The 112,868-nt window shown below is 71.4% G+C and carries 105 protein-coding genes and 9 pseudogenes (2 of these 114 cut by a window edge); 50 read left to right on the forward strand and 64 right to left on the reverse strand.

The window, feature by feature from the left end; translation table 11 throughout:
* A protein-coding gene (locus LE548_RS00710; RefSeq protein WP_225094594.1) for a DUF1330 domain-containing protein crosses the window boundary here: on the forward strand, positions 1-264 show its 3' portion. 87 nt of this gene lie to the left of the window's left edge; 264 of the gene's 351 nt are visible here — the last part of the coding sequence; its start codon lies beyond the left edge, outside the window; the stop codon is at positions 262-264.
* 23 nt (positions 265-287) lie between these two features.
* Here LE548_RS00710 and LE548_RS00715 read toward each other — a convergent pair whose 3' ends face one another.
* From LE548_RS00715 to LE548_RS00735, 5 genes are all read right to left on the reverse strand, one after another.
* Complete coding sequence (locus LE548_RS00715) at positions 288-557, reverse strand: hypothetical protein (RefSeq protein WP_225094595.1); 270 nt, start codon at positions 555-557, stop codon at positions 288-290.
* Positions 554-1,132: a hypothetical protein gene (locus LE548_RS00720; protein ID WP_225094596.1), complete on the reverse strand. Its 579-nt coding sequence runs from the start codon at positions 1,130-1,132 to the stop codon at positions 554-556. The genes LE548_RS00715 and LE548_RS00720 overlap by 4 nt, the downstream gene beginning before the upstream one ends.
* Positions 1,133-1,151: 19 nt before the next feature.
* The gene (locus tag LE548_RS00725) at positions 1,152-1,313 is read right to left on the reverse strand and encodes a hypothetical protein (protein WP_225094597.1); all 162 of its coding nucleotides are present in this window, start codon (positions 1,311-1,313) and stop codon (positions 1,152-1,154) included.
* Complete coding sequence (locus LE548_RS00730) at positions 1,310-1,675, reverse strand: hypothetical protein (protein WP_225094598.1); 366 nt, start codon at positions 1,673-1,675, stop codon at positions 1,310-1,312. The genes LE548_RS00725 and LE548_RS00730 overlap by 4 nt, the downstream gene beginning before the upstream one ends.
* Positions 1,676-2,014: 339 nt before the next feature.
* Entirely contained in the window at positions 2,015-2,620 is a 606-nt protein-coding gene (locus LE548_RS00735; protein WP_225094599.1) for a TetR/AcrR family transcriptional regulator, read from the reverse strand.
* A gap of 181 nt (positions 2,621-2,801) precedes the next feature.
* Between LE548_RS00735 and LE548_RS00740 the strand changes: the two genes are divergently transcribed.
* Positions 2,802-3,521, forward strand: a complete 720-nt coding sequence (locus LE548_RS00740; RefSeq protein ID WP_225094600.1) for an SDR family NAD(P)-dependent oxidoreductase — start codon at positions 2,802-2,804, stop codon at positions 3,519-3,521.
* A 54-nt stretch (positions 3,522-3,575) separates the two neighbouring features.
* Here the strand turns inward: LE548_RS00740 and LE548_RS00745 are convergent, their stop codons facing one another.
* From LE548_RS00745 to LE548_RS00755, 3 genes and pseudogenes are all read right to left on the reverse strand, one after another.
* Entirely contained in the window at positions 3,576-3,740 is a 165-nt protein-coding gene (locus LE548_RS00745; RefSeq protein ID WP_225094978.1) for a hypothetical protein, read from the reverse strand.
* A 367-nt stretch (positions 3,741-4,107) separates the two neighbouring features.
* Positions 4,108-4,449: pseudogene (locus tag LE548_RS00750) on the reverse strand (amino acid permease); the annotation flags it as partial.
* 206 nt (positions 4,450-4,655) lie between these two features.
* Complete coding sequence (locus LE548_RS00755) at positions 4,656-5,144, reverse strand: hypothetical protein (protein WP_225094601.1); 489 nt, start codon at positions 5,142-5,144, stop codon at positions 4,656-4,658.
* Between the two features lie 112 nt (positions 5,145-5,256).
* On the opposite strand from LE548_RS00755, the gene LE548_RS00760 reads away from it, so the two are divergent.
* Positions 5,257-6,240 (forward strand): YafY family protein, encoded by a 984-nt coding sequence (locus LE548_RS00760; protein ID WP_225094602.1) that lies wholly within the window; start codon positions 5,257-5,259, stop codon positions 6,238-6,240.
* Between the two features lie 507 nt (positions 6,241-6,747).
* Here LE548_RS00760 and LE548_RS00765 read toward each other — a convergent pair.
* On the reverse strand, positions 6,748-7,497 hold the full coding sequence (locus LE548_RS00765) for a maleylpyruvate isomerase family mycothiol-dependent enzyme (protein ID WP_225094603.1): 750 nt from the start codon (positions 7,495-7,497) through the stop codon (positions 6,748-6,750).
* A 177-nt stretch (positions 7,498-7,674) separates the two neighbouring features.
* Between LE548_RS00765 and LE548_RS00770 the strand changes: the two genes are divergently transcribed.
* The 5 genes and pseudogenes from LE548_RS00770 to LE548_RS00790 form a co-directional block, all read left to right on the forward strand.
* Positions 7,675-8,118, forward strand: a complete 444-nt coding sequence (locus LE548_RS00770; RefSeq protein ID WP_225094604.1) for a GNAT family N-acetyltransferase — start codon at positions 7,675-7,677, stop codon at positions 8,116-8,118.
* Positions 8,115-8,819, forward strand: coding sequence for an SDR family oxidoreductase (locus tag LE548_RS00775; protein WP_225094605.1), 705 nt, complete (start codon positions 8,115-8,117; stop codon positions 8,817-8,819). The genes LE548_RS00770 and LE548_RS00775 overlap by 4 nt, the downstream gene beginning before the upstream one ends.
* Before the next feature lie 162 nt (positions 8,820-8,981).
* On the forward strand, positions 8,982-9,146 hold the full coding sequence (locus LE548_RS00780; RefSeq protein WP_225094606.1) for a hypothetical protein: 165 nt from the start codon (positions 8,982-8,984) through the stop codon (positions 9,144-9,146).
* Between the two features lie 26 nt (positions 9,147-9,172).
* Positions 9,173-10,267, forward strand: a complete 1,095-nt coding sequence (locus LE548_RS00785) for a glutamate--cysteine ligase (RefSeq protein ID WP_225094607.1) — start codon at positions 9,173-9,175, stop codon at positions 10,265-10,267.
* Between the two features lie 229 nt (positions 10,268-10,496).
* Positions 10,497-10,631: pseudogene (locus tag LE548_RS00790) on the forward strand (IS5/IS1182 family transposase); the annotation flags it as partial.
* Positions 10,632-10,748: 117 nt separating this feature from the next.
* Here the strand turns inward: LE548_RS00790 and LE548_RS00795 are convergent.
* From LE548_RS00795 to LE548_RS00815, 5 genes and pseudogenes are all read right to left on the reverse strand, one after another.
* Positions 10,749-10,898, reverse strand: a pseudogene (locus LE548_RS00795) (transposase); the annotation flags it as partial.
* 273 nt (positions 10,899-11,171) lie between these two features.
* Positions 11,172-11,861 (reverse strand): NAD-dependent epimerase/dehydratase family protein, encoded by a 690-nt coding sequence (locus tag LE548_RS00800; RefSeq protein WP_225094608.1) that lies wholly within the window; start codon positions 11,859-11,861, stop codon positions 11,172-11,174.
* 196 nt (positions 11,862-12,057) lie between these two features.
* On the reverse strand, positions 12,058-12,879 hold the full coding sequence (locus LE548_RS00805) for an oxidoreductase (RefSeq protein WP_225094609.1): 822 nt from the start codon (positions 12,877-12,879) through the stop codon (positions 12,058-12,060).
* Positions 12,880-13,539: 660 nt separating this feature from the next.
* On the reverse strand, positions 13,540-13,977 hold the full coding sequence (locus LE548_RS00810) for an ATP-binding protein (protein ID WP_263635553.1): 438 nt from the start codon (positions 13,975-13,977) through the stop codon (positions 13,540-13,542).
* Between the two features lie 407 nt (positions 13,978-14,384).
* A complete protein-coding gene (locus LE548_RS00815; RefSeq protein ID WP_225094611.1) occupies positions 14,385-14,978 on the reverse strand; it encodes a TetR/AcrR family transcriptional regulator in 594 nt (197 codons plus the stop codon).
* A gap of 79 nt (positions 14,979-15,057) precedes the next feature.
* Between LE548_RS00815 and LE548_RS00820 the strand changes: the two genes are divergently transcribed.
* The 6 genes and pseudogenes from LE548_RS00820 to LE548_RS00845 form a co-directional block, all read left to right on the forward strand.
* On the forward strand, positions 15,058-15,981 hold the full coding sequence (locus LE548_RS00820; protein WP_225094612.1) for an oxidoreductase: 924 nt from the start codon (positions 15,058-15,060) through the stop codon (positions 15,979-15,981).
* 166 nt (positions 15,982-16,147) lie between these two features.
* Positions 16,148-17,389 (forward strand): NAD(P)/FAD-dependent oxidoreductase, encoded by a 1,242-nt coding sequence (locus LE548_RS00825; RefSeq protein ID WP_225094613.1) that lies wholly within the window; start codon positions 16,148-16,150, stop codon positions 17,387-17,389.
* A gap of 109 nt (positions 17,390-17,498) precedes the next feature.
* A complete protein-coding gene (locus LE548_RS00830; protein ID WP_225094614.1) occupies positions 17,499-17,825 on the forward strand; it encodes a 2Fe-2S iron-sulfur cluster-binding protein in 327 nt (108 codons plus the stop codon).
* A gap of 45 nt (positions 17,826-17,870) precedes the next feature.
* Positions 17,871-19,088, forward strand: a complete 1,218-nt coding sequence (locus LE548_RS00835) for a cytochrome P450 (protein ID WP_225094615.1) — start codon at positions 17,871-17,873, stop codon at positions 19,086-19,088.
* 76 nt (positions 19,089-19,164) lie between these two features.
* Positions 19,165-20,145: an SDR family NAD(P)-dependent oxidoreductase gene (locus tag LE548_RS00840; RefSeq protein ID WP_225094616.1), complete on the forward strand. Its 981-nt coding sequence runs from the start codon at positions 19,165-19,167 to the stop codon at positions 20,143-20,145.
* Positions 20,146-20,353: 208 nt separating this feature from the next.
* Positions 20,354-20,485, forward strand: a pseudogene (locus tag LE548_RS00845) (aminoglycoside phosphotransferase); the annotation flags it as partial.
* A 51-nt stretch (positions 20,486-20,536) separates the two neighbouring features.
* On the opposite strand, the gene LE548_RS00850 reads toward LE548_RS00845, so the two are convergent.
* Both LE548_RS00850 and LE548_RS00855 read right to left on the reverse strand, forming a co-directional pair.
* The gene (locus tag LE548_RS00850; protein WP_374116012.1) at positions 20,537-22,834 is read right to left on the reverse strand and encodes a tyrosine-type recombinase/integrase; all 2,298 of its coding nucleotides are present in this window, start codon (positions 22,832-22,834) and stop codon (positions 20,537-20,539) included.
* Between the two features lie 137 nt (positions 22,835-22,971).
* The gene (locus tag LE548_RS00855; protein ID WP_225094618.1) at positions 22,972-24,231 is read right to left on the reverse strand and encodes a site-specific integrase; all 1,260 of its coding nucleotides are present in this window, start codon (positions 24,229-24,231) and stop codon (positions 22,972-22,974) included.
* A 68-nt stretch (positions 24,232-24,299) separates the two neighbouring features.
* Here LE548_RS00855 and LE548_RS00860 point away from each other — a divergent pair, with 68 nt between their 5' ends.
* Together LE548_RS00860 and LE548_RS00865 are read left to right on the forward strand one after the other, a co-directional pair.
* Entirely contained in the window at positions 24,300-25,247 is a 948-nt protein-coding gene (locus LE548_RS00860) for a Ku protein (protein WP_308029629.1), read from the forward strand.
* A 44-nt stretch (positions 25,248-25,291) separates the two neighbouring features.
* On the forward strand, positions 25,292-25,534 hold the full coding sequence (locus LE548_RS00865) for a hypothetical protein (protein ID WP_225094619.1): 243 nt from the start codon (positions 25,292-25,294) through the stop codon (positions 25,532-25,534).
* 13 nt (positions 25,535-25,547) lie between these two features.
* On the opposite strand, the gene LE548_RS45895 is transcribed toward LE548_RS00865, so the two are convergent.
* The 3 genes from LE548_RS45895 to LE548_RS00875 are packed head-to-tail and all read right to left on the reverse strand — an operon-like array spanning position 25,548 to position 27,105.
* Positions 25,548-25,913 (reverse strand): zinc finger domain-containing protein, encoded by a 366-nt coding sequence (locus LE548_RS45895; protein WP_308029631.1) that lies wholly within the window; start codon positions 25,911-25,913, stop codon positions 25,548-25,550.
* Positions 25,850-26,329, reverse strand: a complete 480-nt coding sequence (locus LE548_RS45900; protein ID WP_308029632.1) for a DNA-formamidopyrimidine glycosylase family protein — start codon at positions 26,327-26,329, stop codon at positions 25,850-25,852. The genes LE548_RS45895 and LE548_RS45900 overlap by 64 nt, the downstream gene beginning before the upstream one ends.
* A gap of 38 nt (positions 26,330-26,367) precedes the next feature.
* The gene (locus LE548_RS00875; RefSeq protein ID WP_225094620.1) at positions 26,368-27,105 is read right to left on the reverse strand and encodes a UdgX family uracil-DNA binding protein; all 738 of its coding nucleotides are present in this window, start codon (positions 27,103-27,105) and stop codon (positions 26,368-26,370) included.
* Positions 27,106-27,370: 265 nt separating this feature from the next.
* Here LE548_RS00875 and LE548_RS00880 point away from each other — a divergent pair, with 265 nt between their 5' ends.
* Positions 27,371-28,192 (forward strand): SigB/SigF/SigG family RNA polymerase sigma factor, encoded by an 822-nt coding sequence (locus LE548_RS00880; protein WP_225094621.1) that lies wholly within the window; start codon positions 27,371-27,373, stop codon positions 28,190-28,192.
* On the opposite strand, the gene LE548_RS00885 is transcribed toward LE548_RS00880, so the two are convergent.
* The 5 genes from LE548_RS00885 to LE548_RS00905 all read right to left on the reverse strand — a co-directional run bounded on the left by LE548_RS00885 (position 28,170) and on the right by LE548_RS00905 (position 31,910).
* Positions 28,170-29,564 (reverse strand): hypothetical protein, encoded by a 1,395-nt coding sequence (locus LE548_RS00885; protein ID WP_225094622.1) that lies wholly within the window; start codon positions 29,562-29,564, stop codon positions 28,170-28,172. The two genes, LE548_RS00880 and LE548_RS00885, sit on opposite strands and share 23 nt — an antisense overlap.
* Positions 29,561-30,349, reverse strand: a complete 789-nt coding sequence (locus LE548_RS00890) for an alpha/beta fold hydrolase (protein WP_225094623.1) — start codon at positions 30,347-30,349, stop codon at positions 29,561-29,563. Before LE548_RS00890 ends, LE548_RS00885 begins: the two co-directional genes overlap by 4 nt.
* Positions 30,350-30,375: 26 nt before the next feature.
* On the reverse strand, positions 30,376-30,795 hold the full coding sequence (locus tag LE548_RS00895) for a CBS domain-containing protein (protein ID WP_225094624.1): 420 nt from the start codon (positions 30,793-30,795) through the stop codon (positions 30,376-30,378).
* Between the two features lie 94 nt (positions 30,796-30,889).
* Positions 30,890-31,438: a type 1 glutamine amidotransferase domain-containing protein gene (locus LE548_RS00900; protein ID WP_225094625.1), complete on the reverse strand. Its 549-nt coding sequence runs from the start codon at positions 31,436-31,438 to the stop codon at positions 30,890-30,892.
* A gap of 64 nt (positions 31,439-31,502) precedes the next feature.
* Positions 31,503-31,910, reverse strand: coding sequence for a cyclic nucleotide-binding/CBS domain-containing protein (locus tag LE548_RS00905; RefSeq protein ID WP_263635554.1), 408 nt, complete (start codon positions 31,908-31,910; stop codon positions 31,503-31,505).
* 380 nt (positions 31,911-32,290) lie between these two features.
* Here LE548_RS00905 and LE548_RS00910 point away from each other — a divergent pair, with 380 nt between their 5' ends.
* Positions 32,291-33,199, forward strand: a complete 909-nt coding sequence (locus tag LE548_RS00910; protein ID WP_225094953.1) for a cation diffusion facilitator family transporter — start codon at positions 32,291-32,293, stop codon at positions 33,197-33,199.
* Positions 33,200-33,224: 25 nt separating this feature from the next.
* On the opposite strand, the pseudogene LE548_RS00915 reads toward LE548_RS00910, so the two are convergent.
* From LE548_RS00915 to LE548_RS00925, 3 genes and pseudogenes are all read right to left on the reverse strand, one after another.
* Positions 33,225-33,463, reverse strand: a pseudogene (locus LE548_RS00915) (alkene reductase); the annotation flags it as partial.
* A 447-nt stretch (positions 33,464-33,910) separates the two neighbouring features.
* Positions 33,911-34,900, reverse strand: a complete 990-nt coding sequence (locus tag LE548_RS00920) for a pirin family protein (RefSeq protein WP_225094627.1) — start codon at positions 34,898-34,900, stop codon at positions 33,911-33,913.
* Between the two features lie 79 nt (positions 34,901-34,979).
* Positions 34,980-35,447 (reverse strand): MarR family winged helix-turn-helix transcriptional regulator, encoded by a 468-nt coding sequence (locus LE548_RS00925; protein WP_225094628.1) that lies wholly within the window; start codon positions 35,445-35,447, stop codon positions 34,980-34,982.
* Between the two features lie 194 nt (positions 35,448-35,641).
* On the opposite strand from LE548_RS00925, the gene LE548_RS00930 reads away from it, so the two are divergent.
* From LE548_RS00930 to LE548_RS00945, 4 genes and pseudogenes are all read left to right on the forward strand, one after another.
* Complete coding sequence (locus tag LE548_RS00930; protein ID WP_225094629.1) at positions 35,642-36,697, forward strand: LacI family DNA-binding transcriptional regulator; 1,056 nt, start codon at positions 35,642-35,644, stop codon at positions 36,695-36,697.
* Between the two features lie 117 nt (positions 36,698-36,814).
* Positions 36,815-37,366: pseudogene (locus tag LE548_RS00935) on the forward strand (extracellular solute-binding protein); the annotation flags it as partial.
* 25 nt (positions 37,367-37,391) lie between these two features.
* A pseudogene (locus LE548_RS00940) lies at positions 37,392-38,015 on the forward strand (carbohydrate ABC transporter permease); the annotation flags it as partial.
* Positions 38,016-38,061: 46 nt separating this feature from the next.
* Positions 38,062-40,212: a beta-galactosidase gene (locus LE548_RS00945; RefSeq protein WP_225094630.1), complete on the forward strand. Its 2,151-nt coding sequence runs from the start codon at positions 38,062-38,064 to the stop codon at positions 40,210-40,212.
* A 277-nt stretch (positions 40,213-40,489) separates the two neighbouring features.
* On the opposite strand, the gene LE548_RS00950 is transcribed toward LE548_RS00945, so the two are convergent.
* Positions 40,490-40,870 (reverse strand): hypothetical protein, encoded by a 381-nt coding sequence (locus LE548_RS00950; RefSeq protein ID WP_225094631.1) that lies wholly within the window; start codon positions 40,868-40,870, stop codon positions 40,490-40,492.
* 120 nt (positions 40,871-40,990) lie between these two features.
* Complete coding sequence (locus LE548_RS00955; RefSeq protein ID WP_225094632.1) at positions 40,991-41,455, reverse strand: SRPBCC family protein; 465 nt, start codon at positions 41,453-41,455, stop codon at positions 40,991-40,993.
* Positions 41,456-41,501: 46 nt separating this feature from the next.
* On the opposite strand from LE548_RS00955, the gene LE548_RS00960 reads away from it, so the two are divergent.
* The 3 genes from LE548_RS00960 to LE548_RS00970 all read left to right on the forward strand — a co-directional run bounded on the left by LE548_RS00960 (position 41,502) and on the right by LE548_RS00970 (position 43,642).
* Entirely contained in the window at positions 41,502-42,131 is a 630-nt protein-coding gene (locus tag LE548_RS00960) for a TetR/AcrR family transcriptional regulator (protein ID WP_225094633.1), read from the forward strand.
* Positions 42,132-42,340: 209 nt separating this feature from the next.
* Positions 42,341-42,871, forward strand: a complete 531-nt coding sequence (locus LE548_RS00965; protein ID WP_225094634.1) for a hypothetical protein — start codon at positions 42,341-42,343, stop codon at positions 42,869-42,871.
* 153 nt (positions 42,872-43,024) lie between these two features.
* Positions 43,025-43,642 carry a TOPRIM nucleotidyl transferase/hydrolase domain-containing protein gene (locus LE548_RS00970; RefSeq protein ID WP_225094635.1) on the forward strand — a complete coding sequence of 206 codons (618 nt, stop codon included), beginning with the start codon at positions 43,025-43,027 and terminating at the stop codon, positions 43,640-43,642.
* Positions 43,643-43,665: 23 nt separating this feature from the next.
* Here the strand turns inward: LE548_RS00970 and fabV are convergent, their stop codons facing one another.
* Positions 43,666-44,862 carry an enoyl-[acyl-carrier-protein] reductase FabV gene (fabV, locus tag LE548_RS00975; RefSeq protein WP_225094636.1) on the reverse strand — a complete coding sequence of 399 codons (1,197 nt, stop codon included), beginning with the start codon at positions 44,860-44,862 and terminating at the stop codon, positions 43,666-43,668.
* A 215-nt stretch (positions 44,863-45,077) separates the two neighbouring features.
* Between fabV and LE548_RS00980 the strand changes: the two genes are divergently transcribed.
* Complete coding sequence (locus LE548_RS00980) at positions 45,078-45,506, forward strand: hypothetical protein (RefSeq protein ID WP_225094637.1); 429 nt, start codon at positions 45,078-45,080, stop codon at positions 45,504-45,506.
* A gap of 577 nt (positions 45,507-46,083) precedes the next feature.
* Here LE548_RS00980 and LE548_RS00985 read toward each other — a convergent pair.
* Positions 46,084-46,719 (reverse strand): LysE family translocator, encoded by a 636-nt coding sequence (locus tag LE548_RS00985; RefSeq protein ID WP_225094638.1) that lies wholly within the window; start codon positions 46,717-46,719, stop codon positions 46,084-46,086.
* A gap of 46 nt (positions 46,720-46,765) precedes the next feature.
* Positions 46,766-47,236: an aminoacyl-tRNA deacylase gene (locus tag LE548_RS00990; protein ID WP_225094639.1), complete on the reverse strand. Its 471-nt coding sequence runs from the start codon at positions 47,234-47,236 to the stop codon at positions 46,766-46,768.
* Between the two features lie 107 nt (positions 47,237-47,343).
* Between LE548_RS00990 and LE548_RS00995 the strand changes: the two genes are divergently transcribed.
* From LE548_RS00995 to LE548_RS01010, 4 genes are all read left to right on the forward strand, one after another.
* Complete coding sequence (locus tag LE548_RS00995; protein WP_225094954.1) at positions 47,344-48,432, forward strand: DUF5937 family protein; 1,089 nt, start codon at positions 47,344-47,346, stop codon at positions 48,430-48,432.
* A gap of 61 nt (positions 48,433-48,493) precedes the next feature.
* Positions 48,494-49,321, forward strand: a complete 828-nt coding sequence (locus LE548_RS01000; protein WP_225094955.1) for a PaaX family transcriptional regulator C-terminal domain-containing protein — start codon at positions 48,494-48,496, stop codon at positions 49,319-49,321.
* Positions 49,322-49,492: 171 nt separating this feature from the next.
* On the forward strand, positions 49,493-50,902 hold the full coding sequence (locus LE548_RS01005) for an alpha/beta hydrolase (protein ID WP_225094640.1): 1,410 nt from the start codon (positions 49,493-49,495) through the stop codon (positions 50,900-50,902).
* Between the two features lie 15 nt (positions 50,903-50,917).
* Positions 50,918-52,507, forward strand: coding sequence for an MFS transporter (locus LE548_RS01010; RefSeq protein WP_225094641.1), 1,590 nt, complete (start codon positions 50,918-50,920; stop codon positions 52,505-52,507).
* Between the two features lie 141 nt (positions 52,508-52,648).
* On the opposite strand, the pseudogene mshA reads toward LE548_RS01010, so the two are convergent.
* From mshA to LE548_RS01040, 6 genes and pseudogenes are all read right to left on the reverse strand, one after another.
* Positions 52,649-53,900: pseudogene (gene mshA, locus LE548_RS01015) on the reverse strand (D-inositol-3-phosphate glycosyltransferase).
* A 92-nt stretch (positions 53,901-53,992) separates the two neighbouring features.
* Positions 53,993-55,375: an L-serine ammonia-lyase gene (locus tag LE548_RS01020; protein WP_225094642.1), complete on the reverse strand. Its 1,383-nt coding sequence runs from the start codon at positions 55,373-55,375 to the stop codon at positions 53,993-53,995.
* A 116-nt stretch (positions 55,376-55,491) separates the two neighbouring features.
* Entirely contained in the window at positions 55,492-55,911 is a 420-nt protein-coding gene (locus LE548_RS01025) for a glycine cleavage system protein H (RefSeq protein ID WP_225094643.1), read from the reverse strand.
* Complete coding sequence (locus LE548_RS01030; protein ID WP_225094644.1) at positions 55,908-57,089, reverse strand: NAD(P)/FAD-dependent oxidoreductase; 1,182 nt, start codon at positions 57,087-57,089, stop codon at positions 55,908-55,910. The genes LE548_RS01025 and LE548_RS01030 overlap by 4 nt, the downstream gene beginning before the upstream one ends.
* 165 nt (positions 57,090-57,254) lie before the next feature.
* Entirely contained in the window at positions 57,255-60,074 is a 2,820-nt protein-coding gene (locus LE548_RS01035; protein ID WP_263635588.1) for a SpoIIE family protein phosphatase, read from the reverse strand.
* 123 nt (positions 60,075-60,197) lie between these two features.
* Positions 60,198-60,914, reverse strand: a pseudogene (locus LE548_RS01040) (aromatic ring-hydroxylating dioxygenase subunit alpha); the annotation flags it as partial.
* Positions 60,915-61,004: 90 nt separating this feature from the next.
* Between LE548_RS01040 and purU the strand changes: the two are divergent.
* On the forward strand, positions 61,005-61,877 hold the full coding sequence (purU, locus tag LE548_RS01045; RefSeq protein ID WP_225094646.1) for a formyltetrahydrofolate deformylase: 873 nt from the start codon (positions 61,005-61,007) through the stop codon (positions 61,875-61,877).
* Between the two features lie 112 nt (positions 61,878-61,989).
* The gene (locus tag LE548_RS01050; protein WP_225094647.1) at positions 61,990-62,787 is read left to right on the forward strand and encodes an IclR family transcriptional regulator; all 798 of its coding nucleotides are present in this window, start codon (positions 61,990-61,992) and stop codon (positions 62,785-62,787) included.
* A gap of 106 nt (positions 62,788-62,893) precedes the next feature.
* Here the strand turns inward: LE548_RS01050 and LE548_RS01055 are convergent, their stop codons facing one another.
* The 12 genes from LE548_RS01055 to betA all read right to left on the reverse strand — a co-directional run bounded on the left by LE548_RS01055 (position 62,894) and on the right by betA (position 81,304).
* Entirely contained in the window at positions 62,894-63,508 is a 615-nt protein-coding gene (locus LE548_RS01055) for a sarcosine oxidase subunit gamma (protein WP_225094648.1), read from the reverse strand.
* Positions 63,501-66,755, reverse strand: a complete 3,255-nt coding sequence (locus LE548_RS01060; protein ID WP_225094649.1) for a sarcosine oxidase subunit delta family protein — start codon at positions 66,753-66,755, stop codon at positions 63,501-63,503. The genes LE548_RS01055 and LE548_RS01060 overlap by 8 nt, the downstream gene beginning before the upstream one ends.
* Positions 66,756-66,766: 11 nt before the next feature.
* The gene (locus LE548_RS01065; protein WP_225094650.1) at positions 66,767-67,999 is read right to left on the reverse strand and encodes a sarcosine oxidase subunit beta family protein; all 1,233 of its coding nucleotides are present in this window, start codon (positions 67,997-67,999) and stop codon (positions 66,767-66,769) included.
* A complete protein-coding gene (glyA, locus tag LE548_RS01070; RefSeq protein ID WP_225094651.1) occupies positions 67,996-69,282 on the reverse strand; it encodes a serine hydroxymethyltransferase in 1,287 nt (428 codons plus the stop codon). Before glyA ends, LE548_RS01065 begins: the two co-directional genes overlap by 4 nt.
* Positions 69,279-70,139: a bifunctional methylenetetrahydrofolate dehydrogenase/methenyltetrahydrofolate cyclohydrolase gene (locus tag LE548_RS01075; protein WP_225094652.1), complete on the reverse strand. Its 861-nt coding sequence runs from the start codon at positions 70,137-70,139 to the stop codon at positions 69,279-69,281. The genes glyA and LE548_RS01075 overlap by 4 nt, the downstream gene beginning before the upstream one ends.
* A gap of 22 nt (positions 70,140-70,161) precedes the next feature.
* Positions 70,162-72,600 carry an FAD-dependent oxidoreductase gene (locus LE548_RS01080; RefSeq protein ID WP_225094653.1) on the reverse strand — a complete coding sequence of 813 codons (2,439 nt, stop codon included), beginning with the start codon at positions 72,598-72,600 and terminating at the stop codon, positions 70,162-70,164.
* Positions 72,601-73,148: 548 nt separating this feature from the next.
* Positions 73,149-74,114 (reverse strand): ABC transporter substrate-binding protein, encoded by a 966-nt coding sequence (locus tag LE548_RS01085; protein WP_225094654.1) that lies wholly within the window; start codon positions 74,112-74,114, stop codon positions 73,149-73,151.
* A gap of 13 nt (positions 74,115-74,127) precedes the next feature.
* Positions 74,128-76,104 carry a proline/glycine betaine ABC transporter permease gene (locus LE548_RS01090; protein ID WP_225094655.1) on the reverse strand — a complete coding sequence of 659 codons (1,977 nt, stop codon included), beginning with the start codon at positions 76,102-76,104 and terminating at the stop codon, positions 74,128-74,130.
* On the reverse strand, positions 76,104-77,195 hold the full coding sequence (locus LE548_RS01095) for a glycine betaine/L-proline ABC transporter ATP-binding protein (protein WP_225094656.1): 1,092 nt from the start codon (positions 77,193-77,195) through the stop codon (positions 76,104-76,106). The genes LE548_RS01090 and LE548_RS01095 overlap by 1 nt, the downstream gene beginning before the upstream one ends.
* 20 nt (positions 77,196-77,215) lie before the next feature.
* Positions 77,216-78,685 (reverse strand): aldehyde dehydrogenase family protein, encoded by a 1,470-nt coding sequence (locus tag LE548_RS01100; RefSeq protein WP_225094657.1) that lies wholly within the window; start codon positions 78,683-78,685, stop codon positions 77,216-77,218.
* Positions 78,686-78,793: 108 nt separating this feature from the next.
* A complete protein-coding gene (locus LE548_RS01105; RefSeq protein WP_225094658.1) occupies positions 78,794-79,630 on the reverse strand; it encodes a 5,10-methylenetetrahydrofolate reductase in 837 nt (278 codons plus the stop codon).
* A gap of 3 nt (positions 79,631-79,633) precedes the next feature.
* A complete protein-coding gene (betA, locus tag LE548_RS01110; RefSeq protein ID WP_225094659.1) occupies positions 79,634-81,304 on the reverse strand; it encodes a choline dehydrogenase in 1,671 nt (556 codons plus the stop codon).
* A gap of 152 nt (positions 81,305-81,456) precedes the next feature.
* Between betA and LE548_RS01115 the strand changes: the two genes are divergently transcribed.
* Positions 81,457-82,254 carry an IclR family transcriptional regulator gene (locus LE548_RS01115; RefSeq protein ID WP_225094660.1) on the forward strand — a complete coding sequence of 266 codons (798 nt, stop codon included), beginning with the start codon at positions 81,457-81,459 and terminating at the stop codon, positions 82,252-82,254.
* A 71-nt stretch (positions 82,255-82,325) separates the two neighbouring features.
* Here the strand turns inward: LE548_RS01115 and LE548_RS01120 are convergent, their stop codons facing one another.
* The 7 genes from LE548_RS01120 to LE548_RS01150 form a co-directional block, all read right to left on the reverse strand.
* Positions 82,326-83,459: an aromatic ring-hydroxylating dioxygenase subunit alpha gene (locus tag LE548_RS01120; RefSeq protein WP_225094661.1), complete on the reverse strand. Its 1,134-nt coding sequence runs from the start codon at positions 83,457-83,459 to the stop codon at positions 82,326-82,328.
* Positions 83,460-83,589: 130 nt separating this feature from the next.
* A complete protein-coding gene (locus LE548_RS01125) occupies positions 83,590-84,759 on the reverse strand; it encodes an FAD-dependent oxidoreductase (protein ID WP_225094662.1) in 1,170 nt (389 codons plus the stop codon).
* Positions 84,756-85,118: a bifunctional 3-phenylpropionate/cinnamic acid dioxygenase ferredoxin subunit gene (locus LE548_RS01130; protein ID WP_225094663.1), complete on the reverse strand. Its 363-nt coding sequence runs from the start codon at positions 85,116-85,118 to the stop codon at positions 84,756-84,758. The genes LE548_RS01125 and LE548_RS01130 overlap by 4 nt, the downstream gene beginning before the upstream one ends.
* Before the next feature lie 269 nt (positions 85,119-85,387).
* Positions 85,388-86,020, reverse strand: a complete 633-nt coding sequence (locus LE548_RS01135; protein ID WP_225094664.1) for an MBL fold metallo-hydrolase — start codon at positions 86,018-86,020, stop codon at positions 85,388-85,390.
* Positions 86,020-87,105: an S-(hydroxymethyl)mycothiol dehydrogenase gene (locus LE548_RS01140; RefSeq protein ID WP_225094665.1), complete on the reverse strand. Its 1,086-nt coding sequence runs from the start codon at positions 87,103-87,105 to the stop codon at positions 86,020-86,022. Before LE548_RS01140 ends, LE548_RS01135 begins: the two co-directional genes overlap by 1 nt.
* Positions 87,106-87,290: 185 nt before the next feature.
* Positions 87,291-88,055, reverse strand: a complete 765-nt coding sequence (locus tag LE548_RS01145) for a bifunctional 2-polyprenyl-6-hydroxyphenol methylase/3-demethylubiquinol 3-O-methyltransferase UbiG (RefSeq protein WP_225094666.1) — start codon at positions 88,053-88,055, stop codon at positions 87,291-87,293.
* Positions 88,056-88,170: 115 nt separating this feature from the next.
* Positions 88,171-89,256, reverse strand: a complete 1,086-nt coding sequence (locus LE548_RS01150) for a Glu/Leu/Phe/Val dehydrogenase dimerization domain-containing protein (RefSeq protein ID WP_225094667.1) — start codon at positions 89,254-89,256, stop codon at positions 88,171-88,173.
* A 112-nt stretch (positions 89,257-89,368) separates the two neighbouring features.
* On the opposite strand from LE548_RS01150, the gene LE548_RS01155 reads away from it, so the two are divergent.
* The 3 genes from LE548_RS01155 (at position 89,369) to LE548_RS01165 (ending at position 91,051) form a co-directional block, all read left to right on the forward strand.
* On the forward strand, positions 89,369-89,833 hold the full coding sequence (locus tag LE548_RS01155; protein WP_225094668.1) for an Lrp/AsnC family transcriptional regulator: 465 nt from the start codon (positions 89,369-89,371) through the stop codon (positions 89,831-89,833).
* A gap of 289 nt (positions 89,834-90,122) precedes the next feature.
* A complete protein-coding gene (locus LE548_RS01160) occupies positions 90,123-90,263 on the forward strand; it encodes a hypothetical protein (RefSeq protein ID WP_225094669.1) in 141 nt (46 codons plus the stop codon).
* A gap of 8 nt (positions 90,264-90,271) precedes the next feature.
* Positions 90,272-91,051, forward strand: a complete 780-nt coding sequence (locus LE548_RS01165; RefSeq protein ID WP_225094670.1) for a glycosyl transferase family 2 — start codon at positions 90,272-90,274, stop codon at positions 91,049-91,051.
* 201 nt (positions 91,052-91,252) lie between these two features.
* On the opposite strand, the gene msrA is transcribed toward LE548_RS01165, so the two are convergent.
* Positions 91,253-91,771, reverse strand: coding sequence for a peptide-methionine (S)-S-oxide reductase MsrA (msrA, locus tag LE548_RS01170; protein ID WP_225094671.1), 519 nt, complete (start codon positions 91,769-91,771; stop codon positions 91,253-91,255).
* A 295-nt stretch (positions 91,772-92,066) separates the two neighbouring features.
* Here msrA and LE548_RS01175 point away from each other — a divergent pair, with 295 nt between their 5' ends.
* Positions 92,067-95,978: a Pls/PosA family non-ribosomal peptide synthetase gene (locus LE548_RS01175; RefSeq protein ID WP_225094672.1), complete on the forward strand. Its 3,912-nt coding sequence runs from the start codon at positions 92,067-92,069 to the stop codon at positions 95,976-95,978.
* A gap of 115 nt (positions 95,979-96,093) precedes the next feature.
* Here LE548_RS01175 and LE548_RS01180 read toward each other — a convergent pair whose 3' ends face one another.
* Entirely contained in the window at positions 96,094-96,606 is a 513-nt protein-coding gene (locus LE548_RS01180) for a MarR family winged helix-turn-helix transcriptional regulator (RefSeq protein ID WP_225094673.1), read from the reverse strand.
* A gap of 170 nt (positions 96,607-96,776) precedes the next feature.
* Between LE548_RS01180 and lgt the strand changes: the two genes are divergently transcribed.
* A complete protein-coding gene (gene lgt / locus LE548_RS01185; protein ID WP_225094674.1) occupies positions 96,777-97,655 on the forward strand; it encodes a prolipoprotein diacylglyceryl transferase in 879 nt (292 codons plus the stop codon).
* Between the two features lie 98 nt (positions 97,656-97,753).
* Here lgt and LE548_RS01190 read toward each other — a convergent pair whose 3' ends face one another.
* The 5 genes from LE548_RS01190 to LE548_RS01210 all read right to left on the reverse strand — a co-directional run bounded on the left by LE548_RS01190 (position 97,754) and on the right by LE548_RS01210 (position 101,489).
* Entirely contained in the window at positions 97,754-99,163 is a 1,410-nt protein-coding gene (locus tag LE548_RS01190) for an MFS transporter (protein WP_225094956.1), read from the reverse strand.
* Between the two features lie 402 nt (positions 99,164-99,565).
* The gene (locus LE548_RS01195; RefSeq protein WP_374116015.1) at positions 99,566-99,901 is read right to left on the reverse strand and encodes a hypothetical protein; all 336 of its coding nucleotides are present in this window, start codon (positions 99,899-99,901) and stop codon (positions 99,566-99,568) included.
* Between the two features lie 37 nt (positions 99,902-99,938).
* Positions 99,939-100,274, reverse strand: coding sequence for an ANTAR domain-containing protein (locus LE548_RS01200; RefSeq protein ID WP_225094675.1), 336 nt, complete (start codon positions 100,272-100,274; stop codon positions 99,939-99,941).
* A gap of 133 nt (positions 100,275-100,407) precedes the next feature.
* Positions 100,408-100,749: a DUF3040 domain-containing protein gene (locus LE548_RS01205; RefSeq protein ID WP_225094676.1), complete on the reverse strand. Its 342-nt coding sequence runs from the start codon at positions 100,747-100,749 to the stop codon at positions 100,408-100,410.
* A 59-nt stretch (positions 100,750-100,808) separates the two neighbouring features.
* On the reverse strand, positions 100,809-101,489 hold the full coding sequence (locus tag LE548_RS01210) for an endonuclease (protein ID WP_225094677.1): 681 nt from the start codon (positions 101,487-101,489) through the stop codon (positions 100,809-100,811).
* Between the two features lie 145 nt (positions 101,490-101,634).
* On the opposite strand from LE548_RS01210, the gene LE548_RS01215 reads away from it, so the two are divergent.
* The 12 genes from LE548_RS01215 to LE548_RS01270 form a co-directional block, all read left to right on the forward strand.
* The gene (locus LE548_RS01215; protein WP_225094678.1) at positions 101,635-102,276 is read left to right on the forward strand and encodes a DNA polymerase ligase N-terminal domain-containing protein; all 642 of its coding nucleotides are present in this window, start codon (positions 101,635-101,637) and stop codon (positions 102,274-102,276) included.
* A 30-nt stretch (positions 102,277-102,306) separates the two neighbouring features.
* Positions 102,307-105,390, forward strand: a complete 3,084-nt coding sequence (locus LE548_RS01220; protein WP_225094679.1) for an FAD-binding and (Fe-S)-binding domain-containing protein — start codon at positions 102,307-102,309, stop codon at positions 105,388-105,390.
* A gap of 169 nt (positions 105,391-105,559) precedes the next feature.
* On the forward strand, positions 105,560-106,054 hold the full coding sequence (locus LE548_RS01225; RefSeq protein ID WP_225094680.1) for a hypothetical protein: 495 nt from the start codon (positions 105,560-105,562) through the stop codon (positions 106,052-106,054).
* Positions 106,051-106,341, forward strand: coding sequence for an MrpF/PhaF family protein (locus tag LE548_RS01230; protein WP_225094681.1), 291 nt, complete (start codon positions 106,051-106,053; stop codon positions 106,339-106,341). The genes LE548_RS01225 and LE548_RS01230 overlap by 4 nt, the downstream gene beginning before the upstream one ends.
* A gap of 1 nt (position 106,342) precedes the next feature.
* A complete protein-coding gene (locus tag LE548_RS01235; protein ID WP_225094682.1) occupies positions 106,343-106,651 on the forward strand; it encodes a monovalent cation/H(+) antiporter subunit G in 309 nt (102 codons plus the stop codon).
* The gene (locus LE548_RS01240) at positions 106,648-106,953 is read left to right on the forward strand and encodes a hydrogenase subunit MbhD domain-containing protein (protein WP_225094683.1); all 306 of its coding nucleotides are present in this window, start codon (positions 106,648-106,650) and stop codon (positions 106,951-106,953) included. The genes LE548_RS01235 and LE548_RS01240 overlap by 4 nt, the downstream gene beginning before the upstream one ends.
* On the forward strand, positions 106,943-107,698 hold the full coding sequence (locus tag LE548_RS01245) for an MnhB domain-containing protein (RefSeq protein WP_225094684.1): 756 nt from the start codon (positions 106,943-106,945) through the stop codon (positions 107,696-107,698). The genes LE548_RS01240 and LE548_RS01245 overlap by 11 nt, the downstream gene beginning before the upstream one ends.
* Positions 107,695-108,039 carry a sodium:proton antiporter gene (locus LE548_RS01250; RefSeq protein ID WP_225094685.1) on the forward strand — a complete coding sequence of 115 codons (345 nt, stop codon included), beginning with the start codon at positions 107,695-107,697 and terminating at the stop codon, positions 108,037-108,039. The genes LE548_RS01245 and LE548_RS01250 overlap by 4 nt, the downstream gene beginning before the upstream one ends.
* Before the next feature lie 10 nt (positions 108,040-108,049).
* Positions 108,050-109,900, forward strand: a complete 1,851-nt coding sequence (locus LE548_RS01255; protein ID WP_225094686.1) for a complex I subunit 5 family protein — start codon at positions 108,050-108,052, stop codon at positions 109,898-109,900.
* Positions 109,901-109,997: 97 nt separating this feature from the next.
* Positions 109,998-111,038, forward strand: coding sequence for a non-homologous end-joining DNA ligase (ligD, locus tag LE548_RS01260; RefSeq protein WP_225094687.1), 1,041 nt, complete (start codon positions 109,998-110,000; stop codon positions 111,036-111,038).
* Entirely contained in the window at positions 111,035-111,967 is a 933-nt protein-coding gene (gene ligD / locus LE548_RS01265; RefSeq protein WP_225094688.1) for a non-homologous end-joining DNA ligase, read from the forward strand. Before ligD (LE548_RS01260) ends, ligD (LE548_RS01265) begins: the two co-directional genes overlap by 4 nt.
* 116 nt (positions 111,968-112,083) lie before the next feature.
* On the forward strand, positions 112,084-112,868 hold the 5' portion of the coding sequence (locus tag LE548_RS01270; protein ID WP_225094689.1) for a thiamine pyrophosphate-requiring protein. The gene runs 1,069 nt beyond the window's last position; 785 of the gene's 1,854 nt are visible here — the first part of the coding sequence; it begins with the start codon at positions 112,084-112,086; the stop codon falls past the right edge of the window.

Genomic DNA, 112,868 nt, shown 5'->3' on the forward strand with positions numbered 1-112,868 from the left:
GATCCCTTCCAGGGACGCTTCGTCATCCACGGCCCGCCGACCGAGGTGGTGGAGGGAAACTGGCCGGGCAGCATGGTGCTGATCGAATTCCCGGACCTGGCCAAGGCCCGCGCGTGGTACGCCTCCCCCGAGTACCAGCGGCTCCTCAGGCTGCGGACGGACCACATCGAGGGGGACGTACTCCTGATCGAGGGCGTCGGACCGGCGTACGACCCGCGGGAGCGGGCGGAGAAACTCCGGGCGCAGGCGGAGACGGACGTCTAGCCGGTGACTTCGCACATGGGGTTTCAGGTCTCCAGCCAGCGGGGGTGCGTTTCGTCGATGCCCAGGAGTTCGAGCAGGTGTGCTTGGACTCCTCGGTTGATGAGGACGGCGGGCGGGCTGGTGGTGGTGCCGGGCCGGATCATCAGGCCGGCCTGGTGGTGGAAGATCATGCGGCCGGTGGGGCGGACGGCCCGGTCGTCCGGGTAGAGGCCGCGCATGGTCTGCTCGGGGCCCAGCGCCTGGCGGCCTTGGCGTTCGATCAGGCAGAACACCAGCAGGGCCAGACAGATCACGGTGATGAGAGCGGCGATGCGCCGGTTGTGCTGGAGGAAGACCGGTGCGACCGCGAGTGGGCCTTTGAAGTCGTGGCAGCGGCGTTCGACCACGGCCTGGCCCTTGTAGCGCAGCAGTACTTCCTCGGCGGTGGCCTGCTCGGGCTGAGGTTGGTCAGCAGCGCGTACCAGCCGTCCGTGGCCTCCTGGGCGTCGAGGGCGTCCTGGTCGAAGTGCCAGTCCAGGACGGGCCGACCGGCCTCGTCGGCGGTGATCGTGGTTCGCAGGCAGTCGGTGACGCGGCGGGTGCGGGCGATCACACCGATACGGGCGGTGATCTTCTCGGCGGTCGGGTAGGAGTGGCTGCCGGCGCCGCGTTGGACCTTGTTCAGGTCTTCGGTGGCGCGGGCCAGGCGATTGGCGCGGGCGGCCTGCCGGCCGCGGGCGTTGCTGGTGGAGTGGACCAGGATCCGGCGCAGGGTGTGCACGGGGTCGCTCTTGCGGCGGCCAGTGAGGGTGTGGGTGTCCTCCAGCACGCGGTGGACCTCGCGCTGACCGGCCGGTTTGTCCGTGTCGCGGTCGGGGGCGTAGTCCACGACCGTTCGTTGTCGAGGTTCAAGGCGGTGTAGACGTTGTCGGGAATCTGGCGGCCGGGGCGGGGGCGATGAAGGCGACCTTCGCGTCCAGCAGTGCGGTGATGTTCGGGTGGGACACCAGCTTGGAGTCGGCGACCAGCAGGAAGTCCTTGCGGTCGGCCATCATGCGCAGGGCGTTCATCGCGCCGACGACCTGGGCGACCTCGCCCGCGCCGCCGTCGTAGACGCGGTGGAAGACCGGGATCCCGCCGTCGCCGGTGACCGCGAGTCCGGCTCCTGGATCTGCTTCGGATCCACCCGCCGGTCCTTCGGGTGACCGTACTTGACCTGCGGGAACTGCCCGTCCTGGTCCTCGTAGGCGCCGAAGAGGGACATCGAGGTCATGTCCCAGTGGATCCGGGACACGTCGATGCCGAACTCGGCGATGGCCTGCGCGCCGACCGTGCCCACGAGCTGGTCCAGGTGCGGCGCGATCGCGTCCAGCGCGCGGGCGAGCCGGTCATCGCCCAGCAGACCGGGCTCGACGCCGAAGACGTCCCCCACCGCCCATCCCCGCGCCCAGTCGCCCACCCGCACCAGCGGCGCCGGGGGGACAATCGGTTGGCGCCCAGCACCTCGATCACCTGGCCGTGGGTGAGGTGCGCGGCCTCGCGGACCGGGCACAGCTCCTCGACGATCTCGGCCACGTCCAGTCGGCGGAGAAACTCGGCAGAGGCAGGCAGAGCGCCCAGACGCCTCTCCGCCACGGGCCTCGACTCCACGGCGAAGCGCGGACGGTGGACCCGTGAGCGACGTGAACGAGATATCGGCACGACCGGCTCAACGACCGGCACCCCATCGAGGTACCGGTCGCATCGTCGTTTCCTCCGAGCTCGTCATGAGCTAGCCGCGTACCGCAGCCAAGCCCCGGTCGTACAGGTCAAGGATGTCGCCCTGCCCGTTGTCTTCAAGCCACGTCGCAGTGGCGGCATCGAAGCAGGCGAACGCTGTCGCGACGATGGCACGGGCCTGCCCCCGGTCCGTCCCCGAGGGCGTCATTCTGGCTTCGAGCAGTGGCATCAGCGCCTCCTGGCAGCGCACCCGCTTGCCGAGGTAAGCGGCGCGCAGCGAGTCGGTGTGGTGCACCAGGCGGAAACGCTCCAGCGCCTCCTCGGGAGTTGCATGGAGGGAGAGCGCGGCCTTGAACGCGGCTCGCAACGCCTCCCAGACGCCGACATCGACGGGTTGGTCACGGACGGTTTCCGTCAGAAGGGCGACGAACCGCTCCTCGCTGCCGGCGACGAGGTCTTCCTTGGTGCCGAAGTAACGGAAAAGGGTGCGCTGGGAGACGCCGGCCTCGCGGGCGATCTGCGCGATGGTCGTCTCGTCGTATCCCTGTTGCATGAACAGGCGCAACGCGGTCTGGAGGATCTCTTGGGCAGCCAGCTGGCGCGTCCGATCCCACAGCGTGGACGTAGTCGCCCCTTTGTCTTGCGTTCCCGGCGTCATCCTCCCAGTTTAGCGCAGCATGCCAATCTGGCACTCACATAGAGTTTGGCAGTCGCTGCCAACCAGTCGTACGCTGTCACGGAAGCGGCCGGGCGCCTGCACGGCGCTTCGCCTCCCAGCTCTCTTCCGCCTACGGCGACAGGACTGGAGGCGCCCCGCGCAATCAGCAAGGAGAACAACCGTGGCAACGAAGACAGCACTCATCACCGGCGGAACCAGCGGGATCGGCAAGGCCACCGCAGAACTGCTCCACTCGCGCGGCTACCGCGTCATGGTCACCGGCCTCGGCGACACCGCCAAGGCCGGCCTTCCCGCAGACGTCGTCGCCGTCGAGGCCGACATCAGCTCCCTGACCGACATCGACCGAGCCCTGGGCCAGGCGCGCGAGCACCTGGGCTCCCTCGACCTGCTCCACCTCAACGCGGGCCTGCCTCGTCCCGGCCTGACGATCGAGTCCACCGACGAGGCCGCCTTCGACACCTTGTTCAACATCAACGTCAAGGGCAACTTCTTCGCACTGCAGAAGGCGCTCCCCCTGCTGAACGAGGGCGCTTGCGTGGTGTTCACCGTCGGCGCCGCCGAGGGACTCGGCGTCGCCATGACCGCCGCCAAGGGAGCCCTTCTGCCTCTCGTGCGCTCCGCGGCCATCGAACTCGCCCCCCGCCGCATCCGCGTCAACGCGGTGAGCCCCGGCATGGTCGACACTCCCGCGTACACGAAGATGGGTGTCTCCTCGGACATGATCGCCTCCTGGGGTGAAAGCGTCCCCCTCGGCCGCATCGCAGCCCCCGCCGAGATCGCCGAAGCCGTCGCCTTCCTCGCATCCGACGGTGCCGGATACATCACGGGCGACAACCTGCTCGTCTCCGGCGGCATCGGCGTCCACACCCGCCCCATGTAGGTGATCGCAGCGGCCGCAAGCCGATCAGCACCTTCGTGAGCTCCCGCCGGATCTTCAGACCAGGCCTGCCGTCCCGCGCACCGGCTGGGCGGCGGGCGCCGCGGGTGCGATACGGGGGCCGGGAACCGTGGTCGCCCCCGCGGCGGCGCACGGGTCGAGGTGGGCATTCGTGTCCAGCTCGAACCGGCCGGAGGGGTTCACGTGGGTCCAGAAACTCAACGACCGGCACCTCACCGAGGTACGGCCGCATCGTCAGTTCATCCGAACTCGTCATGTGCGAAGGACCGGTCCAGCGGACGTGGACGCTGTGGTCGTCCAGCCGGTGGGCCCGTGCCCATCCGGTACGCCCGACAGCAGCCGCAGGGTGACCGCCTGGGCCTCGGTGAAGCCGCCGCACTCGGCCACGTCGGACTGCACGACGTCGAAACGTTGCTCGGTGGTCGGGATGTGGGCGGGCTGCCCGAGCAGCGCCTCGCCCCAGCCGACGGCGCCCTCGAAGGCGGAAGTGGACCGTGCCGGCGGCCAGGCCGAGCACGAGCACGCTGGTGGCGACGACGGCGATGCAGAGCACGCCCATGACGGCGACCGCCAGTGCGGCGGCCCGGGGCAGGTCCTGCGCCGGGCGGTGGAAGTCGGCGGCCAGGTGGGTGATGGCCTCCCAGCCCGCGAAGCTCCACATCGGCAGCTCCGCGGCCGAACCGACCGCGGACCAGCCGCGCGGCGCGAACGGATGCGGGTTCCGCAGACGGGTACGGGGCGGCGCGGCGAGCACGGTGGCCGACAACAGGGCGACCAGCAGGACGGCGAGGGCGAGTTGCAGCCGGTCCGAGACGCTCACCCCGATGCTGTTGGCCACCACGACGACGATCAGCAGCAGTGCCGCCGGGGCACCGGCGGGAACGGCGAAGTGGAAACACCAGCCGGCCACCCCCGCCGTCCGGGTACCACGGCGCCCAGCGCAGTGAACGTGGCCGCGAGCGGCGCCGACAGCGGGACCTGCCCGAGCCGGGCCGGCAGCTCGGGCGGCGCGGGCAGGGCGATCACACCGGTGCCGAGGACCGCGCTGATGTTCAGTGCGGCCCGTGCCGGACGGTCAGTGTCCCCGCGCGGCCGGCCTCCTGGTCCTGCGGAGGCCTACGCTGCCCGGCGGAAATCCATGGTCCAGTTGGTCTCCCAGCTCTGCCCGCCGTCGGTCGAGAACGCCTGCTCCCAGTGGGCCGCGGCCGGCGTGATCCGGGACCAGATGAAGCGGCACAGGACCGGGGTGCCGTCGTGGCTGTCGGCGCCGTGGAACTCGCCGTGTCCGTCGGCGTGGAACCGGCCGACGACAGGCGGGTGCAGCAGCCCGGTACGGCTGTTCACCCAGTTCAGCGACCACTGCTCGCGAACCGGGTCGAACAGGCGGAGGGTCAGGCCGGCGAAGCCCTTGGTCGGAAAGCTGATCTCGTCGAGATTGGCTGCCCCGCCGAACAGCGTGCCGTGACAGACCGCGGTGGCCGGGAACTCGTCCCACTCGGTGCTGCCGGTCAGCGGCGCGACCAGGCGCCGGTTCGTCACGTCCCAGGTGCCCACGAGGAAGTCGAAGTCGCCGATACCGGGCCTGGGGGTGGAGGGAGTGCTCATCCGCGAGTTTCCTCTTCCGTTTCCGTGTCAGGTGCGCTGGAAATGCGCCCGGCCGGAAAGCTATCCGTCTTCCCTGACAACCTGTGTCAGTGGACCGCGGAAGACTTTCCCCATGCGTGCGAGCCGACTGCTGTCCGTCCTGTTGCTGCTCCAGACCCGCGGCCGGATGACGGCGCGGCAGCCGGCCGACGAGCTGGAGCTGTCCGTCCGCACCGTGTACCGGGACATGGAGGCGCTCGCCGCGGCCGGTGTTCCGCTCTACGGCGACCCCGGGCACGACGGGGGCTACCGCCTGCTGGACGGGTACCGCACCCGGCTGACCGGACTGACCGCCGACGAGGCCGAGGCGCTCGCCCTGGCCGGACTGCCCGGACCGGCCGCCGACCTCGGGCTGGGGACCGTGCTCGCCACCGCCCAGCTCAAGCTGACGGCGGCACTGCCCGCCGAACTGCGCGACCGGACCGGCGAGATACGGCAGCGGTTCCACCTGGACACCTCGGGCTGGTACGCGGAGGCGGACGCCACCGTGCACCTGGCCGCCCTGACCGACGCGGTGTGGCGCCGGCACCGCATCCGTGTGCGCTACCGGCGGTGGAAGGCTCCCCAGGAGGTGACCCGGACGCTGGAGCCGTACGGCCTGGTCCTCAAGTCCGGCCGCTGGTACCTGGTGGCGGGCCCGCCGGCACGTGTCCGCACCTACCTCGTCTCCCAGCTCCTCCGGGTCCAGGTGCTGCAGGACCGCTTCGAACGGCCCGAGGGCTTCGACCCGGCCGCGCACTGGCGGTCGTATCTGGCCGGCTTCGACGCCCGCCGCTTCCGGGACGAGGCGGTCGTACGGCTGACGCCACGGCTCCTGGAACAGCTGCCGGACCTCTTGGAGCCGGCGGCGGCACGCGCGGCCCGGGACAGCGCCGGGCCACCGGGCCCCGACGGCCGCGTCCGGGTCGTCGTTCCCATCGAGTCCGTCCAGCACGCCGTGGGCACGCTGCTCCGGCTCGGCGCGGAGGCCGAGGTCGTCGCGCCGACCGCGTTGCGGGCGCTGATGGCTCAGACCGTTGCCCGGCTGGCCGACGCCTACGGGAGCCCGGTGCCCTGAGAAGGGGCCGCCGCCGCTCGGCTCCTGACAGGGTCCGGCCGGGATCAGATTCCAGGCGCTCGGCCGCCTGTACGGCCGCGACGAGCCCCCTTCTCATTGCAGGGCGCGGCTGGACCAGCGGGTCAGCCATCGGTGTGCGCGCTCCCGGCGCCGGGACACCGGATCTCGGGGGACGGTGTGGGTGCCCGGCCTCCGCCTTTCCACGTGCTGGTTTCGAGCCACCGGGCTGTCGTGGCCGAGAGCCTCCGTTTCCTCGGGGTTGGGGATCAGGGCGTTCATATGGGGAAGCAGCCGGGCGACTTCCGCACATCCATTCACGCCGGGCGTCGGGCAGGATTGAGCACGACCCTGACGCCGGCCTCCTCGGCGATCACCGACGCATCCTCGGACAAGGTGGCGCGCATCTCCGATGTCGCCATGAGGACGTCGGCGCGGATTGCCCCCGACCTGCAGTTCGGAAACCCCGGGCCGTCAACTTCCCATCGCGCGGGGCCGTTTGACAGGTGATCAGTAGAGGAACGGGGGCTCGGGCAGTGCGGCGCGGTCCTGCGCGGTCAGGTCGGTGCCCGGGGAACGTCCCATCAGCCAGCTCAGCAGCGAGCTCTCCGTGCCGTGGATCACCGGTGCGGGCTGCGCGCCGCCGATGCCGTACCAGGTGTCGGTGTCGGTGGCGTGCAGCCGCATGGCGGGGGCGTTGTCACGGACGACGAATGCCGTGACCACCCGGCCCAGCATGTCGTGGACGAAGACGGCCGGCCACTGCGCGGCGGTGTATCCGGCGTCCAGGTCCGCATGGTGGACCAGCACCTCGCTGAGCCTGGAGTCGGCGGCGCGGGCCGCGGGACGCTCCTGGCCCCGGGTCCAGCGGACCGTGCGGCTCCAGGCCGCAGACGTCATCCGCCGGTACTCCGCCGCGAACCGGGCAGCGCTGTCCCGCAGGTCCGCCACCAGCGCGGCGGCGCCGCGCCCCGCCCCGCTCTCGATCTCCTCCTCCCTGGCCGCCAGGCTCGGATACTCCGCCGTCTCCACGCCGGTCCGGGCCCAGCTGAGCAGCCGACGCCCGCCGTCGGCATTGCGGGCCAGATGGGTCAGGACGTGCCCACGCGACCAGTTCGGCAGCAGCGACGGCGCGCGTACGTCGGCGTCGGTGAACCGGGCTGCCGTCTGCAGAAGGTGCTCCGTCGCGGCGTCGATCTGTTCCAGGACGGCAGGGGGATCGAAGTCCGCGAGGGCGGTGGAGGCGTCGTCGTTCACCATGGTGAGCACCCGTGTCACTTTCCCGGCCCGTACGGCGATCCCGGGCCTGCTCGGCGGATCTGTAGCGGATCTGTACATGCGTGACAGACGCAGAATCTCTTTCCGTTCCCTGCACGGTAGTCTCGGCCGGGTGAACCTCGCCTTCATGGTCACCGGTCTCCCAGCGGGCGGACCGTCGTGATCGTCCGCGACGCCGCCGCCTCGGACGGTGATGACATCTACCGTCTGCTGAGCGGGTTCGTGACGAGCTATCAGCCCGAGCGAGCCGTCTTCGACGCCGTCACCTTTCCGCAGATCATCGAGGCCGCCGCAGCCGGGAGGGCCGAGTTCCTCGTCGCCGAGCAGGACGCCCGCGTGGTCGGCTACCTGCTCGCGGTGCGCATGCCCACCCTCTTCGCCGGCGGAACGGTCCTCGAACTGCTGGAACTCACCGTGGACACGCCCGTGCGCGGCCGTGGTACGGGTTCCGCGCTGATCCGGGCCGCGCAGACCAGGGCCGGGGAGGCGAACGACGTCGAGGTGACCGTGCCGACCCGCAGGGCGGCCGGTTTCTATCGCGATCTGGGGTTCCAGGAGACAGCCGCTTATCTCAAGTGGACCGCGACCGGGGAGCAGTCATGAAGATCCAGGGTGCGACGGCGCTCGTCACCGGTGCCAACCGCGGGCTCGGCCAGGTCATGGCACGGATGCTCCTGGAGCGCGGCGCCCATCGGGTCTACAGCGGCGCCCGAGACCCGCGGACGGTCGTGGAGCCCCGTGTGACCCCGGTCCGCCTCGACGTCACCGATCCCGCCCAGGTGGCCGCCGCGGCCCGGACATGTTCCGATGTGAGCCTGCTGATCAACAACGCCGGAGTGCTGACCGACAGCGCCCTGCTGGCCGCACCCGACACGGCCGCCGCTCGCACGGAGATGGAGGTCAACTACTTCGGCACGCTCGCCCTGTGCCGCGCCTTCGCACCGCTGCTCATCGGCAACGCGCCCGGCGCCATCGTCAACGTGCTGTCCATCGCGAGCTGGTTCACCAACCCGGCGATGGGCTCCTACAGCGCCTCCAAGGCCGCCGCGTGGGCCCTGACCAACGGGATCCGCGGCGAACTCCACGACACCGGCGTCCTCGTCGTCGGCGTGCACTGCGGTTACATCGACACGGACATGGCCGCCCATGTCACCGGCCCCAAGAACACCCCGGAGGCGGTCGCCCGGCAGACGTTCGACGCCGTCGAAGCGGACCGTACGGAGGTACTCGCCGACGAACGCACCCGGCAGACCAGGGCGGCCCTGGGACTCCTCCCCGGCGAATTCCCCACCGGAAGCCGGTGAACCGGTCGGCCGCCCCCTGGTACCGCCGTATCTGCCCTGGTCCGCGGCACGTCCTACCGCGAAGGGTGCGCGGAGGCGCATTCTGTGGGTACTCGAAGCGTTGCTCCTCGCCGCACGGAGCGCGGGCCGCAGCCGCCCGGGGCGGAGACACAGTTCTGGGACGTGATTACGATGAGTTACCGGCACAAAGGTCACACGGTCCGCATCACCCTGACCGAGCGGCTGCCCGGCACCGTACGGACGGCACGGGGCTCCGCGCCGGCAGACGTGGGCGACTGCGGGGCGGGACACGCCCCGCCGGTCACCGGCGCGGTGGCTGTGCCTTGACGCGCGATCTCGTGGTGGCGTGAGCCGTGCGCACCGTAGGAGTGGAGGAGGAACTCCTTCTGGTCGACCCGGGCACCGGGGAGCCGAGGGCCATGTCGGCCGCCGTCCTGGCCCATGCGGCACAGGACGATCCGGGGCAGAGCGTGTTCGAGAAGGAACTGTTCGGGCAGATGCTGGAATACGCCACCCACCCGCAGTCGCGGATGGGCGCCCTCGGCGCCGAGATCATGCGCTGCCGCCGGGAGGCGGCCCGGCACGCCGGCGAGGTCGGGTGCGCGGTCGCCGCGCTGGCCATGTCCCCGCTGCCGATCAATCCGTCGCTCTGCGTGAACGAGCGCTATCAGTGGATGGCCGAGCGGTACGGGATCACCGCCCAGGAACAGCTGGTGTGCGGCTGTCATGTGCATGTGTCGGTGGAGTCGGCCACGGAGGGCGTGGCCGTGATCGACCAGATGCGGCCATGGCTCGCCGTCCTGGCCGCGCTCAGCGCCAACTCGCCGTACTGCCAGGGCCGGGACACCGGCTACGCCGCCTACCGCACCCTGGTGTGGTGGCGCTGGCCGTCGGCAGGGCCGTCGGAGCTGTTCGGGTCCGCCGAGCGGTATCACCGGCGGGTGGCGGAGATGCTGGCCACCGGGGTGATCCTCGACGAGGCGATGGCGTACTTCGACGCACGCCTGTCCGCGCGTTACCCGACGGTGGAGATCCGGGTGGCGGATGTGTGCCTGCGCGCGGACACCGCGGTGCTCGTGGCCGCGCTGGCCCGTGCCCTGGTGGAGACGGCGGCACGTGACTGGCGGGCGGGCCGGCCACCGCTCGACCACGACGTCTGCCTGCTGAGGCTGGCCGCCTGGCAGGCCGCCCGGGCGGGCCTGGAGGAGGATCTGCTCGACCCGGTGACCATGCGGCCCCGGCCCGCCGCGGACGTGGTGCGGTCGTTGCTGGAGCACGTCGGGGACGCGCTGGCAGACAGCGGTGACACGGACTGTGTCGAAGCGGCCGTGGCCGGGCTGCTCGGCAGGGGGAACGGCGCGCGTGAGCAGCGGCTGCTCAAGGAGCGCACGGGCAGCCTGCGCGAGGTCGTCACGGAGTGTGTACGGCGCACCCAGCTCTGCCGCTGAGAAGGCCGTCATGGGCCGGCCCGCGCCGGGTACCCGGGTCCCGCGGCGAGATTGGAGGTGTCCGCCATGGCACGTGCGGTGTGGAACGGTGCTCTGACCTTCGGTCTGGTGTCTTCTCTGAACTAGCAGGCGGGCGAGGTGGCGGAGAGTTCGGTGGGGCCTCGTCCGTGCTGATTCACTTATTGGCATCGCTCCGCGACCAGATCCGCCGGTACCGCCGTGTGCGCCCATCTTGCCCAGGGGGTGGCTCCCCGCTTTCATTCACGTGCGCCAGCATGCCCGGGACTACGAACGGCTCATCCAGCATTCGGAATCGTTGATCACATGGGCCGCGATCACGCTCATGACCAGGCGCATCACCCGCCGGACCTCCCGCAGGAGGGGACAGCCGGCCTTCCGTGAAGCCGAGCGAAACTGATCGTTGCGAAGGCTTGCGGGCCGCGACGAGTTCGGACTGGTCGCTGGTGGTCGTGCCGGGCAACTGCCCCGTATCGATGAGATGTTGGCGCCGCCAGACATAGATCGTCTGGTCGCTGATGCCGAGGAGTTGGGCGACCTCGGCGACCTTCCTCCCGGACGCCACGAGATCGAGCACCTTACGGCGAAATTCGGGCGGATAGCTGCGGGACATCACGGCCTCCGAAGGCTGCTGGATCGTCAATTGTCCAGCAACCCGGCTCCATCAGAACCGGGGCATACCACCGTGTGACGCAGCATCGAGGCAGCAGGACTTGGGGCAGCATTCACCCCGCCCGCCTCGGCGATCGCCCCGCGTCGGATGATGGTGTCCCAGGCGGAACGACTTCCCCAGGGAACGGCCGAGCCTGAATGCCCTTCACAGTCAAGGGCCCTTGGCGACCGGGGAACACATGGAATGGCGGGCCAGGCGGCCCGCCGAGTCCTGTCAGAAATTGGTCCCGGGCTCTCGCGCGATGCTGAGACGGTTGATGTCGGTGGTGTGCAGGACGAAGGGGCCCTCGCCAGCGAGATGGGCTGCGGAGATCATGGCGCGTCCCAAGTCGTCGGTGGTGGTCACAAGGTTCGGGATCAGACGCCGTAGCAGGGGGAACAGTCGGCCAGTGAGCCGGTAGAGCACGCGGTAATGCGCGGTGCGGGAAACGGCGCCGCTCACGGGCTGGATGAAGCCGGGGCGAAACATGTAGGCCGTGAACGGCATTGCCAGCAGCTCGTTCTCGGTGCGGCCCTTGACCCGGGCCCACATGGCACGCCCCTTCTCGGTGCTGTCCGTACCCTCCCCCGACACATACACGAACGTCGTTGAAGGGCTGGCCACGCTCAGAGCTTTCGCGGCAGCGATGGTGTAACCGTACGTGATGCGGGTGTACTCCTCCTCGCTGTGGCCGACGGCCGAGACGCCGAGGCAGTAGAAGCAAGCGTCGACATCCTTCAACGCTGGCAGGATGGCCGCGTAATCAGTGAAGTCGGTGTGGATGATCTCCCGCGCCTTGGGGTCTTGAAGGCCGAGCGGCCTCCGGGTGACAACCAGCACCTCGGTGACCCGACTGTCCAACAGGCAGGCGCGCAGCGCGCCGTGCCCGACCATCCCGGATGCTCCGAAGACTACAACGCGCACAACTGCTCCAGGTGAGGGTGGAATTAAGCGATGGGGCGATCACAGGTTCGAGGAGGGCTGGTTGTCTCGGCCTTGGTGACAAGCCGTTCACCTGGACCAAGTCCGCCGACGAAATCTTCGAACGCCTCGCCGGCTACTTGAACTGCCTGCCGAACCCCAAATCCTAGATATGCAGCTCTTCCGGGACTCAGGACAACTAGCTCGTCATCGATTCGATCAAGCGGTCGAACGCCCGGTCGGGGAGAAACTTGCGCAGGAAGAGTGCGGGCTTCGCCTGGTAGCCGGTGGCGTATCGCGTCCGCGGTCGGGCGGCCGTCGCGGCCTTGACGACCGTCTTGGCGACGACTGACGGATCGGAGAGCCGTTTGCCTGCGAACAGCTTCGCCGTGCCGTCGGCCGTCTTGTTCGCCGCAGCGGCATAAGGGCCCGACCCTGAAGCCTTGCGAAGATTCTCGACGAGCGTGTCTCCGAACGGGGTACGGATTCCACCCGGCTCGATGATGACGACATCGACACCGAAGGGTGCCATCTCGACCCGCAGTGCGTCCGACCACCCCTCGAAAGCGTGCTTGGCAGCGTGGTACCAGGCCGCGAAGGGCGTGTGGAACTTGCCGCCCACCGACGTAATGTTGATGATCGTTCCCGAGCGTGCTGCCCGCATCACCGGCAGGACGAGCTGGGTCAGGCGCGCCGGGCCGAAGACGTCGACCTCGAACTCGTGGCGGGCATCTGCGATGGGCACGTCTTCGACCGCGCCGTAGGCCGGATAGCCCGCGTTGTTGACGAGGACGTCGATGCGGCCCTCGCGGTCAAGGATCGTCTCGACGCAGGCCTCGATCAAGGCGTTGTCGGTGAGATCGAGAGGCAGGACATGGATGCCGTGCGCTTCCAGCGCCTTCATCCGATCCACCCGGGGGGCAGCGGCATACACCGTGAAGCCTTGCTCTTTGAGAAGGCGCGCGGTGGATTCGCCGATTCCGGATGAGGCGCCGGTGACCAATACCGTTCCTGAGCTCATGAGAGTCCTCTTCAGTTTCGTGTGCGACATGCGGGTCAGTGAGCGACTCGGACGGGAAGGCGACGCCGGTCATTTCCTGGGAGGCGGTCCACAGACGGCGGGCGGTGGCGGGGTCGCTGGCCGCGGCCAAGCGGGCGACCGCCGACTACGCTGTTGGCGCCGGTCACGACGGCGGTACGGCCGCTCTGTCGGGGATGTTGGTGGTGTTCCAGGGCTGGGTGTTCTTGTTGTCTGCCGCGATCCCAATGTATACGGCGATCACAATGTAATCAAGGGTCACAATGTAGTTACTGATCACACTAGATTGGTCTGGGCGCATTGCAGAGAACCGCCCCTACCGCGAGGGAGGCCTCTTTACGGCACTGCTCTTCACGCGGGCCGGACAGACGCTGCGCGAGCGGGGGTCGGGCACGCTGTTCCTGCGGGAACGGGCCCACGGCATCGGGGTGAGCCCCGCCTCGCCCTCGCCACTTCAATACCGAGCAAGCTCTTCTGGACGCCCTGACGCTGCCCCGCTTCGAACGCCTGGCCGAGGCCATGACGGCGCCTCGGGACGAGGTGTGTCAACGGCCATTGAGATGCAGTGGTGTTCCTGGGGTGGGAGGGCAGTTCAAAGGGGCCACTCCCTTCCCGGCGAGGGCCTCGGCGAGGCGGTGCGAGTCACCGGTGGTGGTCACGAGGTGAGCGTGTGCATGAGGCGGTCGGCGGACGCACCCGCGAGAGTCTTCGGTGTGATCGTGTCGAAGCCGTCTGGAGCTGGATATTGCTGGGTACCGCGGTGGAGCGACGCTCGTGGGCAGCGTCGATGATCCGGTAGAACGCCTCGGCGGCGTCCTCGTCGACCGGCAGCAGGCCGATGTCGTCAATGACGATCAGGTCGGCCCGGCAGATCCGGGCGACGGCGCGGGCGGTGGATCCGTCGACCTTCGACTTGCTGATGGTGGTGCTCAGCGTCTCCAGGATGAACCAGGACACCCGCATGCCCTTCTCGATCGCGGCCTGGGCGAGGTCTCGGTGAGGTGCGACTTTCCCGTGCCGGACGTCGGGGTCGGCGATCACCAGGTTCTCGGCCCGGCCGATCCATTCCAGGGTGATCATGGGTCGTGCTCTATGTGAAGCGATGGCTTGTTGCGCCGCTGTGCAGCAGGACATCGAGGGCTTTGAGAACGCGTTCGCGGCACGAGCGGACCGAACCTACCTCTACGCCACCGCGACCTCCTCGAACGCGTCCACACGCCGCAGCCGCCCCACCGGAAGGAGGTCGGATCGCGGCCGTCGGCCGTGCCTCGCTGCGGGCAGACCTGACCAACGCGCTGGAGCGAAACCGGAGGCTGACATTCCAGGTCCGGCAGCTGGGGCGCACTGAACCAGGCCCACTGACACATCTGCGCAGCTCCGGCGTTCTTGCTTCAGTGCCCGTTTCTGTAACCAGCCGCCTCTGTCGCCAGTCTGTGAAATGACCCTCAGCCAGTTCTGGTTGGCCCCTCTGATCATCCTGCGCGGCTCTACTGCGGCGCGCAGCCGCGCAGGATGGACGCGATCAGGTCGTCCAGGCCGTGCTCGGCCACCTCTGGCGGCAGTAGGCCGCTCACCGTCAGGCCGGCGTAGCCGTGCAGCGCCGCGAAGACCGGTAGCGCAACGCGTTCCAGCTGCCCCTCGCGCACTTCGCCCCGGCGTTGCCCGTCGCCGATCAGCTCCAGCAGTTGTTCGGACCACTGGTGGGCGGTCGCGCCCAATGCCTCCGAGGCCTCCGGGCTGTGCTTGGCCGAGAACATCAGGTCGAGCAGCGCGGCGTTGGCCACGGCGAAGCCCACGTAGGCGCGGGCCGCGGCATCCATCCGGGCGGCGAACGTCTCACCGGCGCCTTCCTGCGAGGCAGCCAAGGTCTCGGCGAGCCTCTCGAACCCGGTCACTGCCAGGGCGTCCAGCAGTGCCTGTTTGGACTTGAAGTGGCGGCTGGGTGCGGCGGGGCTCACCCCGATCTCGCGGGCCAGCTCGCGCAGGGACAGCGCGCCCGATCCCTTGTCGCGCAACGTCTGCTCGGCCCGCGTCAGGAGCGCGGCGGGGAGATCTCCGTGGTGGTAGGGGCGGTTCTTCATGCTCTCAGCCTAGCCGGGAATGAGCGACGCCTACATTGTTTATGTTGCCCACATTGTGATCGGTGTATACATTGGGGTCATGGCAAAGAACACGCACACCCAGCCCTGGAACACCACCGACATCCCCGACCAGACCGGCCGCACCGCCGTCGTGACCGGCGCCAACAGTGGCCTCGGCCTCGCCACCGCCACGGCCCTGGCCGGCGCGGGCGCGCACGTCGTCCTCGCCGTACGGGACACCAAGCGCGGCGAGGCCGCAGCCCAGGCCGTGAAGGGCAGCGTGGAGGTCCGCCGGCTCGACCTGGCCGACCTCTCCTCCGTGCGCGAGTTCGCCGCCGGCTGGCACGGTGACCTGGACCTGCTCATCAACAACGCCGGCGTCATGAACGTCCCCGAGGGCCGCACCAAAGACGGCTTCGAGACACAGTTCGGCACCAACTACCTGGGGCACTTCGCCCTGACCAACCTGCTGCTGCCGCACATCACCGACCGTGTGGTGTCGTTGTCGTCCACCGCGCACAAGTCCCCGGGCAGCCCCCGCATCCACTTCGACAACCTCGACCTGACCGGCGAGTACGACCCGATGACCGCCTACAGCCAGTCCAAGCTGGCGATGCTGCTGTTCACCCTGGAACTCCAGCGACGGCTCACCGCAGCCGGCTCGCCCGTCCGCGCGCTGGCCGCCCACCCCGGCTGGTCCGCCACCAACCTCCAGGGCAACGACGCCAGCACCCTGCGGCGCCTCCTCTGGCGCCTCGGCAACAAGTTCATCGCCCAGGACGGCCAGGCGGGCGCGCTCAACCCCCTCTACGCGGCCGTCCAGGACCTGCCCGGCGGCAGCTTCGTCGGCCCCGATGGCATGTTCGAGATGCGTGGCACCCCCTCCCTGGCCGGCCGCTCGGCAGCGGCCAGCGACCCGGCCGCCGCCCGCCGCCTGTGGACCGCCTCCGAAGAACTGACCGGCATCACCTTCCCGGAGACGATCGCGGCAGTTCAGTCCTGAAACCGTGGCCGGCCCGTCGGGTCGGCGGTCCTGCGGCGGTACGGGTGGCCGCACTCGGTGGCACGGAGGCTCGGCCAACCGGTCCAGCCGGCAACCGCGTCGCGGGGCTCGACTGTCCACCTCGCTCTGTATTCAGGGCACTTCACGATGGAAGGAAGGCCGAACCATGCCCGAAAACGTAGTTGTCGTCGGAGCCGGACAGGCCGGCAGTGAGCTCGCAACAACGTTGCGTCAGCGCGGCTGGAGCGGCGGCATCACCCTCGTCGGGGACGAGGTGAACCCGCCGTACCAACGTCCCCCACTCTCGAAGGGCTTCCTCCTCGGAAAGCTCCCCCGGGAGAAGCTCTACCTCAAACCTGCCGCGACGTACGAGCGCTTCAACATCGCACTGCGACTGGGCACATGGGCGGAAACGATCGACCGGGCGGCGAAAGAACTCGTCGTCAGCGACGGCAGCCGACTGCCGTACGACAAACTCGTCCTGGCGACCGGAGGCCGCGCGCGCCGCCTGACACTGCCGGGCGTCGACGTGGACCAGCTCGACAACCTCTTCACCCTGCGCCGGATCGACGACGTCGACGCGCTGCGCCCGCACTTCGTCCCCGGCCGCAAGCTCGTCCTCATCGGCGGTGGCTACGTCGGCCTGGAGATCGCCGCCGTGGCCACACAGCTCGGCCTCGACGTCACCGTCGTCGAGGCGGCTCCTCGACTGCTGGCGCGCGTGACCGGGCCGGAGGTGAGCGGCTTCCTTGAGGACGTTCACCGCTCCCACGGCGTCCGCTTCCGGCTCGCCGCCACGGTGGCCGACGTGGCCGTGGACGCGTCGGGACACCGGGTGACCGGCGTGGAGGTGTCGGCCTCCGGGGTCGTGGAACGGCTCGACGCCGACCTCGTACTCGTCGGAATCGGCATGGAGCCGAACACCCACCTGGCCTCCGCAGCAGATCTGGAGGTCGACAACGGCATCGTCGTCGACGAATTCGCACGCACAAGCGACCCGGACATCCTCGCCATCGGCGACTGCGCCAACCAGCCCAGCGCCTACGCCGGCAGGCGCATCCGGCTGGAGTCGGCGCCCAACGCCATCGAGCACGCCAAGGTCTGCGCAGCGACCATCCTCGGCCGACCACAGGCGTCCACGGCAACGCCGTGGTTCTGGTCGGAACAGTACGACCTGAAACTCCAGATGGTGGGCCTGTCAGCCGGCCACGACCGGTGCATCACCCGCGGCGGCACGGGCACGGCCATGTCCGCCTTCTACCTCACGGGCGACAGGATTGTCGCCGCCGACGTCATCAGCCGGCCCGCCGACTTCGCCACCGCGCGGCAGCTCGTCACCAGCGGCCGGCCCGTCGACCCCGAGCGACTGGCCGACAACGAGATCCCCCTGGCCCAGGCAGCACTCTGATCCCGGCCGCGCCCACGGCGCGGTGACTGCTCCGTGAACCCGCCGACGAGGCCCGCAAAAGGGCCGCCTGTTCATGAAACACACCCACGCAAGGAGAGGCAGTTCCACCATGCCCAAGATCACCTTCATCGAGGACGACGGCACCGAGCACGCCGTCGAGGCAGGCGCCGACGAGTCGGTCATGCAGGCCGCGATGGACAACCTCGTCCCCGGCATCGTCGCCGAATGCGGCGGCTACGCCAACTGCGCCACCTGCCACGTCTACATCGACCCGGAGTGGGCCGACAAGCTGCCTGCACCCGAGGAGGCCGAGGAAGTCATGATCGAGGCCGCCTTCGACGTCCGGCCCACCAGCCGACTGTCCTGCCAGATCCAGGTGACCGAGGACACCGACGGCCTGATCGTGCAGCTCCCCGCCTCCCAGACCGGCGCCTGACCCGCCCATTCCTTCCTGCACCACCCTGACGAGAGAGGTGACATGATGACCACAAGCTCCACGATGGGCATCCCCGCGCACGTCCCGGAAGACCGCGTCGTCGACTTCGACTACCTGCGGCCGACCGGCGTCGACGAGGATCTGCACCTGGCCTGGAAGAACGTGCAGGACACCCTGCCCGACATCTTCTGGACCCCCCGCAACGGCGGCCACTGGGTCGTCACCCGCGCCGACGCCATCAAGGCGATCCAGCTCGACCACAAGCGCTTCTCGCACTCGCGCCTCACGATCGGAGGCGAGTACGTGCGCGAGGGAGCCGTCGTCCAGATGGACCCGCCACGGCACGCCTCGTACCGGATGCTCATATCTCCCACGTTCTCCCCCAAGGCTGTCGCAGCCCTGGAGCCGATCGTGCGGGAGACCACGATTTCGATCGTCGAAGAGCTGCGTCGCAAAGGGGAGTGCGAATTCGTCGGTGACTTCGCCAAGATACTGCCCGTCGTCGTCTTCCTCGGCACCGTCGACCTGCCGCTGGAAGACCGCGACTACCTCCTGCCGCGCGCGGAGAAGATGCTCCGGCCGCGCGATGCTCAGGAACAGCTCGAAAGCCACACGGCCCTGGCCGAGTACGTCGCCCGAGCCCTGGCCGCCCGGGCCGAGCAACCGGGCAGCGACCTCCTCAGCAAGATCGTGACGGCGAAGATCGGTGGCGAGCCCATCGCCTTCGAGGCGGCCGTGGCTCTGTCCCAGGTCGTCCTGGCCGGCGGTCTGGACACGGTCGCCTCGATCCTCGGCTTCGTCATACGGTTCCTCGCCCTGAATCCGGGACACCGACGGCAGTTGATCGACGATCCCTCCCTCGTGCCCAACGCCGTCGAGGAACTCATCCGCCGCCACGGGCTCATCAACACCGCCCGGCTGATCACGCAGGACACCGAGTTCCAGGGGATGCAGCTCAAGGAGGGGGAGCAGATCCTCGTCCCCAACCACCTCTACGGCCTCGACGAGCGACAGGTCGACAACCCGCTCGTCGTCGACTTCACCCGGCCTCATCCCGAACAGCACTACGCCGCCTTCGGCAACGGCCCCCACAGGTGTCCGGGCTCCTTCCTCGCCAAGACCGAACTCACGGTGTTCCTCCAGGAATGGCTCGCCCGGATCCCGGACTTCGTCATCAAGCCCGGCACGACGCCGCGCATGGCCTCCGGCGCCGTCAACACCACCCACGAGCTTCACCTCGCGTGGGACACCGACCCCCGCTGACCTACCGCTCAGCCAACCCGTCGGCAGATCAGCGCCATCACACCGGTCCTCCGGTACCAAGAACTAAGGAGCAATCATGTCCCAGATCACCTTCACCGATCGTGTTGTCGCGATCACGGGCGCCGGCCGAGGACTCGGCCGCGAGCACGCCCTGGACTTCGCCCGTCGGGGAGCGGCCGTCGTCGTCAACGACCTCGGAGGCACCGGCGCCGGGGCGGGGGCCTCGGCGAGCGCCGCTGATGAGGTCGTGGCCGAGATCCGGGCCGCAGGCGGCCGGGCCGTGGCGAACTACGACTCCGTCAGCACCCGATCGGGCGGCCAGGCGATCATCGAGTGCGCGATGGACTCCTTCGGCCGCATCGACGCGGTCGTCAACAATGCCGGTTTCCTGCGCAACAAGGTGTTCGAGGACCTGGGGGACGCCGAACTCGACGACATCATCGACGTGCATCTCAAGGCGGCGTTCTACGTCACTCAGCCCGCCTACCGTGTCATGCAGCATCAGGGCTACGGGCGGATCGTGTTCACGTCATCGGCCTCCGGCGCCTTCGGCAGCCCGGAGCAGACCAACTACGGCGCGGCCAAGGCCGGTCTGCTCGGCCTCACCAATTGCCTCGCCTGGGAAGGGCGCAAGCACGGCATCCTCGTCAACGCCGTGCTCCCCACCGCCGGTACCCGGCTGGCCAAGGAGATGAGCCAGCAGTGGTACGAAGAGATGGTCGGAGAGGTCCACCCGGACGCGGCCATCCTGGCACCCACCAATTCCCCCTCCTACGTCACGCCCGTCGTGGTCTACCTCGCAAGCGAGCAGAACACGGCCACGCGCGGGTTCTACTCAGCCACCGGCGGCCGATTCGCCAAGGTCGTCCCCGCGGTGACGCACGGCTGGTTCGGCCCGCTGGAGCGTCCGGCCACCGCGGAGGAGATCGCCGAGCACTTCGCCGACATCGAGTCCGACGAACACGGCTACGACCTCCCGGAGAACGTGATCGACGAGGGCCGCCCCGTGCTGGCGCGCAGGCTTCAGCAGACGGGTTCCGCATCCGTCGGGGCCTGATCTCCCGTCGCAGGTCGCTATCCTGCTGGTCGCAGCCTTACAACTGAGCACAACACGCAACACCACCCCGTAAGGCGGCCGAAGCCATTGCAGCTGGCTTCGGCCGCCGCGCGCAGTCTACGGACACGACGCACTCTGTCCGTCCCGGTCCGAACCTCGTCTCTGGCGTTGCGCTAGCGGCGTGCAACATCGCCTGTCCCCTTGGGTGGCCGATCCCAAGAACTGCTCGGACGGCCTCGACTACTTCTTCCACGCCGGTGCCCTCGACGACCTCGCCGAGGATGTCCGGGCCGTCTGGGATGACGCGGTCGCGGCCCCCGAGTGGGAGGGCCCGCCGGTGTGAGTGCATGGCGTCGGTTGAGGGCCATGCGGCAGCCCCACCTTCGGGGGCTCATCGATCACCACGCGTGGTGGGGAGGCCCAGGTCCACGGCTGTCGGCTGCCCGTGGCGCCGATCGAGCTGGCGTAGCTTCTCCTCGGCGCCGACCAGGCTGACCTGGAGACCTTCGATCTCGCCGAGCCAGCCTTCCGCCTCGGCTTCGGCGATTCGGGCGATCAGGTTGTCGCGGATCTCGGCAAGCCGTGCCCGTTGGGCCGGGTCAGGTCGCAGGAGCGAACACCTGACGCAAGCGTGTTCATGAATGCAGGCGGTGCCGTAGGCGCGGGCGCAGGTGCCGACGGAGAGCTTGCGGCGTTCGAAGTGGCCGAGGAAGTCCTCCCACTCGGCATCGGTGGGGGTGCGGTACTCCTCCGCCGGCCGCAGGGCGCGGCGCCGGGCGATGAAGGCGCGATGGGCTTCGACGGTCTCTTCTGGGTAGATCGCGTTGTAGCCCATCGTGGTGTTGATATTGGCGTGGCCAGCGATGACCTGCGCGATGTGAGGCGGGAGGCCGGAGCGGATGGCATCGGTGATGAACAGCCGGCGGAAGTCGTGCGGCGCGAAGACCAGAGGCTGGCCGGTTGAGTCGGTGAGGCCGATGAAGGCGAGGACCTCTCCCAGCGCGCTGCGGATGAACTCGCCCGACATGCGGGATCTCTCCCCGCCGCGGTCCCACTGGAACAGCAGCGGGGACGGCGGGTTCCAGACGCGTTCCTCATAGTCGTAGGCGGACAGGAGCGGGATGGCACCGGTGCGCGGGTCGCGGACACGTCGGATGATGGTCGCCAGGACGTCGGCCAGTTCAGGGCTGACGAGTACGACACGCTCCTGGTCGGTCTTGGAGGGAGCGATCTGCAACAGTGGGACGATCCCGCCGGTGGTCGGCAGTTGGTACTGGATCATCGCGTGATGGCTGATCTCCAGCATCTCCTCGATGCGGGCGCCGGTGTGGCGGAGGAACTCCACCGCGGCCCAGGCCCAGAACGCGCGGTGCTCGCCCTGGCCGAAATGGCGAAGGGTGCCCTGCTCGTCTCGCGCGGCGGCGGTCGTCGCGTTCTTGGTGCGGACGAAAACCGCGTCGCCGATCGTGAAGGTGGCCCCGGGTGGGACGGTGAGGAGGGTCTGGAGGTGGGCCGATTGCTGGGCGTGGTGATCGGCCGCAGCCCGGACGAAGGTATCCAGGACGGGCAGCCGCTCGCGCGTCCGCTGGTCCATGCGGGCCTTGCGCCGCTTGACGCGCTTGCGGTTGGAGACTTCAGCCTCCTTGATCGGACAGGGCGCTGCCCAGGGCCCCCACCGGGTGGGTTCCTCGGCCGCCCAACGTGCAATGTCCAGGTAAAGAGCCCGCACCGCCACGAGTAACTGGTCGTATTCAGCACGCTCGACGAGCGTCTCTTCCACGGTGCCGTCCGGCTGTTTCCGCCGCTGGATCCTGGTGCGGAACCGCTCCTTCCACGCGGAGGCGACCCCCGACGGCAAGTCAAGCGAGTCGATGCCGGGATGGTGCATCTCCAGGTCGGACCAGAAGTTCCTGGTCAGATTGCGGGCGAGATTGTCGAGGGTGCTGTAATCGAGCCGCGGGCGGCGTTCCTCCAGATAGTCGATCAGCAGCTCACGGACCGGTGCGCAGGCCACGCCATGCCGGTCGACCAGCTGCGCGCACGTGAGCTGCCCCGTGACCTTGTTCAGGAAACGCAGCGTCACCGGAGCGTCGGACGGCACATTCCCCAGGTCTCGCAGCCAGGAGTAGAAGAGGGTGCCGCCGGCTTGGGTACGGACCAACTTCCGTGACTCGACGTAGTACTCGAAGGCGTCCCCAGCAGTGATCTCCGCCAGACCCCCGCCCTTGGCGAGCATGATCCGGGCCAACGCCAAGCGGGCCCGGCCGCCTCCGACCGATGCCCACCTCGTCGTGCCGACGATCTCCTGTAGGCGTGTCAACCCCTCAGGGTCCCTGGTGCGCTCGACAAGGGGACGCAGATGCGTAGTGCGGTAGTCGAACTGCCAGGGAATCGACAGGCGCAGCGCGTCGATGCTGGCCAGCATCAGCAGCCCCGTCTGCACGTGCTTCCACTGCGCATCGGCCGCAGCACTCACCCAAGCGTGCCCCTCTTTGACCCAACGCTGAGGACCGGCAGCTGCCGGCGACGCTTCCCATCGTTCCTGCCAGGTCTCGCCCTGGAAGCCGGATAGCCAGGCCAGAACCGCACGCGCACCGTGCCTGCGCTCCCACCGGGTGTGGGCCTTGTCCGCTCGAAACGGTGGCCGATCGAGAGCGGCCAGCACCTCCTCGACGGACAAGCATGTCATCGCCCATCGTGTCCCGGCGGATCGAGCCGGGAACCGAGCCTGGGCCTGCCGCATCACGCTGCCCACGGCCGGCCGCACCGGTGGACGATCGTCCGCCCGGACGCGTGTGCCGCCGGTCATCTCCCGGACCCGAACCTTCACCGGGCGCCTCCGAACAAGTCGTGCAGTGACTCGGCGCGGTATCCAGGGGCGGGTGCTGCCGGGACTTGCGCCAGTCGCGTCTGGCGCTGGTGGTGCGCACGGACCGCTTCAATGATCTCGTCACGGCCGGCCGGCAGGTAGATCTGAGTGGTACTCAGGTGCGCGTGGCCAAGAACCCACTGCACGTCCGTCAAGGCCAGTCCGGGATCACGGGCCATCCGGTAGGCGGCGGTATGCCGCAGGTCGTGCAGCGTCCAGTTCGCCCCGAGCAACGCGTTGGCCCGGTTCAGCATCGCGCGGGCCGCGTGGTAGGTCAGCGGTCGAAACGGCCGCCGCAACGTCCACCACAACGCCTGATGCCCTCCCCGGGGTGCCCCCGCTCGCCACGCTTCCTCCTGATACAGACGCAGCCACACGAACGCATCAGGCGAGGACGGCAACTGCTGAAATGCCTGGGTTCCCTTGCGAATCACGCCAAGCAGTTGCTCTCCGGGCAGAGAGTCGCGCTGCCGGCTGGTCAGCAACTCGCTGGCCCGGGCCCCGTTGGACACCCAAAATGCCAGAAGAGCACGGTCACGGTTGTAACGCAGCGCGGCAAACAGCTCGTTGAAGCAATCGTCGGGCAACCGCCGCGGTAAACGCTGAGGAAGCGACGGCCGGTACCTGCCTCCCGCCGACTGCCGCGCCGCCCGGCCAGCTGCAGCGGGCAACCGGCGGCGTTCACGAGCCGAGGGAAACGGGTTGATGATCGGGCCGGTGCCCTCCTCCAAATGGAAGTCGTAGAACGACCTCAGCACAGTCTCGCAGTGCGCCCGCGTCGACGCCGAGTACAGCAAGCCCGGCGCGGCCCGCCCTGTGACCGGGTTCGGCACGCCCGCCGCGGGTCGTGTCACCGGCTCCGAAGGCCCCTCGCCAGAGGCCTGGCGGCGCCAATGCACCCGGGAAACCTTCGGCGCGATCTGCATCCACCGGGCAAAGTCCCGCGCATCCCGCCGGCTCGCCCGATCCCACGCGACGCCCCACCCGGACAGGAAACGCCACCATCGCAGCAGGTCCATGCCGTAGGAACGGATCGTGGTAGCCGGACGCGCGTTGGCCTGGAGCTCCGCGAAGAACGTCTCTACTGGGGCGACGACGGCGCCTTCCGCATCGAGCAGGACACATGGCCGCAGCGGGTCCGCCGTCTCGATCAGTGCACCAGTCTCCGGCAGCACGAACCCCGCTAAGTCCCGGGCAGCATCATCCGTCTCAAGCATGGCCGGGAAGCTAGCAGATATGGCCTCTGACCAGCGAATATTCTTTGTGTAGTTCAGTCAACGGCACGTTGCCGGTCCAGTTGTTCACGGCTACGGACAGCCACACCATCCGGTTCCGTCAGCTGCAGCGCGGCACCTCGGACCGGGTGCGCAACAAGCGCGTGAACGAGCGCACCGGCGAGGAAGTGCCGCCGGACGAGATCGTCAAGGGGCTCGACGCGGGAGACGCCTACGTGATCCTCGAACCCCGGGAACTGGAGGACATCGCCCCCGGCCGCTCCCGGGAGCTGGAGATCACCGGGTTCGTGGACCTCGCGGACGTCGAGCCCGTCTTCTTCGACCGGACGTACTACCTGGGCCCCAAGGGGGAGCAGTACGAGAAGGTGTACGCCGTGCTGGAGAAGGCCCTGGAGCGTGCGGGAAAGGCGGGGATCGCCACCTTCGTGATGCGCAACCGGGAGTATCTGGTCACGGTGAAGGCCGAGTCCGGGATCCTGACCCTGCACACCTTGCACTGGGCGGACGAGATCAGGGATCCGCGCGCCGAGATCGACGATCTGCCCGGCCGGGTCCGGGTGGCCGACCGCGAGCTGAAGACGGCGGAGCAGCTGATCGACGCCTTGAGCATGGAGTGGGACCCGGAGGACTTCCACGACACCTATCACGAGAAGGTGCAGGATCTGGTGGAGGCCAAGAAGAAGGGCGAGAGCGTCGAGAAGGCCGAGCAGCCGGCCGAGGCCACGAACGTCATCGACCTCATGGACGCGCTGCGAGCCAGCGTGGACCGCGCGAAGTCGAAGAAGGCGCGCCCCTCCCGGGGGAAGGGCGGCACGGCCGAGCGGTCGGCCGCCGGCCACCGGTCCCGTGCGCGGACGGAGGCCTCGCTCGCCTCACTCACCAAGTCGCAGCTCTACGACCTGGCGGCCGAGGCCGGCGTCCAGGGCCGTTCCGCGATGAAGCGCGAGGAACTGCTCGAAGCGCTCTCGCACGCCGGTGCACGGGCCAAGGCTTCGTGACACCTCTGCGGGGTTTCCGCCAGGAGCCCTGCGATCATTCGCTGATGCGGCAGGAGACCGTCATGAAGAAGCCGGACCCGCAGCCGAACGCCCCGCGGCCCGTGCCGAGGGATCCCCCCGACCAGCAGGCGGGAAACGGGGACGACCGCTGGGAGCCGCGCTCGGACGAGGGGCACGGTACGGGCGACGTACCCGATGTGGACGAAGCCGGTGCGGGGCCGCGCGGCGCCCCGCGGCAAGCCGGCGTGCATCCGGACCAGCCCGTACCCGACGAGCCGTCCGGCTAGTGCCGTACGGCGGTCAGTGCTGGCAGTTCGCGCACCAGACGGTGCGGCGGCCGGAGACGCGGCGGGACCGCAGTCGTTCGCCGCAGCGGGGGCACGCCGGTTCGGCGTCGTCGCGACGGCCGGTGAGCCAGGTACGGCGCGGCGGTACGCGTCCGGCCCGGCCGGCGGTGGCGAGCACGCGGCGCATCGCCGTGAACACGTGACGCGCCTCGGATTCGTCCAGGTCCCGCGCCGGGCGCCGGGGAGCCACGCGGGCCCGCCAGAGGATCTCGTCGCTGAGCAGATTGCCCAGACCGGCGATGAGGGACTGGTCCATCAGCACGCTCTTGACGGCGCCCCGCCGCCCGGCGAGCAGCTCCAGGAAGTCGGGGCGGTCCATCTCCAGGGCGTCGGGGCCCAGCCGTGCCAGCAGCCGCTCCAGCGCCCGCTGGTCCGGGCAGAGCCGGACGCCCTGGAGTTTGCGCTGGTCGCGGTGCGCAGCTGCCGTTCGTCGTCGAGGGCCAGGACGACCCGGTCGTGGGTCTGCAGCGGGTCGTCCGCGCCGGTGCACACCAGCTCACCGGTCATGCCGAAGTGCCAGACGAGGGCCGGGCCGTCGCCGAACGGGACCACCAGCAGCTTGCCGTGCCGCCATGGGCGGCCCAGCCGCTGTCCCTCCACCTCCCGTCGCAGGTGTCGCGCGCCGACCCCGCGCAGCACGCCCGTGTCCCGTACGTCGACACGGCGGACGCGCCGCCCGCGGCCACAGGTGTTCAGCACCTCGCGGTAGCCCTCCACGTCGGGCAACTCCGGCATGACTGCCTCCGAAGCGCGTCAGGGGCGGTGCGCGAAGGTCAGCGGCTCTCGGCTTTCCGCGTGTGCCCGTCGCCGTCGGCCAGGACGTCGGCCACGAGGCGCAGGTCGGCGACGAGGCCGTCGTAGACCTTCGCCCGGTCGGCGTCGTCGGCGCGCAGCACGGCGGACGGGTGGATCGTCGCCACCAGGGCGCTGATCCCCTCCTCCGCCGCACCTGTACCGTCGCCGTCGCCGTCCACACCGAGCCCGGGCCAGGGCAGCAGGGCGCCCCGCTGCTCGGTCACCCGGAAGCCGGAGCCGAGCAGGGCCTTGCCCGCCGTCCCGCCGAGGGCGACGACCACCTCCGGTGCCACGACCCGCAGCTCCGCCCCGAGCCAGGGCCGGCAGGCCGTCATCTCGCGCAGGGTCGGAGCCTTGTGGATACGGCGTTTACGGCCCTCGGGGACAGTGAACTTGAAGTGCTTGACCGCGTTCGTGACGTACACGTGCTGCGGGTCGATGCCCGCGTCCGCGAGCGCGCGTCTGAGCACCCTGCCCGCGGGGCCGACGAACGGTCTGCCCTGCCGGTCCTCCTGGTCCCCGGGCTGCTCGCCGAGGAGCAGGACGCGTGCGTCCGTGTCGCCTTCGCCGAACACGGTCTGGGTGGCCTCCCGGTACAGCGGGCAGCCCCGGCATCCCGCGGCCGCCTTGCGCAGCCCGGGCAGTCCCGCGCGCCGTCCCGGGAGGAAGGGTGTCGCGTCATGCCTCTCGGCCGGGTCGGCGGGCTCGGTGCCCATGGCCGTTCCTCCTCGTGTCCGCCTCGTGCGTGAGCCCTCACGCGCGGCCGGGTACCCCCCACGCGGCGGGTGCACGCGCCCCGACGACGGCCCGCTGTGCGGACCGCCGGGCATCGCGCGGGGGCGGTTTGCGGCGGCCGGTCCCGGGCAGCGGAACGGAAAGCACGTCCGTGGGAGCGTGGCACGCGTCGCCGGGACGGGGCTGCCCGGACCACGTCCGCACTCCTGCGATACCCGCTCACGTCACACAGGACTGCGAGACATCATGTGCGCTCACGTGACAGCACGACGCCATCCGCACGACGACGCCCCGGATACGGAGGAAGCCTTCCGCAGGCTGGCCGCGCTCCCCGCGGGGCGGCAGCACGACCAGTTGCGCACGGACATCGTCGTGGCGTGGCTGCCGATGGCGGAACGGCTGGCGGGACGGTTCCGGCGGCGCGGAGAGAGCGACGAGGACCTGCGTCAGGTCGCCGCGCTCGGTCTGGTCCGGGCGGTCGACCGCTACGACCCCGATCGCGGCCACGCCTTCGAGAGTTACGCCGTGCCCACGGTCACCGGCGAGATCAAGCGGCATTTCCGTGACCACCTGTGGACCGTGCACGTGCCGCGCCGGGTCCAGGAACTGCGCAATCGCGTGCGGTTCGCCTGCCAGGACCTGGCGGGGGGCGTGTCGGACCGCTTGCCCGGCGTCGCCGAGATCGCCGATCACGCCCGGCTGAGCGAGGAGGAGGTCCGGACCGGGCTCCAGGCGCTGGGCAGCTTCAGCCCGTTGTCCCTGGACGCCGGGGTTCGCGGCGCCGCGGACGGCCGCCTCCTCGCGGACTCCCTGGGCGCGGCCGACCCCGCCCTGGAGACCGTCGTGGACCGCGAGGCCGTCAAACCCCATCTCGCGGCGCTCCCCGAACGCGAACGCGCCATTCTTTACCTGAGGTTCTTCCAGGACATGACGCAGAGCCGCATCGCCGAGCAGTTCGGTATCTCGCAGATGCAGGTGTCACGCCTGATCAGCCGGTCCTGCCGGAAAGTACGCACCGAGGTGCTGCGGGAGGCTTCGGCGCGGATCACTCCACCCGGCTCCAGGTGATCTCCTCACGTCCGGTGAAGGCCTCCACGGCCGCGTCGACGTTCAGCGGGAGCGGCAGCGGCCACCGGGTGCGGATTCTGCCGAGGGCCTGGTGCGAACGGACCAGGCCGGCGAAGTCCCTGGGGTACTCGGCGGCGTCGACGCCGGTCAGAACGCCGATCTTGCGGGCCCGGGCGGCCGTGCGCCGCCAGTTCTCCGCCGGAGCCAGGCCGATGGACTCGGTGCCGTGGTTGAAGAGCAGGACGCGGATCTCGTCGTACGGTTCGGTGCCGTCGAGGTACTCCTCCAGGCCGGCACGGCACGTCTCGGTGCCGAACACGGTCCAGAACGGCACCGAGCCCGTGCGCAGCGCCTGCCGCGGGTCGAGGAGCAGGAACGACTCGACCAGGAGGCGGTCGGTGGGCACACCGCGCTCGGCGTACGCCGCACGGCACAGATCGGCGACGGCGGGGCTGAGCCGCTGGGGGCTGTCGAAACGCAGTGCGTCCAGGCGGAGTCGGTGTCGCCGGGCGAAGGCCGCCATGTCGTCGAGGAGATCGGTGCGCAGCCCCCACTCGGCTTCGGGGCCGGTGCCGTCGGGCGCCGGCGGGTCCCAGTGGCGCGTGGGGGCACCGTAGCGGGCGAGCAGGGCGGCGACCCGCGGGCCGCCCTGGTGGTACTCCTCGGCGGTGGCGTCGCCGAGGGCGCCGAACTGGAAGACGTACCGGTCGTCGACGGTCGTGGTGGGCCAGCGCAGGGTGCAGTCGACGGCGACGAGCAGTCCGCCCGGCGCCAGCAGGTCCCGGATGAAGCGGCGGTACGCCTCCGGCAGACGCAGCCACTTGACGCGGAAGTAGGTCATGCCGGCGATCATGAGACGGTCCTGGTTGGGATCGTGCATGTGATGCAGCGCGAGGTCGGGGTTGGCCGCGAGCAGGGCCCGGCCCGCGTCGCGGGAGGCGTCCAGGTCGCCGCGCGCGTCGTCGGGGGCCACACCGTGCCGGCGTACGGGCACGAGCAGGGTCTGCGGCAGCCACGGGGCGTCGAGTGCTGCCGCCAGATGGACCAGGGCGCCGTTGGCGGAGCCGACGAAGATCACCGGGTAGCGGCGCTGCGGATAGTGCCCCGTGATCCACTCGGCGAGGGCCGCGGAGCGCACCTCGCCGGCCCGGCGCTGCGGTATGGCCTCGGCCCAGCCGCTGAACGCGTAGACACGTTCCTGGACCGGGACCGGCAGCCGGTTCAGGGTGCCGAGCAGCCCGGACATCGGCGTCTCGAAGGCCGCGGGCAGCTGACCGATGGCCGGGATGTCCCGCCCCTGCAGGAACCGGGACAGCGCCCGCACCATGCCGGTCGCCGAGTCGAACGCCGCGACGGATCTGGCCGCCTTCACCGCGCCGGCCCCTGTGCCTGCGGCCGGCCGGCGGCCGTTGCCTGATCCCCGGTGAGGCAGGTGAGGAAGTCCGTCACCAGTGCGGCCAGCGCGTGCGGCTGCCGGTACGGCACCATGTGGCCGCTCTCCGCCACGACGGCCAGCCGTCCCGCCGGCAGCAGCCGGGTGACCTCCTCGGCCCACTCCTCAGGAACCAGCCGGTCCCGGGCGCCGCGGACCACCAGGGTGGGCACGGGCACGTACGGCAGCTTGTCCTCGATCCGGTCGCGCAGTGCCTCGGCGAACGCCTCGACCAGGCGGCGCGGTCCCGCATCCCGGTAGTCGGCGAGGTTGAGCGGCGCCATCGAGGCCCGTTCCTGGGGCGCGTTGTGCGCCCAGCGCAGCAGCTGGCGGAGGAAGCCACGGGCCGCGGGGTCGACGGTGGGTCCGACCAGGACCAGGGCGGTGACGCGCTCCGGGCGGCGGACGGCGAGATCGACGGCGATCTGGCAGCCGAAGGAGCTGCCGAGCAGGACCGCCTGGTCCAGGCCCACGGCCGTCAGCCAGTCGGCCAGCGAGTCGGCGAGCGCCCGCAGTCCGAGCGGGCGCGCGGGCCCCGCGCTGGCGCCGAATCCGGGGAGGTCCACGGACCAGGCGTCATGACGGGGACCGAGCGCCTCCAGGAGGGGTCGCAGCTCGCGGCTGGACACCCCCGCGCCGTGCACGCACACCACCGACGGCCCCTGTCCGGCCTTCCGCCACGCGACCATCGGCCGGCCTGCCGCCTCCCGGGTCATCCGCTGCATGGGCTCACCCCGGTGGGCTTTCCGCTTCACCCGTCGGGCCGGGCCGCGCTGATGTCCCCGAGCGCGGAGCCGGGATCCCGTTCGATGGCCAGGTCCCCCAGGGAGACGACTCCGACGGGGCGGTCGCCCTCGACCACGGGCACCCGGCGCACCGCGTGCTCCCGCATGAGCCCGATGACGTCGCCGACGGTGTCGCCGGGGCCGACCGTGACCAGGTCTTCGCTGCACGCGCTCGCCACGGTCCGGTCGCCGGGGTTGCCGCCTTCCGCCATGACGCGGATGACGAGATCCCGGTCGGTCACCATGCCGCGCAGATGACCGTCCTCGACCACGAGCACATCGCCGATGTCCTCCCGGCGCATCAGCTGGGCGACGTCGACCACCGATGTCAGCGGAGCCACCGTGACGAGGTCCTTCGTCATGATGTCGCGAACATGCCGGGTCATGCTTCCTCCCTCGCATTCCGGAGAAACGGGGAGAGCGGCCTTTTCCGCCCTCCCTCCGTCGTACAGAACGTGAGATGGACTCGGCGGGTCGCGGTCATCGTCCCGCCGCCTCGTCCTCGAAGACGTCCAGATAGCTCTCGCAGAACGCCTTCAGGTCGTCCGGCTTGCGGCTGGTGACCAGCTTGTTGCTCCCGTGGTCGCAGATCTTGACCTGCTCGTCGACCCAGGTGCCGCCCGCGTTGCGGATGTCGGTCCGCAGACTCGGCCACGACGTCAGCTCACGCCCCCGCACCACGTCCGCCTCGACCAGGGTCCAGGGCGCATGACAGATCGCGGCGACCGGGCGGCCCTGCTCGAAGAAGTCCTTCACGAACGCGACGGCCTTGTCGTTCATCCGCAGGAAGTCCGGATTGGCGACCCCGCCCGGCAGCACCAAGCCGTCGAAGGACTCGGCCGACGCGTCACCGACGACCTCGTCCACCGTGAACGTGTCCGCCCTGTCGAGGTGGTGGAAGGCCTGTATCCGACCGGCACGCGTCGACACCAGCACCGGATCGTGACCGGCCGCGAGGGCCGCCTGCCAGGGTTCGGTGAGCTCCACCTGCTCGACGCCTTCGGGCGCTGTCAGAAACGCGATACGCATGATCGGTCGACTCTCCTCTCCGGTGTTCGCTGTCCGTGTCATGCGGTCCTGCGCCGTGTCGCGGTCACGCGCCGGGTACGACTCTGCCGTGCAGTTCCGGCGTCGGTGCCACGGTGGGGGCCCAGGTCGCCCCGAGGGCCGGGTCGTCGGCGCAGACGAGGCCCACGGGTTCACCGGCGACGGTCACCGCGGCGTACCGGGCCGACCGCTCGCGCATCCTCATGGCGGCGTGAGCGATGTCCTCGTCCACCGTCACCGTGACCAGTTCCCCGGGCACCGACCGGGCCACGGGCACCCGCCGCGGGTCGGCCCCGTCCGCGACGGCACCGACGAGCAGATCGCGGCCGCTGACGAGCCCGATCAGGTGTCCGTCGGCCACCACCATGACGAGGTCGATCCCCCGGTTGCGCATCACCTGGGCCACGGCTGTCACCGACGCCCGGGCGTCCACGGCTGTCGGAGCGTCGGTCATGATCTCGCGCACCTTCCTGACCATCGCGGCCCCCTTCCAGGCCCGGGCCCGGCCCTGTCACCGCGCTCCCGCGCCGGGTACCCCGCACCGCCCGCTTCACCACGCACACGCACCCGGCTCGCTCCCCTCGGTGCCGGCGGCACCCCTTTGGACCAGGTGGGTTCCATGCCCCCGCATGAACGGCGCTCACCGGGGCATTCGCCGAGCAGAGGGGGACGTCGGGCCCTGGCGGCCGCGCCGGTGTCTCGCCGCGGCGGCCGACCCGAGATCCGCGCCCGGTCACCTCGCGTCCGCGGCACGAGTCGGCCGGCCGGGTCCGTACGGCAGGCTGGAGGGCTGTGTTGGGGAAGGACACCGACGGGAAGCGCGGCCGGAACTCCATGGCCCGGGACCTGCGAACCCGGGTCACCGTCCTCGTCGCCCTCGCGGCCAACCTCGTGATCGCCGCGGCCAAGGCGGTCGCCGGGCTCTTCGCCGGGTCGCCCGCGCTGCTGTCGGAGGCGGCGCACTCGGTCGCGGACAGCCTGAACGAGGTGTTCCTGCTCATCGCCCTGCGCCGCAGCAAGCGGCCCGCCGACGACCGTCATCCGTTCGGCTACGGAAAGGAGCGCTACTTCTGGGCGCTGCTGGCCGCGGTGGGGATCTTCGTCATGGGCGGCTGCTTCTCGGTGTACCAGGGCGCGCAGGCGCTGCGTACCAACCGGCAGGAATCGCTGACGGGTTACCTCGCGGGACTGGCGGTGCTCGGGGTCGCCCTGCTGGCCGACGGCGCCTCCCTGCTCCGCGCCGTGTACCAGGCGCGCCGGCACCGGGAGGGCGCGACCGACCCGGCGCTGCGCACGGTGATCGCGGAGGACGCGACCGCGGTGACGGGTGTGCTCCTCGCGGCGGCCGGTATCGGGCTGCACCTGGTGACCGGGCAGGTCGCCTGGGAGGCCGGTGCCTCCATGGGGATCGGCGCCCTCCTGGTGTGCGTGGCCTACCAGCTGGCCCGGGAGGCGCGGGACCGGCTGATCGGCGAGGCGGTCGACACGGAACTGCGCGACCGCATCGGGGACTTCCTCGCGTCCCAGGAAGAGATCGACAGGGTCGCCGCGCTGCTGACGATGCGGCTGGGTATGGACGCGGTCCTGGTGGCCGCCCGCGTCGATCTGGTGCCGGGGCTCGACAGCGAGGAGGTCGAGCTGGTCTGTGTGCGCCTCAAGCGCCGGATCACCATCGAGTGGCCCCAGGCCGAACATGTCTTCCTGGACATCACCGAGGCCCCCGGCCCCGAGGAGAGCCCCTGATTCCGGCTTCTCAGGCCTGCGGGCCGCGCCGGGGCAGGTCCGGGTCGGCCAGGAACAGGGCGCCGTAGGAAATCAGGTCGGCGACTCCGTCCTCGATCAGCTGCAGCTCCTCCGGGCCCGTGGGGCCGGGGGCAGTGAGATGGGGTTGAGGATGAAGGTACCCGGCCACTGCTTGCGCAGCCGGACGGTGAGGTGGGCCAGAGCGAGCGGGGCGAGCGCGTCGGCCAGGGCCGTGCAGGTGGCCTCCGCGTCCGTCTGCTCGGATCCGGCGCCGCCACCATGACCCGCACCGTTGGCGCCTGGAGAACGCGGGGTTCGTCCGCCGCCGCTCCTCCCCCAGCGGCAAGCGGGGCACGATCGCCGAACCCACGGTCGCCGGCATGGCTCTGCGGCGCGAGGTGGAACGCGTGTGGCTCGACCTGGAGTCCGGCGTCGCCGATGAGCTGACCCCCGAGGAACGGGCCGAGGCCCTCAAGGTCCTGGAGCGGATCGAGGACAGCCGTGCACGGGCGACCGCGCAGCAGGACTGCAACCGCGGCGGTGGGACTCGGCCTGGGCCAGGTCGAGTTGGCGGGGTGTGGAGAGACGGGGCCGTGTTGCCGCGGTCCCGTCCATCAGGTCCGCCCGCCCCGCGGCCCGGTGCTGAAGCATCGCGTGTGCGTCGGCGGAGGAGAGCATGGTCCTCCTCCCTCCCCCCGCCGGCGCGGCAGGTCAGCGGCGCGCGGGGTTCCCGCGCGGGGTGATGATCGCGTTCGGCAGCTGCGGAGCGGGAAGGCGGCCGCCCGGAAAGCCCTCGACGGCACCGAAACGGCCGGAGGACGCCTCCCACTCCTCCCGGGCCCGCACGATGTCCTCGTGGGTGCGCCCGATGAAGTTCCACCACATGACGATCTGCTCCCCGAAGGGAGGCCCTCCCAGCAGGACCACCCGCGCCGGAGCGTCCGACTCGTTCACCACTGTGAGGACGCCGGTGCCGCAGGGGACGTAGCCGAGTTCCGCCGGCCGCAGCACCGTGTCGAGCAGGCGGACGTCGCCGCTGTCCACGAGGAGGCCGTGTTCGAAGGAGGGGTCCACGGCGAGGTCGAGTGACGCACCCGGTCCGAGGGTGATCTCGGCGCCGAGCAGGGGTGTGAAGGTACGCACCGGTGAGGTGGTTCCGGCGAGCGAGCCCAGGAACACCCTGATCTCGGCCCCGTCGGTCCGCACCGGCTCGGGCACGTGATGCTGGAAGTCGCGGCCGGTGTTCCGGTGCTCCTCGGGAAGCGCCACCCAGAGCTGGACGCCGTGGAGGACGGTGGTGCGCGGGGTGGAGACCTCGGAGTGGCAGATGCCGTATCCGCCGGTCATGAGGTTCATCTCGCCAGGCCGGATCAAGGCGCGGGTGCCAAGACTGTCGCGGTGCTCGATCTCCCCGCTGAACAGCCAGCTCACCGTCTGCAGCCCGGTGTGCGGATGCGGGGGCACGTCCATGCCGCCCGTCGCGGCGACATCGGCGGGGCCGTAGTGATCCGCGAAGCACCAGGCTCCGATCAGCGTCCGGGAGCGCTGCGGCAGCGTCCGCCGCACGCGCAGCGCACGCGGACCGCCCAAGGGCACCTCGCGCGCGGACAGCACATCGACCGAGGGCTCCCGATCCGGCCGGTCGCCGTCGGTCAGCGATCCGCACCTCAAGGCCGCAGGGTCGGTTTCCACGGTGCTCACCGGGGCCGCCTCTCACCCATACTGGTTGTCACATCAACTACCTTGCCATGAGGGCAGGCGGATGGCCACCCACCCCCGGTCAGGACGGGTCCGCGTCCAGCTGTGTGATCACTCGCTCGGAAACCCGGGCCAGTGTCCGCAGTTCCGCCGGAGTCACATGGTCGAGGAACAGAGAGCGCACCGCTGCCACATGAAGCGGAGCAGCAGCCTCGATCGCCGCCCGGCCCGCCTCCGTGATCACGACGAACGCCCCGCGTCCGTCCTCAGGACACTCCTCCCGCACCACCAGACCGCGGCCTGCCATGCGCGCGATGTGATGCGACATCCGGCTCTTCTCCCACTCCAGCGCACGGGCCAGATCCTGGTGGCGCTGCCGCCCCTCCGGCACGTCGGTCAGATTGACCAGCACCGCGAAGTCGGCAGCCGACAACTGGGACTCCGACTGGAGCAAGCGCGCCAAGCGGCCTCCGAGCCGCTCGTGCAACCGTACGAAACCCCGCCACGCATGCTGCTCTTCCGGCGTCAACCACCGCACGCTCTCCTCCATGAACACAGTGTAAATGTCGTTGACGCATCATCTACCTCGCCGATGCCGGAGAAGTGCCGCCCGTGAATACGGGATGTTGCCCAGAGTCTTGACGCCTCTTGTTCGAACTGCGTACACATGACTGCGCAGTCATGACGGCGCAGTCAGCCACAGGGACCGGACGGCAGCGGGTCACCGACGCCCAGGGAGAGGCCATGGCACAAGGGGAAGTGCGGAGCGGCAGCGCCGCCGCACCACGCGGTGTGGACGTGGCCCGACAAGCGGGTGTGTCTCAGAAGACCGTGTCGCGCGTCTTCAACGGGGAGCGGTACGTCTCCGAGGACGTGCGCCGCCGTGTGCTGGAGGCGGCCGAGGAACTCGGCTACCGGTTGAACAGCGCGGCCCGGGCACTGGCCTCCGGGCGGACCCACTCCATCGGCGTGGTCACCCTGGGGACCGCCCTGTACGGGCCCGCCTCACTGCTGATCGGCATCGAGCGGGCCGCGCGGGACGCGGGGTACGCGCTCCGGGTGGCCAACACCCTGGAAGGCGACCCGGGCGGCATCGCCGGCGCCGTGGAACACCTCCTGGAACAGGGCGTGGACGGCATCGTCGTGTCCGAGCCGATCGACGAGGGCGCGGTCTCGCTCAGTGTCGACGTACCCGTGCTCGTCCTCGGCTCTCCCGCCCCGTTCGCCGGTCCTCGCACGGTGTCCGCGGGAGTCGGGGCCGAACTGCCGGCCCGGGAAGCCACCCGGCATCTCCTCGGCCTCGGGCACCGGGTGGTCCATCATCTTGCTGGTCCCCAGCGGTGGTTCGCCGCCCGGGACCGGCTCGCCGGCTGGCGCGCGGCGCTGGCCGAGCGGGGCAGGGATCAGCCGCCCGTCATCGAGGGTGACTGGTCGGCCGCGTCCGGGTACGCGGCGGGCCACGAGCTCGCCTCCGACCGTGACGTGACCGCAGTGTTCGCGGCCAACGACGACATGGCCATCGGTCTGATCCGCGCGCTGACGGAGGCCGGGCTACGCGTGCCCGAGGACGTCAGTGTCATCGGCTTCGACGACACCCCCGTCTCCGCCTATGTGACGCCCCCGCTGACCACCGTGCGCCAGCCGTTCGACGCCGTGGCACGGGACGGGCTCCGGCTTCTGGTCCACGCGATCGAGGAGCCGGACACGGAGCTGCCCCCGGCGCACGACCCACCGGTCGAACTCGTGCTCCGCGCCTCCACCGCACCCCCGCCACAGCACCGGCCACAGACCACCGACTGACCCACTGCCCGACTGACCGGCCACGCTCATCGCCTTCCTCTGCACGGCACGAACGGCACCCACCCGACACGCCCTCGCCAGGCGTGCCGTTCCTACGCCCATCGGCGGGAGTTCCCCATGCCCAGATCCTTCAGCCACCCGTCCCCGATGAGCCGCCGGCGGTTGCCCGGCGCCGTCGGCGCGACATCGCTCGGCGCGGCGCCGGCCGCATGCGGCGGCGGCAGCGGCTCCGGCGGCTCGTCCGGCCCCGCCAAGCCGGTCAGCCGGGCCGACATCGACACAGCCATGAAGACACCGGCCCAGCTGACGTTCCGGACCTGGGTCCCGGACATCACCGAGGAGGTCGCGCTTTTCGAGAAGACGTACCCGGCCCTCAAGATCAGGGTCGTCAACGCCGGTCAGGGCGTGACGCATCACACCAAAACGCGTACGGCCCTCAAGGCGGGCAGCGGCGCTCCGGACCTCGCGCAGATCGAGTACCAGGCGGTGCCGACGTTCACGATCACCGGCAGCCTGCTCGACCTGCGGCCGTACGGCGCCGCGGCGCTGAAGAACACCTTCGTGGACTGGACCTGGGGTCAGGTCAGCGGCCCGAACGGTGAGGTCTGGGCCGTCCCACAGGACACCGGCCCGATGGGCATGCTGTACCGCAAGGACATGTTCGACCGTACGCCACCTGGCTCACCGCGGCCTGGGGGCCGGCGTTCCTGTCGTCGGCGCCGCGCTGCTCGCGGCCGCCGCCGGATGCGGCTTCGCCACGTTCCGCTTCCGTGGCGACCGCGTGGCCTTCGGCCTGGTCCTCGGCGCCGTCATGGTCCCCGCGACCGCGCCGGCGATCCCGGCCTATCTGCTGTTCGCGAAGGCCGGCCTGGTCAACACCCCCTGGGCGGTGATCCTGCCCTCACTGGTCAACGCCTTCGACCTGTACCTCATGCGCGTCTGCGCCGCCGACGCCGTACCGGACAGTCTCCTGGAGGCCGCCCGCCTCGACGGGGCGGGCGAGGCACGGATCTTCTTCCGGAACGCCCTCAGGCTCCTGGCCCCCGGCCTGGTGACCGTCCTGCTCTTCACGCTCGTCGCGACCTGGAACAACTACTTCCTGCCCCTGATCATGCTCAATGACCGAAGTCCGTTTCCCGTCCCGGTCGGGCTGTCCTCCTGGGCCACCCAGGCGCAGAGCGGCGGCGCCGGCGCCGGCAGCGGCATGGCCGCGCTCGTGGTGACCGGATCCCTGATCTCGATCGTCCCGCTCGTCGTGGCCTTCCTGCTGCTCCAGCGCTACTGGCAGAGCGGCCTGGCCACCGGAAGCGTCAAGCAGCAGCGCCACCGGCGCTTGCCCTTCTCTCTCCTCAGGAGGTCCCTTCATGCCGGATCTGCCCGCCCGTGTCCTCTTCGGTGCCGCGTACTACCACGAGTACACGCCCGCCTACGACCCCGGGCTGCGGCCCGAGGAACGGCTGAAGACCGACCTCGATCTGATGGCGGAGGCGCACTTCAACGTCATCCGGGTCGGGGAATCGGTCTGGTCGACGTGGGAGCCGGAGAACGGCCGGTTCGAACTCGACTGGCTGCAACCGGTGCTGGACGGCGCCCAGGAGCGCGGCATCTCCGTCGTCGTGGGCACGCCGACGTACGCCGTACCGCCGTGGCTGGCCCGCCAGTACCCGGAGATCGCCGGGGAGCAGGCGACCGGCCGGCGCATCGGCTGGGGCGGGCGCCAGGAGGCCGACTTCACCCATCCCGCCTTCCGCTTCCACGCCGAGCGAGTGATCCGCAAGGTCGTCGCCCGGTACGCCGGCCACCCCGCGGTCATCGGCTGGCAGGTGGACAACGAACCGGGCCTGCACCTCTTCCACAACCGCTGCGTCTTCGAGCGCTTCGTGGACCACCTGCGCCACCGTTACGGGGACGTGGAGACCCTCAACCGGGAATGGGGGCTGGTGTACTGGTCCCACCGGCTGACCGACTGGGCCGATCTGTGGACCCCGGACGGCAACGCCCAGCCCCAGTACGACGTCGCCTGGCGGGAGTTCCAGGCCCGCCAGGTCACCGAGTTCATCGGCTGGCAGGCCGGCATCGTCCGCGAGTACGCCCGCCCCGGGCAGTTCGTCACCACCTGCATCTCGTACACCCGCCAGGGCGTGCGGGACGACGACCTCTCCGCCGTGCTCGACATCGCGTCCGGCAACCCGTACTACGACATGCAGGACGGCCTCCTGCTCCCCGACCCCACGCCCGACGACCACCGACAGATCTGGAAGACGACCGGCGTCTGGGCGATGTACCGGACCGCCGACTGGATGTTCTCCTCCCGCCAGGAACCCTTCCTGGTGACCGAGACCAACGCGGGCTCTGTCGGCTTCGCCTGGGACAACCGTCCCGCCTACGACGGCCAGTGGCGGCAGGCCGCCTGGGCACACGTGGCGCGCGGGGCACGGATGATCGAATACTGGCAGTGGCAGACGCTGCGCTTCGGTGCCGAGACGTACTGGGGCGGTGTCCTGCCGCACAGCGGACAGCCCGGCCGTGTCTACGCCGAACTCGCCCGGCTGGGCGCCGAGTTCGACAAGGCGGGCGCACTCGTCGCAGGTCTCGAACCGGACGCCGACCTCGCGATGGTCTACTCGACGCCGAGCAAGTGGCTGATGGAGAAACACCCCCCGCTCGCGACCGCCGACGGCGCCCCGGACCCGACGGCCTACGACGGCATCTTCGACCCCTTCTACCGTGGCGCCTTCGACGCCGGCCGCCAGGTGCGCGTCATCCACGCCCGGCAGTTGCACGACCCGCTCGGAGACCGGGAGGGCATGGCCCCCGAGGAAGCGGCGCGCCGGCATGCGGTGCTGCTCGTCCCGGGCCTGTACCTCGCCCACGACGACCTTGTCGACTGGCTCGCCGCCTATGCCGAGGCCGGCGGCCATCTCGTCCTGGGCCCGCGGACCGCCTACGCCGACCACGAGGCCCGCGCCCGGCTCGCACCCGCGCCCGGCCAGCTCGCCGACGCCGCGGGCGTGCGGTACGACGAGTTCAGCAACCTCGTCCACGACCTCCCGGTCCGCGGCACGGCGGGCGGCCCACTCCGGCTGCCGGAGCACGCGCATGCCACCCGGTGGGCGGACGGCCTGGTCGTCACGGACGCCGACGTTCTCGTCTCGTACGAGCATCCGCACTTCGGCCGCTGGCCGGCGGTCACCACCCGCCCGCACGGCGCGGGCCGGATCACCTGCGTGGGCACCGTTCCGGACCGGGGCTTCGCCCGCGCCCTGGCCGCATGGCTGGCGCCCACCGCGCGCCACGGCTGGCGGGACCTCCCCGCGTCCGTCACCGCGACCACCGGCACCTCCCCCGACGGCCGACGGGTCCATGTCCTCCACAACTGGGGCTGGGCACCCACCCGTGTCACCGCCCCCGCCGAACTGACCGACGTGCTGGACGGCGGCGAGATCCCGTCGGGGACCGAGCTGGAGCTCGGCGCGTGGGACGTCCGCGTCCTCGTCACTTCACCGAAGAACTGAGCGTCATCCCTGGTCATCCCCGAGGCATCCCTGGTCATCCCCGAAGGGACGTGGAGCAGGCGACTGCCGAGGTGGTCCGGATGAGCCGCCTGGTCAACGGCCTGCTCGTGCTGGCCCGCGCCGAGGCGAAGGTGACGGCGGCGGCAGAACCGCTCCCGCTCGGCGACATCGTCCGCGAACGCCTCTCGGTGTGGCGGCCGGCCGCCGCCGAGCGCGGAGTGCGCATCGCGTCCGAGGGCCGGACCGACGGCGGGCCTGTCGTCCTGGCCGGCCCCGGTCATCTGGACCAGGAGAAGTCCCGGGCCTTCGACCGCTTCTGGCGCGGCCAGGGCCTGGCCGACCGCTCGGGCTCCGGCCTGGGCCTGTCCGTCGTGCGCCGGCGGTCGAGCACGTTCACGATCGACTCGATCTTCCTGCCGACCGGCTTGTTCTGCAGCAAGTGCTCGAAGTAGTCGACGATCCCGGCGTGGTCGGTACGGATCCTGTGGGAGACCGTCGGCAGCACAACGGCGTCCTTCGCGTACAGGTCGGGTGCCTTGGTCGCCTTGGGCTTCGGCGCCTCCTTCGCTCCGGCCACCCCCGCTCCGGCAGTCAGGGTGGTGGCGGCGAGGGCGGTGGCGGTGATGACGGAGGCGCGGGTACGGGTCGTACGGTTCACGGTGAACTCCGTTGCGCAAGCGGCCTGTCGAAGTGACTCCAGACTCGCTTCGCGCCGGTCAGGGCCCGTGCAGCGGACGTACAGCGCGGCCCCGGCAACCGTACAAATCCGCGCTCGACGTCAGGATCCGGCGGCGGACCCATGGCGGGCCAGCTCGGTGGCCAGCCGTTGCATGACCGTGCGGTTGGCGCGCCGCATCACGGACCGGACGACGGGTGCCAGCAGACGGTCGGCGAGGGGAGCGCGCACCCAGGTGTACGTGAACGACACACGGCTCCCACCGCTCGGCAGCGCTTCGACGGTGTAGGTGCCGTGAGCCAGGCGCCGGCCGGCCGCGCTGACGTTGCGTTCGACGATGCGCCGCGGCGCGTCGGCCTCGACCACTTCGATCGTGACGTCGGTCCTCGTGCCGCCCAGCGCGGCGGTGACCGTGGCGGACGATCCGATGCCGCGATCGGGGCCGTCGTAGCGCCAGTTGCCGAGGTAGTGGTCGGTGAAGCGTTCGTGATGAGCCATGACATCGAGGAAGTCGTAGACCTGTTGGGGCGTCTGCGGTACGTCGATCGACACGGAGACGGGCTTCATGTACCACACGGTACATGCGGCGTGTACCCATGGGTACACTGCCGGCGTGGCGCGTGACGGGATCGACGACGGGGCGGATTCGGACGACTCGCACCCCGGGGGCGCCGCACGTGGCACGACAGGGGACCGGCGTGCCCAGCTCGTGGCCGCCGCCGTCGACCACGTCACGGCACAAGGCATCGCCGACCTGAGCCTGCGCCGCCTGGGCGCCGCGATCGGTGTCAGTCACCGCATGCTGATCCACTACTTCGGCTCCAAGGAACAGCTGCTCGTCGAGATCGTCCGGACGTCGGAGCGACGCCGGCGCGATGAGTTCTCCCGGCTGCGCACGGAGCCCGGCCTCTCCCCCGCCGATGTCGCACGACGCCTGTGGCGGCAGCTGACGGATCCCGCACTGGCCGGCCAGGAACGGCTCTTCTTCGAGATCTGCGGGCACGCGCTGCGGGGGCGCCCCGAGGCCGTACCGGTCCTCGACGGACTCGTGACGGACTGGCTGGAGCCGCTCGTCGCCGCCGAGACGGCCGCGGGGGTGGACCCCGTCACGGCCCAAAGCCGCGCCAGGCTCGAACTCGCCACCGTCCGCGGCCTGTTGCTCGATCTGCTCGCCACCGGTGACCGGGCCGGCGTCGACGCGGCGATGGAGGAGTTCCTCCGGCTCTACTACGGCCCGAAGTGACGCCGTTCACCGATCGGCACGGCTCCCGCCATTCCGTCAACAACCAAGTTCCGGCCACGCGTTTCCCTCGGGGCACCCTGCTCTAGATAAATCTTCAACCAAAGGATCACCCGGTGCGGCAAAGGGGTCTACCCGCATAGATGGGCGGGGTGGTGTCATGCTCATGCTCGCCCGGAACGATGCCGGGCAACACACCGGGAGACCCCCACATGTCCCGAATAGCGCGCCCCCTGGTGACCACTCTGTCCACCCTCGCCCTCGCCGCGGCGGGGCTCGCGGTGACCACCGGAACCGCGCACGCGCAGTCGTGCAGCCAGGCCTACCTCCCCCTCCCCGACCCCACCTGCCAGCCCGGCGCCCTCAACCCCGACGTCACGCAGGACACCATCGACTCCACGATCTGTGTCTCCGGCTGGACCTCGACAGTGCGGCCCCCCAGTTCGTACACCACCGCGCTGAAGAAGAAGCAAATAGTGGAGTACGGCTACACGGACACCAACACCTCCGACTACGAAGAGGACCACTTCGTTCCCCTCGAACTCGGCGGTAGCCCGACGAGCGAGCAGAACCTCTGGCCCGAGCCCCACTACGACACGGGCGGCTACACCGCCTCCGACAAGGACACCGTCGAGAACAAGCTCAAGAAGGCCGTCTGCGCGGGCACCGTCAGCCTCGCGGACGCCCAGAACGCGATCGAGACCGACTGGACGACAGCACTGTCGAGCCTCGGCCTCAGCTGAGCTCACACCCGCACCACAGGGGCCGGCGCCCCCCTCGGGGGCGGCCGGCCCCGCTTGCGCCGCCTGCCGCGTCCCGGCCCACCCGCGGCGGTCGTCGACGGCGCGGCGTGAATTGCCTGGCGCGACGGCCGTCGCGGGGCGGAGACTCGTGTCATGGCCGACATGGGGGCGTTCCGGGACGCGGTCACCACGTGGGCGGCCGGCGGCCCCGGCGAGCCCGCGCGCGCGTGGGCCGCGCGGCTGTCCGTCCGAGCGGCCGTCCTGCTCGAAGGGCCGAGCGACGTCGCCGCGGTTGGCGCGCTGGCGGCGCGGCGCGGCCGGGACCTTGCGGCCGAAGGAGTCTGCGTCCTGCCGATCGGCGGCGCCATGAGCGTCAGCCGCTGCACCCGCCTTCTCGGGCCGACCGGCCTGGACCTCCGCCTCACCGGACTGTGCGACGAGCGGGAACGCCCGTACTACGCCCGCGGCTTCGAGCGCGCCGGTGCGGCACAGCAGGAGTTCTTCGTCTGCGCGGCGGATCTGGAGGACGAACTCATCCGCGCGCTGGGCGTGACACACATGGCGGAGCTCATCGAGGCGGAGGGCGACCTGCGCGCCCTGCAGACCTTCCTGCGCCAGCCCGCACAGCAGCGCCGCACCGCCCAGCAGCAGTTGCGGCGCTTCCTCGGCACGAAGAAGGGGCGCAAGATCCACTACGGCCGCGTCCTCGTCGAGGCCCTCGACCCCGACCGCGTACCGGACCCACTCGACGCCCTGCTCGCCGGCGTCTGATCACCGGCCGTGACGCCGCACGGTCAGATGGCGGACGGCCAGGGGACGGTGGTCCGGCTCGGGGCGCTGTAGTCGATCCCGGGCACGTCCCAGCCGTAGAGCCGGCCGACCTGGGTCCGGAACCAGCTGGTGTCCGCGAGTTCGGCGAGGGTGTCGGTGGTCGCGGCGGTCCAGCGTTCCCGGACGGCGGCCTGGACCTTGTCGTCGAATTCCCATCCGTCGAGGCGGATGCGCTGCTGCTCGTCGAGCTGGAGCGGGGCCTCCCCGGTGAGCTGCCGCCACAGCGCGGTGGCCTGCTGGGCCGTGCTCTGGAAGCTGTCGCCGAGAACGGCGTGGAGAAGGCTGGTGTAGAGGGCGATGGAGGGGATCGCGGTGGAGGCCTGGGTCACGGCCGCGCCGGCGACGACGGTGTGGGCCTGACCGCCGAGCGGGGCCAGCTCCTGCTGGAGGCCGCGGGCGGTGTCTTCCAGGTGCTGCTTGGCAGCGCCGATGGTGCCGGCCCGGTAGATCGGCGCGGTCAGGTCGGAGCCGACGTAGGAGAGCGCGACGGTGTGGAAGCCGTCCTGGATCAGCCCACGGTCGGCCAGGGCCTCGGCCCACAGCCGCCAGTCGGCACCGCCCATGACCTGTACGGTCGCGTCGCGCTCCGCGTCCTCGGCGGGTTCGAGCTCCAGGGAGCCGACGAGCGGGGTGTCGCCGTCGAACTGCAGCGTCTTGGCCCGGTAGGCGGATCCGAGAGGTTTGATCACCGAGTGGTGGACCTCGCCGGTGACAGGGTCCGTGCGGCGCGGCGCGGCGACGCTGTAGATGAGGTGGTCGACCTTGCCGTACCGGGCGGCGAGGTGGTCCAGGGCCTGTTCCTTGGCCGCGGCGGAGAAGGCGTCGGCGTTGAGGAAGGCGAAGCCGACGTCCGCTCCGGCGAGTTCGGCGGTGCGGGCGGTGCGGTACCAGCCGGCCGACGCGGTACGGCGCCCGGTCTCGGGGGCCTCGAAGGCGATGCCGAGCCCGCGCATGCGGTAGCTGCGCAGCGCGGCGACGGTGGCGGCGAGGCCGTAGCCGGCGCTGGAGCCGATGATCAGGGCGACGGGCCCCGGCCCGGCCGAGTCGGCGGCGGTGCCGGTGTGCTGCCACAGATCGTCGACCACGGCAGCGCAGCCCTCGGGGTGGGAGTTGACGTAGAGGAAGCCGCGGCCGCCGGGGCTGATCGTGCGCAGTGTCATCGAGTTCCTTCGTTCCGGGTGTGGTCCGCGCCGGCCGGGCGCGAGGCGGTCCAGGTCAACGCCCCGGTGCGGCGGGTCTCCATCCTGCCCGGTCAACCGGCCTCGGGAAGTGGCGACTTGTACCAGGGTCCGCCGGCGAATCTTGTCGATGTCGTAAGGCAGGGGGTGCCCTCGGCACGGAGGGCCCGAGCGGCTCGTCGCCTATGATCACCGGCATGTCCGCCCTCCACGAGCGTTCCGCCCTCAGTCAGCTGGCCTTCGGTGAACGGCTCTTGGGGTACGGCAGCGTCGTTCCCGCCAAGAGCGCCAAGGGCGTCAGCATCAACGTGGGCGGGGTCGTCGCGAACCAGCTGATGCACACCATCGGCGCGCAGTCCGGCGGAGCCGGCAGCATCGCCGCGGGGATGCCGGGCGCCTCCGGGGCGCTGCTGCTGCGCGTGACCGACCAGCGGGTCGGACTGGTCCGACCCCTGGACGGCACCCCGGTGTGGGAGGTGCCGCGGGCATGGGTGGCCCGGGTCGAACGCCGGCCCCGCACCCAGCTGATGGCCCGCTTCCGCCTGCACTACGCCGACGGTTCCTGGCTCGCGTTCCTCACGATGCGCCGCCGTACGATCGAGCAGTTCCGCTCGCTCATCGGCTGACCGTGCGCCGGCGTGTGACCGTGCGCCGGCGTGGCGCCTCGTCGTCAGGGACGTCCGGGGAGCTGAAGTGGAAGGGCACGCCCAGGTGGCCGGCCAGGGCGCGACCGGCCTCGTCGGCGATCCTGCCCGGCAGCGGCCCTCCAGGACGGCGGTGGACGGTCGCCGGATGGCCTTCCCCTGAGGGTCCTCCAGGACGGCGACCACGTCCACGAACCAGTCGTGGACGGTGTCACCGTCCCAGAGCGCCTCGACCGCGATCACGCGGCCCCGGTGAGCGGCGGCACGGGCGGCCTGCGAGGGGACGTCGAGCGGATCGGGTGCTTCGCGCCTCACCTGGTCGCCGAGAACCTCGTAGCGCGCGTGGACCACCTCTTCCGCCTCGCGCACACCCGGCCCCAGCGGCCGCAGCGCTTCCCACACGGCCTTCATCGCCGCAAGCGGGCGGTCGTCCAGCACGTGCGCGTCGACCTCCCGGCGGGTCCGGTCCTCCAGGTACGTCCACCACGTCATGGGCCGAACGTACCCCGGTGGCGCACCGAGCCGTATCGAGTTCCGGGCCTGGGGAACACGGGCCCGTTCAGCGGGACGTGCAGGCGACGAGCACGCCGAGGCCGACCAGTGCGGTGCCGCCCGCCGCGCCGATGGCCGACAGGCGGCGGTCCGAGGCGGCGAACCAGGAGCGGGCGGCCGAGGCGCCCAGCCCCCACAGGGTGTCGCAGCACAGTCCTACGGCGGCGGGGACCAGGCCGAGGATCATCATCTGGGCCGGGATGCCGCCGGCGTCGTAGTGGACGAACTGCGGCAGGACCGCCGCGAAGAAGACCAGGCCCTTGGGGTTGGTGACGCCGACGAGAAGGCCGTCCAGGACGGTGCGTAGATCGCCCCGTTTCCGGCCCGCCGGGACCGCCATGTCCGCGCGCAGCCGGTCGCGGTGCCGGATCGCCTGGACGCCGAGGTGGATGAGGTAGGCGGCGCCGGCGAGCTGTACGGCGGTGAGGACGTGGGCCGAGCCCTGGACCAGGGGGCCCAGCCCCAGTGCCACGATGACGACGAGCGCATAGCTGCCGAGGAGGTTGCCGAGCACGGTGGCGAGCGCCGCGCGGCGGCCGTGGGCGAGGGCGCGGCCGACGACGAACAGGACGCTCGGTCCCGGGATCGCGATCACCACGAAGCACATCGCCGCGAACGCCAGAAGGCTCGACGTGGACACCATCGGCCGGTCCTCTCCTCAGGTCTGGGGCGGTGCGCCGTGCGCCGGGCTACTTGTGCAGCAGGGCCACGTGCGCGCGCGGAAGCCGGGCGAGGACCGCGGGCCGCACCTCCACGGTGCGGGCGGCCGATCCGGCACCGCAGAAGACCGGCCCGCATGATGCGACGACGGCCGTGTCGATCCAGCACGGCACGCCGGGCCGGGGGCTGATGGGCGGGATGCCTCCGGGAACCAGTCCCGCCGCGGTGAGCAGGTCGGTGCCGGCCGTACGCAGCTGGGCGCGGCCGATGCCGGCGGCGGCCGCGAGACGGGCGAAGTCGACCCGGTCGTCCGCGCGCAGGGCCACGAGCAGGAGCGGCAGCCGCGGGGAGGTGAAGGCGAGCGTCTTGACGGCCTGGGACCAGGGGAAGGGCAGCGCCTTGCGTTCGGCGACGCTGTGGGCGGCGGCGTGCTCGTGGACGGTGTACGCGCTGCCGTCCGCGTCGAGCACGGCCTGCCAGGGTTCCTCATGGGTGCTCATGCGCGACCTGGGCTTTCGGCTGGTGAAGGCGATGGCTGCTGCGGTGAGCCTGGACGACGCGGCCGGATCCGATCAACTGATTGTGAAATCATGCAATCGTGATCACGATGCGCTTCAACGAGACGGCCGAGGAGGATCTCGCCTTCTCCCTCTCCCCGTTGCTCGAAGCGGTCCATTCCTGGCACGTGCTCACCCGTCCCGGGCACCACGCCCTGCACGTGCCCTGGGTGCGGCGCTGCCGACGCCTGCCCGCCGCGCTGCGCCGGCACTTGCGCGAGCACAGCTTCGTGGTGGCCGACCACATTCCGGCCCTGTTCGAGAGCCTGGCGAACGATCACGAGGCGGACTTCGCCGAGCAGCTCGCGGCCGTGCGCGCCCTGCCGCCCGTGCAGTTGGCCGCGGAACTCTCCGAGACCCTCGTCGACACCACCCGCTACCGCGGAGCCGACCTCGTCGAGAACGCCGGCACCCGTGATGCCGCGCTCGCCGGGCTCCGGCAGAGCGACTCCGGCCGGGCCGCACGCCTGAGCGCCGTCCTCACCGATCCGCTCCCGGTCCTCGAAGGCACGCTCACCGCGCTGGAGGACTACTGGAGTGCCGCCTTCGCGGCCGAGTGGGAACGCGTCGAGCCCGCCCTGTACCAGGCGATCGCCCAGGCCGGACAGCGGATCGCCCACCAGGGGGTCTTCCCCATGCTGCGCACCCTGGTGCCGCAGATCCGCATCGACCCGGGACAGCGCACGCTCCGCCTGGACCGTCCGCACGACCACGACATCGCGGTCACCTCGGCCCGCCCGGTGACCTTCACCCCCAGTCATTACGTCTGGCCCCACGTGCGCGTCACCTGCGACGCTCCCTGGCCGTTGCGGATCACCTATCCCGCCCTGCCCCTCGCGCCGGCCTCGGCCGCCCGCCCCACCAGCCAGGCGGAGACACTCACCGCGCTACGGGCCCTGGCCGCCGCCCCACGCCTGCAGATCATCTCCTGCCTCGCCGCGCAGAGCCGCAGCACCCAGGAACTCGCCACCCTCCTCGGCCTGTCCCAGTCCGTGATCTCCCGCCACCTCCAGCAGCTCACCCAGGCGGGACTGACCACCACCCGGCGCGAGGGCTACTACGTTCTCTACGCCCTCGACCAGACCCGCCTCGCCCAGATCGCCGCGGCCCTCACCGGCCTCGCCACGCCCGGCGACTGACGCGGCGCTCGGGGCGACCGGCGATCATGTGTGTGTCAGCGGCAGGCGGGCCTCGTACTGTATCCGCGTGACCAGTCCCGTCCCCCGTCCGCAGTCCCTCCTGCTCAGCTTCCTCGGTGACGAGGTGCTGGGTCGCGGTGTGTGCGTGTACACGGGGAGTGTCATCGAGGTGTTCCGGCGCGCCGGTGTCGGGGAGCAGGCCACCCGGTCCACGCTCACCCGGATGGTCGGGCGCGGGCTGCTGAGCCGGCGGCGTGCGGGGCGGCGGACCTATGTCGGGCTCACCGGCCGTTCCGAGGCCATCCTGCGCGACGGGGAGAGGCGGATCTGGAAGACGGGCGCGGTCAACCGGGACTGGGACGGCACCTGGACGCTGCTCGGGTTCTCGCTGCCGGAGTCGTGGCAGCGCCAACGGCACGATCTGCGCTCACAGTTGACCTGGGCGGGCTTCGGGGCGCTGTTCAGCGGGCTGTGGATCGCGCCGGGCGAGGTCGACGTCTCCGGGATCGTCGCCGAACTGGGTCTGACCACGCACGTGAAGGTCTTCCGTGCCCACGCGGACCCGGGCATGGACATCGCCGAGATGATCGACGACACCTGGGATCTGCCCGAACTCGCCGCCCGTTACCGGGACTTCGACGCGACCTGGCGGCCGTACGCGTCGGGCGGCGCGGGCCTCGCAGGCGAGGACGCCCTTGCGCTGCGCCTCCGGCTGACCGCCGAGTGGCTCCAGGTCATCCGCGCCGATCCCCGGCTGCCGGTGCGGCATCTGCCGGCGGACTGGCCGGCGGCCGGGGCGGAGCGGACGTTCCGCGCGGTGCACGCCCTGCTGGAGGCGCCCGCCCGGGACGCGGCGCGCCGGCTGATCGAGACCCTTCCGGTGGCGTAGCGCTCCGCCCGCATGTGGGATCTCCGCACGGACTCGCCCGCCCCAATGTTGTGCATCGCATTGACGGCCGTGAGAAATCAGCCCTACATTCCTCGCACCGTCGTTCAGTGCACTGAGCATCTGCCCATGTCGTCGCCCCCGCTCCGCAGCCGCCCAGAAGGAGCCCACGTCATGCACGACAGCAGCCGTCCCGCTGCCCGTACCCGTCTGCGCATCGCCCTCGCCGCGCTGGCCACCCTCGCCTCCACGGCCCTCGCCACCTCCCCCGCACCCGCGGCCGAGGCCGACGCGCCGGCCGCCTCCCACCTGACCGGCACCCTCTCCGACGGCGCCACCTGGATCGCGGACGTGCCCGCCCGCTGGAACGGCACCCTGCTGCTGTTCAGCCACGGCTTCGGGCCCACCGTCGCCAAGGACGCGCCCTCCGACGCCGTACGCACCGAATTGCTCGCCGAGGGCTACGCGATGACCGGGTCGTCGTACGACCCCCATGGCTCGATGTGGGCCCTGAACAGCGCCGAACGCGACCAGTTCGCCACCCTCGGTGCCGTCACCGCCCGGATCGGCACTCCCCGGCGCACCCTGGCCGTCGGCCAGTCCATGGGCGGGCTCGTCAACGCGCAGATCGCCCGCGACGGCGCCGGACGCGTCGACGGCGCGCTCGGGCTGTGCGGCCTGGTCGCGGGCGGCACCGACCTGGACAACTACCAGCTCGACGCCGAGTACACCCTCGCCCGGCTGCTGCTGCCGGGGCAGGACGTCGGCCTGGTCCGCTTCGGCTCCGCCGACGCCGCGGCCGCCACCGCGAAGCGGCTCACCGACGCCGTCACCGCCGCCCAGGCCACCCCGCGGGGCCGCGCCCGGATCGCGCTGGCCGCGGCCTTCCTCAACCTGCCCGCCTGGGCGCCCGGTGCGGACCGGCCCGGCCCGGCCGACTGGGCAGGCCAGGAGGAGCAGCAGTACGCGTGGTTCGCGCAGGGCATCCTGTCGTTCGTCGAGGGAGGCCGGTACGCCGTCGAGCAGTCCGCCGGTGGCAACAACTCCTGGAACCAGGGCGTCGACTACGCCCGTCTGCTCGCCGGATCCGTGCACGCCCCCCAGGTCCGCGCCCTGTATCAGGCGGCCGGGCTCGACCTTCGCGCCGATCTCGCGACCCTGACCCGGGGCGCCTCGATCACCGCCGACCCCGCCGCGGTCCGTGCCGCGCAGCGCACCTCCTCCGCCGGTCAGGGGCTCGCCGTACCCCTCCTGGACGTGCACACAGTCGCCGACAACCTGGTCCCGGTCGAGCAGGAACGGCAGTTCGGCGACCGGGTGCGCGCGGCCGGGGACGGCGCGCTGCTGCGGCAGGCGTACGTCGAGCGGCAGGGCCACTGCACGTTCACCACCGCCGAGACCGTCGCCGCCCTGCACGCGCTCGAACACCGCGTCGCCGGCGGCCACTGGGACGACGCCGCGACCCCGGCCGCGCTCCAGAAGTCCGCCACCGCGCTCGGTCTGGACGGGGCGGCCTACGTCCCGTTCCGCCCGGCACGCCTGACGGTCGGCCGTGACCGCCCGGCGCACCCTGCCCACCACTGACGTTGGGACCCGCTCATGTCCGACACATCCGCCGCCCCGCGCGGTTCTCTCCCCCTCGGCACGCTCGTCGCCGGGTGTCTCGCCGTCTGCCTCGCCCAGATCGGCCTCGCCATACCGGCCACCCTGAACGGCCTGTTCCAGGAGCACCTCCACCCGGTGGGCTCCCAACTCACCTGGATCTCCGACGCGTTCCTGCTGCCCGTCGCCGTGCTGGAACTCACCTTCGGCGTGCTGGGCGACCTCTTCGGCCGCAAGCGGCTCCTCGTCGGCGGCGCCGCGCTGCTGTGCGCGGGTGAGGTCGTCGCCGCGAGCGCCTCCGGCATCCATCAGCTGTGGGTGGGGCAGGCGCTGGCCGGTCTCGGTGCCGCAGCGCTCTTCCCGACCTCGCTCGCCATGATCGCGGCCGGCACGCACACCGGCGCCGAACGCGCCCGCGCCATCGCCGTATGGGCCTCCAGTCTGTCGGCGGGCGGCTTCCTCGCCCCGCTGCTCGGCGGGATCACCGGCACCTACGGCTCGTGGCGCTCGGCGTTCGTGGTGGTCGCCGTGCTGGCCGCGGTCAGCGCGCTGGTGAGCCTGTGGCTCGCCGGCAACTCCCGGGCGCCGGAAGGACGTTCGCTGGACCTGGGCGGCCAGATCACCATCGGCGTCGGCCTGTTCGCCCTGCTGTACGCCGTCATCCAGGGGCCGACGGACGGCTGGGGGTCGGCTCCGGTGGTCGTGGCGTTCGTGCTCGCCGCGGTGTTCGTGGGCCTGTTCGTGGCCGCCGAGCGCCGGGCCCGCTCCCCTCTGCTGCGCCTGGACCTCTTCCACAACCGTTCCTTCGCCATCGCGTCGGTGGTCGCCGTCGTGGGCATGTTCAGCTTCCTGGGCACGGCCTACGCGACGAGCATCCGGCTCGGCCCCATCCAGCACCAGAGCCCGATGCGCGCCGCCTTCGCGTTCCTGCTGCTCAACGGCATCACCCCGGTCCTCACCCCGCTGACCTCCCGGCTGCTGCACCGGCTGCCCGCGCGGGCGCTGCTCACCGCCGGTCTGGCGCTGATCGCCGCGGGTGACTTCCTGGCCGCCGGGCTCGACGTCGGTGACCGGAACCTCACCTCGCTGATCCTGCCGCTGGGGCTGGTCGGCATCGGCTTCGCCTTCACGGTGTCGTCGATCACCGCGACGGCCGTCAACACGGTGCCGCTGCCGCTCGCGGGCATGGCGAGCGCGGCGACCAACCTGCTGCGCGACTTCGGTTTCACGCTCGGCCCGGCGGTCATCGGCGCGGTCGCGCTGAGCCAGGCCGCGTCCCGGGCGACCTCCTCGCTGGCCACCTCGTCGTCGCTGGACGCGGGGTCGAAGGCGGCGGCCCACGAGGTGCTGCGCGATGGCGGCCCGCTCGCCCTGAACTCCGTCCCCGCCGCCTCCCCGCCGGGCGCGGCCCGTGCGTACGCCCTCGACGCCCTCGGACACGGCTACGCGATCGGCTTCGTGGTGTGCGGCTCGGCCGCGCTGTTCTCCGCGCTGCTGGTGGTGACGGCACTGCGCGGGCGGACAGCGGAGGAAGGCGCGTCGCGGGCGCAGGACGGTACGGAGCGGACCGCTCTCAGCATGGGATGAGACCGGGGCGGCGAGTCCGGGGCGTCAGATGCCTTGGACTCGCCGGCCAGGATGCCCGCTGCGCGGAACCGGGTCAGGGGCGGTCGAGCGATCCGGACTCCGGTGCGGGAGCGTCAGGCCTGGGCGTCTCCCCATGGCGCGTCAGCGGTGAAGGTGTCGCTCGCGCAGCGCGGCCGCGTACACCTCCGCCGTCGCCGCCGCGGCCGTGTCCCAGCTGAAGCGCCGGGCGTGGCGGGCCGCGGCCGTGCCCATCTCCGCCGAGAGCGCGGGGGCGTCGGCGAAGCGGCACAGCGCGCTGGCGTAGTCCACGGGGTCGTGCCCGCGGACGAGAACGCCGCTGACGCCGTCGCGTACGGCCACCGGCAGGCCGCCGACCTCGGCGGCGATCACCGGCGTACCACAGGCCTGCGCCTCGACGGCCACCAGGCCGAAGGACTCGCTGTAGGAGGGCATGACGAGCACGGATGCCGCGCGGTACCAGTCGGCGAGCCGGTCCTGGCCGACCGGCGGCCGGAACAGCACGACGTCGGCGATGCCGAGCCGGGCGGCCAGCTTCTGCAGGCCCTCCGGCTCGGCCGGCCCGCTCCCGCTCGGCCCGCCCACGACCGGCACCAGGATCCGCTCACGCAGCCACGGCCGCTCGCGCAGCAGCCCGGCCACCGAGTGGAGCAGGACGTCCGGTGCCTTCAACGGCTGTATGCGGCCCGCGAACAGCACGACGAACGCGTCCTGCGGCAGCCCCAGACGCTTCCGGGCCACGGCACGCCCGGCCGGCACGCCCGACGGGTCGGGCCGGAAGCGCTCCAGGTCGACTCCGGGATGGACGACGGCGACCCGGCCGCCGTCGGCGTCGTAGTGGCGCAGAAGTTCGGCCGCTTCGGTGTCGGTGTTCGCGATCAACCGGTCGGCCGCCCGGACGACGTGCGTCTCGCCGCGCACGCGGAGCTCGGGCTCGGGGGTGTCGTCCCGGGCGAGGGAGGCGTTCTTGACCTTGGCCATGGTGTGCATGGTGTGCACCAGGGGGGACGCCCCAGCGCTCGGCGGCGAGGCGGCCGACGTGGCCGGAGAGCCAGTAGTGGGAGTGGAGCAGGTCGTAGTGACCGGCGCGGTGACCGGCCCACGCCCGCGTCACGCCGTGGGTGAACGCGCACAGTTGGGCGGGCAGGTCTTCCTTGGCCAGGCCCTCGTAGGGTCCGGCGGTCACGTGTAGGACCAGGACCCCGGGCACGAGGGCGACGCCGGGCGGGAGACCGGCGGAGGTGGCCCGCGTGAAGATCTCCACCTCGATGCCGAGGGCAGCCAGGCGCTTGGTGAGCTCGACGATGTAGACGTTCATGCCGCCGACGTCGCCGGTGCCCGGCTGGTGCAGCGGCGACGTGTGCACGCTGAGCATCGCGACCCGGCGGGGGCGGCCCGCTCCGGGCCTCGTGACATACCGGCTCACCTCACGAGCCTCCTTCCGCCTGCCGGGCCCCACCCGCTTCCTCAGCACTCGATGACGTTGACGGCGAGTCCGCCGCGGGCGGTCTCCTTGTACTTGATCTTCATGTCGGCGCCGGTCTCCTTCATGGTCTTGATGACCTTGTCGAGGGAGACGTGGTGGCGGCCGTCGCCGCGCAGGGCCATCCGGGCGGCGGTCACGGCCTTGACCGCGGCCATGCCGTTGCGCTCGATGCACGGGATCTGGACCAGGCCGCCGACCGGGTCGCAGGTCAGGCCGAGGTTGTGCTCCATGCCGATCTCGGCCGCGTTCTCCACCTGCTCCGGGCTGCCGCCCAGCACCTCGGCGAGGCCGCCGGCCGCCATCGAGCAGGCCGAGCCGACCTCGCCCTGGCAGCCGACCTCGGCGCCGGAGATCGACGCGTTCTCCTTGAAGAGCATGCCGATGGCGCCCGCCGCGAGCAGGAAGCGGACGACTCCGTCCTCGTCGGCTCCCGGCACGAAGTCGAGGTAGTAGTGCAGGACGGCGGGGATGATGCCGGCCGCGCCGTTCGTCGGGGCCGTCACCACGCGGCCGCCGGCCGCGTTCTCCTCGTTCACCGCCATCGCGTAGAGCGTCACCCACTCCATCGCGCGGCTCGCCGGGTCGCCCTCGCTGCGCAGCGCCCGGGCCGCCGCGGCGGCCCGCCGGCGGACCTTCAGGCCTCCGGGGAGGATGCCTTCGCGGGACATGCCGCGCGAGACGCAGGCCCGCATCACCCGCCAGATCTCCAGCAGGCCCGCGCGGATCTCCTCCTCGGAGCGCCAGGCCTTCTCGTTCTCCAGCATCAGCGCGGAGACGGACAGGCCGGTCTCCTTCGTCAGACGCAGCAGCTCGTCGCCCGTGCGGAAGGGATGGGCGAGCACCGTGTCGTCGAGCTTGATCCGGTCCTCGCCGACGGCGTCCTCGTCGACCACGAAGCCGCCGCCGACCGAGTAGTACGTCTTCTCCAGCAACGGCAGACCGTCGGCGTCGTAGGCGAAGAGGGTCATGCCGTTGGCGTGGTACGGCAGCGATCGCCTGCGGTGCAGGACGAGTTGGGTCGAGACGTCGAAATCGATCTCGTGGGCCGGGCCGATCTCGGCGCCGAGCAGGCGGATCCGCCCGGTCGTGCGGATCCGCTCGACGTCCAGCTCGGCCTGGGCGATGTCGACCGTGTGCGGTTCGTTGCCCTCCAGGCCGAGCAGTACGGCCTTGGGGGTCCCGTGGCCGTGGCCGGTGGCGCCGAGGGAGCCGAACAGCTCGGCCCGCACCGCGGCGGTCTGGGCGAGCAGACCGTCCTTCTTCAACCGGGCGGTGAACATCCCGGCGGCGCGCATCGGGCCCACGGTGTGCGAACTGGACGGGCCGATGCCGATGGAGAACAGGTCGAAGACGCTGATTGCCACGCCACACTCCGTGGGGTCGGCGAAGCGTGCCGGGCAGGACCCGCGCACGCTCCTGCGGGAGGGTTGTGTCGGTCACCGGCCCGGACATTTCTCGGTCAGGGTCCGGTGGGGCAAGGTCATCGGCGGTCTCCCCGGGTGTCGCAATAGGCGGCGTACGCCTCGGCGGTCAGGGCGCCGGCGATGTTCTCGACCCGCAGCCGGAAAAGCCAACCAGCTGTGTAGGGCGCGGAGTTGACGATGCCCGGGTCTTCAGCCAGCGCGGGGTTGACCTCCAGGACCTCGCCCGAGGCGGGGGCGTACACGGCGCTGGCGGCCGCCGGTGACCCGATCTCGCCGCAGGCCTCACCGGCCTCGACCCAGGTACCCGGCGCGGGCAGCGTCAGGCGGGCGACCTCGCCGAGGGCCTGTACTGCGAACGCCGTGACGCCGACGGTGGCGTTGCCCCCGTCCACGATCAGCCACTCGGGGTCCCAGGTGTACCGCAGATGCCGCGGAACACCCAGGGCACCGGCGCGCGGGGAGGTCACGGGAGTCATGAGGTCAGGGCCGCGGCGGCCGGGACGAGGGTGCGTCGCAGCCGGTTGAAGAGCTTCGGCTGGTTGAGGAAGAGCACGGCGACGGCGGAGCCCTCGCGCCGGTACACGGCGGTGAAGGAGCGGCTGTCGAGGTCGCCGTCGACGATCTCGGGCTGGGCGCCGGGGGCGACGTGTCCGGCGAGCTGGATGCGCACCTGGTACTGGTCGGACCAGAAGTACGGGGCCGTGAGCGGGGCGGGGGCCGAGACCCCGGACAGCAGGGTGCGGGCGGCGGTGGTCGCCTGCTCGGTGGCGCTGGTCCAGTGCTCGACGCGGGCGTGCCGTCCGGTGAACGGGTGGGGGCAGCGGGCGACGTCACCGACGGCGACCACGCCCGGGACATTGGTCGAGCAGCCGGAGTCGCACACCACGCCGTCGTCCACCTGGACGCCGGAGCCGGCGAGCCAGTCGGTGGCGGGCCGCACGCCCACCCCGGTCACGACGACGTCGGCGGGCAGCACCCGCCCGTCCGTCAGCCGCACTCCGGTGACCCGCTCCTCGCCGGTGAATCCCGCCACGCCGATGCCGCAGATCAGGCCGACCCCGTGATCGCTGTGCAGCGAGGAGCACACCAGCCCCAACTCACGGCCCAGTTGGCGCTCCAGCGGTACGTCGAGCGCCTCGACGACGGTGACATGGAGGCCGAGCCGGTGGGCGGTGGAGGCCACCTCGGCGCCGATGAAGCCGGCGCCGATGACGACGACCCGGGGCAGGCCGCTGTGCAGATCGGCGCGCAGGGCCTGGGCGTCGTCGAGGGTGCGCAGGGTGTGGATGCCGGCCAGGCCCTCCGTGCCCGGGAGCGTGCGGGGGCTCGCGCCGGTCGCGATGACGACGCCGTCGGTGCGCAGTTCCTGTCCTCCGGCCAGCGTCACGGAGCGCGCCGCGGTGTCCAGCCGGACCGCGCGTTCGCCGAGCAGCCATCGCGCCCCCAGCTCCTCGTACTCGTCCGCGTCGCCGAGCGCGAGCGCTTCGGTGTCGAGGTCGCCCTTGAGGAAATCCTTGGACAACGGGGGCCGGTCGTAGGGGGTGTGGCGCTCCTCGCCCACCACGACGATCTCGCCGTCATAGCCCTCCGCGCGCAGCGCGCGCACCGTGCTGAGACCGGCCAGTGACGCGCCGACGACGGTGATGCTCCTCATGCCGGCCCTCCGGGTGCAGAACACTGCGGCTTGCTGTCTCTGATAACACAACACTCTTCGCTATACGCAACATGCTTTCCGCGCCGGCACGGGCTTGTCAAGGGAGATGCAAGCATTGGTTTGGCATGGCGCACCGAAATTCGCCATGCGCAACACTGCGGGGGGTTACAGCGGGGGTACGTCCCCCAGCTCCGGCAGCAGGTCACCCAGATCGCCGTCGGTCCCGGCGGCGGGACCTTCCAGGGACTGCTCGCTCCAGATGACCTTGCCGCGGGCGATGTACCGCACGCCCCAGCGCCGGGCGAAGTGGGCGACCAGGAACAGCCCCCGGCCGCCCTCGTCGGTGGTGGCGGCGCGGCGCAGATGCGGTGAGGTGCTGCTGCCGTCGGCCACTTCGCAGATCAAGCTGTCCCCGTCGAGCAGCAGCCGGAGCCGGATGGGCTCGCCGCCGTAGCGTATGGCGTTGGTGACGAGCTCGCTGAGGATGAGTTCGGTCGTGAAGGAGATCTCGTCCAGGCCCCAGGCCGCCAGCCGGCGGGCGCACTCGGCGCGGAGGGGAGCGAGGGCGGCGGGGTCGGCGGGCACGTCCCAGTCGGCTACCCGGTCCGGGTCCGTGCGCCGGGTCCGGGCCACGAGGAGAGCGATGTCGTCACGGGGACGGTCGGGCAGCAGGGCGTCGAGGACCGCCCGGCAGGCTTGTTCGGGTGTCCGGTCGGGCTGTGCGAGGGCTCCTCGCAGGAGGTCGAGCCCGGTGTCGAGGTCGCGCTCGCGGTCTTCGACGAGCCCGTCCGTGTAGAGGGCGAGCAGGGAGCCCTCGGCCGGCTCCAGTTCGGCGGTCTCGACGGGCAGACCGGCACCGAGGCCCAGCGGCGGCGCGACCGGAACATCGGGGAAGGTGACCGTGCCGTCGGGACCGACGAGAGCCGGCCCCGGATGGCCGGCCCGGGCCACGGTGCACCGGCCGGAGACGGGATCGTAGATCGCGAACAGGCAGCCGGCACCGGTGATGCCCGCGCCCTCACCCTGGGTGGCCGCACCGCCGTTCTCACTGCTGTCGTTGCTCTCGCTCTCGTCGATCCGGGCGACCAGCTCGTCCAGATGGCTCAGCAGTTCGTCCGGGGACAGATCGAGGGCGCAGAAGTTGTGGACCGCGGTGCGCAGCCGGCCCATGGTCGCGGCGGCGTGCAGTCCGTGGCCGACGACGTCGCCGACGACGAGGGCGACCCGGGCCCCGGGCAGCGGGATCACATCGAACCAGTCCCCGCTCACCCCGGCCTGCGCGGGCAGGTAGCGGTGGGCCACCTCCAGGGCCGACTGCTCGGGCAGGGTGCGGGGCAGCAGGCTGCGCTGGAGGGTGACCGCCATGGCGTGCTCGCGGGTGTAGCGGCGGGCGTTGTCGATCGCGACCGCCGCACGGGCCGCCAGTTCCTCGGCGACCGCCAGGTCCTCCTCCGTGAAGGCGTCCTGCTCCGAGCGCCAGAAGTCGACCACCCCCAACGCCATGCCACGGGCCTGGAGCGGCACCGTGATCAGGGAACGCATCCCGAAGTCCAGGACGTGGCACGCCCGTTCGGGATCCCGCGACCGCCAGCCGCGTGCCGCACGCAGATCGGACTCCAGCACGGCGCGGCCGCTGCGCAGCCCCTGTGCCTGGGGCGTCGTCGCCGGCCACGTGACCGCCTCGTCCACCGGGTTCAGCGGATGGTCGTCCCGGATGCCGTGCACGGCGGCCCGGTGCATGGTCGGGTTCGCCCTGTCCGGTTCCTCACCGCGCCGTACCGCGTCCAGCAGTTCGGCAGTGGCGAAGTCCGCGAACCGGGGCACCGCGATCCGGGCCAGTTCCTCGGCCGTGCGGGCCACATCGAGGGTGGTGCCGATGCGCACCCCGGCGTCGTAGAGCAGTTGCAGCCGCTCCCGCGCGATCCGGGCACGGCCCGCGAGCGCGCGCAGCTCCGTGGTGTCCCGCAGGGTCGCCACGCTGCCGCCCGGCCCGCCGTGCGGGGCGGTGGGACGTACGTTGACCGCGAGCAGCCGCTCCCCCGCCAGGACCACCTCGTCGCTGACGGCCCGGCCCGAGGCCAGCAGCGCGGCGGCCGGCGGGGGCAGGCCCAGTTCGGTGACGCGCCGGCCCGTCACGTCCCCGGGCAGGTCCAGCAGGCGGGTGGCCTCGTCGTTGGCCAGCAGCAGCCGTCCCTCGCCGTCGATGACGAGCACGCCCTCCCGGACCGAGTGCAGGACCGCGTCGTGGTGCTCGTACATCCGCGTCATCTCGGCCGGTTCCAGACCGTGCGTCTGCCGCCGTAGCCGCCGGCTCACCAGGGCCGAGCCGCCCGTGACCAGCGCCAGCCCGACGGCTGCGGAGCCGAACAGCAGCGGCATCTGTCCCATCACCCGCTGGTTCACGCTCTTGACGGTGATGCCCACGGACACCACGCCGACGACCTTGCCGGCTGTGTCCTTCACGGGGGCCATCGTGTCCACGGCGCGGCCGACGCCCGGTGTGTCGTACGTGTCCTGGTGCACCTTGCCGGCCAGCGCGTCCGCGTAGGAGCCGACGACGCGTTTGCCGATGAGGCGCGGGTCGGGGTGGGTCCAGCGGATGCCGGACGGGCTGAACGCGATGACGTAGGTGACCTTGGCCTGTTTCCGGGCCTGCTCCGCGCGCGGCTGGAGCAGGGCACTGGGGTCGGCCGATCTCATGGCGCTCAGGGTCCCCGGGGCGTTCGCGAACATCTCGGCGCCGACCAGCGAGCGCTCCCTGGCGTCCTGGAGGGTCGTGCTGCGGGCCTGGAGCACCAGGGCCACCACGGCGGCGACCACGAGCAACAGGACGACCCCCACCTGGAGGACGAGAACCTGGCCGGCGACGCTGTGCACGCTCAGGAGGGAGCGCAGGCCTGCCCCTCGCCGCTGCGAGGCTCGCGGCCGGACCTCGGTCCCGGCCGGCCGCGCCGCACCCGGCGACCGGCCCGCACGCCGATGCATGGCCATACCTCCAGTATGGGTGGCCCCGGGCGGGGCGTGGCCGGGGCGTACGGCCGAATGGCCCGTCCACCTGCCGGAGAGGCCGTGCGGCAGGTGGACGGGCGGTACCGGGGGCGGGAAGGGTCAGCCGAGGTGGCGTACGCCGAGCTTGTCCTGCAGCCAGGTGTGGAACTCGCCGATGTGGTGCTCGCTGAGCACCAGGACACCGCCCTTGGCATAGAGCCGTGAGCTCATGCCCGGCTGGGTGCGCTCACAGGCGTCGAAGTCCTGCTGGTTGACGCGGTGGAAGAGTTCCACCGAGCGGTCCACGTCCTTGCCGCTCTCCACGATGACCTCCTCACCGAACTCCGCGCCGTGTCCGACGTAGTACTGGGCGGCGTAGCCGTCGGCGAACTCCGCAAGGACCTCGGTGAGTTCGGGGTGGATGGTGGCGCAGTGGTAGCACTCCATGAAGTTCTCGATGATGAGCTTCCAGTTGGCCTGCACGCCGTAGGTGATCCGCCGGCCCACCGAGAGGTTCTCGATGCCGTAGTGCTCGATCGACTCGGTGTCGCCGAGCCGCTCGACGACGACCCCGACCACGTCCTCCTCGAAGGACGGCGGGTTGTCGGCCAGGCACACCCACACATAGCCCAGCCACTCCCGGACATGGACGTTGACCAGGCCGTACGCGGTGCGGTCGAGGTCCGGCATCGAGGTCAGGTCGGGCGCGGCGACCAGCTTGCCGTCGAGGTCGTACGTCCAGGCGTGGTACGGGCACTGGAAGGCGCGCTTGACCTCGCCGGACTCCTCCGTGAACCCCACGAGCGGGTTGCAAATAACGCAACCCGATGCGCAACAAGAACGCCACCCTTGACCTGTCGGCCACCACACCCGACCATGTTGCGTATCACTCATATCGTTGCGCAGTGCGCACTCAGGGAGGATGTCATGTCCCCTCGACCGCAGCCCGGCCGCGAGTTCGTCCTCACCCTTTCCTGCCCTGACCGGGCCGGTCTCGTCCACGCCGTGAGCACCTATCTCGTCACGCACTCCGGCAACATCCTGGAGAGCCAGCAGTTCGACGACCGGCTTCAGGACCGCTTCTTCATGCGGGTGCATTTCGACGTCTCGGACCCCGGAGTGAACCTGGAGGATCTGCGCACCGGTTTCGGCCCGGTCGCCGAGGCGTACCGGATCACCTGGAAGCTGCACGACGCCTCGACCCCGACCCGCACGCTGATCATGGTGTCGAAGTTCGGCCACTGCCTGAACGACCTGCTCTTCCGCAAGTCCACGGGCGCGCTCAACATCGAGATCCCGGCGATCGTCTCCAACCACCGCGACTTCGAGGCGCTGGCGCAGAACTACGGCATCCCCTTCCACCACGTCCCGGTGACACCGCAGACCAAGGCGGAGGCAGAAACCCGGCTGCTCCAGCTCGTCGACGAGCTGGACATCGACCTCGTGGTGCTCGCCCGGTACATGCAGATCCTCTCCGACGACCTGTGCAAGGAGCTCGACGGCCGGGCCATCAACATCCACCACTCCTTCCTGCCGAGCTTCAAGGGGGCGCGGCCGTACGTCCAGGCGCACCGGCGCGGCGTCAAGCTCGTCGGGGCCACGGCCCACTACGTCACACCCGACCTGGACGAGGGCCCGATCATCGAGCAGGACGTCGTCCGCGTGAACCACTCGCACGCCCCGGACGAGCTGGTCACCCTCGGCCGTGACGTCGAGGCACAGGTGCTCGCCCGCGCCGTGGAGTGGCACAGCGAGAACCGTGTGCTGGTCAACGGCAACTGCACGGTCGTCTTCCGCTGACGAACGGGCAGTCCTAGAGTACGGGGGACAGCCGGTGTCACGTACCCAACGGGCCGTCCGCACAGTCACCGTGTCCCCTCGCCTCACCCCTCCGCTTGCGTATAGTTGCGCTATGAGCAACTACGGTGCAGATGGCGAAACAGCGGGTCCCGCTGTGAACGGGGTGCAGTCCGTCGACCGTGCGGTCAGCGTGCTGGAGATTCTCGCCCAGCGCGGCGAGGCGGGCGTCAGCGAGGTCGCTGCCGAGATCGACGTCCACAAGTCGACCGCGTTCCGTCTGCTCGGCGCGCTGGAGGCGCGCGGTCTGGTCGAGCAGGCGGCCGAGCGGGGCAAATACCGGCTGGGCTTCGGGATCGTGCGCCTCGCGGGCGCGGTCACCGGCCGGCTCGACGTCACCCAGCAGGGCCGGGCCGTGTGCGAGCGGCTGATAGAGGAGATCGGCGAGACGGTCAACATCGCGGTGCTCCAGGAGCACTACGCGGTCAACCTCTACCAGGTACGCGGGCCCGGCGCGGTCGGCACGCACAACTGGGTCGGACAGCTCACGCCGGTCCACGCCACGTCCAGCGGCAAGATCCTGCTGGCCCACCTGTCGGAGACGGCGCGCGCCGGGGTGCTCGCGGCCGCTGGGTTGCAGAAGCTGACCCCGCACACCCTGACCGCCAGGACGAAGCTGGAGAAGAACCTGGCCGAGGCGCGCGAGCGCGGCTACGCGGTGACGCTGGAGGAACTGGAGATCGGCCTGCACGCCATGGCGGCACCGATCCGCGCCCGCGACGGCGAGGTCATCGCGGCCCTCAGCGCGTCCGGGCCGGCCTACCGCTTCACCGAGGAACGCCTCCACGAGCTCGCCCCGGCACTGCTCCAGGGCGCGCGGGAGATCAGCCACCGGATGGGTTACCTGGGCTGAGTCACCCCTGACTCGCGAACCCGGGATGTGCAGGGCCTGCCGAGGAACAGCGAGGCGGGCCGGTGTCTTCACCGGCCCGCCTCGCTTCCTGCGTCGACCGGAACGGTCACGCAGCTCCGTCGGTGTATTCCACGGCCGCGTCCAGCAGCCAGTCCGTCAGGTAGCCCGCGAAGGACGAGCGCACCAGGATCCAGAACCCGGTCCTGGTCTCGTCGCGGGCGACGAGGACGACCTGGGTGCGGGCCAGGGTCGTCTGGGCGCAGCGGCCGGGGCCGAAGGCGCTCGGGTGGAGGTCCAGCGAGCAGCCGTGGGAGAGCAGGTCACGGGCGCGGGGGCCGGTGACCAGGAGGGTGGTGCGCTGGGCCGAGACGTCGGTCACCGAGACGTGCTCGTCACCGGCCGCCGCACGGATCCGGCTCTCCAGCTCCCGCTCGGTACCGGGCTGTCCGACCACCAGCCATTCGTCCGGACCCAGCCACACCACGGTCAGCTCCCCCGCGCGGACCACCGAGTCCGGCTCCAGGGGCAGTGGGAGACCCAGGGCGAGTCCGACGGCGTCCGCCGCCGGACTCTTGGCGTCGAGGCGGACGTTCACCTGGGCCAGGAAGGGAACTTCGGCCAGCCGGACCGCGCCCCCGGAGGAGCGGGTCGCGGCGGTCAGGCGGTCGGCGGCATGCGCCAGCGGGCTGCGCTGCCGGGCGGTCAGGGCGGTGTCAGCCATCGCGGCGGGCTCCCTCGGGGTCGTAGAGGACGGGACCGGCGACGGTCACCGGGAGCAACCGGTCGCCGACGGGTGCGTAGAGGCGGTCGCCGATGCGGTCCCGGCCGCCCTTGATCAGGGCGAGCGCGAAGGTCCGGCCGAGCGCCGCGCTGCGGTAGCTGGAGGTGACGTGGCCGAGCATCGGCACCGGCGGGGCCGGTAGTTCGCTGTCGGCGACCAGCTGGGTGCCCTCCGGGAGGAGGGCACCGGTGTCGTCCGGGAGCAGGGCGACCAGGTGCTTGCGGTCGGGGCGGACGGTGTCGGCGCGGGCGTAGGAGCGCTTGCCGATGAAGTCGGGCTTCTTCTTGGACACCGCCCAGCTCATGCCGAGATCCTGCGGGGTGACCGTGCCGTCCGTGTCCTGGCCGATGATCGGGTAGCCCTTCTCGGCGCGCAGGACGTGCATGGTCTCGGTTCCGTAGGGGGTGATGCCGTACGGGGCACCCGCCTCGTAGACGGCTTCCCACAGGGCGAGGGCGTCCCACGGGGACACATTGATCTCATAGGCGAGCTCGCCGGAGAAGCTGATCCGGCAGACGCGCGCGTCGATGCCGGCGACGGTCGTCTCACGCCAGGCCATGAACGGGAAGTCGTCGTTGGCGACGGCGAGTCGAGGCGCCAGTGCGCCGAGGACCGCGCGGGACTTCGGGCCGACCAGGGCGACGGTGGCCCACTGCTCGGTGACCGACGTGCAGTGCACCCGCAGATCGGGCCACTCGGTCTGCAGCCACTCCTCCATCCAGTCCAGGACGGCCGCCGCGTTGCCGGTCGTGGTGGTGACGAGGAAGCGGTCCTGGGCGAGCCGGATGACCGTGCCGTCGTCGAAGACCATCCCGTCCGGGCGGCACATCACGCCGTAGCGGATCATGCCGACCTTCAGGGTGCTCATCATGTTGGTGTAGAGCAGGTCGAGGAAGCGCCCGGCGTCCGCGCCCTGTACGTCGATCTTGCCGAGCGTGGAGGCGTCCATGAAGCCCACGCTGTCGCGGGCGGCACGGCACTCGCGCAGCACGGCGGTCTCCATGTCCTCGCCGGCCTGCGGGTAGTACCATGGCCGCTTCCACTGCCCGACGTTCTCGAAGAGGGCGCCGTGCTCGACGTGCCAGCCGTGCAGGGCGGTCGTGCGGATCGGGTCGTGCAGCGCGCCGCGGTCCCGGCCCGCGAGGGCGGCGAAGGAGACGGGGGTGTACGGCGGCCGGAAGGTGGGCAGGCCGAGCGCCGAGATGTCCACGCCGAGGAGTTCGGCGACCACCCCGCTCGCCAGGACGCCGCCCGTCTTGCCCTGGTCGTTGGCGGTACCGGCCGTGGTGTAGCGCTTGGTGTGCTCCACCGAGTGCAGGCCCGCCCCGGTGGCCCGCGCCAGGTCGTCGACGGTGACGTCACGCTGGAGGTCGACGAACCGGCGGACGCCGGTGGCGGCCGGGACGGTGAAGACCTGCATGGGCGGGGTGTACGGCTGGGCGGCCACGGCCGGAAGGGCGGGTGCCTCGGCGGTGTAGCCCTCCGCCTCGATCGCGCGGGCGCCGGCTGCCGCGCCCTGCGCGAGGACGGTGGCGAGGTCGAAGGCACCGTTCGCGCTGCCGGCGACCTCGACCGCCTGACGGCAGCTGTCGGGGACGAACGTGCCGAGGACGTCGTCGTGGCGAAGCTTGCCGCCCGCCTGGCTGAACAGGTGCGCGACCGGGTTCCAGCCGCCGGAGACCAGCAGCAGGTCGACGGCGAACTCCCGCTGACCGGCGGACTCCCCGTACGGGGCGACCGTCACGGCGGTGAGACGCTCCGCGCCCTGTGTTCCGGTGACCGCGTGGCCGGCCAGCACCTCGATCCCGGCGGAACGGGCGCGCTCGGCCCACTGACCCGGCTCGGGCCGGGTGTCGACGATCGCCGCGACGTCCACCCCGGCCGCCGCCAGGTCGAGGGCGGCGGCGTAGGCACTGTCGTTGGTGGTGAACACGACCGCGTGCCGGCCCGGCAGGACGGCGTACCGGTGCAGGTACGTCCGTGCCGAGGCGGCCAGCATCACGCCGGGGCGGTCGTTGTCGCCGAACGCCAGCGAGCGCTCGTGGGCACCGGTGGCGAGGACGACCCGCCGGGCGCGGATGCGCCAGACCCGCTCACGGGAGACGTTCGCCGGGGCGTCGGCCCCGAGGTGGTTGGTACGGCGCTCGACGGCGAGGACGTGGTTGTCGTCGTAGTGGCCGAAGACGGTGGTACGGCGCAGGACACGCACCTCGGGGGCGGCTTCGAGCCGGGCACGCGTCGCCGCCACCCAGTCCAGGTGCTCCCCGGTGCCGAGCAGGCTGCCGCCGGGTTCCGGCTGGTCGTCGGCGAGGATGACGCGGGCGCCGCTGTTCGCTGCCGCCGCCGCGGCCGCCAGGCCGGCCGGCCCGGCACCGACGACCAGCAGGTCGCAGTGCGCGTGTACGGCGTCGTAGCGGGCGGGGTCCGGTTCGGTGGCGAGGCGGCCCTGGCCCGGGAGGCTGCTCGCGACCAGGCCGTCGTAGAGCTCGATGGTCGTGGCGGGGAGCATGGGCTCGGGGAAGGGGGCCTCGATCTGGACGACCGCGTTGGGTTCTTCGACGCCGGCGGAGAAGATCCCTCTGGGGCGGCCGAGTTTGATGCTGGTGCCGGCTTGGACGACGCCGTTGGCGAGGAGGGCGGAGGCGAGGGTGTCGCCTCGGTAGCCCTGGTATTCGGTGCCGTCGAAGGTGAAGGTGAGGGGGACGTCACGGTCGATGCGGCCGCCGGTGGGGGTGCGGAACGGGTGGTCGCCCCCGCCGCCCCTACCCGTCCCGTCCTTGAGGGGCTCTGCCCCTTCGACCCCGCCAGGGGGCTCCGCCCCCTGGACCCCCGTCGGCCCCGAAGGGGCCTTGTCCTCGAACTCCCCCAGAGGGGGTACCCCCAGACAGGCTGAGTGCGCTGGACGGGGCTCCACCGCCTCCGGGCGCTCCTCCCCCGTCCGGTAAACGGCCAGGATCTCGTTGGTCGATGTGTCCCGCACCGCGTTGAACCACTTGCGGCAGCCCGCCGCGTGGCTCCAGCGTTCGGCGAAGGGGCCCTTCGAGTTGTCGCGGAAGAAGAGGTAGCGGGCCCACTCCTCGTCGGTGAGGGCGGCGGGGTCCTCCGGGTAGGGGACGTGGGCCTGGCCGCCGTAGTGGAACTCGGCCTCGTCGCGGGGCCCGCACCACGGGCAGGAGATCAGCAGCATGGTTCGGCTCCCTAGTGGGCCACCGCGGCCGCGCCGTGCTCGTCGACGAGCGCGCCGGTGGTGAAACGGTCGAGCGAGAAGGGGGCGTTGAGGGCGTGCGGGGTGTCGTGCGCGATGGTGTGGGCGTACACCCAGCCGACGCCCGGTGTCGCCTTGAAACCGCCGGTGCCCCAACCGCAGTTGAGGTAGAGGTTGTCGACCGGGGTGAGGCCGACGATGGGTGAGGCGTCGGGGCTCACGTCGACGATGCCACCCCAGGTGCGCAGCACATGGGCGCGGGCGAACACCGGGAAGAGCTCCAGGGCGGCGGACATCTGCTCCTCGATGATGTGGAACGCGCCGCGCTGGGTGTACGAGTTGTACGCGTCGATGCCCGCGCCCATCACCAGCTCGCCCTTGTGCGCCTGGCTGACGTACACGTGGACGGCGTTCGACATGACCACCGTGGGGTGGACCGGCTCCAGCAGCTCGGAGACGAGGGCCTGCAACGGGTGGCTCTGGAGGGGGAGTTCGATGCCGGCCATGGCGGCGAGGACCGAGGTGTGGCCGGCCGAGCACAGGGCCACCTTGCCGGCGGCGATGGGACCGAGGCTCGTCTGTACGCCGACCACCCGGCCGTCGACCACGTCCAGCCCCGTGACCTCGCAGTTCTGGATGATGTCGATGCCGGCCGCGTCCGCGGAGCGGGCGAAGCCCCAGGCGACGTAGTCGTGCTTGGCGATGCCGGCGCGCGGCTGGTAGGTGCCGCCGAGGACCGGGTAGCGCACGTCGGGTGAGATGTTGACGATCGGGCAGACCTCTTTGACCGCTTGCGCGTCGAGCCACTCGGCGTCGACCCCGTTGAGCCGGTTGGCCTCGACCCGGCGCACGCTGTCGCGGACGTCCTGCAGGCTGTGGGCGAGGTTCAGCACACCGCGCTGGGAGAAGAGGATCGGGTAGTCGAGCTCCTCCTCCAGTCCCTCCCACAGCTTCAGCGCGTGCTCGTAGATGCCCGCGCTCTCGTCCCAGAGGTAGTTGGAGCGGATGATCGTGGTGTTGCGGGCCATGTTGCCGCCCGCGAGCCAGCCCTTCTCCAGGACGGCGACGTTGGTGATGCCGTGGTTCTTCGCCAGGTAGTGGGCGGTGGCCAGGCCGTGTCCGCCGCCGCCCACGATCACCACGTCGTACGACCGCTTGGGCTCGGGGGTGCGCCAGAGCCAGTCCGGGTGGTCGGGCAGGTCGGCGCCGGGGGTGCGGGGGCTCATCGGGCGTCTCCTGAGGTGCCGGAAAGGTGCGGGTAGAGCGGGTGCTTCGCGGCCAGCGCCGCGGTGCGGGCGCGCAGCGCGGCCAGGTCCGGCTCGGGCTGGAGGGCCAGCGCGATCACGTCGGCGACCTCGGCGAAGTCCGCCTCGGTGAAGCCCCGGGTGGCCAGCGCCGGCGTGCCGATGCGCAGGCCGGAGGTGACCATGGGCGGGCGCGGGTCGAAGGGGACGGCGTTGCGGTTGACGGTGATACCGATCTCGTGCAGCAGGTCCTCGGCGTGCTTGCCGTCGAGTTCGGAGTCCCTCAGGTCCACGAGGACGAGGTGGACGTCCGTGCCGCCGGTCAGGACCTTCACGCCGGCCGCGGCCGCGTCGGGCCGGGTCAGGCGCTCGGCAAGGATGCGGGCGCCGGCGAGGGTCCGGGCCTGGCGCTCGGCGAACTCGGGCGATGCGGCGACCTTGAAGGAGACGGCCTTCGCGGCGATGACATGCTCCAGCGGGCCGCCCTGCATCCCGGGGAACACGGCCGAGTTGATCTTCTTGGCGAGGTCGGCGTCGTTGGTGAGGATGACTCCGCCGCGGGGACCGCCGAGGGTCTTGTGCGTGGTGGTGGTGACCACGTGGGCGTGCGGGACGGGGCTGGGGTGCAGTCCGGCGGCGACCAGGCCCGCGAAGTGCGCCATGTCGACCATGAGGAGGGCGCCGACCTCGTCGGCGATCCGGCGGAAGGCCGCGAAGTCCAGCTGCCTCGGGTACGCCGACCAGCCCGCGATGATCATCTTGGGGCGGTGTTCCTTGGCGAGCCGTTCCACCTCGTCCATGTCGACGAGGTTGTCCGCCTCGGAGACGTGGTACGGCACGACATCGAGCATCTTGCCGCTGTAGTTGATGCGCATGCCGTGGGTGAGGTGGCCGCCGTGCGCGAGGTCGAGCCCGAGGATGGTGTCGCCGGGCTGGAGCAGCGCGAAGAAGACGGCGGTGTTGGCCTGGGCGCCCGAGTGCGGCTGGACGTTGGCGAAGCCCGCGCCGAACAGGGACTTGATGCGTTCGATGGCCAGCCGCTCGGTGACGTCGACGTGTTCGCAGCCGCCGTAGTAACGGCGGCCGGGGTAGCCCTCGGCGTACTTGTTGGTCGCGACCGAGCCCTGTGCCTCCATCACGGCGGTGGGCGCGAAGTTCTCGGAGGCGATCATCTCCAGGGTGGACTGCTGGCGGTGCAGCTCGGCCCGGAGGGCTTCGTGGACCTCGGGGTCCAGCTCGGCAAGGGGCGTGTTCAGCGCGTTCATGCGGAGTTCGCGTTCCTCTCGGCGGCCTCGACGACGTTGGCGAGCAGCATCGCCCGGGTCATGGGTCCCACTCCCCCGGGCATCGGAGCGAGCCACCCGGCTACCTCGGCGGCCTCCGGGTGGATGTCGCCGACGAGTCCGTGCTCGGTGCGGGTGATGCCGACGTCCAGGACGGCGGCGCCGGGGCGCAGCATGTCCTTGGTGATCAGTCCGGGCGAGCCGGCCGCCGCGACGACGATGTCCGCCTCGCGCACGTGCCAGGCCAGGCCCTTGGTTCCGGTGTGGCAGAGGGTGACGGTGGCGTTCTCGGAACGGCGGGTGAGCAGCAGTCCGATCGGCCGTCCGACGGTGATGCCCCGGCCGACGACGCACACGCGCGCTCCGGCGAGCGGCACGTCGTAGCGGCGCAGCAGTTCTACGATGCCGCGTGGCGTGCAGGGCAGCGGGGCGTCGGTGCCGAGGACGAGCCGGCCCAGGTTGACCGGGTGCAGTCCGTCGGCGTCCTTGGCGGGGTCCATGCGGGCGAGGACGGCGTTGGTGTCCAGGTGGCGCGGGAGCGGGAGCTGGACGATGTAGCCGGTGCAGGCCGGATCGGCGTTGAGTTCGTCGATGACGTCCTCGACCTGCTGCCGGCTTGCGTCGGCGGGCAGTTCGCGGCGCAGGGAGGCGATGCCCACCTGTGCGCAGTCGCGGTGCTTTCCGGCGACGTAGGCGTGGCTGCCGGGGTCGTCGCCGACCAGGACGGTGCCAAGGCCGGGCGGGCGGCCGGTCATTGCGGTCAACTTGGCCACGCGTTCGGCGAGTTCGCGCCGGATGTCGGCGGCAGTGGCCTTGCCGTCAAGCAGTTGTGCGGTCACCGGTGGTGTTCCTTCCCCTTGGCTAGCCACGGAGGCGGGACATGGTCGGGTCGAACAGCGGCTCCTCGGCCACGACCGCCTCGATGCGCTGGTCGAAGTAGCCGATGTGCACGGTGGTGCCAGGGGTGGCCAGCTCCGCCGGGAGCCATGCGTAGGCGATGCCCTTGCCGACGGTGTAGCCGTAGGCGGCGCTGGTGACGTACCCGACGGCGCGGTCACCGTCGTACACCGGCTCCTTGCCCATGACGACGGCCTGCGGGTCGTCGATGGTGAGGCAGGACAGCTTGCGCCGTACGTCCGCCTTGCGGCGCTCCAGCGCGGCCTTGCCGATGAAGTCGCCCTTGTCGAGCTTGACGGCGAAGCCGACGCCGGCCTCGTAGGGGTCGTGCTCGTAGGTCATGTCGGTGCCGAAGGAGCGGTAGCCCTTCTCCAGGCGAAGGCTGTTGAAGGCGCCCCGGCCGGCGATGATGCCGCCGAGCGGCTGGGCGGCGGCCCAGAGAGTGTCCCACAGCTTCTGGCCCTGATCGGCCGTGGTGTACAGCTCCCAGCCCAGCTCGCCGACGTACGACAGGCGCATCGCGGTGACCGGGACGCTGCCGATGTAGGCGCGCTTGGCGCGGAAGTACTTCAGGCCGTCGTTCGAGAAGTCCTCGTCGGTGAGGGGCTGGAGCACCTCGCGGGCCAGCGGGCCCCACAGGCCGATGCAGCAGGTGCCGGCGGTGATGTCGCGGACCTGGACCGTGCCGTCGGCGGGCAGGTGGCGGGTGAACCAGTCGAGGTCGAGGTTGCCGTTGGCGCCGACCTGGAAGAGGTCGCGGGCGAGGCGGGCCACCGTGATGTCGCTGCGGATGCCGCCGTCCTGGTCGAGGAGCAGGGTGTACGTCACCGAGCCGACGGACTTGGCGACCTTGCCGGTGACCAGCCCTTCCAGGAAGTCGGCGGCACCGGGGCCGCTGACCTCCAGGCGCTTGAGGGCCGTCATGTCGTACAGCGCGACCGTCTCGCGGGTGACCTGGGCCTCGGCGCCGACGATCGGCGACCAGTAGCGCGCGGCCCAGCCGTTGGGGGTGGGGATCGAACGGCCTTCGACCAGCCCGGCATTCGCCTCGTACCACTGCGGGCGCTCCCAGCCGTTCGCTTCCAAGAAGAACGCGCCGTGTTCCTGCTGGCGCGCGTAGAAGGGGCTGGTGCGGATCGGGCGGGGCTTCCCGGTCGGCTGGAGGGGGTGGAGGATGTCGTAGACCTCGACGAAGTTCTGGCAGTCGCGTGCCAGGACGTACTCCGGGGACAGCTGGTGCGGCTCGAAGCGGTTGACGTCGCACTCGTGCAGGTCGAAGGAGGAGCAGTAGCCGTCGACCAGCCATTCGGCGACGGCCCGGCCGACGCCCGCGGAGTGGGTGACCCACACGGCCTCGGCGACCCAGAAACCCTTGACGTCCGGGGACTCGCCGAGCAGCGGGTAGCCGTCGGTGGTGAAGGAGAACAGGCCGTTGATGCCCTCCTCGACCTTGGCCTCGCGGGTCGAGGGCAGCAGGGACTGCGTCTCGGTCCACGCGGGCTCGAAGTCCTCCTCGGTGAACTTCAGGACCGAGGGCATCTGGTCGGCCTCGTCCACGGAGAGGATGTCGTCGGCGGAGACGGGCATGGGCCGGTGGCCGTAGTAGCCGATGCCAAGGCCGTCGTAGCGGTCGCGGTAGTAGAGGTCGGCGTCCTGGTGGCGCAGGATCGGGCGGACCGCCTCCTCGGTCTGGCCTGCGAGGGCGGGGACCGGCCCGGTCCAGGCGAGCTGATGGGCGAGCGGGGTGAGCGGCAGGTTCATACCGACCATACGGGCGATCTTCGGACCCCAGATGCCGGCGCAGCACACGACGATGTCGGCGGGCAGCTCGCCCTGGTCGGTCACCACGCCGGTGACGCGGCCCTCGCTCTGCTGGATGCCGAGGACCTCGTGCCGGGCGAGGAAGCGCACACCGCGCTCGGTGGCCCGGCGGATCTGGGCCTCGACGGCGAGGACGGCCTTGGCGAGACCGTCGGTGGGGATGAACAGGCCGCCGAGGATCTTGTCCCGGTCGACCAACGGGTGCCGCTCCACGCACTCGTCGGGGCTCAGCAGGTGCGCCTCGATGCCCCAGGCGGTGATCCAGCCGCGCCGGCGGTGCAGCTCGGCGAGGCGCTCGGCGGTGGTCGCCACCTCCAGGCCGCCGACCTGCAGGAAACAGGGCTTGCCGTCGACGTCGAGGGAGCAGAACTTCTCGACGGTGTAGCGCGCCAGCTCCGTCATGGTCTTCGAGGGGTTCGTCTGGAAGACCAGGCCCGGAGCGTGCGAGCTGGATCCGCCCGTGGCCGGGAGGGAGCCCTGGTCGACCACGGTCACCTCGGTCCAGCCGCGCGCGGAGATCTCGTCCGCCAGGGCCGCTCCCACGACGCCCGCTCCGATGATCACCACTCGGGGTCCCGCCATCGCCCAACCTCCGAACTTGAAACCGGCCTAGTTGCTTTGTGCGCAACTTGATTCAGGTTGCGCAACTCAATGTGCCCGCCCCGAGAAGGGGTGTCAAGGGCTCAGCACAGAGGGCGCTTTAGCTCGATCGTGTGGTGGTCGGCTCACGGGCTTGCAGCACTGCGCGGGGTGCGGGTTAACGTGGCAGCGCGATCTGGAACGCCGAGTTCGGCTCCAGCGCGCGGGGCCCCTGCTCCACCGGAGAGATGGTTCAGGGCCTCCCCGCCGCCTCTGGCTGTACTCACTTGGCCAGGTCGTCAGGGAATTCGCCCGCCCGGCCCGGAACACGGACAGGATCCGCGTCGCCGCCCGGGATGCGAAAGCGGATGACCAGTGCGCCCAAAACCGTTCGGGGCGTGCCAGTGCGCGGACTCGCCCGCTCACTGCTCAGGAACGGTGTCAAGGGGTCGGTGACCCGGACAACAGCCGAAACACGGCAATGCCCGGTGGGCGGTGCATACCTGAACGCACCGCCCACCGGGCGTCTTCGGCCGTTTGTCGACTCTCGGCTACTTCAGCCAGGCATCGACCTTGTCGCGGTTCGCGTCGACCCACTTCTTGGCCGCCGCGTCGTCCGACATCTTGTCCACCGCGATGTACTTGGCGACGGTGTTCTGGTCGTCGTTCGTCCAGTGGAAGTTCTTCACCAGGTTGTACGCCGGACTGCCCGACTTGGCGAACTGCGAACTGACGATCTTGTCCAGGTCGTACACCGGATAATCGCAGGCCACCTTCGCCGCGTCGGCGTCGCAACCCGTCGTGTAGGCGGGCAGGTTGACCTTCACCAGGGGCACCTCGGACAGGAACCACTGGGGCTCGTAGAAGTAGCCGATCACCCACTGCTTGTTCTTCTCGGCCGTCCGGTAGGCCTGGATGAGCGCGGTCTCGCTGCCCGCGTACACCACCTTGAAGTTCAGCTTCAGATTCTTGACCAGGGCCGCGTCATTGGTGACGTAGGAGGGGTCGCCGTCGAGCAGCTGGCCCTTGCCGCCCGACTCGGAGGTCTTGAACTGGTCGGCGTACTTGTCGAGGTTCTTCCAGTCGGTGATGTCCGGGTGCGCCTTGGCCAGCCACGGCGGCACGAACCAGCCGATGACACCCTTGTTGCCGGTCGAACCCGCCTCCACGGCCGTCTTCTGGCCGGTGATGTACTTCTTCTTCAGATCGTCGTGGCCCCAGTTCTCCAGGACGGCGTCGACCTCACCGGTCCCGAAGCCCTGCCAGGCGATCTCCTCCTTCAGGTCCTTCTTCTGGACCGTACAGCCGAGGTCGTGCTGCGCCACGTACGCGACGACCGCCGCGTCCGCCTCGTAGCCCACCCACGGGTTGACGGCCAGGTTGAAGGTGCTGCACTTGCCGCCCGAGGACTTCGCGCCCGCGGAGGTGCTGTCGCCGACCTTCGCCCCCGAGCAGGCCGTGAGGGTGAGGCCGAGGACGGCCAGGCCGGCCGCGCCGGCTCGCCAGTGTTGTGCCATGGTGTCGTGCTCCTTATGCCCTGGTGCGTCGCGCCGCAGCCTGAGTGATCCGGTCGAACATGACTCCCAGCAGTACGATGGCGAGCCCCGCCGCCAGCCCCTTGCCGTACAGCTGTCCCTGCGAGAATCCGGCCACGACGTCGTAGCCGAGGGCGCCGGCCCCTACCAGGCCGCCCACCACAACCATCGACAGCACATAGATCAGGCCCTGATTGGTCGCCAGTGTCAGGGCGCTGCGTGCCATCGGCAGCTGAACCTTGGTGATGATCTGCCAGGTGTTGCACCCGGCCGAGGTGGCCGCCTCCACGGTCGTCTCCGGCACGTTCCGCACCCCGTCCGCGATGATCTTGATGGCGACGGGCGCCGCGTAGACGACGGCCGCGACGATCGCGGTGAACCGGGTCGCGCCGAAGAGCGCGAGGAACGGCACGAGGTAGACGAACGGCGGCATGACCTGTGCGGCGTCCAGGGTGGGACGTATCAGCCGGTCGACGAGCGCGCTGCGACCCATCCACACGCCGAAGACGACACCGAACAGCATCACCAGCACCGTGGCCACGGCGGTCGAGGCGAGGGTCGTCATGCCGTCCGACCACACGCCCGTTCCGACCAGCAGACCGACGCACACGGCGGCCGTCACCGCGGCCCAGCGGCCGCCGAGCACCGCGCCGAGCGCGACCAGGGTGATGCCGACGAGCCACCACGGGGAGTCGGTCAGCAGGGCCTGGAACGGGTTGAGCAGACCGTTGGTGATGACGTCCCGCAGGGCGTTGGTCAGGCCCGAGAGGTGGTCCTGGAGCCAGGTGGTCGTGGTGTCGGCCGCGCTCGCGATGTGGCTGCCGGTGCTGCCGCTGCCGGGGAACTCGGCCGCCCAGACGTAGGTGTGGGACAGATAGACCAGGACGGCGACCGCGATCCCGCCCGCCGCCAGCAGCGGCCGGCGCCACTTCAGCAGGCCGCCGCCGGTGCGCCGGGCCGCCTCGGTGCGCGCGGCCGCCGCCGTGGTGACCCGGTCGAGCACGATCGCCATGACGACGATGGCGAGACCGGCGTTGAAGGCGGTGCCGACGTCGAGGGACTGCAGGGCCTGCACGACGGTCTTGCCGAGGCCGGGCGCGTCGATCAGGGCGGCGATGGTCACCATGGCCAGGGCGGCCATGATGGTCTGGTTGACGCCCATGACGACCGTGCGCTTGGACATCGGCAGCAGCACCTTGAGCAGTTGCTGGGTGCGTGTCGTGCCGAGCGAGTCCGCCGCCTCGACGGTGGTCTCGGGCACCGAGCGGATGGCGTGCGCGGTGATGCGGATGGCGGGCGGTGCCGCGTAGATCACCGTGGTGATCACCGCCGAGGCCCCGCCGATCAGGAAGATCAGGGTGAGCGGGGCGAGGTAGACGAAGGTCGGCATCGTCTGCATGAAGTCCAGGAAGGGCGTCATGATCCGGTTGAACCGGTCGGACAGTCCGGCCCACACGCCGAGCGGGATGCCGATGAGCAGCGCCACGATGACGGCCGACAGGGTCAGCGCCAGGGTGTCCATGCTCTCCTGCCACAGGCCCTGGAGCCCGAAGAAGGTGAAGCCGACCACGGCCAGCAGGGCCACCCGCCAGTTCGCCACGGCCCAGGAGACGTAGCCCGTGATGCCGACGACGCCGAGCCAGCCGATCTGCGGGACGGGCCGGGTGCCGGTGGGCTGGGAGATCAGGGACTGGACGAAGGTCACCAGGTTGTCGATGACCAGCCGGATCTCGTTGAAGAAGTACAGGAAGAGCGGGTTGGAGTTGCGGTTGGCCCCGATGCTGTCGTTGAGGTCGTTCAGCCAGCGGTGCAGACCGGTGAGGTCGGCCGCCGCGAGGGTCAGCGTCTGCCGGCCGCGCAGCACGGCGAAGAGCACCAGCCAGGCGATCAGGATGCCCGCCACCACCATGGGGCGGCTGACCTTACGGCGCAGGGTCGCGACCGGCGCGGTCACGTCGGCGGCGACAGCCATCACGCACCGCCTTCCTGACCGGCGACGACGGCGAGGATCTCCTCGTCACCGACGATGCCGAGCAGCTTGCCGCCCTCGACGACCTTGACCGGCTTCTCGGCGGCCAGGACGGCACGGGTGGCCTCGCGCACCACGACGTCCGGCCCCAGCTCGGGCCCGTCGAGGGCGTCTTCGGGCTGCGCGGGGCGCATGATCCAGCGCAGGGTGAGCACGTCGCCGCGCGGCACGTCCTTGACGAAGTCGCGTACGTAGTCGTCGGCGGGGGCGCCGACCAGTTCGTCACCGGTGCCGCACTGGACCATCTTGCCGTCGCGCATGATCAGGATGCGGTCGCCCAGTTTGAGGGCCTCGGAGAGGTCGTGGGTGATGAACACCATGGTCTTGCCGACCTCGTGGTGCAGCCGGATGACCTCGCTCTGCATGTCGCGGCGGATCAGCGGGTCGAGCGCCGAGAAGGGCTCGTCGAAGAAGAGGACGTCGGGGTCGCCGGCCAGGGCGCGGGCGAGTCCGACGCGCTGCTGCATGCCGCCGGAGAGCTGGTCGGGGTAGGAGTTCTCGTAGCCGGCGAGGCCCACGAGTTCGACGGTCTCCAGGGCTCGCTTGGCGCGTTCGGCCTTGCCCATCCCCCGGATCTCCAGGCCGAAGGCCACGTTGTCGACGACCTTGCGGTGCGGCAGCAGCCCGAAGTGCTGGAAGACCATGGAGAACTTGCTGCGCCGCAGTTCGCGCAGTCGCCGGGGGTCGGCGTCGCGGATGTCCTCGCCCTCGAAGACGATCTCACCGGCGGTGGGTTCGATCAGCCGGGTGAGACATCGCACCAGGGTGGACTTGCCGGAGCCGGACAGGCCCATGACGACGAAGACCTCGCCGGGCGAGACCTCGAAGTTCACGTCCCGTACGGCGGCGGTGCATCCGGTGCGGTCCATGAGCTCGCGGCGGGTCAGTCCGCACAGCTCCGCGGAGCCCGGCACCTGGTCGGCCTTCGGCCCGAACACCTTCCACAGCCGGCGCACGGAGATGACCGGCGTGCGGTCCTGGGGGTCCGGGGACGTGTCGCGCCGCTGCGACACCTCGGTCTGTGCTGGGGTCACGATGGGCCTCTTTTCGGCGTTCAGCCGCGGAACCAGTGCTGCGGCCGGGGTTGGATGTTCTGCCAGACGTGCTTGGGCTCCCGGTATTCGTCGAGGCCCGTCGGCCCCAGCTCACGGCCCACACCGGAGTGCCCGAAACCACCCCACTCCGCCTGCGGCACATAGGGGTGATAGTCGTTGATCCACACGGTGCCGTGACGCAGCGCGCGGGCGACCCGCTGTGCCCGGCCCGCGTCCTGTGTCCACACGGCCCCCGCGAGGCCGTACTCCGTGTCGTTGGCGATGCGGACGGCGTCGTCCTCGTCACGGAAGCGTTCGACGGTGAGCACGGGTCCGAAGGACTCCTCGTGCACCACACGCATGTCCTGCTGGCACTCGTCCAGGACGGTCGGCGGGTAGTAGAAGCCGCTCGCCAGCGCGGGCTCGGTGGGACGCGTGCCGCCGCAGCGCAGTACGGCGCCCTCGGCGAGGCCGGCCGCGACATACGCCTCGACCTTCTCCCGGTGCTGTGCGGAGATCAGCGGCCCGGTCTCGGCCTCGGGGTCGAAGGGACCGCCCAGCCGGATGAGCCGGGCCCGGCGTACGAGCTCGTCGACGAAGGCGTCGTGCAGCGAGTCCTCCACGATCAGCCGGGCGCCGGCCGAGCAGACCTGCCCGGAGTGCAGGAAGACGGCGGTGAGCGCGAAGTCGACGGCGGTCTCGAAGTCGGCGTCGGCGAAGACGACGTTCGGATTCTTGCCGCCGAGCTCCAGCGCGACCTTCTTCACCGTCGCCGCGGCGGTCGCCATGATGTGCCGCCCGGTCGCCAGGCCTCCGGTGAAGGACACCATGTCCACGGCCGGGTCCTCGGCCAGCGGTGCGCCCGCCTCGGCTCCGGCGCCCAGGACGAGGTTGGCGGCGCCGGCGGGAAGGCCGGCCTCCTCCAGCGCCTTCATCAGCAGGATCGACGTGGAGGGGGTGAGTTCGCTGGGCTTGAGGACGACGGTGTTGCCCGCGAGGAGGGCCGGGGCGACCTTCCAGGAGGCCTGGAGCAGGGGGTAGTTCCAGGGGGTGATCAGTCCGCAGACGCCGACGGGTTCGTAGGTGACCCGGCTGAAGGCGTCGTCGCGGCCGGTGTCGACCACCCGGCCGGCGCTGGTGCCGGCGATGCCGCCGTAGTAGCGGAAGCAGGAGACGACGTCGGCGATGTCGTATTCGCTCTCGACCAGGCGCTTGCCTGTGTCGAGGGACTCGGCGCGGGCGAATTCCTTCGCGTCGCGTTCGAGGATGTCGGCGGTGCGCAGCAGCAGGGCGCCGCGCTCACGCTCGGGGGTGTGCGGCCAGGGGCCGTCGTCGAAGGCCCGCCGGGCCGCGGCGATCGCCGCCTCGGTGTCGGGGCGGGTGCCCTCAGAGACCGTCGCGACGAGCGTGCCGTCCGCCGGACAGCGGATCTCCCGGTGACCGCCGGCCACCGGATCACGCCATTCTCCGGCCACATACAGATCTGCCACAGCCGCGCCCTTCGCATGAAGTCGTTGCGCATTGTGCACTGCATTGCTTGTGGTGGAACACCCTGGCCGAATGAGCCGACGCCGTCAAGGGGTCGGCAGCTGCCGGTTTCAGGTGTCCAGCCGGTCCAGCACCGCTCGCCGCCAGCGCTCCGTCTCGGCGATCTGGTTGAAGGTGAACAGATGCAGACCGGCCACCCCCGCCGACGGCCTCGCGAACACCTCGGCGCCGCGGTCGAGCAGGCGCTCCGGCACATATCCGCCGGGGGTCGCGAACCGCAGGAACCACGACGGGTGCCTGGTGAGAAAGCGCGTCGACTCCCCCACGCCGATCTTCGTCGCCATGGCCAGCAGCTTGGCCCGCTGCACCGGCCCCGCGACGCCCACGTACACGGGCAGGGTGATGTCACGGCGCCGGATCCGGGTGATCCAGTCGCCGAGCACGCGCGGGTCGAAGCACAGGTTGCTGACGATGTACGTGGCGTGCGACCGCTTGTCCCACATCGACTGGATGGTGAGGTCGTCGTGGATGAGCGGATGGCTCTCCGGATAGCCGGTGATCCCCAGCTCCCCGAAGGGCCTGCCCAGCTCGCTCAGCCGGCGCAGCACGGGCAGGGCCGCGTCGTACGGCCCGGCCGGCGGGTCGGCATCGCCCGCCGGCACGAACAGGTCGTCCACGCCCGCCGCCCGCAGCCGCTCGGCCACGTCCTTCAGGTGTGCGTCGTCCCGCAGTAAGCGTGCGGGCACATGCGGGGCGACCCGGTACCCGTGCGCCGCGAGCCGCTCGGTCAGGCCGAGTGTCGGCTCCAGTCCCTTGACCGGCGACGCCGTGACCGTGACCACGACGTCGCGGGGCACATGGGCGAGGACCTTCTCCTCCGTCGCCTTCGCCGGGAGCACCTCGTAGCGGACGCGGCCGAGCAGCGACCGCAGCGTCTCGGCGGCCATCGCCTACCCTGCCTGTTTCTGGGCGTCGCGGTGCCGGTAGTACGCGGCCTTGGAGGGCTCCAGCGGCTCCTTGCCGAGGATGAGGTCGGCCGCCTTCTCGGCGATCATCATCACCGGGGCGTAGATGTTGCCGTTGGTGACATAGGGCATCACCGACGCGTCCACGACCCGCAGGCCCTCCACACCGTGCACGCGCATGCTGGCCGGGTCGACGACGGACATCTCGTCGGTGCCCATCTTGCAGGTGCAGGACGGGTGCAGGGCGGTCTCACCGTCCTTGGCGACCCAGGCGAGGATCTCCTCGTCCGTCTCCACAGACGGGCCGGGCGAGATCTCGCCGTCGTTGTAGGGGGCGAGGGCGGGCTGATTGAGGAGCTTGCGCGCGACCCGGACGGCCTCGACCCACTCCCGGCGGTCCTGCTCGGTGGAGAGGTAGTTGAAGCGCAGCGCCGGGTGCTCGCGCGGGTCCTTGCTCTTGATCTTCACCGAGCCGATGGCGTCGGAGTACATGGGTCCGACGTGGACCTGATAGCCGTGGCCGCCGGCGGGCACGGAACCGTCGTAGCGGACCGCGATGGGCAGGAAATGGAACATCAGGTTGGGGTAGTCCACGTCCTCGTTGCTGCGGCAGAAGCCGCCGGCCTCGAAGTGGTTGGTGGCGGCCGGACCCTTCCTGAACAGCCACTGCAGGCCGATGAAGGGGGCCCGCCACTTCGCCAGGTACGGCTGCATGGAGACGGGCTGCTTGCAGGCGTACTGGATGTACACCTCCAGGTGGTCCTGCATGTTCTCGCCGACGCCGGGCAGGTCGTGGACGACGTCGATGCCGAGGGCGGACAGCTCGGCGGCGTTGCCGACGCCGGACAGCTGGAGCAGCTGCGGCGAGTTGATCGCGCCGCCGCACAGGATGACCTCACCGGCACGGACCTGCTGGGGTGCGCCCCGGCCGCGCCGGTACTCGACACCGACCGCCCGCTTGCCCTCGAAGAGGACCCGGGTGACGAGGGCACGGGTGGTCACGTCAAGGTTCGGCCGCTTCATGGCGGGCTTGAGATACGCCTTCGAGGCCGACAGCCGGCGCCCGCGGTGGACGTTGCGGTCGAACTTGGCGAATCCTTCCTGCCGGTAGCCGTTGACATCGTCCGTGGGTGCGTAGCCCGCCTGCTGGGTGGCCTTGAGGAAGGCGGTGAACAGCGGGTTGGTCGCCGGGCCGCGTTCCAGGACGAGGGGTCCGTCATGGCCGCGGAACTCGTCGTCCGGCTCGGCCGCCAGGCAGTTCTCCATCCGGCGGAAGTACGGCAGGCAGTGCGCGTAGTCCCAGGTCTCCATGCCGGGGTCGGCCGCCCAGCGCTCGTAGTCCATGGGATTGCCGCGCTGGAAGATCATGCCGTTGATGCTGCTGGAACCGCCGAGCACCTTGCCCCGGGCGTGGTAGATGCGCCGGCCGCCCATATGCGGCTCGGGCTCGGACTCGTATTTCCAGTCGTAGAAGCGGCTGCCTATGGGGTAGGTGAGAGCCGCGGGCATGTGGATGAAGACGTCCCAGGGATAGTCGGAGCGGCCGGCCTCCAGGACGAGCACTCGGTTTCCGGGGTCGGCCGAGAGCCGGTTCGCCAGTGCACTGCCGGCCGATCCGCCGCCGACGATGACGAAGTCGTAGTGAAGAGGAGCCATGTGTCGCCTCGTCTCGCTTGCGCCGTCGATATGCGCGGCATGCTAGTACGGTGCCGCAATGTGCACCAGGTTGCGAACAACGCAACTTGTAAGATCTTTGTTCACACCGCGTTACTTGCAGGCTCGTTGTTTACTGCGCGTATAGTTCCGCTATGAGCAACTACAGTCCGGATACCGAAACGAACGGGTCGCCGTCCGGCGGAGTGCAGTCCGTCGACCGGGCCATCAGCGTTCTGGAGATCCTCGCCCAGCGTGGCGAGGCGGGCGTGAGCGAGGTGGCCGCCGAGATCGATGTGCACAAGTCCACCGCGTTCCGTCTGCTCGGCGCCCTGGAGGCGCGCGGCCTGGTGGAGCAGTCGGGCGAGCGGGGCAAGTACGCGCTCGGCTTCGGCATCGTACGCCTGGCGGGCGCCGTCACGGGACGTATCGACATCACCCAGCAGGGCCGGCCGGTGTGCGAGCGTCTCGCCGAGGAGATCGGCGAGACGGTCAACATCGCCGTGATGCAGGAGCACTACGCGATCAACCTGTACCAGGTGCGCGGTACGGCCGCCGTCACCGCGCACAACTGGGTCGGCCAGCTCACCCCGCTGCACGCCACCTCCAGCGGCAAGATCATGCTGGCCCACCTGCCCGCCAAGGAGCGGGCCGCGCTGCTGGCGGAGGCCGGCCTGAAGAAGCTGACCCCGCACACGATCTCCTCGAAGGCGAAGCTGGAGAAGAACCTCGCCGAGGCCCGGGAGCGCGGTTACGCCTGGACCCTGGAGGAGCTGGAGATCGGGCTGCACGCCATGGCGGCACCGATCCGGGACCGGGAGGGCCAGGTCATCGCGTCGATCAGCGCCTCCGGGCCCGCGTACCGGTTCACCGAGGAGCGCATGCACGAACTGGCCCCGGCGCTCGTCAAGGGCGCGGAGGACATCAGTCACCGGATGGGATACCTGGGCTGAGCGCGCACGGCACGACCGCCGTACGGCCCGCGTTCGCCCCCCACGCGGGCCACGGTCGTCCCTCCTCCGGGTCACTCCGGCCGGGGCGTACCGAGCCGCTCGTTCACCCAGTCGTGGAAGGCACCGATGTGGTGCTCGCTGGGCACCAGGACACCGCCCTTGGCGTAGAGCCGTGAGCTCATGCCCGGCTGGGTGCGCTCGCAGGCGTCGAAGTCCTGGCGGTTGACCCGGTCGAAGAGCTCCACGGACCGGCTGACGTCCTTGCCGCTCTCCACGACGTGCGGCAGGTAGAGCCAGTCGCACTCGACGATCGTCCGGTCGGCGGCCACCGGGTACATCCGGTGGAAGATCACATGGTCCGGCACCAGGTTGATGAACACCTGCGGCTTGACGGTGATCGCATAGTAGCGGCGGTCCTGGTCCTCGGACACACCCGGAATGCGGTCCAGGCCCTCGGAGCCGTCCACCGTGAAGCCCTGGATGTCCGTGCCGAACTCCGCGCCGTGGCCGACGTAGTACTGGGCGGCGTAGCCGTCGGCGAACTCCGGCAGCACCTCGGTGAGTTCGGGGTGGATCGTGGCGCAGTGGTAGCACTCCATGAAGTTCTCGATGATGAGCTTCCAGTTGGCCTGCACGTCGTAGGTGATCCGCCGGCCCACCGAGAGGTTCTCGATGCCGTAGCGCTCGATCGACTCGACATCGCCGAGCCGCTCGACGACGGCCCCGATCACATCCTCCTCGAAGGACGGCGGGTTCTCCGCGAGGCAGACCCAGACATAGCCGAGCCATTCCCGCACGGCAACGCTCACCAGGCCGTACTCGGTCCGGCCGACGTCGGGCATCTTGGTGAGGTTGGGCGCCGCGACGAGCTTGCCGTCGAGGTCGTACGTCCACGCGTGGTACGGGCACTGGAAGGCGCGCTTGACCTCGCCGGTGTCCTCGGTGCAGAGCTTGGCGCCGCGGTGCCGGCAGACGTTGAAGTAGGCCCGGATCGACGTGTCCCGGGCGCGGGTGACGAGGATGCTCTCGCGGCCCACGTCGACGGTGCGGAAGGCGCCGGGCTTCGCCAGTTCCGACGAACGCGCGACACAGAACCACATCGTCTCGAAGATGCGCTCCTGTTCCTGGGCGAAGATGCCGGGGTCCGTGTAGGCGGAGCCGGGGAGGGTGGCGATCAGGCTGTCCGGCAGGCTGGTCGAGGTCACGGTGCACTCCTCGGGAAACGTCGTGGATCGATGGGTCACGCGCCGGGAAGAGCGGCTTCGCAACGGCGTGGTGCAGGGAGCGGCACTGCGTTTCAGGCGCAGCGCAGCATGAGGTGCCGCATGAGGGGCGTCAAGAGGCTGTCGCCGCGGAGGCGAGCTGTTTGCGCCAGCGGGTGAACAGCCGCGGCTGGTTCATCCCGAGCGCGGCGACCGGCCGGCCCGCGCGCCGGTAGACGGCGAGGAAGCTGCGGTCGCCGGTGGAGCCTTCCTCCACCGTCACATCGTCGGCCCCGGCGGCGTGGCCGACGAACTGGATCCGGACGCCGTACTGGTCCGACCAGAAGTACGGCGGCCGGGGCACAGCCGGCTCGACGGCACCGCCCGCGAGGAGCGTGGCGACGGCGGAGTCCGGCCGTTCCAGCGCGCCGGTCCAGTGCTCGACCCTGCGGTGGGCTCCGGTGTGCGGGTCGTACCAGTTGGCGCAGTCGCCGACGGCGACCACCCCGGCCAGCGTCGTACGGCCGTCGGCGCCGCACTTCACGCCGTTGTCGAGGGCGACGCCGGAGCCTTCGAGCCAGTCGACGCAGGGCCGCGCGCCCACGCCGACGACGACGATGTCGGCGGGCAGGGTGCGGCCGTCCTCCAGGAGTACCGCGTCCACGCGCCGCTCCCCGCCGAGCCCCTTGACCCCGACACCGCACAGCAGCCGTACGCCGTGATCCGTGTGGAGGGCGGAGACGATGCCGCCCATGGCCGGGCCGAGCGGTCCGGCCAGCGGGGTCGGCGCCGCCTCGACCACGGTGACGTCGAGGCCGAGGGCGTACGCCGTGGCGGCGACCTCGGCGCCGACGAAGCCGCCGCCGATCACCACCAGCCGCCCGCCCAGGGCGAGTCCGTCGCGCAGGGCGCGGGCGTCGTCCAGGGTGCGCAGCACATGGACGCCGGCGAGACCCTCGGTGCCGGGCAGGGTGCGGGCGGCCGCGCCGGTGGCGATGACCACCCCGTCGGCGCGGATCTCCCGGCCGTCGGCGAGCCGGATCGCCCGCTCGGTGCGGTCGAGTCCGGTGGCGCGGGTGCCGAGCACCCACTCCGCCTGGAGGTCCTCGTCGTCCCGCTCCAGCGCCAGTTCGGCCTCGCCGATCGCGCCGGCCAGGAACTCCTTGGACAGCGGCGGCCTGTCGTACGGGCGGTGCGGTTCCTCGCCGACGAGGACCAGGCGGCCGTCGTAGCCCCGCTTGCGCAGCGAGCGCGCGGCCGACAGGCCGGCCAGCGAGGCGCCTACGACGGCCACGGTCCTCACGCGGGGCCTCCGGCCAGGCGGGCCGAGACGCACGGCGGAAGGTTGGGGGTCTGCGGGGAGAGCCGCACATAGATCATGCCGTCCTCGACGACGACCTCGTGGGTGCGGACCGGCAGCTTGGCCGGGGGCGCGTCCACGGCCCCGGTTCTCAGGTCGAACGTGGAGGCGTGAAGAGGACACTCCACCTCACAGCCCTCCAGCCAGCCGTCGGCGAGCGACGCGTCCTGGTGGGTGCAGGTGTCGTCGATGGCGAAGAGCTCGCCGTCGTCGGTGTGGAACACCGACACGGGCGGGTCGATGTCGAGCCGGTGGGCCTCGCCTCGCGGCAGATCCGCGAGACGGCACGCGGGAATCATCATGACACCTCGGTGCGTATAGCGAAACGGATTGCGATTAGCGCAACGTCAGTCTGCTGGCGGCGCTGAAGGCTTGTCAAGGCGTCGGAAGGCCGGGTTGCGCGGGCTTCGCCGGCGGTGTTCCGGGCACGCCGAAGCGCCTGCGAAGGCGCAGGTCAACAAAGGGAACAGGGAGGGAGACAGGCACGCCCCAGGGCACGCCGACGGCCCTGCCGGCGGTGCCGTCCACGCGGGTCCGTCACCGGGGCAGGGCCGCTCGTTCGCCGGGGCGGTCAGAAGCCGCGGTCGATCCACCCCTGCAGATGCGGTGCTTCGGCGCCGATGGTGGTGGTGTCGCCGTGACCGGTGTGCACGACGGTGTCGCCCGGCAGGGTGAGGAGGCGCTCACCGATCGAGCGGATGATGGTCGGGAAGTCGCTGTACGACCGTCCCGTGGCACCCGGCCCGCCGGCGAACAGTGTGTCGCCGCTGAAGAGCGCGGAGAGCCGCGGCGCGTACAGGCACACGGCGCCGGGGGCGTGGCCCGGGGTGTGCAGCACGGTCAGCTCCGCCCCCGCGACCGTGAGGGACTGCCCGTCGGTCAGCTCGGCGTCGGGCGCCCGGTCGGGGTGGGTCTGTTTCCACAGCTCCAGATCGTCGGGATGCAGCAGGATCGGCGCTCCGGTGCGGGCGGCGAGCTCGGGCGCGGCGTCGATGTGGTCGTTGTGCGCGTGGGTGCACACGATCGCTCGCAGGGCACGTTCGCCGAGGGCCTGGAGGATCGCGTCGGCGTCATGGGCGGCGTCGATGACGATCGCCTCGGTGTCGTCGCCCACGATCCACACATTGTTGTCGACGTCCCAGGTGCCGCCGTCCAGCGAGAACGTCCCCGAGGTGACGAGGCGTTCGATGCGAGCGCCCGGCATCAGAAGACCACCACCGAACGCAGCACGTCGCCGTGGTGCATCCGCTCGAAGGCCTTCTCCACGTCGTCGAGCGCGATGGTCTCGGTGACGAAGGCGTCCAGGTCGAGGCGGCCCTGGAGATAGAGGTCGATCAGCATCGGGAAGTCGCGGGAGGGCAGGCAGTCGCCGTACCAGGACGACTTCAGCGCCCCGCCCCGGCCGAAGACGTCCAGCAGGGGCAGCTCCAGCTTCATCTCCGGGGTCGGCACGCCGACCAGCACCACGGTCCCGGCGAGGTCACGGGCGTAGAAGGCCTGGCGGTACGTCTCCGGGCGGCCCACCGCGTCGATCACGACGTCGGCGCCGAACCCTCCGGTCAGCTCGCGCACCGCGTCGACCGCGTCGGTCTGCCTGGAGTTGACGGTGTGGGTCGCACCCAGCTTCGTCGCCGTGGCGAGTTTGCGGTCGTCGATGTCCACCGCGATGATCTTCGCCGCACCCGCGAGGCCGGCCCCGGCGATCGCCGCGGCACCCACGCCGCCGCAGCCGATCACGGCGACGGTGTCACCGCGGCCGACGTTGCCGGTGTTGATGGCCGCGCCGAGGCCCGCCATCACGCCACAGCCCAGCAGTCCGGCGGCAGCGGCCGAGGCGGCCCGGTCGACCTTCGTGCACTGTCCCGCCGCCACGAGGGTCTTCTCGGCGAAGGCGCCGATGCCGAGGGCCGGGGACAGCTCCGTGCCGTCGGTCAGGGTCATCTTCTGCTTGGCGTTGTGCGTGTTGAAGCAGTACCAGGGCCTCCCGCGCAGACAGGCCCGGCACTGGCCGCACACCGCACGCCAGTTGAGGATGACGAAGTCACCGGGGGCCACGTCCGTGACGCCCTCGCCCACCGCCTCCACCACTCCCGCCGCCTCATGGCCCAGCAGGAACGGGAAGTCGTCGCTGATGCCGCCCTCGCGATAATGCAGATCGGTGTGGCAGACACCGCAGGCCTCGATCTTGACCAGCGCCTCGCCCGGACCGGGGTCGGGCACGACGATCGTCTCCAGACTGACAGGGGCGCCCTTGCTCCGCGCGACGACAGCACGGACCTGCTGAGTCATGGCCACTCCTCGGCTGACAGAAGGTCGAGATGTTTCCTATTACGGCACGCATCTCGTGTTTCGCAACACAGCATCGCGGAGGTCGAAGCAGCGGTCAAGGATCCGTCGCGCGGTTGTCCGCCACCGCCGACGTGGACGAGCCCCGGGAGCGGCCGGCTCCCGGGGCTCGTCGCCGCGAAACCGGATCAGGGCTTCACCGCGTGCAGGATCCGCATGCCCCTGGAGTCGGCCGTCTCCCGGCGGACGTCCAGCCCCGCCGCCCGGCACTGTCCGGCCAGCCAGGGCGGTGCGATGCGGAGCTTGGGGTAGCTGCTCGCCCGTTGCCGCCAGGAGCCGTCGACCCGGGTGTGCAGCAGGTCGTGGACGATCACGGTGTCCTCGTCGCGGTATTCGAGGAAGCAGGTGAGCAGCCGGTCGTCACTGCTGCGGACCGGGATGAAGCGGTCCGTGCCGTGCAGTTCCGCCGTCAGATCGCGGTAGGTGAGCACGAGGTGACCGCCCGGAGCGAGCACGCGGCTGATGTCGCCGAGCAACGCGGGCACGTCCGACCTGGCGGGCAGATGGGGAAGCGTGTCCCCCATGCACACGACGGTCCTCACCGTGGCCGGCTCGCTCACCTCGGGCAGAGCGGTACGGATGTCGCCGTGCACCGGACGGACGGCCCCGGAGTCCGGGACGTGCGCGAGGAGTTCGTCGAGCAGAGCACGGCTGGTGTCCACCGCGATCACCGGGGAGAAGCCCAGCCGGAGCAGCGCCAGCGTCTGCGCACCGGAACCGCAGCCCAGGTCGACGGCCGTGCCACCGCTCTCGGCACCGGTCAGCCCGAGGTCGGCGAGCAGCGCGGCCTGCCGGTCCGCGGCCGCCTGGATGTCACCGCCCAGCATCCAGGTGTAGTGCTCGGCCAGCAGCCGGTCGTAGTGGTCGACGGCGGTACTCGTGTCAGCGTTCATGATCCTCCATCGTGTCTCGCCACCGGCCCCTGTGCGGTGTGGGTTTCGGCCAGGCCCGGCGCACCTCCTGGCCGGATGCGTACTGTTCCTGGACTGACGCATGCCGGGCCTGGGCTCATGCGTGCTGTTCCTGGGCCGGCAGGTGCTGGGCCACGGGTCGGCCGGCCGGGCCGGACGCGGCACGCAGCCGGCGCCGGGCCAGCTCGCCGGCCGCCTGGGCCGGGCTCTGGCCGCGGGACCGCGCGGTGTCCAGCAGGTCGTCGACGGTCCGCTCGATGGCGTCGACCCGTGCACCCGCCTCGTCGGCGGTGAGGCGGTGGAGTTCGACGCTGACGGCGTGGATGACTCCGCCCGCACTCGCGACGTAGTCCGGCACCCAGACGATGCCGCGCTCGTGCAGCAGCTCGGCGGCCTCGGGCGTGGCGAGCTGGTTGTTGGCCGGCCCCACCACGGCGCGGCAGCGCAGGTCCGCCACGGTCTGCCGGTCCAGGACGGAGCCGAGGGCGGCGGGGACCACGATGTCCACGGCCGCGCCGAGGATCGTCTCGGGTGCGGACCAGACCGCCCCGAGTTCCTCGCCGATCGTCCGCTTGTCCGGGTCGATGTCGGTCACCGTCAGGGCGGCGCCCTCGGCCGCGAGCAGGCGGGCGAGCGCGGCGCCGACGCGGCCCAGCCCGGCCACGGCGACCGTACGGCCCGCCAGGCTCGGCGTGCCGTACAGCCGCCGGCTCACGGCGCGCAGAGCGGCGAACGTGCCCCGCGCGGTGTGCGGGGAGGAGTCGCCGCTGCCGCCCAGATGCGCCGGCCGGCAGAACACATGAGGGGTGATCTCCCCGATCACGGCCATGTCGTCGGGGCCGGTCCCGACGTCCGGGCCGGTGGCGTAGGCACCGGCCAGCGAGGCGATGACGTCGGCCACGTCGTGCAGCACATCGCGGTGCCGGCCGGCGTCGGGCTTCGTGCCCTGCGGCAGGGCCACGACGGTCTTGCCGCCTCCGCTGGGCAGCCCGGCCACGGCGAACTTCGACGTCATCGCCGATGACAGGCGAAGGGCGTCGTCGAGGCCGTCCCGCCAGTCGCGGTAGTGCCAGAGCCGCAGACCGCCGGCCGCCGGACCGAGTGCCGTCGAATGCACCGCCACGATCACCGGCAGCCGGGAGCGCCGGCCGGTGCGGATCACGACCTGCTCGTGTTCGAGCATGAGCCTGCAGTCCTTTCGTTCGTCCGGTGTGACGACCTGATCCTGCATGCATGCCTGGATGGATGGGCTCGCCACCGAACGTTTGGCTGCGAATGCGCTACGGTCGTCGGCCATGGACGAACTTGATTCGGCGATTGTCCGGCTTCTCCAGACAGATGCGCGGCAGTCCAATCGTGAACTCGCCCGGCAGCTCGGCATCGCCCCCTCGACGTGTCTGGAGCGGGTGCGGGCGCTGACCCGCCGTGGCGTCATCCGCGGCTACCACGCCGACATCGACCCCGCCGCGCTCAACCGCGCTGTCCAGGCACTCGTGTCGGTTCAGGTGCGCCCGCTCAGCCGCGTCGTCATCGACGGCTTCAAGGCCTTCGCCAGTGCTCTGCCGGAAGTCCTGCACGTCTTCGTGCTCTCCGGCGGGGACGACTTCCTCCTCCATGTCGCCGTGCAGGACCTCGACCACCTGCACGCCTTCCTCACGGACCGGCTCAGCAAGCGCGGGGAGATCACCGGCTTCCGTACCTCGCTCATCTTCCAGCAGGTGAGCGACACCGCCCCGGTACGGCTCCCCGCCCCCGACTGACCGTCAGGGGCGGCGCGTCCGTGCGGGGCAGGCGACGCAAGCCCCCTCCCTGCACCGGGAGGGGGCTTGCTCGTGGCCGGGCGGGGCGGAGCGTCATGGGATCGGACGAGAGGACGAGCCGGCCGATGGGACCGGGCCGGCCCGAACCGGCCGGGACCGGCCCCGTCGGCCCCGGCTCCCGCCGTCCTCGGCCGACCGTACGGCCCGCGTACGGTTTGACGGGGCACCACCGTCCCCGTCCCGCGTGTGGCGCCGCGCCGCGCGATCGGCCCGTGCCACATTGGCCGCCGTGAAGCCGCAGACCCTGTGTCTGTGCCTGATGGTCAAGAACGAGGCGCGCGTGATCGAGCGTTGCCTGGAGTTGGTACGGCCGCTGGTCGACACCTGGGTGATCTCCGACACCGGGTCCACGGACGGCACCGGGACCTGATCCTGGAGGTGCTGGGCGGCATCACCGGCGAACTGGTCGAGGAGGAGTGGGTCGACTTCGGGCACAACCGCACCGGCACCATCCGCCGGGCCCGGGGCCGGGCCGACTACCTCCTCACCCTCGACGCCGACCATGTCCTGCGTCAGGACGCACCGCTGCCGAGGCTCACCGCGACGTCGTACATGCTCCGTTACGACACCCCCGGCACCCAGCGCACCGTTTCAAGCACCTCATGCGGGGTGACCTGGACTGGCGCTACGAGGGGGTCACCCACGAGTACCCCTGCACGGACGCGCCCGACGTCCAGGAGAACCTCGACGCGCTGGCAGGAGGTGTACTGCGCGCTGCTGGAGTCCGGAGTCCTGCGGGCCGAGCGCACCGACGACCGGCCCGGGGCCATGGACGCGCTCAGCAGGGCTTGGGAGGTACGGCCCCAACGGCTGGAGGTCTGCTACGAGTTGGCGTCCCGGCTGCGGGTGCAGGGCCGGTACCGCACCGCTCACGCCCTGCTCGCCCGGGCGGCCGGCCGGCCCGAGCCGGACGACCTGCTGTTCACCCGGTCGTGGGTGTACCGGTGGGGGCTGCTGTTCGAGTACTCCATCACCGCCCACTGGGTCGGCGAACACGCCGAGGCCGTACGCGCCTGCGACCGTCTGCTCGCTCTGCCGGACCTGCCCGACGGCATCCGCCAACAGGTCGTCGCCAACCGGCGGTTCTCGGCACCGTACGTCACCGCCGTGCCCAGGCCGGCCCGTTCCAAGGCCCGCAAGAAGGGCTCCCGGCGCTGACGGGCTCGTACGCGGCCGACGTCGATTCCTCCGCCGGCCGGCGGCTCAGCGCCCCCGGTCCCCGGCCGGCGACGACACCGACGGCCTCCCCCCTGCGTGCCGTTCCCCCACTGAATCACCCGAGGCGCGTCCGGCTCGGCATGCGCCGCATGATGCGGCCCCTCGGCGAGCGGTGACGCCCGCGGTTTCCCCTGCGCGGCGTCACAGGGTGGACGGGCCTCGACGCGGAAGCTTCCAGTTCGGCCGCGGGAAGTGGCAGGTGTAGCCGTCGGGGTAACGCTCCAGGTAGTCCTGGTGCTCGGGCTCCGCCTCCCAGAAGTCGCCCACGGGCTCCACCTCCGTGACGACCTTGCCCGGCCAGAGGCCGCTCGCCTCGACGTCCGCGATCGTGTCCAGGGCGACACGGTGCTGCTCCTCGTCGGCGTAGAAGACGGCGGACCGGTAGCTGCGCCCGAGGTCGTTGCCCTGGCGGTCCTTCGTGGTCGGGTCGTGGATCTGGAAGAAGAACTCCAGGATGTCGCGGTAGCTCGTGACCGTGGGGTCGAAGAGGATCTCGACGGCCTCGGCGTGGTCACCGTGGTCGCGATACGTGGCGTTCGGCGTGTCACCACCGCTGTAGCCGACGCGTGTGGAGACGACGCCCGGCTGCTTGCGGATCAGATCCTGCATGCCCCAGAAACAACCGCCCGCCAGCACGGCCCGCTCGGTTCCCACAGTCATCGGTCACTCCTGACACTCAGGCCCGGCACGGCAGTCGACGCACCGGCCATACGATCATCACACGGTCACCGCACGGAAATCAAACCGTTCTCACGCCGTATTCTTTCCGAAATCGAAAGGAATAAGTGCACATCAATTCGAATGGTTGAATCATGGTGTGGAATTCATCAATTTATCCCCATGGCACGGTCGTGAAATAATTGCATCGAGTTGGTGAACGCATAGGCTGGCAAAGGCTTCTGACAAGCCGTAATGGACTTAGCATCCGTAGGCACCGCACACCAGAGGCACCACTTTGTCTTCGCCCGCATTCGATGCGCCGCACCGGGCTCTTTTCCGCTCCGCCGCGGCCTCGCCGCCGCGCACCCTGATCGACATCCTGCACGCCACCGCCGCCCGGCATCCGGACGCCCCCGCCCTGGACACGGGCGCCGAGACGCTGACCTACCGTGAGCTGACGGCCGAGGTGCTCCGGCGCGCCCGGCGGCTCACCGGCGCGGGCATCGGTCCCGGCGACCGGGTGGGGATCCGCATCTCCTCGGGCGCCGCCGAGCTGTATCTGTCGATCCTCGCCGTACTCCACAGCGGAGCGGCCTATGTGCCGGTGGACGCGGACGATCCCGAGGAGCGTGCCGCCACCGTCTTCCGCGAGGCCGGGGTGTGTCTCGTCCTCGGGCCCCATCCGCAGCCCGCCGAGCTGACGGCACCCTCGGGCGCGGTGGCCGGCCGCCCCGTGCCCGGTCCGGAGGACGACGCGTGGATCATCTTCACCTCCGGTTCCACCGGTGCCCCCAAGGGCGTCGCCGTCACCCACCGGTCCGCGGCCGCTTTCGTCGACGCCGAGGCGCGGCTCTTTCTGCGCGACCGGCCGCTCGGCCCCGGTGACCGGGTCCTCGCGGGACTGTCCGTCGCCTTCGACGCCTCCTGCGAGGAGATGTGGCTCGCGTGGCGCTCGGGTGCCTGTCTGGTGCCGGCCGAGCGCTCGCTGGTCCGGGCCGGTCATGAACTCGGGCCCTGGCTGGACGCCCGCGGCATCACCGCCGTGTCGACCGTGCCGACGCTGCTGGCGATGTGGCCCGAACCGGCGCTGCGCCGGGTGCGGTTGCTGATCCTGGGCGGCGAGGCGTGCCCGCCGGGCCTGGTCGAGCGGTTCGCCGGCCCCGGGCGGGAGATGTGGAACACGTACGGCCCCACGGAGACCACGGTCGTGGCGTGCGCCGCCCGGCTGGAGCCCGGCAGTACGGTGCGCATCGGGCTGCCGCTGGCGGGGTGGGACCTGGCCGTGGTCGACGAGGCCGGGGACCCGGTGGCGTACGGGGAGCAGGGCGAGCTGGTCATCGCGGGCGCCGGCACCGCACGCTATCTCGACCCCGCGAAGGACGCGGAACGCTATCGCCCGTGCCCCGCGCTCGGCGCCATACGCGCCTACCACTCGGGCGACCTCGTGCGCGCCGACGCCGAGGGGCTGGTGTTCCTGGGCCGCGCCGACGACCAGGTCAAACTCGGCGGCCGGCGCGTCGAGCTGGGTGAGATCGACGCGGCCCTGCTCGCGCTGCCGGGGGTGCGCGGCGCGGCCGCCGCCGTGCGGTCGACGGCCGCCGGCGCCTCGGTCCTGGTCGGGTACGTGATAGCCGAGCCGGCCGCCGACGGCGGGTCGGCGTTCGAGGCCGGCAAGGCCAGGGAACTGCTGTCCGAGCGGCTGCCCCTGCCCCTGGTGCCGCTGCTGGCCGAGGTGCCGGCGCTGCCCACGCGCGCCTCCGGGAAGGTCGACCGGGCGGCACTGCCCTGGCCCGTGCCCCTGGCGGGCGGCGAGAGCGGCGACGGTGACGCGGCGCACCGGCTCGACGGGACAGAGGCCCGGCTGGCGGACCTCTGGGAACAGCTGCTGGGTGTACGGCCCGGCCCGGACAGCGACTTCGTCGCGCTCGGCGGCACCAGCCTGACCGCCGCCCGCATGGCCTCCATATTGCGCGAGGAATACCCGGGCCTGTCCGTCGCCGACCTCTACCGGCACTCCGTACTGCACCGCATGGCCGGCCATCTCGGCTCCCTCGCCGGTACGACGCGTACGGTGCGCCCCGCCCGGCCGATCCCCCGGCGGGCCGCTGTCGTGCAGTTCCTCGTGCAGCTCGCCGGCTACGGGATCACGGGCCTGCGCGGACTGGTCGCCCTGGCCGCCGCGGACGACGTGCTGGGCGTGATCGCCCCGCACGCCTGGGCTCCGCACACGTCCTGGTGGCTGGTCCTGGCCGGCTGGGCGGTGCTGTTCAGCGCACCGCTGCGCTGTCTGATCGGCGCGGCCCTCGCGCGCACGCTGGCCGGCTCGGTCACCCCGGGCGCCCATCCGCGCGGTGGCAGCGCGCATCTGCGGCTGTGGACCGCGGAACGGGCCGTCGCGTCGTTCGGCGTGCCCGCCCTGCTCGGCACCCCATGGGCGCCGGTGTACGCCCGCCTCCTCGGCTGCCGGACGGGGCGCGACGTACGCCTGCACGCGATGCCCCCGGTGACGGGCCTGGCCGAACTGGGCGAGGGGTGCAGCGTCGAGCCCGAGGCGGACCTCGCGGGCTGGTGGCTCGACGGCGACACGCTGCACGTCGGCCGGGTGTCCGTCGGCGCGGGTGCGCGGGTGGGGCACCGGAGCACGCTCCTGCCCGGCGCCGTCGTGGGGCGGAACGCCGAACTGACCGCCGGCGGCTGTCTGGACGGCCGGATCCCGGACGGCGCCGTGTGGACCGGGTCGCCGGCCCGGCCGGCCGAGCCCGCCGAACGCCTCGCGGGTGCCGGCTGGCCCGCCCCGCCGCACGGCCGCCGCCGGCGCTGGCACCTCGCCTACGCGCTGTCCCTGACCGGCCTGCCCCTGCTGTCCCTCCTGGCGGCGGCCCCGGCGCTGTTCACCGTCTGGCTGCTGGTGCGCTCCGCGCCGACGCTGTCCGGTGCGACGACGCGTCTGCTGGCCGCCGCACCGCTGTTCGCCGTCCTCACCACGGTGTGCGGCTCGCTCGTCACCGCGCTCACCGTGCGCCTGCTGAACCGGTCGATCAAGCCCGGTACCCACCGCGCGGACGGCGGGGCGGCCTGGCGGGCATGGCTGGTGACCCGGCTGCTCGACGCCGCCCGGACCGGCTTCTTCCCGCTGTACGCGAGCCTGGCGACACCGCACTGGCTACGGCTGCTCGGTGCCCGCGTCGGGCGTGGCACCGAGATCTCCACGGTGCTGCCGCTGCCGTCCCTGCTCCGGGTCGATGACGGGGCGTTCCTCGCCGACGACACGCTCGTCGCGCCGTACGAACTGCGCGGTGGCTGGATGCGGTTGGGGGCCGTGCGCATCGGCCGCCGCGCGTTCGTCGGCAACTCGGGCATCGTCGGCCCCGGCCGCGAGGTGGCCGACCACGCCCTGGTCGGTGTGCTGTCCGACGCACCGGCCCGGAGCGAACCCGGGACGTCCTGGATCGGACGGCCCGCGATGCCGTTGCCCCGGCTGCCGGAGACCGGCGACCCGGCACGGACGTTCGCCCCGCCGCGGCGGCTCGTCGTGGCCCGCGCGGCCGTGGAACTGTGCCGCGTCCTGCCGCTGGTCATCGGCACCCTACTGGCGGAGGGACTGCTGCTCGGCGAGCAGGAGTTCCTGGACCTCGGCGGGTTGCCCCTGGCCGCCCTCGCCGGCGCCCCGCTGCTGATGGCCGCGTCCCTGGTGGCCTGCCTCAGCACGACCGGCGCCAAGTGGCTGCTCATGGGCCGCTTCCGGTCCGGGGAGCGCCCGCTCTGGTCGTCGTTCGTCTGGCGCAACGAGCTGTTCGACACGTTCGTCGAGGTGCTGGCCGTACCGTGGGGCGCGGGAGCGTTCGCGGGGACACCCCTGCTGAACTGGTGGCTGCGCAGCCTGGGCGCACGCATCGGACGCGGCGTGTGGTGCGACACCCACTGGCTGCCGGAGACCGATCTGATCACCCTCGGCGACGGGGTCAGCGTCAACCGCGGCTGTGTGCTCCAGACCCACCTCTTCCACGACCGCATCATGCGCATGGACACGGTGGAGCTGGCGGCCGGCTCCTCCCTCGGCCCGCACAGCATCGTCCTGCCCGGCAGCACGATCGGTGCCGGGGCCTCCATCGCCGCCGCGTCGCTCGTGATGCGCGGGGAGACGGTGCCGGCGGGCACGCGCTGGGCCGGCAACCCCATCGCCGGTGCCGGCCGGGAGACGCCATGACCCGGTGCGGACGGCCCGCGCCGCGCCTGGCTCCACGGGGAGCGGCTGCCGGCCTCGCCGCAGCCCGGCCGCGGACCGCGCACCGTCCTGGACGGTGCGCGCGTCGCGGCTTGTGTCAGTCCTCCGCGCCGTCCTCGGGCGGCTCACCGAGGTGCTCGGCCAGCTGGAACAGGGCGGGCAGCGCGTCCTTGATGGCCGCGCGGGCCCCGTCGTCGAGCGCGGCGAGGGCCGCGTCGATACGGCGTTCATGGGCGGTGGTCCAGGCGGCGAGTTTCTCGCGGCCGGCGTCGGTGAGGGCGACGACGGAGGCCCGGCGGTCGGCGGCGTCGACGTCCCGGGTGACCAGCCCGGCGCCGATCATCTGGCCGATCAGTCCGCTGACCGTGCTCGGTGCCAGGCGCCGGCGGGCGGCGAGGTCGCTGACCCGCGCGGGAGAGTGCTCACCGAGCACCTGCAGCAGCTCGACCTGGGCCATGGGGAGGGTCTCCCACGGGTAGTCCGTGCGGATCGAGGAGCGCAGCGCGCGGCGCAGCCGGGTGACGGCCTCGGTGAGCTGGCGCGCCTGCGGTTCCTCACCGAGGGGGCCGGAGGAAGACGAGGAGACCTCGGTACGGGGCTGCGCGGGCATGGGGCAAGGGTAGCCGGGCCGTACCCCGGTGCGGCCCCGTCGTCCGCGGGTCGGACGCGGCCTCGTCCTGCGCCGTCCTCGCCGGACGCTTCGGTGTCCGATGTATCGTCGGGTGAGTCCTCCCCGGCTCTCGCGGACCGGGCTCCCTGCACGCAAGAAACGGTCGAGCCTTGAATCTGGCGTACCTCCCCAGCCCCTCCCAAGGAGTGTGGCACCTCGGGCCGCTGCCGATCCGCGCGTACGCGCTGTGCATCCTGGCCGGCATCTTCACCGCCGTGTGGCTCACCGGCCGGCGCTGGGAGGCCAGGGGCGGGCGCCGCGAGGACATCGCCGACATCGCCATCTGGGCCGTACCGTTCGGCATCCTCGGCGGGCGGCTCTACCACGTGCTCACCGACCCGGAGCTGTACTTCACCGCCGGCAAGCAGCCCATCCGCGCCCTCTACATCTGGGACGGCGGCCTGGGCATCCCCGGCGCGGTGGCGCTCGGCGCGTTCGGCGCCTGGCTCGGCTGCCGCCGCCGCGGCATCGGGCTGTCCGACTTCGCCGACGCGGTCGCGCCGGGGCTGGTGCTCGCGCAGGCGATCGGCCGCTGGGGCAACTACTTCAACCAGGAGCTGTACGGCCGCCCCACCCATCTGCCCTGGGCCCTGCGGATCGACCCCGCACACCGCCCCGCCGACATGCCCATGGTCGGTCTGTACCACCCGACGTTCCTGTACGAGTCGCTGTGGGACCTCGGCGTCCTGGCGCTGCTGCTGTGGCTGGACCGCCGCCATCACGGACGGCTCCGCCGGGCGCGGCTGTTCGCCTGCTACGTGCTCGCCTACACCGCCGGCCGGGCCTGGATCGAGGCCCTGCGCATCGACCACGCCAACCACTTCCTCGGCCTGCGCCTGAACGACTACGTCTCCCTCGTCCTGTTCACCGGCGCGCTGGTCCATCTCTTCGTGAGCCGCAGGCCTCGACCCGGCGACGACGCCCCGTACCCGCCCGGCGTCGCCGAGGGGAAGGAACCGTCGGTCGCGGCCGGCACGGAACGGGTGTGACGACCGTGTCCCTGGCGCCACCGGGCGGGCCGTCGTCGGGGGTGGCTCTCCTGGTCCGCCCCGGCGGCGAAACCCCCTGACGATCAGCCGCCCCGCCCTCACCGGGCCGCCCGCGACGCCTTCGGGTCCGTACGAGGGCTCAGCCAGGCCGACGCGATCGCGACGGCCGAGGCGGCCAGCAGGACGACGGCCGCCCAGCGCGCCCCCGTCTGTGCGGCCGCGCTGCCTGCCAGGTGCAGGGCGAGGGTCACCAGGGCGACGCCGAGTGCCGTGCCCAGGCCACGGGTCATGTTGACGAGACCACCGCCCGTGCCGGAGCAACCGGCGGGTATCGCACCCATGATCATGGCGTTGTTGGCCGGCGTGAACGTCCCGAGGCCCAGCCCGGTCAGCGCCAGCACGGGCACCAGCCAGGCGGCCGTGAGCGGAACGGCCAGCAGGGCGGCCGACCCGACCGTGAACACCGCGGCCCCGGCCAGGCAGCGCCCGCGGTCCGCGAGACCGCCCGGCAGCAGCCGGTCACCGCCGGTGGCGGCCAGCGCGAACCCGGCCGGCAGCGCCGTGAGCACCAGTCCGGCGGTCAGCTCCGAGGTGCCACGCGCGGTGAGCACGACGGGTACCAGCACCAGCGGGCCGAACAGCACCAGATAGCCGCTCAGCGCCCCCAGCAGCCCGGACGCCACCGCCCGCACCCTCAGCAGCGCAAGATCCAGCAACGGGGCGGCCGTCCGACGCTGGCGCCGGACGAACCCCCGGCTCGCCACGGCCGCCACACCGGACAGCACGGCCACGCCCCACCCCGGCACGGGCAGCCCGGACGCCGCGGACACCGCCATCAGGGCGCTGGTGGTCGCCGTGGCCAGCAGGGCGAGCCCCCACCAGTCGAAGCGTGCGACGCGGGTCCGCGCCCTCGTGCGGGGCAGCAGATAGTGCCCGCCGACCAACGCGACCACGCCGACGGGGACGTTCACCCAGAACACCCACCGCCAGCCCAGCGTCGACACCAGCGCTCCGCCCACGGTCGGTCCCAGGGCCAGTCCCAGCGCCTGGGCGGCGGCCTGGACGCCCAGGGCGCTGCGCATCCGCTCGCGCGGCGCACTGGTGGTCACCAGCGCCACGCTGTTGGCCTGCATCATTGCCGCTCCGGCCGCCTGGACGACCCGGAACGCGACGAGCGCGAGCAGGGACGGGGCGAAACCGCAGGCGGCGGAGGCCAGGGTGAACACGGCGAACCCGTACAGGTACAGCAGTTTGCGGCCGTGCGCGTCCGCCAGCCGGCCGGCCGGCACCAGCAGCGCCACCAGCGTCAGCAGATAGGCCAGCGACACCCACTCCACCGCCGCCAGCGAGGCGTGGAACTCCGTGCGCAGACTGCCGTACGTCAGCGTCACGATGCTCGCGTCCAACTGCCCCATGAACGCGCCGAAGCACACCGCGCCCACGGCCAGCCACCAGCCGTTCGGCCGGGACCGTATCCCCTCCGGGCGGGGCCGTTCCACGGTGAGCATGGCAGGCCAGCGGCGCGTGGACGTGTGCGGGTTCATGTCGGTGGCCATGCTCCCAGTTTACATCGGTCACCGAACTATTCGACGACCGTACTTTCCCTGCCGCTCCGCTGCGCCGGTTCAGGCGGCTACTCTCTCCGGACCGACAGCCGACGACCGGTCGTACCGTCGGTCAGAGTCCTGCCTCCCAGGGCCGCACGCAGGGTCGCGCGGACCGGGCCGAACCGGGCGACAGCCGGGCAGACGACGTCCGGTCCCGTCCGGCTGGTGATCCGTACGGTGAGGAGGACGCTCCTGGGACGCTCGGAAACCCTGACCCGGGGAAGTTCGTCACACCCACCCGACTCCACCATGACCGCGAGGCTGCGGCCGTCGCCGCTCACCGTGACCGGCCCAGTGATCGCCTCACTCCTCGTAACGGTCTGCGAACCGCCCGCTCCCGACGCCGAACACCCCGTCAGAACGACCAGGGCGACGACGACCACCGACGCGGCGACACGACCATCCGCTGCATGTGTCTTCACGGTAGATCGACGCCGACGGGGCCGGATTCGTTCGCACGGAACGCACGGGCGGACGGTTCCTGTCACCGCCCTCGGCGTCCATCAGCACCGGCTTGCCCGGTCGCCGGCCGATCGCCGTCATGAACCCGCAGAGGACATCGAGGCGTTCCTGCCCCTGGATCTCCCGCAGATCGACGTCGAAGGCCTCCTGCGCCGCATGGAACCGGAAGATCGACACATAGCTCTCCCAGAGGCTACCGAGGCGGAGGCCGGCCTCAGTCGGTCAGCGGCAGGCCGGGGATCTGGGCGGGGCTGTGACGGTCGAGGGCCGCTTCGAGGGCGACCGGGATCTCCGGGGAGATCTCGCCCTGCCGCCCCCAGATGAGGATCATCTCCGCGACATGGCGCAGTTTGATGTTCGTGTGCTGGGACACGTCCTTCAGTACGTCCCACCCCTGGTCGGGCGTGACCCGGCCCAGCGCGACCATCATCCCGATGGCCTGGTCCACGACCGCGTGGGAGCTGACGGCCCGCCTGAGCTGGTCGACCTCTTCCTCCAGCTCGTGGATGCGCTCTCCGTCGGCCCTGGCCGAGTCGCTGCCCGTGGTCATCAACCCCTCCGGAGTCCGACGCGCCGTGCGCCCCTCAGGTACTGGTCCGCAGGTACTGGTCCGCCTCATCCATCCTGCTCTTCGCGGGGGACCCCTGCCACCCTGGCCGGCTGTCGATCGGTCCGGAGGGCGGTCACGGCCTCCCGGGTCCGGCCGGATCGCGGGGCGTGCCGTCGCGCGGCCTGAACAGCAGGACGGCCGCGCTGATCAGGGTCAGCGCCCAGCTGATCGCGAACACCCAGGTCAGCGCCGTCGACGCGGTCCGCAGGGCGCCGATCAGCAGGGTCAGGGAGACCAGGCCGAGGGCCAGGACGACGCGTCCCCTGACCCTGTCCAGGGCGTCCTTCATCCGGGCCCGGCGGCTGCGGGTCATGGTGCTCAGCTCGTGGTCGAGCTGCCGCGACTCCTGTCGCAGCCGCATCTCGATCTCGACCAGCGCCCGGCGTTCAGCCTCCGTCAGCCTGCGCCCGTCCATCACCGGCACCTCCCGAGTCTCAGGCACATGGCAGCGCATTCATGGGTCGTACCGGTCGGTCAGGCCGCCTTCGCGGCGGCGAGCACCTCGTCGGCGAGGGGTCTGTCGAGCGCGGCGTTGACCAGGCCGTCCGCCAGGCGGGGCAGGTCACGGCCGGCGACGAGGCCGCCCAGTGTCTCCGGCGAGGCGGGCAGCCCGAGCCGCCGGGCTCCGTCGAGGACCTTGCGGTCGACGTACGGGGCGAACTCCGGCCAGATGCCCTGCACGTCGCGCAGGAAGATGTCGGCCCCGGTGGGACCGATCCCGGGAATGTCCAGCAGTGCCTTCCTCGGGTCGGACTCCTCGCGCAGCCGGCGCAGATCACCGCCCCAGCGCTCCAGCAGCAGCTCGGCTCCCTCGCCGAGCATGGTGGAGGTCCGTTCGTCGTAACGGCGGTAGCCGCCCTTGCCGAGGGCGTCGACGCGCTGCTGCCAGGACGCCCGCGCCATCGCACGCGGGTCGCGCATCCCGGCGTCGAACAGCGCGCGGGCCGCGGCCACCGCGGTGTCGGCCCGGATACGGGCGCTGAGGAGCGTCGCCAGCACCAGCATCTGGTACAGCGGGGCCGGGGTGTCGCGCAGCCGGATGCCGGCCTGCGCCGCATAGGTCCGCTTCTGCCGGTCGAGCAGCGCGCGCACCACCGCCGTGTCCGTGGCGCCGGCCTTCTTCCGGCCGGGCTTCCCGTCGGTCTTCGCAGCCATCGCCAGTCACCCGCCGTCATCGCCGTGTCACCGGTCCGGCGTTCCACCGGTGGTCAGCGCTGCGCCGTTCCGGAGCCTGCGGGTACCCGCCGGGGTCCGCTCCATGCGGCCGTTTGTCACCGTCCGTCCCGGGAACACGGGCGGCATGGCTGGTAAGAGCGGCACACCCCGCAGGTCGGCATCCGGTCGGTCGCTGGAGACGTACCGCGGCAAACGCAGGGCGGGCCGGACGCCGGAACCCATGGGCGGTGCCTCGCCGAAGGGCGGCAGGCGCCGGTTCGTGATCCAGAAGCACTCCGCCACCTCGCTGCACTACGACTTCCGGCTGGAGGCGGGCGGTGTGCTGAAGTCGTGGGCCGTCCCCAAGGGCCCCTCCACCGATCCCAGGGACAAGCGCCTGGCGATGCGCACCGAGGACCATCCGGTGGACTACCTGGACTTCGAGGGCGTCATCCCGCCCGGCGAGTACGGCGCCGGCGAGGTCATCGTCTGGGACACCGGCACGTACCGGAATCTGGCCGAGGACGAGGGCAGGAAGGTGCCCGTGGCCAAGGGGGTGGGCGAAGGCCATGTCAAGGTGTGGCTGGAGGGCGAGAAACTGCGCGGCGGCTATGCGATGACCCGCACCGGACAGGACGGCGAGCGCGAGCGCTGGATCATGATCAAGCTGTCCGACGAAGGGGCCGACGCCCGCCGGAACCCGGTGAGCACCGAGCCCGCCTCCGTACGCAGCGGCCGCACCCTGGACGAGCTCACCGAGGACGACGGGCACGGGAAACGGACCTGATCGCTTGCGCACGGGAAGGACGAGGCCCCCATGGCCGCGGAACACCCCGACAGTCTCTCACCCGGTCAGCTGCGCGCCGCCGGGGCCGCCCTGCGGCGCCGGGTCGACGGCGAGGTCCGCTTCGACGCCGGCAGCCGCGGCGCGTACGCGACGGACGGCTCCAACTACCGCCAGATCCCCGTCGGCGTCGTGGTGCCCCGCACCGTGGAGGCGGGGGCGCAGGCCATCGCCGTGTGTGCCGAGTACGGCCTTCCCGTGCTGTCCCGGGGCGGTGGGACCTCGCTCGGCGGGCAGTGCACCAACCACGCCGTGATCGTCGACTGGACCAAGTACTGCCATCGTCTGCTCTCCGTGGACGAGGGCCGGCGCACCTGTGTCGTGGAACCCGGGATCGTGCTGGACGAACTCAACCGGCAACTCTCCCCGTACGGCCTGAAGTTCGGCCCCAAGCCGTCCACCCACGGCCAGTGCGCGCTCGGCGGCATGATCGGCAACAACGCGTGCGGCGCCACCGCGCAGGCGTACGGCAAGACCGCCGACAACGTGCGCCGGCTGGAGATCCTCACCTACGACGGGCTGCGCTGCTGGACCGGCCCCACCACGCACGAGGAGTACGCGGAGATCCTCGCCGCCGGCGGCCGGCGGGCCGAGCTGTACCGCGGCATGCGGGAGCTGGCCGACCGTCATATGGCCGGCATCCGCCAGGGCTTCCCGCACATCCCCCGCCGGGTCTCGGGCTACAACCTGGACGCGCTGCTGCCCGAGAACGGCTTCGACGTCGCCCGCGCGCTGACCGGCAGCGAGGGCACGCTCGTCGCCGTCACGCACGCTGAGCTCGACCTGGTCCCGGTCCCGGCCGCCGATGCGACCCTGGTGCTCGGCTACCCCGACATCTTCACGGCCGCCGACGACGTGCCCCGGCTGCTGGAACACTGCTCCCCCACGATGCTGGAGGCGATCGACGGCCGGATGGCCCAGCTGATGCGGGAGGAGCACGCCTATCTGGACTCCCTCGAACGCTTCCCGGACGGCGACAGCTGGCTCCTGCTGCAGTTCAGCGGCGACTCCACCGAGCAGGCCGACGAGCAGGCCCACGCGTTGCTGCGCGCGACCGGCCGGGACACCGACGACGCCTCTGTCGCCCTCAGCGACGACCCCGCCCGCGAGACGGAGATGCTCAAGGCGCGCGAGGCCGGGCTCGGCGTCACCGCCCGTCCGCCGGACGACCGCGAGACCTGGGAGGGCTGGGAGGACTCCGCGGTGGCGCCGGACCGGCTGGGCGCCTATCTGCGCGACCTGGAAGCCCTCTTCACCGAGTTCGGCTACGGACTGTCGTCCCTGTACGGGCACTTCGGCCAGGGCTGTGTCCACACCCGCATCCCCTTCGACCTGCGTTCCACCGAGGGCGTCGCGGACTTCCGGCGGTTCCTGGAACGCGCCGCCGACCTGGTCGGCTCCTACGGCGGCTCGCTGTCGGGCGAACACGGCGACGGGCAGGCCCGCGGCGAGCTGCTGACGCGCATGTTCGGCCGGCGACTGGTGGACGCGTTCGGTGAGTTCAAGGCGCTCTTCGACCCCGGCGACCGGATGAACCCCGGCAAGGTCGTCCACCCCCGTCCGCTCGACGCCGACCTGCGGCTGGGCGCGCGGTGGCGACCGGCCGACCCCGCCACCCACTTCCGGTACCCCGACGACGAGGGCAGCTTCGGCCGGGCCGTGCTGCGGTGCGTCGGCATCGGGCAGTGCCGCAGCCGCTCCGGAGGCGTGATGTGCCCCTCCTACCGCGGCACGCTCGAAGAGGAGCACTCGACCCGTGGCCGGGCCCGCCTGCTGTTCGAGATGCTGGGCGGCCACCCCGACTCACCGGTCCGCGGCGGCTGGCGCTCACCCGAGGTGCGCGACGCGCTCGACCTGTGCCTGGCCTGCAAAGGATGCAAGTCGGACTGCCCGGCCGGCGTCGACATGGCCACCTACAAGGCCGAGTTACTCGCCCACCACTACGCCGGGCGACCGCGGCCCGCCGCCCATTACGCGCTCGGCTGGCTGCCGCTGTGGGCCCTGCTGTCCCGGACGAGCCCGCGGGCGGTCAACGCGCTCCTGCACGCGCCGGTGCTGTCCGACGTCGGCAAACGGCTCGCCGGTGTGGCGGCGCAGCGGGACGCGCCGCTCTTCGCCGAGCAGTCCTTCGTCCAGTGGTGGCGCGAGCAGGGCGGGCCGGAGCCGCGGCCGGGCGATCCGGACGCCGTCGTCCTGTGGCCCGACACGTTCAGCAACGCCTTCCACCCTCATGTCGCCCAGGCCGCGGTACGCGTCCTGCGGGACACCGGACTGCGGGTCGCCGTACCGGCCGAGCCGCTGTGCTGCGGTCTGACCTGCATCTCCACGGGCCAGCTGAAGACCGCGCGGCGCGTGCTGCGCCGGACCCTGCGCATCCTGCGGCCGTGGCTCGACGCCGGCACTCCGGTCGTGGTCCTGGAGCCTTCCTGCGCCGCCGTGTTCCGGGCCGACGCCCCCGAGATGATGCCCGACGACCGCGACGTACGGCGTCTGGCCGACCAGGCGATGACCCTGGCCGAGGTGGTGCTGAACCGGACTCCCGGCTGGCAGCCCCCGCACCTGGCCCGCCTCGCCACCGTGCAGCCGCACTGCCACCAGCACGCGGTCCTGGGCATGGACGCGGACACCGAACTGATGCGCAGGGCCGGGATCGTCGCCGACGTACTGGACGTGGGGTGCTGTGGTCTCGCCGGGAACTTCGGGTTCGAGCGCGGCCACTACGCGCTGTCGATGCGGATCGGCGAGCTGGGGCTGCTCCCGGCGGTCCGCGCGGCGGCCCCCTCCGCGCTGGTCGTCGCCGACGGCTACAGCTGCCGTACCCAGATCGAGCAGGGCGACACGGGCCGGCGGGCCATGCATCTGGCCGAGGCGCTCGCCCTGGGGCTCGACGGCGGCGCGCCGGCCGACCGTCCGGAGAAGCTCGGCGCCCCGCGCCAGGATCCGCGGCCGGCCGACGCACGCCGTGCCGCGGCACTGACGGCCACCGGTGCCGCCCTCGCCGCCGCGGGCACCGTCACCGCCGTCCGCCGCCGCGACCACGGCCGGCGCATCCGATGACCGGGTGATACAGGCCCGCGCGTGTGGGTACCCGCGGCGGAACGTGATGCTCCATCACGGTGATGCTCGGCCCGGCGGTTCGTCCTCCCCGGCGTGCGCGGGGCATGGCGCTCGCCGTGCACGGTACACGTTGCTGGTCCATGACGGCGTACGTCGGTGAGGAGGGGCGATGCGGCAGACGGCAGCGGCTGTGGGCGAGGTACTGGCGTGGTGGGCGGTGCTGGTCGGCGTCAACCTGATGTTCATCAGCTCCGTGACGGTCCTCGAACTCGTCGTGGCCGCCGCGGGAGCGGTGATCGCCGCGGTCGCCGCCCGGGCCGTGCACACGGCGTCGGGGGCCGGACCGGGCGGCACCCGGAGGTGGGGGGCGGCGGCTCTCGCCTGGCCCGGCGCGGTCCTGAACGACATACTCCGGCTGAGTGCGCTCACCGCGCGTGCCCTCGGCGGCCGTTCGGCCGGAGGCAGGCTGAAGACGGTGACACTGGCGTCCGGTACGGGACCCGCGTGGGCCTGCGCTCTGCTGTCCTCCACCCCGGGCGCGTACGTCGTCGACGTCCCCGGGTGGCAGCGCGAGGGGAAGGACCACCGGACCGTCGTCGCCCACTTCCTCACCGACGACCGTACGCGCCTGGAGGACGTGCTCACCGAGGGGCGGCGGCGATGAACGCGTGGCTGCTCGCGACCGCCGTCCTGCTGACCCTGGCGATGCCCTTGTGCATGTGGGCCACCGCCCGGGGAACGGCGGTCGAGCGGCTGGCGGGGCTCAACCTGGCGACCACCGTCGTGACCGCCGTCCTGCTGCTGACGGCCCAGGGTTTCGGCCGCAGTTCCTTCGCCGACCTCGGCCTCGTCCTCGCCGTCCTCGGGCCCGCCGGCACGCTGGTCTTCTCACGTTTCCTCGGCGGCCGGTCGATCGAGACCCCCGACACCCGGACCCAGCGGGAGGCATGAGATGACGGTCCGTCATGTGTGCGCGCTGGTCCTGCTCGTCGCCGGTACCGGCGTGCTGCTGCTGTCGGCCGTCGGCCTGGCCGCCCTGCCCGGGCCGTTCCAGCGACTGCACGCCCTCACCCCCGCCACCACCGTCGGCCTGCCGCTCGTCGCGCTCGCCCTGGCCGTCGAGACCGGCCCCGGGCGCGCCGCGGTCAAGCTGCTCCTCATCGCCGTGATCGTGGCGATCGGCGGTGCGGTCACCGCCATGGCGATCGGCAGGGCGACGGCCCAGCACGAACGTCTGCTGCGAAAGGACTCCCCGGAGTGAACACGGCCACCGCCCAGGAGTATCTGATCGCCGTCGCGCTGGTGCTGGTGGCGGCGAGCGCCACCGCGGCGGCGCTCGCCCGCGACCCGGTGCGCCAGGCCGTCCTGCTGGCCGTCCTCGGTCTGTGTCTCACCGTGCTGTTCACCCTCCTCCAGGCGCCGGACGTGGCGCTGTCCCAGCTGGCCGTCGGCACGGCCGTCACCCCGCTGCTGATCCTGCTGACGGTACGGAAGGTGCGCCGCACCACGGCTGCCCGCCGCGACCGGGACGGCCGTGAGCGCGAGGGCACCGATGAGTCGTAACGCGCGGATCCGGCTGTTCTGGGCCGCGGCCGTCGTCTTCGCCGTGGTGTACACGCTCGCCTGCACCGGGCTGCCGCGCTTCGGGACGAGCGTGCACCCCTATGCCACGCGCGCGGTGGCCGCGTCCCTGCGGCAGCGCACCGCCAACGTGGTCTCGTCCGTCAACTTCGACCAGCGTGCCCTGGACACCCTCGGGGAGGAGTCGATCCTGTTCGCCTCGGTGCTGGGGACCATAGTGCTGCTGCGTCACGCCCGTGACGAGCGGGTCGGCCGGCCGCGGGCGGGGCGGGTGCTGCCCAGCACCCAGCTGCTGGGCCTGGTGCTGGTGCCGGTCACGCTGCTGACCGGCGTGTACATCGTGGCGCACGGCCAGTTGTCGCCGGGCGGCGGCTTCCAGGGCGGCGTCATCCTCGCCACCGGGCTGCACATGGCGTACGTGGCGGCGGACTACCGCGTCCTGAAACGGATCCGCCCGCTGGCCGTGCTCGACGTGGCCGACGCGCTCGGCGCGGGCGCCTTCACGGCGCTGGGGCTGGCCGGGCTGATCGCGGGCGGCGCCTATCTGCAGAACGTGCTGCCGCTCGGCACCTTCGGGCAGCTCTCCTCCGGCGGACTGGTGCCCCTGCTGAACGCGGCGGTCGGCGTCGAGGTCGGCTCGGGCGTCATCGTCCTGCTCGCCTCCTTCCTCGACCAGGCCGTCGAAGTGAGATCGGCGAACAACCCGGGCCCGGGAGGCCGCACATGACGGTCCTGCCCTTCCTCACGGCCGGCTGGATCTTCCTGGCCGGTGTATACGGCCTGGTCACCAGCCGCAACATCATCCAGGCCGTCGGCTGTCTCGCCGTGGCCCAGTCCTCGACGTACGTCCTGCTGCTCACCGTCGGATACCGGCGCGGAGGCATCGCACCGTACTTCACCGACACTCCGCTGCGCACGCGCACCGTCGACCCGGTCGTGCAGGCCCTCGCCCTGACCGACATCGTCGTGGGCGCCACCGTGACGGCGCTGCTGCTCGCGCTCGCCATGCAGATCCGCAAGCGGCACGGCACGGTCGACCCGGACGCGCTCACCGGGCTGAAGGGCTAGTGGGCCGGGCATGGTGCGTACCGCTGATCTGCTGCCGCTCGCCGTCGCCGTTCCGCTGCTGGGCGCCGTCGTCCTCGTGACCGTCGGGCGGTGGCTGCCGCGGGTCGCCATCGACGCGCTGGTCACCGTCTGGGCGGTGCTGGAGGTGGCCTGTCTGTCCTGGCTGTGGCTGCGCACCGGCGACGGGCACAGCGTGTCGTGGGTGGGCGGCTGGACCCCGGTGCGCGGCGAGAGCGTCGGCATCGTGCTGGTCGGCGACCGGATCGGCATCGGTCTCGCGCTGCTGACCGGTGCGCTCGTCCTCGCGGTCGTCGTCTATTCCTGGCGTTACTTCGACGAGCCGCCCGTGGAGCACGCGGGCACCTTCCCGGCCCTCATCCTCCTCTTCGAGGCGGGCATGATCGGGTTCGCGCTGACGGGCGACCTGTTCGACGCGTTCGTGTTCTTCGAGCTGATGGGCGCGGTCGCCTACGCGCTCACCGGCTATCGCATCGAGGACCCGCGGCCGGTGCAGGGCGCCCTGATCTTCGGCGTCGTCAACTCGCTGGGGGCGTACTGCTCCCTGCTCGGCATCGGCCTGGTGTACGCGCGTACCGGTGAGCTCGGCCTCGCGCAGATCGGGGTGAAGCTGGCCGGGCACCGCCCCGACGCGCTGCTGTCCGTCGCCTTCGTGCTGATCGTCACGGGGCTGCTGGTCAAGGCGGCGGTGGTGCCGCTGCACTTCTGGCTGCCCGACGCGCATTCCGTCGCGCCGACCCCGGTGTGCATGCTGCTCTCCGGGGTCATGGTGGAACTCGCCGTCTACGGCACCGCACGCGTCTACTGGGTCGTGTTCTCCGGGCCCCATAGCATCACGCAGCCGCATCTGCGCGCCGTGTTCGTGGCCGCCGGGGTGCTGACGGCGCTGGTGGGCGGGGTGATGTGCTGGCAGCAGCGGCACCTCAAGCGGCTGCTCGCCTTCTCCACCGTCGCCCATGTCGGGCTCTTCCTCACCGGCGCGGCACTGCTGACCCCCGCCGGGACGGCCGGTGTGGCCCTGTACGTCGCCGCTCACGCCGGGGTGAAGGCGGCCCTCTTCGCCACCACCGGCGTCCTGCTCGACCGGCATGGCTCCGTCGACGAGCACGGGCTGTACCGGCGCGGCCGGGATCTGCCGCTCACCGGCGCCTTGTTCACCCTCGGCGGTCTCGCGCTGGCCGGTCTGCCGCCGTCCGGCACAGCCCTCGGCAAGGCCGTCACCGAGCACGCCGGCGAGGACCGGTTCCCCTGGCTGCCCGTGGTGTTCGTGCTGGTGTCGGCGCTCACGGGCGGGGCGGTGCTGCGCGCCGGTGCCCGGATCTTCGCCGGTGCCGGGCCCCGGCCGCGGGAGCGGTACGCCGGGCCGGAGACCACCGGTGGCGGTGAGGAACCGGAGATCCGCGATCCGCAGCGTCGCATCCCCGTGCCCATGCTCGCCGTGCCTGCCGTGCTGCTCGCCGCCGCGCTCGCCGTCGGGCTGCTGCCCGGCCTCGGGGTCGCGCTCGCCCGTGCGGCACGGCAGTTCACCGACCGTGCCGCCTACACCGCCGCGGTCCGCGGCCACCCGGTCGCGCCGGCCGGCCCGGTGCCCGACGTCGGGTGGAGCGCCGAGGGCGTGCTCCTCGCGCTCACCTCGACCGCACTGGCGGCACTCCTCGCGGCAGCCGCCGTGTGGGGTCCCGCGCTGCGCTCGCCGTGGGCGGGCCGGGTCCGGGCGGCCTGCGAGAGCGTGGGGCGGCGCGCCGTCGTGCCGCTGCGCCGGCTGCACTCGGGGCACCTCGGTGACTACGTCGCCTGGCTCGCCGTCGGTGTGGCGGTGCTGCTCGTCGCCATGACGGTGTAGCTCCCCGGCACCGTACGGCGCGCCTGCATGGCATCCGGTCCGTCGGGCACTCGGAGAGGGCGACCAGCCGCTCTCCCGGTGGAAGGGGTGGATCCGGATGCCCGTCTCCGCGCCGGTGACGGACCTGTTCGACGCGGTGCCGGCCGAGGAGCGGGCGGCGCTGCGCCGGGCGCCCCGGCCCGGTGGTGCCCGGCCGATGCTCGCCACGCTGACCGAGCGGTACTTCTCCGATCCGCAGTGGATCTTCGAGCGCAAGCTCGACGGGGAACGCTGTCTCGGCTCCCGCGACGGCGCCCGCGTCGAACTGCTGTCCCGCAGCGGTCAGTCGCTCTCCGGCACCTATCCCGAGATCACCGACGCGCTGGGCCACCAGGAGTGCGACGACTTCCTGGTGGACGGCGAGATCGTGGCCTTCGAGGGCACCCGGACCAGCTTCACCCGACTGCAGCAGCGCATCGGCATCCACGACCCACGGCAGGCCCGCGCCAGCCGGGTGGCGGTGACGTACTACGTCTTCGACGTGCTGTATCTGGCCGGGCACGATCTGACCGCTCTGCCGCTGCGCACCCGCAAGGCCCTGCTGCGACGCGCCCTGGAGCTGTCCTCCCCGCTGCGTTTCACCCCGCACCGCAACGCCGAGGGGGAGACGTATCTGCGCCAGGCGTGCGAGCGGGGCTGGGAGGGGGTCATCGCCAAGCGCGCCGACAGCCGCTACGAGCAGCGCCGCTCCACCCAGTGGCTGAAGTTCAAGTGCGGGCGCCGGCAGGAGCTGGTGATCGGCGGCTTCACCGAGCCCCGGGGCAGCCGCACCGGCTTCGGTGCGCTGCTGGTCGGTTATTACGAGAGACAGCGGTTCATCTACGCCGGCAAGGTCGGCACCGGCTACGACCGGACGACCCTGGAGGAGCTGCGCGCCCGCCTGGACCGCCTGGAGAGCGACCGCTGCCCGTTCGCGAGCCGGCCCCGTGAGCGCGGCGCGCACTGGACGCGGCCGAGGCTCGTCGCGGAGATCGGGTTCACGGAGTGGACCGGCGACGGAAAGCTGCGCCATCCGCGGTTCGTCGGGCTGCGCACCGACAAGTCCGCGAAGGACGTGGTGCGGGAACGGCCCGGGGACGACACGAGGAAGACGTCATGAGTGCCAAGGCGAGGACCGGGGACGGGATCCGGGTCGGCGGCCGTACGGTGCCGGTGTCCAACCCCGACAAGGAGCTGTTCCCGGACGACGGCATCACCAAGGCGGAGCTGATCGACTACTACCGTGCCGTCGCCCGCCCGATGCTCACCCATCTCAGGGACCGGCCGCTGGTCATGGAGCGGTATCCGGACGGCTACCAGGGGAAGTCGTTCTACCACAAGGACGTCCCCGACTATTTCCCCGACTGGATCCGCACCGTGCGGGTGCCCAAGGAGGGCGGCAGCCTCACCATGGCCGTCTGCGACGACACGGCCACCCTCGTCTACCTCGCCAACCAGGCGTGCATCACCCCCCATCCGTGGCTGAGCCCGGCGGACTGCCTGGACTGCCCGGACCGGCTGGTCTTCGACCTCGACCCGCCCGAGGACGCGAGCGACGGCTTCGACAACGTCCGGTGGGGCGCGCGCACGCTGGGTGACCTGCTCACCGAACTGGGGCTGCGGCCCGCGCTGATGACGACGGGATCGCGCGGCCTGCATCTGCTGGTCCCGCTCGACCGGCACACGGACTTCGACACCGCGCGGCACTTCGCGCGCAGGGTCGCCGACGTGCTCGCCGCACGGCACAGCGACCGGCTGACGACCGAGGCACGCAAGAACAAGCGCCGGGGCCGCCTCTACCTGGACACCCAGCGCAACGCCTACGCCCAGACCTCGGTCGCCCCCTACGCCGTACGCGCCCGCCCGCACGCACCGGTCGCCACCCCGCTGGAGTGGGACGAACTCGACGACCCGGAGCTGGGCCCGCGGCGGTGGACCCTGCGCACCCTGCCCGAGCGCCTGGCCGAGCACGGCAACCCGTGGAAGGACCTGAGCCGCTGCCGCCGCTCCCTGGACCGGGCCGCGCACCGGCTGGACGACCTGGCGTGAGGTGACGTTCGGACGGGAGGTTTTCCGGCGCGCCCGGGGGTTACTCCGAGAAGTGCATCCCGGTCGTGCTCGCCGCCGGCGGTCCGACGGCGACCGGCACCGTCGAGGAGGAGTCCATGAGCACCAAGGTGTCCGACCACATCCTGGCCCGCCTGCGCGAGTGGGGCGTGGACTGCGTCTTCGGATATCCCGGCGACGGCATCAACGGGCTGCTGGCCGCGTGGGGCCGCGCCGACAACGAGCCACGCTTCATCCAGTCCCGGCACGAGGAGATGTCGGCGTTCGAGGCGGTCGGGTACGCGAAGTTCAGCGGGCGCGTGGGAGTGTGCGCGGCGACGTCGGGGCCGGGCGCCATCCACCTGCTCAACGGGCTGTACGACGCCAAGCTCGACCATGTGCCGGTCGTGGCGGTCGTGGGGCAGACCAACCGCAGCGCCATGGGCGGTTCCTACCAGCAGGAGGTCGACCTCCACACGCTGTTCAAGGACGTGGCGTCGGAGTACGTCGAGACCGTCAACGTGCCCGAGCAGCTGCCGAACGTGCTCGACCGGGCCATCCGTACCGCCTGGACCCGCCGGTGCCCGACCGCCGTGATCGTCCCGGCCGACGTCCAGGAGCTCGACTACTCACCGCCCACCCACTCCTTCAAGATGGTCCCCTCCAGCCTCGGCTGCGAGCACTTCGCCCCGCAGCCCGACGAGGCCGCGCTGCACCACGCCGCCGAGGTCCTCAACGCCGGCGAGAAGGTCGCGATGCTCGTCGGCCAGGGCGCGGCGGACGCCTCCGACGAGGTCGAGCGCGTCGCCGAGACGCTGGGCGCCGGAGTGGCGAAGGCACTGCTCGGCAAGGACGTGCTCAGTGACGAACTGCCGTATGTCACCGGCGCGATCGGGCTGCTGGG

Origin of the sequence: Streptomyces sp. CoH27 (assembly GCF_020181035.1) — a bacterium.
Classification (GTDB): domain Bacteria; phylum Actinomycetota; class Actinomycetes; order Streptomycetales; family Streptomycetaceae; genus Streptomyces; species Streptomyces camelliae.

Excerpts from the sequence above, each read along its gene's own strand:
- LE548_RS01050 (WP_225094647.1), top strand. The coding sequence starts at position 61,990 with ATGAGCAACTACGGTGCAGATGGCGAAACAGCGGGTCCCGCTGTGAAC.
- LE548_RS01255 (WP_225094686.1), top strand. The coding sequence starts at position 108,050 with ATGGTGCGTACCGCTGATCTGCTGCCGCTCGCCGTCGCCGTTCCGCTG.
- LE548_RS00925 (WP_225094628.1), bottom strand. The coding sequence starts at position 35,447 with ATGGAGGAGAGCGTGCGGTGGTTGACGCCGGAAGAGCAGCATGCGTGG.
- LE548_RS01030 (WP_225094644.1), bottom strand. The coding sequence starts at position 57,089 with ATGAGGAGCATCACCGTCGTCGGCGCGTCACTGGCCGGTCTCAGCACG.
- LE548_RS00835 (WP_225094615.1), top strand. The coding sequence starts at position 17,871 with ATGACCACAAGCTCCACGATGGGCATCCCCGCGCACGTCCCGGAAGAC.
- LE548_RS00900 (WP_225094625.1), bottom strand. The coding sequence starts at position 31,438 with ATGCGTATCGCGTTTCTGACAGCGCCCGAAGGCGTCGAGCAGGTGGAG.
- LE548_RS00945 (WP_225094630.1), top strand. The coding sequence starts at position 38,062 with ATGCCGGATCTGCCCGCCCGTGTCCTCTTCGGTGCCGCGTACTACCAC.
- LE548_RS01035 (WP_263635588.1), bottom strand. The coding sequence starts at position 60,074 with ATGCATCGGCGTGCGGGCCGGTCGCCGGGTGCGGCGCGGCCGGCCGGG.
- LE548_RS01150 (WP_225094667.1), bottom strand. The coding sequence starts at position 89,256 with ATGCTCGAACACGAGCAGGTCGTGATCCGCACCGGCCGGCGCTCCCGG.
- LE548_RS01155 (WP_225094668.1), top strand. The coding sequence starts at position 89,369 with ATGGACGAACTTGATTCGGCGATTGTCCGGCTTCTCCAGACAGATGCG.
- LE548_RS00735 (WP_225094599.1), bottom strand. The coding sequence starts at position 2,620 with ATGACGCCGGGAACGCAAGACAAAGGGGCGACTACGTCCACGCTGTGG.
- LE548_RS45895 (WP_308029631.1), bottom strand. The coding sequence starts at position 25,913 with ATGGACCGCCCCGACTTCCTGGAGCTGCTCGCCGGGCGGCGGGGCGCC.
- LE548_RS00805 (WP_225094609.1), bottom strand. The coding sequence starts at position 12,879 with ATGAGCTCAGGAACGGTATTGGTCACCGGCGCCTCATCCGGAATCGGC.
- LE548_RS01010 (WP_225094641.1), top strand. The coding sequence starts at position 50,918 with ATGTCCGACACATCCGCCGCCCCGCGCGGTTCTCTCCCCCTCGGCACG.
- LE548_RS00775 (WP_225094605.1), top strand. The coding sequence starts at position 8,115 with ATGAAGATCCAGGGTGCGACGGCGCTCGTCACCGGTGCCAACCGCGGG.
- LE548_RS00955 (WP_225094632.1), bottom strand. The coding sequence starts at position 41,455 with ATGAAGCCCGTCTCCGTGTCGATCGACGTACCGCAGACGCCCCAACAG.
- LE548_RS00985 (WP_225094638.1), bottom strand. The coding sequence starts at position 46,719 with ATGGTGTCCACGTCGAGCCTTCTGGCGTTCGCGGCGATGTGCTTCGTG.
- LE548_RS01235 (WP_225094682.1), top strand. The coding sequence starts at position 106,343 with ATGACGGTCCGTCATGTGTGCGCGCTGGTCCTGCTCGTCGCCGGTACC.
- ligD (WP_225094688.1), top strand. The coding sequence starts at position 111,035 with ATGAGTGCCAAGGCGAGGACCGGGGACGGGATCCGGGTCGGCGGCCGT.
- LE548_RS01145 (WP_225094666.1), bottom strand. The coding sequence starts at position 88,055 with ATGAACGCTGACACGAGTACCGCCGTCGACCACTACGACCGGCTGCTG.
- LE548_RS00995 (WP_225094954.1), top strand. The coding sequence starts at position 47,344 with ATGCGCTTCAACGAGACGGCCGAGGAGGATCTCGCCTTCTCCCTCTCC.
- LE548_RS01130 (WP_225094663.1), bottom strand. The coding sequence starts at position 85,118 with ATGATGATTCCCGCGTGCCGTCTCGCGGATCTGCCGCGAGGCGAGGCC.
- LE548_RS00830 (WP_225094614.1), top strand. The coding sequence starts at position 17,499 with ATGCCCAAGATCACCTTCATCGAGGACGACGGCACCGAGCACGCCGTC.
- LE548_RS45900 (WP_308029632.1), bottom strand. The coding sequence starts at position 26,329 with ATGCCGGAGTTGCCCGACGTGGAGGGCTACCGCGAGGTGCTGAACACC.
- LE548_RS01065 (WP_225094650.1), bottom strand. The coding sequence starts at position 67,999 with ATGAGCCCCCGCACCCCCGGCGCCGACCTGCCCGACCACCCGGACTGG.
- LE548_RS01245 (WP_225094684.1), top strand. The coding sequence starts at position 106,943 with ATGAGTCGTAACGCGCGGATCCGGCTGTTCTGGGCCGCGGCCGTCGTC.
- ligD (WP_225094687.1), top strand. The coding sequence starts at position 109,998 with ATGCCCGTCTCCGCGCCGGTGACGGACCTGTTCGACGCGGTGCCGGCC.
- LE548_RS01055 (WP_225094648.1), bottom strand. The coding sequence starts at position 63,508 with ATGGCTGACACCGCCCTGACCGCCCGGCAGCGCAGCCCGCTGGCGCAT.
- LE548_RS01225 (WP_225094680.1), top strand. The coding sequence starts at position 105,560 with ATGCGGCAGACGGCAGCGGCTGTGGGCGAGGTACTGGCGTGGTGGGCG.
- LE548_RS00825 (WP_225094613.1), top strand. The coding sequence starts at position 16,148 with ATGCCCGAAAACGTAGTTGTCGTCGGAGCCGGACAGGCCGGCAGTGAG.
- LE548_RS00880 (WP_225094621.1), top strand. The coding sequence starts at position 27,371 with ATGTGCGCTCACGTGACAGCACGACGCCATCCGCACGACGACGCCCCG.
- purU (WP_225094646.1), top strand. The coding sequence starts at position 61,005 with ATGTCCCCTCGACCGCAGCCCGGCCGCGAGTTCGTCCTCACCCTTTCC.
- LE548_RS01250 (WP_225094685.1), top strand. The coding sequence starts at position 107,695 with ATGACGGTCCTGCCCTTCCTCACGGCCGGCTGGATCTTCCTGGCCGGT.
- LE548_RS00855 (WP_225094618.1), bottom strand. The coding sequence starts at position 24,231 with ATGCTTGAGACGGATGATGCTGCCCGGGACTTAGCGGGGTTCGTGCTG.
- LE548_RS01115 (WP_225094660.1), top strand. The coding sequence starts at position 81,457 with ATGAGCAACTACAGTCCGGATACCGAAACGAACGGGTCGCCGTCCGGC.
- LE548_RS01085 (WP_225094654.1), bottom strand. The coding sequence starts at position 74,114 with ATGGCACAACACTGGCGAGCCGGCGCGGCCGGCCTGGCCGTCCTCGGC.
- fabV (WP_225094636.1), bottom strand. The coding sequence starts at position 44,862 with ATGACACTGCGCACGATCAGCCCCGGCGGCCGCGGCTTCCTCTACGTC.
- LE548_RS00890 (WP_225094623.1), bottom strand. The coding sequence starts at position 30,349 with ATGCAGCGGATGACCCGGGAGGCGGCAGGCCGGCCGATGGTCGCGTGG.
- LE548_RS01215 (WP_225094678.1), top strand. The coding sequence starts at position 101,635 with ATGGCTGGTAAGAGCGGCACACCCCGCAGGTCGGCATCCGGTCGGTCG.
- LE548_RS00930 (WP_225094629.1), top strand. The coding sequence starts at position 35,642 with ATGGCACAAGGGGAAGTGCGGAGCGGCAGCGCCGCCGCACCACGCGGT.
- LE548_RS00850 (WP_374116012.1), bottom strand. The coding sequence starts at position 22,834 with ATGACATGCTTGTCCGTCGAGGAGGTGCTGGCCGCTCTCGATCGGCCA.
- LE548_RS00990 (WP_225094639.1), bottom strand. The coding sequence starts at position 47,236 with ATGAGCACCCATGAGGAACCCTGGCAGGCCGTGCTCGACGCGGACGGC.
- LE548_RS00840 (WP_225094616.1), top strand. The coding sequence starts at position 19,165 with ATGTCCCAGATCACCTTCACCGATCGTGTTGTCGCGATCACGGGCGCC.
- LE548_RS01005 (WP_225094640.1), top strand. The coding sequence starts at position 49,493 with ATGCACGACAGCAGCCGTCCCGCTGCCCGTACCCGTCTGCGCATCGCC.
- LE548_RS01180 (WP_225094673.1), bottom strand. The coding sequence starts at position 96,606 with ATGCCCGCGCAGCCCCGTACCGAGGTCTCCTCGTCTTCCTCCGGCCCC.
- glyA (WP_225094651.1), bottom strand. The coding sequence starts at position 69,282 with ATGAACGCGCTGAACACGCCCCTTGCCGAGCTGGACCCCGAGGTCCAC.
- LE548_RS01210 (WP_225094677.1), bottom strand. The coding sequence starts at position 101,489 with ATGGCTGCGAAGACCGACGGGAAGCCCGGCCGGAAGAAGGCCGGCGCC.
- LE548_RS01200 (WP_225094675.1), bottom strand. The coding sequence starts at position 100,274 with ATGACCACGGGCAGCGACTCGGCCAGGGCCGACGGAGAGCGCATCCAC.
- LE548_RS00725 (WP_225094597.1), bottom strand. The coding sequence starts at position 1,313 with ATGAACGCCCTGCGCATGATGGCCGACCGCAAGGACTTCCTGCTGGTC.
- LE548_RS00755 (WP_225094601.1), bottom strand. The coding sequence starts at position 5,144 with ATGAGCACTCCCTCCACCCCCAGGCCCGGTATCGGCGACTTCGACTTC.
- LE548_RS00760 (WP_225094602.1), top strand. The coding sequence starts at position 5,257 with ATGCGTGCGAGCCGACTGCTGTCCGTCCTGTTGCTGCTCCAGACCCGC.
- LE548_RS00875 (WP_225094620.1), bottom strand. The coding sequence starts at position 27,105 with ATGGGCACCGAGCCCGCCGACCCGGCCGAGAGGCATGACGCGACACCC.
- LE548_RS00905 (WP_263635554.1), bottom strand. The coding sequence starts at position 31,910 with ATGACCGACGCTCCGACAGCCGTGGACGCCCGGGCGTCGGTGACAGCC.
- LE548_RS01135 (WP_225094664.1), bottom strand. The coding sequence starts at position 86,020 with ATGCCGGGCGCTCGCATCGAACGCCTCGTCACCTCGGGGACGTTCTCG.
- LE548_RS01090 (WP_225094655.1), bottom strand. The coding sequence starts at position 76,104 with ATGGCTGTCGCCGCCGACGTGACCGCGCCGGTCGCGACCCTGCGCCGT.
- LE548_RS00820 (WP_225094612.1), top strand. The coding sequence starts at position 15,058 with ATGGCAAAGAACACGCACACCCAGCCCTGGAACACCACCGACATCCCC.
- LE548_RS01105 (WP_225094658.1), bottom strand. The coding sequence starts at position 79,630 with ATGGCCGCCGAGACGCTGCGGTCGCTGCTCGGCCGCGTCCGCTACGAG.
- LE548_RS01190 (WP_225094956.1), bottom strand. The coding sequence starts at position 99,163 with ATGCTCACCGTGGAACGGCCCCGCCCGGAGGGGATACGGTCCCGGCCG.
- LE548_RS00765 (WP_225094603.1), bottom strand. The coding sequence starts at position 7,497 with ATGGTGAACGACGACGCCTCCACCGCCCTCGCGGACTTCGATCCCCCT.
- LE548_RS00965 (WP_225094634.1), top strand. The coding sequence starts at position 42,341 with ATGTCCCGAATAGCGCGCCCCCTGGTGACCACTCTGTCCACCCTCGCC.
- LE548_RS00910 (WP_225094953.1), top strand. The coding sequence starts at position 32,291 with ATGGCCCGGGACCTGCGAACCCGGGTCACCGTCCTCGTCGCCCTCGCG.
- msrA (WP_225094671.1), bottom strand. The coding sequence starts at position 91,771 with ATGACTGTGGGAACCGAGCGGGCCGTGCTGGCGGGCGGTTGTTTCTGG.
- LE548_RS00970 (WP_225094635.1), top strand. The coding sequence starts at position 43,025 with ATGGCCGACATGGGGGCGTTCCGGGACGCGGTCACCACGTGGGCGGCC.
- LE548_RS01220 (WP_225094679.1), top strand. The coding sequence starts at position 102,307 with ATGGCCGCGGAACACCCCGACAGTCTCTCACCCGGTCAGCTGCGCGCC.
- LE548_RS01140 (WP_225094665.1), bottom strand. The coding sequence starts at position 87,105 with ATGACTCAGCAGGTCCGTGCTGTCGTCGCGCGGAGCAAGGGCGCCCCT.
- LE548_RS00810 (WP_263635553.1), bottom strand. The coding sequence starts at position 13,977 with ATGATCACCCTGGAATGGATCGGCCGGGCCGAGAACCTGGTGATCGCC.
- LE548_RS01205 (WP_225094676.1), bottom strand. The coding sequence starts at position 100,749 with ATGGACGGGCGCAGGCTGACGGAGGCTGAACGCCGGGCGCTGGTCGAG.
- betA (WP_225094659.1), bottom strand. The coding sequence starts at position 81,304 with ATGGCTCCTCTTCACTACGACTTCGTCATCGTCGGCGGCGGATCGGCC.
- LE548_RS00815 (WP_225094611.1), bottom strand. The coding sequence starts at position 14,978 with ATGAAGAACCGCCCCTACCACCACGGAGATCTCCCCGCCGCGCTCCTG.
- LE548_RS01230 (WP_225094681.1), top strand. The coding sequence starts at position 106,051 with ATGAACGCGTGGCTGCTCGCGACCGCCGTCCTGCTGACCCTGGCGATG.
- LE548_RS01025 (WP_225094643.1), bottom strand. The coding sequence starts at position 55,911 with ATGACTCCCGTGACCTCCCCGCGCGCCGGTGCCCTGGGTGTTCCGCGG.
- LE548_RS01080 (WP_225094653.1), bottom strand. The coding sequence starts at position 72,600 with ATGGCGGGACCCCGAGTGGTGATCATCGGAGCGGGCGTCGTGGGAGCG.
- LE548_RS00895 (WP_225094624.1), bottom strand. The coding sequence starts at position 30,795 with ATGACCCGGCATGTTCGCGACATCATGACGAAGGACCTCGTCACGGTG.
- LE548_RS00865 (WP_225094619.1), top strand. The coding sequence starts at position 25,292 with ATGCGGCAGGAGACCGTCATGAAGAAGCCGGACCCGCAGCCGAACGCC.
- LE548_RS00980 (WP_225094637.1), top strand. The coding sequence starts at position 45,078 with ATGTCCGCCCTCCACGAGCGTTCCGCCCTCAGTCAGCTGGCCTTCGGT.
- LE548_RS01060 (WP_225094649.1), bottom strand. The coding sequence starts at position 66,755 with ATGCTGCTGATCTCCTGCCCGTGGTGCGGGCCCCGCGACGAGGCCGAG.